Below are 115,343 nucleotides of genomic sequence, written 5' to 3' on the forward strand. Positions count from 1 at the left end.
ATTGATAAACTTGCCGAAGAGCTGTTTGAAGCTTCTAATAATAGAGGCGTCGCCATTAAGAAGAAAGAAGATACTCATAAAATGGCTGAAGCTAATAAAGCTTTCTCTCATTTTAGCCCTAAAAAAATGAAATAAGGTAGGGTATATAATGAGTAAAATAAATAAACTTGAGCATATTCGTAATATAGGAATATGTGCTCACATTGATGCCGGTAAAACCACAACTACCGAACGTATTTTATATTATACAGGTAAATCACATAAAATAGGTGAAGTTCATGAGGGCGGTGCTACCATGGACTGGATGGAGCAGGAGCAAGAACGCGGTATAACCATTACCTCAGCTGCTACTACTTGTAGATGGCAAGATAAGATAATTAATATTATCGATACTCCCGGACACGTTGATTTTACTATCGAAGTAGAGCGTTCGCTTCGTGTTCTTGACGGTGCGGTTGCAGTATTTGACGGTGTAGCAGGTGTTGAACCTCAGTCTGAAACGGTTTGGAGGCAAGCAGATAAATATAATGTTCCTAGAATGTGTTTTGTCAATAAAATGGACAGAATGGGAGCAGATTTTTATAGATGCGTTGAAATGATCAAAGATCGTTTAGGAGCAAAACCGCTTGTTATTCAGTTGCCTGTAGGGATTGAAGAAAATTTTAAAGGTATAATTGATCTTGTTAAAATGAAAGCAGTGATTTGGAAAGATGAATCACTTGGTGCTGAGTATTTTGAAGAAGATATACCTGCCGATATGAAAGACAAGGCTGAAGAATATCGTGCTAAATTACTTGATATGGTTGTTGAGTTAGATGACACGATCATGGAAAAATATTTATCAGGTGAAGAAGTAACAGAAGAAGAGATTAAAAGATTAATCAGAAAAGGTACTATTTCAGCAGCATTTTATCCAGTTTTATGCGGTAGTGCTTTTAAAAATAAAGGAGTACAGCCTTTACTTGATGCTGTAGTAGATTTCCTACCTTCGCCTATTGATATAGGTATAGTAAAAGGTATGGAAGTAAGTACTGGTGAAGAAAAAGATTTTCCTATTTCGGTAACTGAGCCTTTTGCAGCTTTAGCATTTAAAATTATGAATGATCCGTTTGTCGGTTCATTAACTTTTATTAGAATATATTCAGGTAAAATTGCTTCAGGAACCACTGTTATTAATACCGTAAAGAATAAAAGAGAAAAAATCGGTAGAATGCTATTAATGCATGCTAATAATCGTGAAGACGTAAAAGAAGCATCAGCAGGTGATATAGTAGCTTTAGCAGGTCTTAAAGATACTACTACCGGTGATACGTTGTCCGATATGGATAAGCAAGTAATCTTAGAAAGAATGGAATTCCCGGAGCCGGTAATTGAGCTTGCGGTAGAACCTAAATCAACAGCCGATCAAGAAAAAATGGGTCTCGCACTTTCTCGTTTAGCAGCTGAAGATCCATCATTTAGAGTTTCAACGGATCATGAAACAGGACAAACAGTGATAAAAGGAATGGGAGAACTCCATTTAGAAATTATCATTGATCGTATGAGAAGAGAGTTTAAGGTTGAAGCAAATATTGGAGCTCCTCAAGTAGCATATCGTGAAACTATAACAAAAGCTTGCGAAATCGATTATACCCATAAGAAACAATCCGGCGGTGCAGGACAATTTGCTCGTGTAAAAATTATTTTTGAGCCTCTAAAAGAGGTAAAAGATCTAAAAGATGAAGATAAAAATAAAACTTTTGTCTTTGAAAGTAAAATCGTCGGCGGTGCCGTGCCTAAAGAATATATACCGGGTGTTGAAAAAGGTTTAAATAATATTAGAGAAACCGGTGTTATTGCCGGTTATCCTATGATTGATTTTAAAGCGACTTTAGTTGACGGTGCGTTTCATGATGTAGATTCTAGTGTACTTGCGTTTGAAATTGCTGCAAAGGTAGCCTTTAGAGAAGGGATGCCGAAAGGTAATCCTAAATTACTTGAGCCGATTATGAAAGTTGAAGTTATCACTCCTGATGAATATATGGGTGATATTATAGGTGATTTAAATAGTCGTAGAGGGCAAATTCAAAGCATGGATCCAAGAGGAAATGCTCAAGTAGTTACTGCGAATGTTCCTTTAGCGGAAATGTTTGGTTATGTTAATACACTTAGGTCTTTATCTCAAGGTAGAGCTCAGTTTAGTATGATATTCTCTCATTATGATCAAGTGCCGAGTCAAGTAGCTGATATTATTAAAGCTAAAAAATAATTGATGGATCTAATTAGATATAATTAATGTCATGTCTTGCAAAGGTAAATGTTGTTTTACTGTGACAGCTTATATAAATTAGAAGTACTGATTATTATAGTAATTTTTTAATAATAACAAATATTTTTAATAAATTTATTGATTTTTTATTAAAAATATGATAGGAGTGTAGCTCAATTGGTAGAGCGCCGGTCTCCAAAACCGGAGGTTGCGGGTTCGATGCCTGTCGCTCCTGCCATTATAGGTTTAGAGCTTTTTGCTATAAAATATAGAATTTTTACAAATATTTGCTTATAGAGAAAAATTTGAAAGAGATACTTCGCCTCGAATCGCAGCGTACATGCTAGTATGTGAGAATTCCAGTGTTAGATCATTGTCTCAATTGTCTCTAGAAGTAGAATTTTGTAAGAAGTCTAATAAATTACCTAACAAAAATATGTTTAAAGAATATAAAATTTATAAGTTTTTTGAACAAGTTAAACAAGAAACTTATAAGGTAGTTTGGCCAACTAGAAAAGAGCTTGTTGCTTCAACATTAGTAGTGGTAGTAGCAGTTTTTATTTTTAGCCTAATTTGTTTGGTACTTGATTATAGTATACATAACATAATGCAGCTTTTGCTTAATATCGGCAAATAGTATAAGGAATAAATTGTGACAGAACAGAGTATAGATAATATATTGCCTTCTTCTGAAAAAAATGTAAAGCAGTGGTATGTAGTACATACGACATCAGGAGCAGAAAAACGCATTAAAGAAGATATGCTTAGAAGAATCGCTAAACAGAAAATGACGGATTTTTTTGAAGATATATTAATACCTGTTTTTGGAGTTTCTGAAGTTAAACGCGGTAAAAATGTCAAGGTAGAAAAAAAACTAATGCCGAGTTATATCTTGATAAAGATGAATATGACTGATAAATCTTGGCATTTAGTAAAAAATATACCAGGAGTAACCGGCTTTTTAGGAAGCAAGACCACACCAAAAGCTCTTACGGAAAGCGAAATACAGAATATTTTTAATAATTTGGAAGCAGAAGCTAAAGAAGCAAAGAATTCTAAATTGTATGAAGTTGGTGAAATAGTGACTGTTACAGACGGTCCTTTTGAAACTTTCACCGGTACGGTAGAAGAAATAGATCAAGAAAAAAATAGGTTAAAAGTTTCAGTATCAATATTTGGTAAAGCAACTCCAATAGAACTAAATTTTAACCAAGTAAAGAAAAATGATTAAAAGCCGATAGTATTTTTAGAATACTAAATAAAATGAAGAGTAAGAAAAATAAATTAATTTTTAATAAAAGTGAAAACCGCTTTTCATTTTCATTACTCATTATTTAAAACTTCTTCAGAAAAAGAAGTATATGTCTAATTAGGACTAAAGTGCAATATATAAACTACCTCTACGTAAGAGTGTTATAAAGTAATATTAATTTAAGAGAAAAATAAGGATATTTATAAATGTCTCAGAAAGCAATAAAAGGTTATATTAACTTGATAATTCCGGCCGGCGGAGCCACTCCTGCTCCTCCTATAGGACCGGCCCTTGGGCAAAGAAAAGTTAATATTAAAACATTTTGTGATGAATTTAATAATAGTACAAAAGATACGGAAAAAGGAGTACCTTTGCCGACTTTAATTACTGTTTATGAAAATAGTAGTTTTTCTTTTAAAATAAAAACTCCTCCTGCCTCTTATTTTTTAAAGAAATATGCTAAAATTACTAAAGGTTCTAGTGCTACTAAGAAAGAAGCCGTAGTAGGTAAAGTTACTATGGATGATTGTCGTGAAATTGCAAAGTTAAAAATGCCTGATTTAAATACAAAAGATATTGAAGCAGCAACAAAAATTATTTGTGGTAGTGCTGCATCTATGGGACTTGAAGTGGTAGGGAATTAATTATTATGTCAAATAAGAAAGATGTTGCCGTAAAAATTAGCGGCGGTAAAAAAATAAGAGAAGCTAGAGAAAAAGTAAAATCAGATACTTTATATAATTTAACAAATGCAGTTGAACGATTAAAGTCAGCATCATATGTTAAATTTGATCCAACCTTAGAAATAGTTATGAAGCTTGGAATTGATCCTAGGCATTCCGATCAAATGGTACGTGGTGTAGTTAATTTACCTGCCGGTACAGGCAAAACCGTAAGAGTTGCCGTTATTTGTAAAGAAGAAAGAGAAGAAGAAGCTAAAAGTGCCGGGGCAGATTTAGTAGGTTCAACAAATATTATTGATGAAATTAAAGCAAGGAAAATTAATTTCGATGTATGTATAGCTACTCCCGATATGATGGCAGCTATAGGTTCAGTTGCAAGAATTTTAGGACCAAAAGGTTTAATGCCTAACCCTAAACTTGGTACCGTAACTTTAGATATTAAAAATGCTATTAAAAATGCTAAAAGCGGTCAGGTAGAATATAGAGCAGAGAAAGCAGGTATAATTCATGCAGGGCTTGGAAAATTATCTTTTTCAGACCAAGATTTATTAAAAAATTTAAATGCGTTTATTGAGGCAGTAATTAAAGCGAAACCTGCCGGATTAAAAGGAAGTTATTTAAAAGCAATGTATTTATCTTCTACTATGGGAGCATCGGTACAAATAGATTTAACTAGTATAGCATAATTTTTATAGCCGTTTAACGGTAGTATAGTAATAATAAAAAAGTTTTGTTATTTTAAGTATTTGTATCAGTTTAAATATATTAAACTGTGTTATAAAAGGAGAATTAAAAGGTGTTAAGATCAGAAAAACCGGTAGCAGTAGAGGATATTGTAAATATTTATAAAGAATCGCCCTCCGTAATTATTACTCATTATCATGGGTTAACCGTTAGTCAAGTGAGTTCACTTAGAGAATCACTTAAATCTAAAGAAGCAGGTTTTAAAGTAGTTAAAAATACTTTAGCAAAAATAGCTGCAAATCAAACAGGGCTTGATAGTATTGCTAATTTATTTGCAGGTCCTACTGCTATTGTTTATTCTAAAGAACCGGTTGAGATGGCAAAATTAGTAGTTAATTTTGCTAAGGCTAATGATAATCTTAAGATTATCGGTGGAATAGTTGATAATCACGTATTAGATGAACATTCAATAAAAGAACTTTCTAAGCTACCTTCACTTAATGAGCTTAGAGGTAAAATTGTTGGGTTATTACAAGCACCGGCTACTAAGGTTGTAGGTGTTTTACAAGCCCCGTCTTCGAGTATGGCGAGAGTAATACAAGCACATGCTAGTAAAAATTAACTTAAAGGTTACTGCACTAAGGATTTTAATTGATAATTAAAGAACTTTTATAGCGAAAATTAATAAGGTTTTTTATAGGAGATTGTTCTTATTTTAAAAAAATCTTATAATTTGTAGCAAAAAAGAATTTAATTAACTTTGAAATACCTGATGCAGTAATCTCTCAATATAAAAAAAGTAAAAAGGAAAAAATTATGGCAGATTTAGCTAAAATTGAAGAACAATTATCATCATTAACATTAATGCAAGCAGCTGAGCTTGTGAAAATGCTAGAAGAAAAATGGGGTGTATCTGCAGCAGCACCTGTAGCTGTAGCGGCTGCCGGTGCAACAGCTCCTGCGGCTGAAGCAGCTGCTGAAAAAACTGAGTTTGAAATAGTTTTAATGGCTGCAGGTGATAAGAAAGTTGAAGTAATTAAAGTCGTAAAAGATATTACGGGTCTTGGTTTAATTGAAGCTAAGAAATTAGTTGATGAAGCTCCAAAGCCTATGAAAAGCAATGTAAAAAAAGCAGAAGCTGAAGAAATCAAAGGTAAGTTAGAAGCTGCTGGAGCAAAAGTTGAATTAAAATAATTATTTCTGCACTAGGTTCTGTTAAAGAAAAATTAAATTATTCGTATTTTTAGATATTTTTAAGTAAAAATTAATAAGATTCTTGTTGGAACAGTTATATTTATTCAAAAAAAAAAATCTTGTGGTTTTCAATCAAAAACAACTAAATATAGATTAATTTTTTTTACAAGACCTAATATTTTTTGCATTACATGATGAAATATTTTATAGCTTTAAATTAACTTCTTAAAATCTAAAAAGCCTTATTTTAGTAATTAAATTTGAATAAGGCTTTTTTGTTTAAAAATTATTTTAAAGCTAATGTAAGTTATTTTTTTGAAATAGGTTAAAGCTATTACATTGAAAATCTTATTGATTAAAATAATTTTGTTAACGTACCATACGTCTAGAAATTTAAATTATTGAAATTTTCTAGGTTCTGTAAACATTTATAATTGATTTTTAATAAAAATTAATGAGATTTTTGAATGAATAGTACCTAATTTTAAAAAAAATCTTATAATTTTTTGTAACAAACAAATAACCAAAATCAAATCTTTTTGGAAATGTTCGCAGAGCCTACACAAGATCTAAATAAGAAACTTACTAGGTTTCTTTAATTTAAGTTCTATGTAAAAAATTCAGTATATTTTATTTTACTGCAAATTATAAACATTTTATTGAAATAGGTAGCTATTCCAATAAAAATTTTACTGTTTAAAATATAAATAATTTAAATTTTATATACAGAACCTAGGTTTTAAACACTTTTGATTAATGATTATAATTAGGAGATATTTTTAAGCAAAAATTAATAAGATTTTTGAGAGGAGAGTTTATTACTATTTCAAAAAAACCTTATGATTTACAGCTAAAAAGAGCCATAATTATGATTATTCTATTAAAAATGCATAGGACCTAATCACTTCAATACGGGCAGTAATTTTATCAGTCAGGAGATTATATGGTTTCATTAAGGGATAATATAGAAGCACAACCCTTGTCACATAATAGAAGAATAAGAAAAAATTTCGGTCACATAAATTTAGTAGCAGGTATACCGAATTTGATTGAAATTCAAAAAAATTCATATGAAAAAAACTTTCTACAGTTAAATATTAAAGATTCTGAAAGAAAAAATAAAGGTTTACAATCTATATTAAACTCAATTTTTCCTATTTCAGATTCCTCTAATATTGCTAATTTAGAATTTGTAAAATATGAATTCGATACTCCAAAATATGATGTAGAAGAGTGCAGTCAAAGAAGTTTAAGTTATGCTGCTCCTCTTAAAGTTACTTTAAGGTTAAGTATTTGGGATATAGATGAGGATACCGGTACTAGAGAAATTAAAGGGATTAAAGAGCAAGAAGTATATATGGGTGATATCCCATTAATGACTAAAAACGGTACTTTTATCATTAATGGTACAGAAAGAGTAGTTGTATCGCAAATGCATCGCTCACCTGGCGTATTCTTTTATCATGATGAAGGAAAAGTCCACTCTTCCGGCAAGCTTTTATATTCTGCTCGTGTTATTCCATATAGAGGGTCTTGGCTTGATTTAGAATTCGACGCTAAGGATGTTATTTATTTTAGGATTGATAGAAAAAGAAAGCTTTATGCTACTACTTTGCTTAGAGCTATAGGTATGAGTACTGAAGAAATTATAAAATTTTATTATAATTCAGTAACTTATAAGCTTGTTAAAAATAAAGGTTGGGCGGTTAAATTTATACCTCAGCATATTACTGCTCATCGTTTAACAAGTGATTTAGTAGATGCAGATACCGGAAATGTTTTACTGAAAGCAGGGCAAAAAATTACTCCGCGTTTAGCTAAAAAATATTTTGGGGAAGGGCTTAATAATATTTTAGTAGCTCATGAAACTTTAATCGGCAAATATCTATCCGAAGATTTAAGGGATCCTGTAAACAATGAAGTATTAGCAAAAATCGGTGAAATGATTACTGCTGATATGCTAAATGTTATTAATGATCTTAAAATTAAAAATGTTAATGTATTAGTAATCAATCCTCAATCCGGTCCATATATAAGAAATACCTTATTTGCTGATAAGAATCAGGACCGTGAGGCAGCATTATGTGACATTTTTAGAGTTTTAAGACCCGGTGAACCTGCTAATATAGAAGCGGCTGAAAGCCTGTTTTATAATTTATTCTTTGATGCGGAAAGATATGATCTTTCAGAAGTCGGACGAATAAAAATGAATTCTAGGTTAGAGCTGAATATTTCTGAAGAAGTTACGGTTTTAACAATTGATGATATTAAAAATATCGTAAGAGTTTTAGTAGAGCTTAAAGACGGTGAAGGTATCATAGACGATATTGATCATTTAGGTAATAGAAGGGTTAGATCAGTAGGTGAATTGATAGAAAATCAATTTAGAATAGGTTTAGTCCGAATGGAAAAATCTGTAATTGAAAGGATGTCGGCAGGTGATGTTGATACCGTAATGCCTCATGATTTAGTAAATTCCAAGATTTTAGTTTCAGTCGTAAAAGAATTTTTTAGTACCTCCCAATTATCCCAATTTATGGATCAAACAAATCCATTATCGGAAATAACTCATAAAAGAAGGCTGTCGGCACTCGGTCCCGGAGGTCTTAGTCGAGATCGAGCAGGTTTTGAGGTGCGTGACGTACATCCGACTCATTACGGTCGTATTTGTCCTATTGAAACACCTGAAGGTCAGAATATCGGGTTAATTAACTCTATGGCTACTTATGCTAGGATAAATAAACACGGTTTTATAGAGAGTCCGTATAGAAGAGTTAAAGATGGGCATGTAACTGATGAAGTGGTATATCTTTCTGCTATTGAAGAAGGTAAATACAAAATTGGACAAGCAAATTCTAAAATTGATAAAGACGGAAAGTTGCAAGGAGAGTTTATTAATTGCCGTGTTGAAGGCGGTAATTTTGTAATGGTAGAACCGCATGAGGTAGATTTTATTGATGTGACTCCTATGCAGGTAGTATCGGTTGCGGCTTCTCTTATACCTTTCTTAGAAAACGATGATGCTAACCGTGCTTTGATGGGTTCAAACATGCAAAGACAAGCTGTTCCTTTAATTAAAACAGATGCACCTTTTGTAGGTACCGGAGTTGAAGGGGTAGTAGCTAAAGATTCCGGAGCATCAGTACTTGCATTACATGACGGTATTGTTGAGCAGGTAGATTCAAATAGAATAGTGATTAGAACTCTAGAACAAAAAATTGATGGTTCTCCTTCTGTTGATATTTATAATTTATTAAAATTCCAAAAATCCAATCATAATACTTGTATAAATCAAAAGCCTTTAGTTAAGGTCGGTCATTACGTTAAGAAAAACGATATTATAGCTGACGGTCCTAGTACGGATAACGGTGAAATTGCTTTAGGTAGAAATGTGCTTGTGGCTTTCTTACCTTGGAACGGTTATAATTTTGAAGATTCAATTTTAATATCTGAACGTATAGTAAAAGAGGATGTATTTACATCTATTCATATTGAAGAGTTTGAAGTAATAGCTAGAGATACACGCCTTGGTCCTGAAGAAATTACCCGTGATATACCGAATGTAAGCGAAGAAGCGTTGCGTCATCTTGATGAAGTCGGAATAATTTATGTAGGTGCAGAAGTAAAAGCCGGTGATATTTTAGTCGGAAAAGTAACACCAAAAAGTGAATCGCCTATTACTCCTGAAGAGAAGCTACTACGTGCTATTTTTGGGGAAAAAGCTTTTGACGTAAAAGATTCATCGCTGCGTGTACCTTCTGGAGTTAACGGAACTGTAGTAGAAGTAAGGGTATTTTCTCGTAGGGGTGTAGAAAAAGACCAGCGAGCTATTGCTATTGAAAAACAACAAATTGAAAAATTAGCAAAAGACAGAGACGATGAGTTAGAAATTATTGAGCATTTTGTGTTTAGTTGGCTTGAAAAGCTTTTAATAGGGCAGGTGATTGTTAAAGGTTCTAAGCAAGTAAAAGCAGGACAAACAATTACTAGTGAAACGCTAAAAAGCTTATCTAAAGGGCAATTTTGGCAGCTTACCGTGGAGGATGTAAATGTAATGAATGAAATAGAGCAGATAAAGACTCATTATGATGAGAAAAAAAATGCTCTTGATAAAAGATTTGCTACTAAGGTGGAGAAGCTGCAAAGCGGTGATGATTTACCTCAGGGAGCTTTAAAAGTAGTAAAAGTGTTTATTGCAACTAAGCATAAATTACAACCCGGTGATAAGATGGCAGGAAGACACGGTAATAAAGGTGTTATTTCACGTATTGTACCTGAAGAGGATATGCCGTTTTTAGAAAATGGAAAAGTAGTGGATATTGTTCTTAATCCGCTTGGTCTTCCGTCTCGTATGAATATAGGGCAGATTTTAGAGACTCATCTTGGGTGGGCATCAATAAATTTAGCACAAAAAATATCTGAATTAGTCAAGGAATATCAAAATAAACAGATCGGTATTGAGCAGATTAAGAAATTCTTAATTGAGTTGTACGGAGAAGATATTAATTCTATACTTGAAAGATCGGAAGAAGAGATTATCTCTTTCTGTAATAAAGCAAGTAAAGGAGTACATTTTGCAACTCCTGTATTTGACGGAGCAAAAGTTCAAGACGTTAAAGATATGTTAAAACTTGCCGGTCAAGATCCTTCAGGACAAGTAAAATTAATTGACGGTAGAACCGGTGAATATTTTGATCGTCTCGTAACCGTTGGACAGAAATATTTGCTGAAATTGCATCACTTAGTCGATAATAAAATTCACTCTCGTTCTATAGGACCTTATAGCTTAGTAACTCAGCAACCGCTTGGAGGTAAGTCTCATTTCGGTGGACAGCGTTTCGGAGAAATGGAATGCTGGGCATTACAAGCTTACGGTGCGGCTTATACGTTACAGGAAATGTTAACGGTTAAGTCGGATGACGTAAACGGTAGGATCAAAACTTATGATTCTATAGTACGTGGTGAAAATAATTTTGAATCAGGTATTCCTGAATCATTTAATGTTATGATAAAAGAATTTAGATCTTTATGTCTTAACGTAAAGCTTGAAGTAACTTCGAGTTAGTTATTCTGTGGTTTATGAATACTAAAGCGTCATTGCGAGCGGCTAAAAGGAGCGTGGCAATCTCAGGATTTTGGCACGAGATTGCGGGCGTACAATTGCTCTGCAATTTCCTCGCAATGACGAAAACCATACAATGAGAACTTTAAATAAAGAAGTATACAAGTAATTTTTAAGGAAAAGTATTTATGAGCGTAGTAAATTTTTACGGACAATTAAGTAATACTCAACAATTTGATCAAATAAGGATTAATATAGCAAGTCCTGATCAAGTACGTTCGTGGTCTTTCGGTGAAGTAACAAAACCTGAAACAATTAACTATCGAACCTTTAAACCTGAGAGAGATGGTTTATTTTGTGCAAGAATTTTTGGTCCGGTAAAAGATTACGAATGTCTCTGCGGTAAATATAAGCGGATGAAAAATCGTGGTATTACATGTGAGAAATGCGGCGTTGAAGTTACGGTTTCTAGAGTAAGACGTGAAAGAATGGGGCATATTGAACTTGCAGCTCCCGTTGCTCATATTTGGTTTTTAAAGTCACTACCTTCAAGAGTTAGTACGCTTCTTGATATGACAATGCGAGATGTAGAAAAGATTCTTTATTTTGAAAATTATGTAGTAGTTGACCCAGGGTTATCGATTTTACAAAAAGGCGAACTCTTAACAGAGGAAGAATTACAGAAAGCAAAAGATAAGTACGGTGAAGATGCATTTACTGCCTCTATAGGTGCAGAAGTAATACAACAAATGCTTAAAGAGCTTGATTTTTCAAAGTTAAAGCAAGAATTATACGAAGAATTACAAACTACTTCTTCAGAAGTCAAAAAGAAAAAATTAGTAAAGCGTTTAAAATTAGTAGAGGATTTTTTAGAGTCGGAAAACAAGCCGGAATGGATGATTATGGATGTTTTGCCGGTTATTCCTCCTGAAATTAGACCGCTTGTTATGCTTGACGGCGGAAGATTTGCTACTTCAGACTTAAATGAACTTTATAGAAGAGTAATTAATAGAAATAATCGTTTAAAGAAATTAATAGAGTCAAAAGCTCCTGATATAATAGTCAGGAACGAAAAAAGAATGTTACAAGAAGCGGTGGATGCGTTATTTGATAACGGTCGTCGAGGTAGAACAGCGAAAAATGCTAATAAGCGTCCATTTAAGTCATTAAGTGATATGCTTAAAGGTAAGCAGGGTCGTTTCCGTCAGAACCTACTTGGTAAAAGGGTTGACTATTCAGGACGTTCGGTTATCGTGGTCGGGCCTGAGCTTAAGCTTCATCAGTGCGGTTTACCTAAAAAAATGGCATTGGAGCTATTTAAGCCGTTTATTTATTCTAAGCTTGAGTTGTACGGTATTGCTACGACTATTAAAGCCGCAAAAAGAATGGTGGAAGCTGAAAAGCCTGAAGTTTGGGATGTGCTTGAAGAAGTCATAAGAGAGCATCCGGTTTTACTTAATAGAGCTCCGACATTGCATAGATTAGGTATTCAAGCATTTGAACCGCTATTAATCGAAGGTAAAGCGATTCAGCTTCATCCGCTTGTTTGTGCTGCGTTTAATGCAGACTTTGACGGTGATCAGATGGCGGTACATATTCCGTTATCGATTGAAGCACAGCTTGAAGCTAGGGTATTTATGATGTCTACAAATAATATCTTAAGCCCTGCAAACGGACGTCCTATTATTGTACCGGATAAAGATATAGTACTTGGTTTATATTATCTAACCCTTGCATTTGATAATGAAGTAGGCGAAGGGATGATGTTCTCAGATTTAGCTGAGATGGAACATGCTTTATATAATAAATTTATAACTATTCATACAAAGATAAAATATCGTAGAAATCAGCTAAATGCCGAAGGTAAAATGGTCCCTGTTATCATTGATACTACTTACGGTAGGTTAATGGTCGGTGAATTATTGCCTTCTAATCCTAATGTAGAATTCAAGTTTATTAATAAACAACTAACTAAAAAAGACATATCATTAGTTATAGATTTAGTTTATCGTCACTGCGGTCAAAAAGCTACAGTAATTTTTGCCGATCAGCTAATGAAACTAGGTTTTAAATATGCTTGTTCTTCAGGTATTTCTTTTGGAATGGACGATATGGTAGTACCGGAATCTAAGAGTACTCATATCAATGAAACTCAGCTTGAAATAAAAGAATTTGAACAACAATATTCAAACGGTTTAATTACTTATGGAGAGAAATACAATAAAGTAGTTGATGCTTGGTCAAGATGTACCGATAGAGTAGCAAACGACATGATGAAAGAGATTGCTACGCCGCCGGTTAGTGATGATCCGAATCATCAAAAAATAAATGCTATATATATGATGGCTATCTCCGGAGCAAGAGGTTCTTTCCAGCAAATTAAGCAGCTAGGCGGTATGCGAGGTTTAATGACCAAATCAAACGGTCAAATTATACAAACTCCTATTATCTCTAACTTTAAGGAAGGATTAACTGAATTTGAGTGTTTTAATTCTGCTAACGGAATGCGTAAAGGGCAAATAGATACGGCTTTAAAAACAGCAAGCTCAGGTTACTTAACAAGAAAATTAGTAGATGTTGCACAAGATTGTATTATTACCGAAAAAGATTGTGGAACTGATAAAGGGATTGAAGTTAAGAGTGTTATTGAAGGCGGAGAAGTCATAGTACCTTTAGCTGAAAAGATTTTAGGTCGTACTGCTGCTATTGATATATTTCATCCGGTAACTAATGATCTAATTCTCAATAAAGGCGAGCTTATTAATGAAGCAAAGCTAGAGCAGATTGAGTCGGCTGGACTCGACAGAATTATGATAAAATCCGTATTAACCTGTGAAAGTACTACCGGTATATGTAGCATATGTTACGGTAGGGATCTTGCTACCGGTACGTTGGTGTCGGAGGGTGAAGCAATCGGGGTTATTGCTGCTCAATCTATCGGTGAACCTGGTACGCAGCTTACAATGAGAACTTTCCATATCGGAGGAGCGGCAACAAAAGGTGCTGAGGTTTCTTCCGTAGAAACTTCCTATGACGCAAAAGTGAAAATTATAAGCCGTAACGTTGTTATTAATTCCGAAGAACGCAAAATTGTTATGAGCCGAAATTGTGAATTATTATTACTTGATAATAACGGTAATGAAAAGGCCCGTCATAAAATTCCATACGGTGCTAGATTACTTGTTGATGACGGTGATATGGTTATTAAAACTCAAAAACTAGCGGAGTGGGATCCTTATACTATACCGATTATCACGGAGAAATCAGGTAAAGTTTTATTCAAAGATATGGTTGAGGGTATTTCTATTCGTGACGTAACTGACGAAGCTACCGGAATACCGAGTAAAGTTATTATTGAATCAAAGCAATATTCACGTGGTGCAGAATTACGTCCGCGTATACAGCTTTTAGATGCTAAAGGTGAAGTTATAACCTTATCAAACGGTTTAGAAGCTAGATATTACTTGCCGGTTGGAGCAGTTTTAAGCGTAGAAGACGGAGTACAAATATCTGTAGGTGATATTATTGCACGTATACCGAAAGAATCAACCACTACTAAAGATATTACCGGTGGTTTACCGAGAGTTGCCGAGCTTGTAGAAGCAAGACGTCCTAAAGATCACGCAGTTATTGCCGAGGTTGACGGTAGAGTAGAATTCGGTAAAGACTATAAATCTAAGAGACGTATTATTATACATCCGATTGATGAAACAATGTCTATTGAGTATATGGTACCTAAAGGCAAGCATGTTGTAGTTAATGAAGGTGACTTTGTTAAAAAAGGCGATTTATTGATTGACGGTAATCCAGTACTTCAAGATATTTTAAAAGTAATGGGTGTAGAGGTTCTTGCAAATTATATTGTTAAAGAGGTTCAAGCCGTTTATCGTCTACAAGGTGTAAAGATTGATGATAAGCACATAGAAGTTATTATTCGTCAGATGTTACAAAAAGTAGAAATCACGGATTCAGGTGGAACTACCTTATTAGCAGGTGAAAAAATAGATAGACATGAATTCGAGGAGATAAATGAAAAAGCTATTAAAAACGGTTTAAAACCTGCTGAAGCACAATTAATATTACAAGGTATTACTAAAGCTTCTCTGCAAACTAGATCGTTTATCTCTGCGGCATCATTCCAAGAGACTACTAGAGTTTTAACAGAAGCAGCTATTGCCGGTAAAATAGATAAGTTACGAGGATTAAAAGAAAACGTGATAGTTGGACGATTAGTACCTGCCGGAACCGGTTACTTTATGGATAAAATGCGTAAAGCAGCCGTAAAACTTGATGAAGAAAATGTATAAATATACTTGATTCTTGTAAGGCGGTTGTTGCGTGGATACTGAAAGTCGTCATTGCGAACGACCTAAGCGTTGTTGCATGGCTCAATTTCACCTCTGTCATCCCGTGGCTTGACCACGGGATCCAGTTAAAAATTCTGATTTACAGAATTTTTTTAATTATTTTCTAGATTGCCACGTCGCTTCGCTCCTCGCAATGACGACCTTTAGTATCCACGCGGGTAATGCCAAGCGGGGATAACTATAGTACCGGACAATTTTTATTCTGTGTCATTCCCGCGTAGGCGGGAATCCAAAGTATAAATACAGCAAATTTTTGAAATTAAAAGCTCGATTTATCTCGCTTTATGCTGGATTCCTGCTTTCGCAGGAATGACATCGGTATCTACGCAACAAGACCTTCCTACGAAAGCAGGAATCCAGAAAAATAACCTTACTACGCATTATTGACAAAAAAAGCCTATAAAAAACTTAGTTTTTGTAGGCTTTTTCTTATTTCGTAGGAATGATTCTTTAATAACAAGCAATCGGTGCTGTTAAATGCTCGTAGGTTTGACCTAAATAAGATACTGGTTGTTCAAAGATATACGTATCATTGTTATCATAATTATAATTACCGTATAATTGTAATCTTGCTAAACAATGTTCAACATAAGTTTTCAGTATGGGTTAATACCATTATTTGCATTAGTAGTAATCGTAGCTTCCTCGTGTTTTTGATCAATGGACATCTTCCCAAACTTCGCTTCTAGAGGTAATTTAGACGTTGAGCCTAGACTTGCATCCTCACATATGTCTATATACGCTGCGGTGCTGCGTTCCGTGTCTCCTTTAAATTCCTCTCTATAAACTGGTTTAGAAAGATGTCTAACAGGTAATTCAGAAATTAAAGGCTCTTCATTGATTACTTCTACTTTCTCTATTTCAAGATTTCCTGATTCAGCATTGATTTTTTCTTCAAAATTTATCTCTGGGAAAAGTACTTTTACATCCGTTATTTCAAGCTTTTCTCCTTTTTTACCTACTTCATAAGCTTTAGAAACAATTTGTTTATAAATAACGTCAATTAATTCTCGTTTTGTTTGTATTTCATCAGAATAATTAATTCCTCCTTCATTCCAAAACTTTACTATTTTAGAAAAAGCAGGAATATATTTACCGGTCTTTGCTAAAAATTTTTGTATAAATGCAGGTTCAACAAGAGGTGCTAATGTAGGGTTTTCTTCATATTTTTTAAATACATACTCGACAATTTTAGGTATATTTTGATCTGCTTCTATTTCGTCAGGTAAGCCGTGTAATATTTTTTTGGCTATTGCTTGATCCATCTTCTTATACAAAATATTAACCCCTATCCATGTCCATACAGGATTAGCCGTAAAACAAAGCTTTGTTACATAAAATGCTAGCGATATAGGTAGAGATAATAACTTTAAGTAGTTAAGGCAAGTATATCGTATTGGATGAGGCGTGAGGCTATAAATCTCATCCATACCTTGGTTTAGCTCACATGATGTTTTAATCATTGTATACTTCTGCTTAATTAAATGAGAAGTGATGTCATGTACTGGAGCATATTATTACTTAAATTTAACTAATTCGTCAGTAAAATATAAAAAACATTAACATTTGTCAAATGCTATTTAATGAGATTTTGTTTTAAATCAATTATAATACTTGCAAAGTTTTATCAAGATAAATAGAATTATCCAAAGTCAAAAGTAATATAAGGAATAAAATTATGCTTAACATAAACTTTGTGAATGAAGAATCATCTACTAATCAGGGTCTAGTAGTTTTTATTGATGAACAGTTAAAACTTGATAGTAATTTAATAGGACTTGATCAACAACATCACGGATTAATTTCTAAAACTATTCAGAATAAACTGCAGTTTACCGGTAAATATGGACAGATTAAAGTTATTCCGTCTGTCATTAAATCAGGCGAGGTTAGATATTTGATAATAGCAGGTCTTGGGAATGAAGAAAAATTAACTGAAGCAAAAATTGAAGAATTAGGCGGTAAAATCTTACAACATGCAATTTGTGCTAAAATTTCTACTATCGGCTTAAAACTTACAAATAGAATTAGCAGGTTTACATCTCAAACATTTGTATCTTTAGTTGCTAGCGGTGCATTCCTTGCTTCTTACAGATTTAATAAATATAGAACTACCTTAAAAGAAGCAGAGAAGTTTGCAGTAGAGTCAATTGAGATTTTTACCGATAATAGTACTGAAGCAGCAAAATTATTTGAAGTCAAAAAATTAATTGCTGAGGCAGTATTTTTTACAAGGGATATATGTAATGAACCGTCAAATATTAAAACTCCGCAAGTTTATGCTGAAAGAATAGTTGATATACTTGAACCGTTCGGAGTAGATGTTGACGTTATCGGTGAACGTGAGATGAAAAATCTTGGTATGGGAGCGTTACTTGGAGTCGGTCAAGGTTCACAAAACGAGTCAAAATTAGTAGTGATGGAATATAAAGGCGGCAGTAAAGATGTTCCGACTATTGCTTTGGTTGGTAAAGGAGTGATTTTTGATACAGGCGGTATTTCCTTAAAGCCGTCAAGTAATATGCATTTAATGAGATACGATATGGGAGGTTCTGCAGCGGTCGTGGGTGCTATGATTGCGGTTGCCGGTCAAAAATTACCTGTAAATATAGTCGGTGTTGTAGGGCTTGTAGAAAATATGCCGTCCGGTAATGCTCAGCGTCCAGGGGATGTGGTAACTACTATGTCAGGGCAAACTGCCGAAGTTTTAAATACCGATGCAGAAGGGCGTTTAGTACTTGCCGATGCCGTTTGGTATGCACAAGAAAAATTTAAGCCTAAATGCGTGATTGACGTTGCAACTCTAACAGGAGCAATAACTGTAACACTCGGTAGTACATATGCCGGTTGTTTTTCCAATAATGATGAGTTAGCTGATAAGTTAATAAAAGTAGGGGAAGAAGTTAATGAAAAACTTTGGAGAATGCCGCTTCATGATGAGTACGATGTAATGATTAACTCCGACATAGCCGATATGGCAAATATAGGGAACGTACCGGGAGCTGCCGGAAGCTGCACGGCTGCACATTTCATTAAACGTTTCATTAAAGATGGAGTAGATTGGGCTCATTTAGATATAGCAGGCGTTGCAAATAGTAATAAAGCTTCAGCACTCGGTCCGAAAGGGGCAGTGGGGTATGGTGTTAGATTACTCGAAAAATTTATCAAAGAATATATTTAACGTTATTCTTGCTTTTAGTGGCGTTGTTGCATGGCTCGTTTTTTTTTTGTTGTCATCCCGTGGCTTGACCACGGGATGACACCAAGCAGATTTTGTTTATTCTGAATATAATTATGAACACAATAAATAAACCTTATATATTTGTTATAGGTAATGAAAAAGGCGGGGCAGGTAAAACTACCTGCTGCATGCATCTGATAATAGCTCTGCTTTATCAAAATTGCTCGGTAGTAAGTATTGATACCGATTCAAGGCAAGGTTCTTTAACAAGCTATTTAAAAAATCGAGATTTATATAATCAACAAAATCCTGATAAAGCCGTATTAGTACCAAAACATTTTCATATATCTGAAGGAGAGATAGAAGAGCAAGCCAAGAATTTTGAGCAGGTACTCAAAAATAATCAGGATGCTGATTATATAGTGATTGATACCCCAGGTAGTCATACTCCTTTATCAAGAGTTGCTCATTCTTACGCCGATACAATTATTACACCTATTAATGATAGCTTTTTAGATTTAGACGTAATAGCAAAAATTGATAGCAAGGATGAAATTATTAGCCCATCAATATATAGTCAAATGATTTGGGAGCAGAAAATGGAGCGTGCTAGTCGTGATAAAATTAGTATAGATTGGGTAATACTTCGTAATCGTTTAAGTAATCTTGATGCATTAAATAAAAGACGCGTAGGGAATGTAATAGCTAAACTTGCTAAAAGAATTAACTTTAAACTCGCAGAAGGATTTAGTGAACGTGTAATATATAGGGAGTTATTTTTACAAGGTCTAACATTACTTGATCTAAAAACTGCAAAATATGATAGAGCATTTAATAGCTCACACGTACTTGCACGTCAAGAATTACGAAATTTTTTAGACTTTCTAGGTATTAAGGCTGCGTTTAAAGGTTAATTTCTATTAAAGTTTTTCTTGTATAAAGTTAAAAAATATATATAATGGGCAAAATTAATATGTTTTAACTTTATAAGAGAAACAAATGCCAAATATTGCTGAAAATATTTCAAAACTACCGGAAGAACAAGAAAAAGTTAATAAGCTTGTTGATCAATACAAAAATTTAACTCCGGAAGAACAAAAAATTGTTGATAGAAAACTTAAGTCACATTTTACAAAAGAAGAGCTAGAACAAGATGAGCTTAAATCAAGAATGAATAACATACGTAGTAATTTGTCCAATAAAGACCAAGAAAAACTACAAGCAGGTAATAATTCTATAGGTGAAATAGCAAAAGATGTATTATCGTTAGTTAAAGGAATAATAAATCTAGTAGAAAATGTTGCGGAGATAATTAAAAACCCTAAGAAAGCAATATATGAATGGATTAAAGGTGAGTTAAATCAAGTAAAACCTCAACAACAAAATTATCAGCAACTCCCATCAAAGCCAAAAGCTGCTGCAATATCAAGATAAAACTTTAGTTTTTATTTGCGAAAATTTGCGATTTTATGTATATAATATAGGGGAAATCGTATAATAAAGAAATAAAAATGCATAAATACAGAACTCATAATTGTAACGAATTACAAATATCCGATGTTGGGAAAGAAGTTAAATTATCCGGCTGGGTACATAGAAGAAGAGATCACGGTAATCTGGTTTTCATAGATTTACGTGATCATTACGGTATAACTCAAATCGTATTTACCGATCAAAATCCACAGCTTATGGAAGATGCAAGTCGTTTGCGTTATGAGTCGGTAATTACGGTAAGGGGTACAGTTGTAGCAAGGTCAGAGGACACAATTAATAATACGCTTCCGACAGGTCATGTTGAAGTGCTAGCTGTAGAATTTATTGTTGAGTCAGCTGCAGACACTCTACCTTTTGTTATTAATACCGAAAAAGACGCTCCGGAAGATTCAAGGCTTAAACATCGCTTTTTAGATCTTAGACGTGAGAAATTACATAATAATATTATACTTCGCTCACAAATTATTTCTCATATTCGTCATTTAATGACGGCAAGAAGTTTTACCGAATTTCAAACGCCGATCCTAACGGCAAGCTCACCTGAAGGTGCTAGGGATTTTTTAGTACCGAGTAGAATGCATCCGGGTAAGTTCTACGCATTACCGCAAGCACCTCAGCAATTCAAGCAGCTTTTAATGGTTTCAGGATTTGATCGTTATTTTCAAATTGCTCCTTGTTTTCGGGATGAAGATGCAAGAGCGGATAGATCACCTGGTGAATTTTATCAGCTAGACGTAGAAATGTCTTTTGTTACGCAAGAAGACGTGTTTAGTACTATTGAGCCTGTCATGTATGATTTATTTACTAAATTTACAGATAAGCAAGTATCCGATACTCCATTTGTCCGTATTCCATATAATGAATCTATGTTAAAATACGGCTCTGATAAACCTGACTTACGTAACCCTATTATAATTGCCGATGTAACTGAGATATTTAGAGATTCCGATTTTACGATTTTCAGGGAAAATATTAAAAAAGGGAGCATAGTTCGTGCAATTCCTGCCCCTAAGGCAGCTACACTGCCTCGTAGTTTCTTTGATAAAATGATAGAGTTTGCGATATCAGAAGGAGCAGGTGGACTTGGCTATATTCAGTTTAGTGAAACCGGTGAAGCAAAAGGACCAGTAGCAAAATTCTTAAGCCCGCAGCAATTAGAGAGTCTAAAAGCTACAGCTAGTATTAGTAACGGTGATGCCGTATTTTTTGCTAGCGATAAAAAAGAAAAAGCTGCAAAGCTTGCAGGTAAGGTTAGAATAAGACTTGGTGAAGAGCTTGATTTACTTGAAAAAGATTGCTTTAAATTCTGTTGGATTACTGATTTTCCATTTTATGAATTAAATGAAGAAACAGGAAAAATTGATTTTAGCCATAATCCATTTTCTATGCCACAAGGTGGTTTGGAAGCCTTAGAAAATGCTAAAACAACTGAAGAACTACTTGAGCTTAATGCATACCAGTATGATATTGTTTGTAACGGTATTGAGCTTTCCAGCGGTGCTATTAGAAACCATAAGCCGGAAATTATGTATAAAGCATTTTCCATAGCAGGTTATAGTGAGGAGGAAGTTGATAAGAGATTTGGTGGTATGATTAGAGCGTTTAAGTTTGGTGCTCCACCACATGGCGGAATAGCTCCCGGTATTGACAGAATCGTTATGCTACTCGCAGAAGCTACTAATATAAGAGAAATAATTGCATTTCCTTTAAATCAGCAAGCTGAAGATTTACTAATGAACGCTCCAAGCTATGTAGAAGATAAAGCTCTAAAAGAACTAAGCATTATGCTATCACCGTCAGCTAGAAAAAATGCAGAGAAAGAATAAGAATTTATAGTTGTTGTATGGCTCAAAAAATACGCTCGGTGTCATTCCCACGTAGTATTGTGTGGCATCGAAATCCCTCCTCGCAATGACGATGAAACAGAACCACGCAACAATACCGTGACTGCTCGCAATAACGTTTAAGGCATATCCTCAACAATGCCTATCTTTGTTTCTGATTTTCCCTTTTAGCTTGTAATTTAGAGAATGCAATTTCTTTTACCGCTTCTACTCTTTTTGGCTGAATGCCTTGATTTCCTTTTTGTTTTAATATGTTGCCAATTTTTATACTTTCTGCTATCAGCTTCTGTGTATCATGAATTTTATTTAAATTTTCAGGAGAGATTTTTTTCATAAAATAGTTTGAAACGTTAGATAAACCTATCTTTTCACAAAAATTTCCTACCTTGTAATATATAGTATCTTTGGAATTTAAGTTGAAAGATTTAGCATTTAATAAGTTGGTCGTATTTTCGATATTATCCTTATATTTTAAATCTTTCTTTTATACCCTCAATATCCTGCTCAGTAAGATAATTTTCTTTTTTAGCTCTTTCATTATATTGTCGTAGAATTTTGTTACTTCTTTATCGGTTACGTTTTTAGTTGTTGCCTGCTTTGTAAAATCAACGATTAGTGACTCCAACTTTTCGCCTGTAGATTTATCTTGTGTACGCATTGATTTTACAGGATCAGAAATTTCTACTTCTACTTTATCTTTCTTAACCTCAACTTCTTTTTCTTTCCATTTTCCTTCTAAATCTTTGCTCCATTGTTGTTCCTTGATTATTTCTTTTTTCAAGCCTATAGAAGTTTTAATTTGGTAAATTATTTTCATACGCCCACTCTTTAGCATCTATGCCTTCAATTTTAATGTTATTATTTATTGCATAGAGTACCGGGTCTTTTACAGGTGAGTTAGCGAAAGCCTCTAACCAACCACCATTGTTAAATTCAGGTAAAACATTACTGAATTTTGTTATTATCTCAGCTCCTTTAACTTCTTGCATATTAATAAGATTTTCTTTTATACTGCCTTTATAGTGTTTCCTCAAATCATCAAAATTTTTAATATTAGTGGATAACGCAATATTTTTCGGATCAAACCCAGATTTTTTTAATTCATCAATTTTTTGATCAACTATTGCTTCCATCTGTTTCTCATCAAATTGACTTATCATTTGATTTAACGATTCGCTATATTTATCGATACTAAATGAGAAATTACCTGCTTTAATAGCAGCACTGTAGCCGACTCCAGGATGTGCAAACATTTCATTTGTTGATTGGACCATACTGCCAAAATCCTTATGAAATGCTAAAAAAGAGCGACCATGATCAATTTTGGTTATTGTTTTACCATCCTGCACCATTAAATTACCAGCATGATAATCTACTTCCCCCAGCATATGACAAGCAGCTATGGCTTTTTCAAATCCTTCCAGCTTTTTTAAATTTTGATCATTAGCTCTGACTCTAGTTTGACCTGATAAACCGGAAAATTCTGTTAGTGTTACAGCATTATCAAAAAATTTAGAACGTACATAAAGTGAATCAGGGTGTTTTTCATCCGCTTTTACCAGCCCTTCTTTTGGTGCTCGATCATGTATAAAAATTGATACATGGTAGAGCCTATTAATTCTTGTACCCCGTCTCTTCGGTCAGCAATAGCCTGTTTTCGTGCATTATTATCTTGTATTTTTTGGCAGGCAGCATGAGTTTTATAAAAATGTTTTAAAATAAAAGTATTTCCTAGCTCATCTTTAGCAACATAACCGGCAGAAACTCCTGCTGCCTTTTTTCCTTTCTCCTCAAACTCAGCTTGCTGTGCCACCCTCTTATCACGTAGCATAGCATCAATTGCTTTTTTAGGGTCATTAGGATTTCTTATTTCTTCAAGTTTTCTGTAATCTGCGTTATATCGGCTATCATCTAATCCAACTTGTCGTTCAATTGCCTCTTCCATAACTAAATGCTGTAAAATAGGTGCATCAATTATTTCTCTGAATTCCCTGTGTTTATCTCCTGGAAATGCATTTTTTATTATTGTTGTGGCTTTAGCCAAACCCCGACCATCCAAATCGGCTAATTCCATTTGACTAACATATAGACTTGCAGTAGTAGGGGATTGGTCATTAGAAAGGTCAATAGCAGATGAGACAATGGCTTCGCAGGCTCTAGATATTTTGGCATTCAATGCTGTATCTTCTGTTTTCAGGGCTTTAAAAAGTTGCTCTTGTAATAATAATTCCTGTTGAGTTTTCTCTTTAGACATAAAATAACCTGATTATATTAACTAATGCTTCAAAAATTTATTATATAAATTAATTAATTATTATTTTTTCTGGATTGTCGAACTAGCTTGGCATTGTTGCGTGGATCAATTTTACCTCTGTCATCCCGCGACTTGATCGCGGGATCCAGTTAAAAATACTAAAATTATTAGTATTTTTATTGTTTTTTGGATACCGTGGTCAAGCCACGGTATGACACCGAACGGATTTTTCGGTCCACGCAACAACGCCAACTCGCTTCGACCGTTCAACAATGAGGAGTCGGTATCCATACAACAAGGCCCCGCTTTTGTGGGGATATGACATCGAGGTCTTTTTAAAAACTATTCAGTACTATAGATTTGATCGTGATATGACAATGAAAAAAAACAAAGCCATGAATAAATCATGACTTTGCAGAAAGGATACCAATTAATCTCTTCTATTGCCTAAAAATCTCATTAAATATAGGAAAAGATTTATAAAATCTAAATATAAAGTAAAGGCTGCCATAATAGAAAGCTTTTGTCCTACTTCATCGTTTCCTGCCATGTAATACATAGACTTAATCTTTTGAGTGTCCCAAGCAATTAATCCCATAAATACTACTATTCCAATAAGAGAAGTAGCAAAAGAAAGAGCCGAGCTTTTTAGAAACAAGTTGACTAATGAAGCAATGATAAGACCTATAAGACCCATTGCAAAAAATGAACCCATAGATGTTAAATCTCTACTTGTACTATAACCGTATAAACTCATTGCTCCAAAAACGGAAGAGCAAATAAAGAAAGTACGAGCTATCGAGGCACCGGTATAAATAAGAGCTAAATATGCAAGCGACATACCGGTTAAACCGGCATAAACCCAAAATAATATTTGTGCCGTTTTCAGGTTCATTCGTCCGAAGCCCATAAAGAAATATAAAGCAATACCGAGCGGAGCAAACATTATAATAGTGCCGAAACCTGTTTGAAACATTAAATTATAAATAGGTTCAACTGATATAGTCGTTACGGCTGCTACACCGGTTAGTAAAAGTGCTAAAGCCATATAATTATATACTTTAAGCATGTATTTTCTTAAGCCTTCATCAAAAGTTTTATTCTTTGAGGTGGCAGTTAAAGTTTTTGTATAATCGATCATAAGTAACCTTAGGATTATGTTATTTACATAATAAAATATAGTCTCTTAAAGGTATTTTTTCAAGCTATATTAATTATATTTTATAAATATCTTGCATTGAATATAAAGTCGGTGATTTATCTTGTAGCCAAATAGCAGCTTTAATTGCACCAATGACAAAAGAATTTTTATTCAGAGTTTCGTGTTTTAAAGTGATTATTTCATCGTCACCTAGGAAAGATATTTCATGTATACCGTGAACATTTCCACCACGAAGCGAGGAAATACCTATTTCTTTTTTGCTTCTTGGTCTGTTACCACGATTAAATGCTATATTTAATCCTTTTTCGCTTGCAATTGTTTCAGCAAGCATAATAGCAGTTCCTGAGGGTGAATCTTTTTTATTACGGTGATGGGTTTCTAGAATTTCAATATCGTAATCATCTAGTATTTTTGTTGCCTTTCTTGCTAAATAGCTGAGCAAATTAGCCTCGATACTCATATTTGCAGAATATAAAATAGGTAAAGTTTGAGCTGCTTTTTCTAAAAGCTTAAAATGTTGAGGCTGAAGTCCTGTGGTTCCGATTACTAATTTTGTATTATGTTTTAATGCATAATTAATTAATTTTTCTAATATTTCAGGAGTAGAAAAATCGATGATTACATCAGAATTTTTACAAAAATTATCTAAATCATCTAAATTATTAGTACTATTAAATTTTGCTGAAATTTTGCAATCTTTAAATTTATCTATTCTCTCTGTAATGGTTTTTCCCATTTTACCGGTAGAACCGCTAAGACCGATATTTATCATATTGGTAATAATATATTTCTAATAAATGAACAGTAGTAGACGAAGTTTAATTTGGAAAAGAGCAAGGAGTTTTATGATTTTTGACCGCAGCGTAGTTAATCCTACGTGAGGATCAAAAATCATAAAACAGTGTAGCCAATTTTTCAAATTAAACGAGTATACAATTTATGAAAATATAATAGAGGCTTTAAATCATTTTTAATAGCAGTATTTATTACTTCACCAATAAATATAACATGGTCACCGGCATCATAAGAAGCATATTTATTACATTCTATATAACAAGTTGCACCGTTTATTAAAGGACAATTGGTTTTATTGCCAAGCTCATAAGCAATTTTTGTAAATTTATTAGGTTGTGATTTAGCAAAATGTTTTGAGATATCAATTTGATTCTCTGCTAAAATACTAACTGCGAATTTATCACTTTTCTGAAAACTGTTTATACTAAAAGAGTTTTTATTGAGGCAAAATAATATTAACGGTGGTTTTAAAGATACAGAAGTGAGAGAACTAGCAGTAAAGCCAAAAAGCTCGTTATTACAATTTGTTGTTATAATAGTTACTCCCTGGGGGAATCGACTCATAGTATCTTTAAATTGACTTTCTGTTACTGTCCCAGCCATTTTTTCATAATTTTGTTAATGGTTCCGTCTTTTTTTAATGAATCGATTGCCTCATTAATTTCATTAATTAGTCCTGAGTTTTTAGACATACCTATAGCAAAATCTGATGAAAATTCTTCTAAAGTACTGCTTTCTAAATTTGAATTATTTTCTTTTAATTTTTTGCCTTGAAATTCCTCAGAAATAATAGCATCTATGACTCTGGCTTTTAATTCTTCAACTAACATTAAATGATTTGCTAAAGAATGAACTTTAATATTCATTGTCTGTGATAGATCTTGTGCTTTTTTTTCTAAAACACTACCGAGCTGTACCCCTACTATTTTATTCTCTAGATCTTTGCTATTTTGTATATTATCGCCTGTTCTATATATTATGGCAAATCTTGCAGTAGCGTAATTATCGGAAAAGCTGATATATTCGGAACGCTCCGGTGTTACGGAAAGCTCCGCCACCGCAACATCAATATTTTCACTAACTAAAGCTGCAAGTAAACCGTTAAAGTCGAAGTTTTTTATGATAACTTTTTTATTTAGACGTTCACTTATTGCTTTTATAATATCAATATCAATCCCAACAATCTCTCCGTCTTGGATGAATTCATAAGGAGGATTATCTGCGGCAGTACCGACTATTAAAGTTTTTTCCGTTTCTTTTTTTTCACAAGAAACTAGTAAGAAAGATAGTAAAAATATTTTTAGAAATTTCATAAAAATAATGTTTTAAGTTTTAGTGTGTTCTGTGTCATTTCCGTAAGGCATTGAGCTTGTTGTATGGATATCAAATCGTCATTGCGAGGAAAAACTATAAGTTTTGACAAAGCAATCTCAGGATATTTAACGAGATTGCCACGCAGCCTATAGCTGCTCACAATGACGATTTGGCGTCCACGCACAGCTACTAAAACATCAAGAATCCAGCTTATCCTTTAAAAGCTGATTCACAAGGGTCGGATTAGCCTTACCGCCGGTTTTTTTCATTACCTGGCCTACAAAGAAACCGAATAATTTATCCTTACCACTTTTATAACCCTCTACTGATTCAGGATTTTCAGCTATTACCTCGTCAATTACTGTGTTCAGCACGTTATTATCCGAAACTTGTACAAGTCCTTTTTCCTCTACTATTTTATCAGGTGCTTTACCGGTTTCAAACATAATTTCAAAAACGGTTTTTGCAATTTTACCAGAAATAGTATCATTTTCTATTAATTTTACCAGTTTTGCAAAGTTACTAGGAGTAATTTTACATTCATTTATTCCTATCGATGCTTTGTTTAATTGTCCGAACAACTCACTAGTTAGCCAATTAGTAAGCATTTTGGGGTTACATTCATTTGCTGCTTTCTCAAAATACTCAGCAACCGATTCATCGGCTACTATTACTTCGGCATCATATTTACTTAAGCCAAATTCTTTCGTATATTTTTCAATCTTTTGATCAGGTAGCTCAGGTAAGTTTACTTTTAGTTCATTTATTAACTCATCAGAAATAACAAGCGGTAATAAATCAGGATCAGGAAAATATCTATAATCAAGTGCTTCTTCTTTTAAACGCATAGTTCTTGTTTCGCCGCTATCGGCATTAAATAAGCGTGTTTCTTGAATTATTGTTTCACCGCTTTCAAGCAAATCTACTTGTCTTTTAGCTTCAAATTCTATTGCTTTAATAATATTACGAATTGAATTAATATTTTTAATTTCGCATCTTGTGCCTAGTGGTTCGCCGCTACGTCTTACTGAAATATTAGCATCGCAACGCATTGAGCCTTTTTCCATATCACCGTCGCAGCTGCCAATATAACGTAGCAAATTTCTCAGCTTTTTTACAAATTCAGCAGCTTCATCAGGTGATGATATATCAGGTTCGGTCACAATTTCCATAAGTCCAATACCGGCACGATTTAAATCGATAAAGCTGTAATGTGGTGATTGATCATGCATAGACTTACCTGCATCCTGCTCTAAATGCAAACGGTTAATACGAATAGTTTTAAGATCGCCAGTACTAGTCGGTATTTCCATAGTTCCGTTTTGCACTATAGGATAGTAAAATTGCGAGATTTGGTAACCTTGGGGCAGATCGGCATAAAAATAATTTTTACGATCAAATACCGAATATTTATTTATTTTAGCTTTAAGCCCAAGCCCTGTTTTAATTGCTTGGTGTACACAATGCTTATTTAATACCGGTAACATTCCGGGCATTGCTGCATCAACATAGGAAACCTGCGAATTTGGACTTGCTGCAAAAATAGTACTACTTCCTGAAAAAAGCTTAGATTTTGAAGAAATTTGAGCATGGATTTCAAGCCCTATTACATATTCCCATTTCCCCGTATTACCTTCAATATATGCCATAATTAAAAACCCTTTGGCTCAAATTTAATATGTTTTACACCTGACTCAATTGTCGATGCTACTTTCAAAACATTATATTCGTCTAATTGTTTACCTATAATCTGCATCCCAAGAGGTAAGCCTCGTACCGATAATCCGGCAGGAACCGATGCACAAGGTAAACCGGCTAAACTTGCAGGAATAGTAAATAAATCGTTTAAATACATAATAGTCGGATCATTTTGTTTTTCACCGATCTTAAAAGCTTCGGTCGGTGCTGCGGGTAACAAAATGGCGTCAACTTTTGCAAAAGCATTATTAAAATCGTTTGCAACTAAACGACGTACTTTTTGAGCTTTTAGATAATATGCATCCATACAACTAGATGAAAGCACATATGTTCCAATCATAATACGACGTTTTACTTCCTCCCCAAATCCGGCTGATCTAGTCATTTCATACATTTCGTCAAGCGTCATATTTTCACGTTCTACTCGAAGACCGTATCTAACGCCGTCATATCTAGATAAATTTGAAGAAGCTTCAGCCGGTGCTATTACGTAATAAACGGCAACACCGTATTTAGCATGCGGCAGAGTAATATCAACTATTTCAGCACCGGCGTTTTTAAGTAGCTCTATGGTATCCTGCCACATTTTCATAATATCAGGTTCAATAATACCGCCTTCACCAAGGCTAAGAGGTACACCTATCTTCATATTTTTCATAGAACTTCCGATAGCGGATTGTAGTTCTGGAACTTCTGCTTTAATCGAAGTAGAATCTTTTTCATCAAACCCCATCATCGCTTCAAGCATAATGCTACTGTCTAAAACGCTTCTAGTAAATATCCCTGCTTGATCAAGTGAGCTAGCAAATGATACCATTCCGTATCTTGAGCAACGACCATATGTCGGTTTAAACCCGACTAAACCCGTAAAGCTTGCAGGTTGACGTACCGAGCCTCCAGTATCGCTACCAAGAGCAGCAGATGCCATAAACCCGCTAACTGCTGCAGCTGAACCGCCTGAAGAACCGCCCGGAACTAAATCAGCATTATCATCATTTGCTTTCCAAGGGCTAATTACATTTCCAAAACAACTAGTGATATTTGCTGAACCCATCGCAAATTCATCCATATTGGTTTTGCCGAGCATCACACCGCCCTTATCAAAAATATTTTGTGTAACGCTTGATTCATAATTAGGTATAAAATTTTTCAGTATATTAGAACATGCCGTAGTTCTAATTCCTTTCGTACAGAAAAGATCTTTAGCGGCAAACGGGATACCCTCAAGTGTTCGCGGCTGATTTTGAGCATAATTTTGATCGGCTGCTTCAGCCTGTTTTAAAGCTAAATCAAAAGTTTTGGTAACATAAGCATTTAGGTTTTTATGTTTCTCTATTTGTTTAATATGTGCATTAACTAATTCCTTACTTGTAAAATCTTTATTTTTTAGACCTTTTACACTGTCTGCTACTGTTAATTTGTTTAGTTCCGCCATAATTATTCAACAACCTTTGGAGTGATAAAATATTTTACTTCTTTAGCAAGCTGGGCACTATTTCCGCTTACATTATCAAATAATTTATTTGATAAATCAGAACTCGTAACGGTGTCCTCTCGCATTCTAGCATTCATATTAGAAACCGAAGTTAAAGGCTCTATATCTTTGCAATCTATTTCATTTAAAATATCAATCATATTCATAATAGTACTAAGCTGAGCAGAAAATTTTTCTACAGTATCTTCTTCAAATTTTAATCTAGCTAATTTTGCTATTTTCTGTGCTTCTTCTTTTGTAATCATAGTTTTATTATTTTGAGTGGTATAGTCTGATGTTATTCCAGTAAAGGCTTGCCTGTGTGTATCGGTATTTCTATAATCCTACAACTTGTAAGCTAGATCCTGGATACAGCCTGTGATACAAGGCTCTATAGCCGATTTTATTGCATGGCTCCTTATATTTCATTAAGTCATAAAAGCTAATTAGTTATTTTTTCTAAAACTATCTTATTATCAAAACCATCATTAACTTTCTTTTTTTGTTTTTTAATTTCTAATATATCTTTTAGTTTATAGCCATTAATATTACAGATTGTTTCAAGTACTTCTAATATATTGGCAACTTCTGCTATATCCTCATCTTGTAAAAATTCCTCTACTTCTTCTAGTAGTTTATTTTTTAATAATTCTTTATACTCATATGATTCAGCAATATGAGTAACTGGTATCTTGCCTGATTTTAAGATAATTTCTGGAATTAAATCTCTAACTAATTTTGTCATTTTATTTTGTCAGTATAGAGTCAATTTATGTCATCTCGTTTGGCATTGTTGCGTGGATACCCAAATCGTCATTGCGAGGAAATTACGAAGTAATTGACGAAGCAATCTCATGAGTTTCTCATTATTTCATGAGATTGCCACGCTCCTTACAGTCGCTCGCAATGACGATTTGGGTATCCACGCAACAAATCTAAAGCAGGAATGACATAGAAAGTCAAACAGTCATTATCTCTTGTTCTTTTTGTTTTATTGCCGAGTCAACTTTACTACTATAATCATCAGTTAGTTTTTGTACTTGTTCAGATAAGCTATGATGCTCATCTTTTGCAATAATATTATCCTTTTCTAGCTTTTTAAGTTCTTCATTGCCGTCTCTTCTAATATTACGTAATGAAATTTTAGTATCCTCACCGTATTTATGAGCAAGCTTTGCCAGTTCTTTACGTCTTTCTTCAGTTAAAGCTGGTATCGGTAGTCTGATTAATTGACCGTCCGTTGCTGGAGTTAAGCCAAGATTTGCTATAGTAATTCCTTTCTCTACTGATGACACCATAGATTTATCCCAAACCTGCACGTTAATTGTTCGTGCATCAGGGGTGGATAGAGAAGCAACTTGTGAAAGCGGCATTTTACTCCCGTAAGCTTCCACGGTTACGCTATCAAGCAAATTAACCGAAGCTCTACCGGTACGTAGCCCTTTAAGCTCATGATCTAAAACTTTCAGAGCTTTATCCATCTTTTCTTGTAAGTTTTTCTTTAACGTTTCTGTGTCCATATTTATTCATCCATATATTTATTTTATCTGTATATTATTATTAGTACATGAACCAAGTACATTGTTGCGTGTATTAGGAAATAACCCCAATGTCATTCCCGCACATGGATACTAAATCGTCATTGCGAGAAGAATTACGTAGTAATTCTTCTCGCAATGACGAAAAACCGAGTCACACTACAATATATTATTCCTCAATTGTCGTATATTCGCCTTTATCTTGTATTACTCTAGCAAAATTTCCCTGTTCTTTTATCGAAAATACTCTTATAGGTAATTTATTTTCTCTTGCGACTGCAATAGCTGCCGTATCCATGACTTGTAGGTTGTTAGTTATAACATCTTTATAGCTAATAGTGAAATATTTTTTAGCATCAGGATTTTTTTTAGGGTCGGAATCATATACGCCGTCAACCTGAGTTGCTTTTAATAAAATATCGCAATTCATTTCGATTGCACGAAGTACTGCGGCACTATCGGTTGTACAAAACGGGTTACCCGTGCCGCCAGCAAAAATTACTACACGCTTTTTTTCCATATGTCTTTTAGCTTTGCGGCGAATATAAGGCTCACACACGCTCATCATAGGAATAGCCGATAGAACTCTTGTATAGATATTGAGGCTTTCCATAACGTTTTGCAATGTTAAAGCATTAATCACCGTTGCAAGCATACCTATATAATCCGCTGAAGCTCGGTCCATACCGACAAGTACTGCATTGATCCCTCGATAAATATTCCCGCCTCCGACTACAATAGCGACTTCTACTCCTAAATCAATGACCTCCTTAATATCGCCGGCAATCTTTTTTATTACCTCATATTCATGTCCAAATTGCTTGTCTCCCATTAAAGCTTCTCCTGAAACTTTAAGCAAAACTTTTTTATACTTTAGAGCGTTTATATCTGATACCATTTTCTACTTCAAGTTGCTTTTAATATTTGCTTAATTTTTTTAATCATTCTACCTCTTTGTAGGTCGGTAATCGATGATTTATTGAGTGCATGTACTAATAGCATATTATTATTTATATCAAGTGTTACCGTACCGGGTGTTAATGTAATCGAGTTACTATAAATTACTTCACCGATTTCTTCTAGCCCTTCTGCGTCAATCCATTCAAAAACCGGTTCTATCTCTATCTTTCTTTGCCAAATTATTTTGATAACCGAGAAAGCTGATTTCCATATTTCTAATAATAACCAAGGAAAATATAATATAAATTTAATTTTAGTGAGCATTAACATTTCCGGTTAATTTGATATTTGAAGTAAAAGGTATTAGTAGCATTATAAATACAAATAACAGCCCTATCATATTAAATATATTATTTATTGCAATTACAAAAGCATCATTATTTAATTTGTTTGCTAATAACAAATAGGATGCTTTTTCAGGATTAAGGACTTTCCCGCTTAATAATTCAGTGTAAGAATCTAGCTGTTCTAATGCCATTATAGAAGTAGACGAGATATTTTCTGATAAATATTGCATAAAGATTTTAGTATCATTAGTAAGTATAGTACTGATTATTGCAAGCCCTACTGCTCCTCCTAAATTACGAGTAAGATTATAAAGTCCGCTAGCATTACCTACTCTTTCTTTTGGCATATTGCCAAGAGCTATATTATTAGTCGGTATAAAACAAAACATTAGTGAAAGCCCTCTAACAAATTGAGGAAGCACAAATGCAGCAAATTTAGAATCAGGCGTTAGAAAACTATTCAAATGACATCCGAGAGCAAACCCTCCAAGCCCTATAATAAGCATCAGGCGTAAATCTACCCCTAGCCCTAGCATCCTACCGGCAAGTGGTGCAGATAAAAATTGTGTTCCGCCCGTCACCATCATAGTAGCCCCGATTTGTAATGTATCATATCCGGCAATAGTAAAGAGAAATAGCGGTAATATATATACTGCCCCGTATAATCCGATACCCATAACGAACGAATAAAGGCAACCAAAAGTAAAGTCTTTATAAAGGAATGTTTTTAAATCTAAAATTGGATTAATAAAGGTTAGTTCTCTAATGATTAATAAAACAAAACCTAAAGCTACTGCAATACTTAAGAATAGTATTAAATTATCCTCAAGCCACCCTTTTTTGTTTCCTTCTTCTAAAACATACTGTAATAAGCCGAGCGTTAAAGCCATTAATAATATACCGAGAAAATCAAAATTTTTCAGTAATTTATAATTTGGTTTATCAAAATCCCCATATAAAAATACTACCGTGCATACGAAAATACCGGGTATGACGTTTAATAAAAACATAAAATGCCATGATAAAATCTCCGTAATATATCCACCGAGTGTAGGTCCTAAAGTAGGGGCCACAGTTACGACAAGTCCAATTAAGATAGTAACGGTAGGACGTTGTGATGCAGGAAAAATTATAAAAACGGTACTAAATACCGTCGGTATCATAGCACCGCCAAAAAATCCTTGTAATGCTCTAAAGATAATCATTGATTCAATATTAGTTGCGAGCGAACATAATACGCTCATAACCGTAAATCCTAGAGCTGCAATAAAATAAGAAATTCTGGTAGAAAGTAACCTTGCTAAAAAGCCGGTAATAGGAATAATGATAACTTCAGCTATTAAGTAAGATGTTTGAACCCAAGAAAGCTCATCGCTTGATGCAGCAAGACCTGCAGCTATTACAGATAATGAGCTAGCGACAATCTGAATATCAAGTACCGACATAAACATCCCGACAACCATACCAAAAAAAGCAAATAATTGCTTTTTAGAAAGAGCAGGCGGTTGTAAATTATCATTTGACATAATTAAATTATACAGTTTAAATTAAATAAAGTTAATAAGTGACATAAAAATATATGTTTAAAATAAAAAATTGTTGTACAACTTTTAATTTTTAATTAAACTATTTATTAGGATATAAGTAGACAAGACCTAATATATGGTAATCATTTTATTTATATTTAGCAAATAATAAATATGTGATTGATTTATTAAAAAATATTTATTATAATAAACATTTATTAACTATAATTGATTTATCAATATGCAAAATCCAGCACAAAAAGTTATATCTTTTTCAGAGCATAAATCTGATATAGAACGCATAAAGAAATCAATAGAAGAAGGGTGGGCAATAGTAAAGCTAGTACCTAATAAAGACCGTTTTATCGGACTTTTAGAAAAGATTTCGCATGCTGAAGATGAAACAATCTATATTCCTCCAAGAAAAAAGATAATGGTTAATTAACACGAATAGCGAATTATTACATAATCTGCTATTCGGCTTAAGAAGTTGAATATAAAATTGCAATAAAGCAATATTCAATGATTTAAGGCTTGTATCTTTTTTAAGTACGGTGATTTTATTTTTTTTAAAAAAGGTATTACTTTTCCTTTTAGTTCAGGTATCATAATTGCAATATCTGCTAAAAGAGATTCTGTATAAATATAAACACAAATTTCCTCTAATATTATAAATTTTTTTATAAACGGTAATATAATATCAAAATCTATTTTTTTAAATCTGATTATTATATAACTGAGTCCCTGAAAAGCAGTTTTATGTATTTGTTCACTTTCTTTTTTTTAAGAAAATACAGGCAAACATCTAATACTTCTCTATAATTTAAAGAATTTTGACAAAAGCTTAAAATAAACTCTTTTTTTTTCTTCTTCATTATTTAAGGAGTACATTAGTGTTTTATCTGTGTATATTTTTAAAATTTTTCCGGTAAAAAAATCAATTCCATTTTTAAAATATTCTAAATAAATTTCTCTCTTTAATTTTATTACACTATAAGTAATCTGCTCTAAGGTATCTTTAGTTTCATATAATATTCTTTCACTTTTACTATTTAAATTATTAAACAAGATAGGTAATATTAATTTTTCTTTAATCTTTTTAAATCTATAAGCTAAGATTCCTAAAGCTTGAAGTGCCGCAGCTTGTATTAATTCTTCAGGATTTTTTAAATTTTTAATAATGCAATCCATGGCTTCTTCATAATCTTCATAATGTCCTACATTTATTATATAATAAAAAGATTTTGTCCATTCAGGAAGATTAATCACATCAGGTTGTTTTTTAAACTCTTCTTCGTTAACTATCATATACTAATGTCCTTATTTTATAATTTTACCATTATATTTTAATAACCATTCTTTATGTTTTTCAGGTAATCTAGCTTGAATCAATTTTTCAAAACTTTTTATTGTTTCTAAGTTAGTAGGTACCTTTTATCATTATTAGTATTTTAAGTTATTTTTCTGGATACCGTGAAGGGATCACGGTATGACACGAATGCGTTTTTCTATACATTATTAGTGTATCAGGTTTTACCCGTCTATCAACAAAATAGGGCTATAATTTTATTTAGAAAATGGTGCCAATGTGGGGATTTGAACCCCAGACCTACGCATTACGAATGCGCCGCTCTACCAGCTGAGCTACATCGGCTGAAATATAGTTATGTTATTTGGGATATGTCATTCCTGTGAGGTATTGTTGCGTGGACTGGTTTTCCGTCATTGCGAGAAGAATTACGTAGTAACTCGACGAAGCAATCCAGCAAAAAATTCTGTAAATCAGAATTTTTTTAATTATTTTTTGGATTGCCACGTCGCTTCGCTCCTCGCAATGACGATTTGGCATCCATGCAACAACGCAGACAAGTCACGAGGTGACAATGAAGCATTTTTATAAATGCGTTGAAAATCTTAAATGGAAATGCTGCGTATCGTCATATTTCTTCTTCTTAACCGGGAAACCCCAATCCATTCTGATCGGTGCAAAACGTGTTACCCAAATAAAGCCGAAACCAACGGAAGCTCTAAGCGATTTATCGTTATAAAAACCGTTTGGAGTTTGATATTGTTTCTTATTTAGACCTACTCCCCATACGCTTCCTAAATCCATAAAGACTGCACCGGTTAAATTAAATTCCTCAGGTACAGGTGTTGGGAAATTAAGCTCTGTTGAGAATGTGTAATATCGCTCACCGCCAAGTCCTTCATTAGTGACCTTTTCGCGAGGTCCTACACCACCGCTTGCAAAGCCTCTTAAACTATAATCACCTAAATTAAAGCGATCGGAAATTCTAATAATTTTTCCTCCAAGCCCTGCAATATCACCACCGGAAGTAGATAATTTTAAAGTAAGCTTGTTATGTATGAAAGATTTATAATATTTACCGTCAACTTCATGTTTTATATATTTGTTATCACCTCCAACGCCGGCAAATTCTTGTGTGCCGCTTACTAAATAACCGTTCTTTGGAACAATTTTGTTATCAGTTTGATCATAAGTAATAGTATGTCCTATAGCAGAAGTAATAAATCTTCCCATCTGCTCATTTAAGAATATTGAGCTTGATGGACTCGGTGCACTTAAAATATCACGTTTAATTAAATAATCTATTTCGTGACCTAAATCCTCTTTAATTTCATAACCAAGAGAAGTTTTAACCCCTATAGAGTGTAACTTATAGCTTTGATCGGTTGTATTTAATACACTGGCACCGCGTCCGGTATAGTTTCTAAAAGCATTTACGCCAAGTGATAAATCACGATCTAAAAAGTGCGGTTCGGTAATACCGCCGTAATAGCTTGTACTGTTTTTACTTACTTGTACACCGGCATTAAGTAGTTTACCGGTACCGACTAAATTACGCTCTAAGAAAGAGAAACGCCCGAATAAACCGCCAGCAGTATTATATCCTAAATCAAAACCTATAGAGGAAGTAGATTTTTCATCAACTTCAACGTTAACATCATATTTATCTTTAGCTTTAGTCGGAGCTAAGCTAATTGCTACTTTCTCAAAATAATCTAAATTTCTAAGGTTACGCTCACCTTTTTCAATATATGAACGGTTAATTATGTCACCTTCTTCTGTTTTAAATTCTCTTCTTATAACATGGTCTTCGGTTTTAAGGTTATTAATAATATTAATTTTATTAATATAAACCTTATCAGCTTTCTCAATAATAAATTTAATATCTGCAGTATGATTAGCATTTTTCATTATATCTGGATAAACATTTACTGCAGGGTAACCGTTCGCTGTAAAATATTCTCCGATTTTTTCAGCTATATCATCAACCTTTTTCATATTGAAAACCTTGCCTTGCTTAATATTAACAATTTTATTAAGCGGTGTTATATCTGTATTAGTTAATTTATTGTCTATTGTAATATTACCGAAGCTATATTTTTCTCCCTCTTCAATGGAATAGGTAAGGGTGAAATATTCTTTAGTATTATTGAGTTCTGCCGATGCCGAAATTACTCTAAAATCTGCAAAACCTACAGATTGATAAAACTCTCTCAGTAATTCTTTATCATATTCCACTCTATCAGGATCGTAAGTATCGTTACTTTCTAAAAAACGAAACCAACGAGATTCTTTAGTTAAAACAATAGATTTAAGTTCTGAATCACTATAATTTTCATTACCGCTAAAATAAATATATTTAATACCGGTTTTTGGTCCTTCTGCTATATCAAAAATAACCTTAACTCTGTTGTTTTCTAAATTCTCGATTTTAGGTGTTACCGTGGTAGCAAAACGTCCGCTACGTTTATAAATTTCTAATATTTTCTTTACGTCTAATTCAATTTTAGCTTGGCTAAGAGATTCGCCAGACATTGTATAAATTTCTTTAGCGAGCATATTAGTTTTGATTTTAGAATTACCGCTAAATACTACGCTACTTATAAAAGGCGTTTCAGTAACGTTGACTATTAAATTACCCTCATTTGTTATATGTATATTTATATTTCTAAAAAGTGAGGTGGCATATAAACGTTTTATTGCTTCATCTTCTTTAGAATTATTATAGGTTTCTCCTACCTTAAGCTTTAAATAGCTCTCAATAGTAGAACGCTCAACCCTATGGTTACCTTCGATAGTTATTTTACGAATTACAGAGTCAGCTAATGAAATATGATAATAAAAAATCGTTAATAATAAAATTGTTAACTTACTAATTGATCTGATTTTCACCTAAAACCTTCTTTAAGATTTAATTTAAATTTCTAATGTTTAAATACGATGTCATACCGTGGCTTGACCACGGTATCCAAAAAAACAATACTAATAATCTTGATATTTCTAACTGGATACCGTGGTCAAGCCACGGTATGACAGGTGCATTTAAACGTAATTAATGTACTCCACTATAGTAGATAATATAAACGAGAGCAAGCAAATCTATAATTTAGGAAAATAAATTTTGTATATCGTTAGAAACAGAGATTATAATAAGAAAAATTATTATTGCCGCTCCTAATTGTAATAAAATATTTTTAGTTTTAGGATTCGGTAATCTACCGGTAATTGCTTCATAGAGTATAAATATCAAATGTCCGCCGTCAAGTACCGGTATAGGTAGTAAGTTAAGTAACCCTAAATTAACGGAAAGCATTGCTATAAATAATAGATACATTTGGGTTCCGCCAGCTATAGATTTTCCTGACTCTTTAGCAATAGCTACCGGTCCTCCTATCTCATCGAATGACCGTTTTCTTACAATCATTTGCGATATTGCTTTTAGAGTTAAAGCAGACATGTCTATAGTAGTATTAATAGCTTCCCAAAATCCTCCTAAAATTCCTATTTTAGTATGAATAGGTTCATTTTTAGCTATAATACCGATGCGAAGAGTTTTCTTAACTTTCTTTTCTTCGGGAGGCGATATAATTATTTCTTGAGGCATTATATTAACGATAAATTCCTCATTTTTTCTTTCTATAGTTAAAGTAGAAGAGCTAAAGCCGTTAATTAATATCTCTCTCTGCACGTCCCCGAAATCTTTAACAGATTTATCGTTAACCTTAACAATTTTATCTCCTTCTCTTAAGTCTGCTCTCTCTGCCGGTGATGAAGCTACTACATCACCTATTATAGGAGGAATCTCTGTTTTTCCAAAGTAACAATAAAAACCTGCAAATATTATTACGGCAAGTAAATAATTAATTAACGGACCTGCCGCAACTATTAAAAAACGTTCTAAACAAGATTTAGCATAAAAAGCTACTTTTTCGTTAACTTCTTTAGTCTTATCCATAAGGCTGCGATCATAGCCGTAAATCTTGACATAACCGCCAAGCGGTATAAGACAAATCTTCCACCTAACTCCTCTTGTATCGGTAATGCCTATTAGTTCTTTACCGAAACCTATCGAGAATTCTTCAACTTTTACATTAAAATATCTAGCAATACAATAATGCCCAAATTCATGGATAAATACCAAGATACTAATGGTTATAATAAACCCGATTATAGATAGCATAAATTATACTCGTTTAATTTGAAAAATTGGCGGCGTTACTTTTCGCTTATAATCCTCACGTAGTATATCTACGCTGCGGTTATAAGCTTCAAAGTGCTTTGCTCTTTTCCAAATTAAACTTCGTCTATGCATTTTCATATTTTTTATAAGTTTACTAATAAATTATTTTAAGGTATAAATTGCAAGGTTATAGATATCATTTCGTTGTTGTGAGTGATATTGTTGCAGGAATCCCTTTCCACGTCATTGCGAGGAAATTACGAAGTAATTGACGAAGCAATCTCAAGATATTTGACGAGATTGCCACGCAGCCTACGGCTGCTCGCAATGATGGTAAAACTGATGCACGCAAGTAATACTTACTCGCAATGACGAAAATTAAATTTCTTTTCTTTATGAGTTCAAATAAAATTAATAAAAAGTCGATTGCACGTATTGCAGTAGTGCAAGCTATTTATCAAAACATATTGCAAAATAACGACGATATGGATGATATCATGCAAAATGTACTTTCTTTTTATCAAAATAATAATTCTATAACAGATTTACCTGAGAATTTAAAAATATCATTAAGTATAAGTCATTTTAAAATGCTGGTAAAGTCAGTATTTGAAAATATTAATAAACTAGACGAAATTATCGACAATCATTTAACAAATGATAAAGATCCTGCACATATGCCGATCTTACTCCGAGCTTTATTGCGGGTTAGTATATGTGAGCTATTATTTTGTCCTACTACTCCTGCTAAAGTAGTAATCAACGAATATACGGACATAGCAAATGATATGTTAAATGAACACGAGATTGGTTTTGTGAATTCAATATTAGACAAAATAGCTCAAGAAAATAATAAAATTTCATGACAAATAATTTAAGCGGTTATAGAAATAAATTCGTTAGAGTTAAGACTTCTAAAAAACGTACCGTCTCTTCTAGTAATTGGCTTAGACGCCAATTAAACGATCCGTATGTTGCAAAAGCACGTATAGAAGGCTTTAGGTCGAGAGCTGCATATAAACTACTTGAAATCCATGAAAAATTTAAACTTTTTAATCCTAACATGAAAATTGTTGATCTAGGAGCAGCTCCTGGGGGGTGGAGTCAAGTAGCTTCCAAGCTTATTAAAGCTTCGGATAATAGCCTAAATAATAAAATAATCTCTATCGATTTATTAGAAATCGAACCTATTGCCGGAGTTGAGTTTTTTCAAAAAGACTTTTTTGAAAAAAATACGGAAGAATTAATTATTCAAGCTTTAGACGGTAAAGCTGATATAGTAATGAGTGATATGGCATCAAATACCATAGGTCATAAGGCTACAGACCATATAAGAACCTTACTTTTATGTGAGCAAGCTTTTGAATTTGCTTTAAAAGTATTAAAACCCTCCGGTCATTTTATTGCTAAAATTTTTCGTGGCGGTGCAGAAAATGAATTATTAAATAAAGTGAAGTGTGAATTTAGAACGGTGAAACATTTTAAACCTTCATCCAGCCGCAGCGAATCTACGGAAATCTATTTAGTTGCTCTAAATAAGAAATAATAGACTTCTTTCATAACTTGCTTCTAAGGGTAATTTGTGTGTCGATCCGGTACTCGCATCCTCACGTACTAAAGTGTACGCTGCGGTGCTGCGTTCCGTGTCTCCTACAAATTCCTCCTTATTAGCGAGCGTTTGAAAGAAGTCTAATCAATATGAAAGGCGAAAGGTGGTTTCCGCCTTTAACATAACTAGAGGACATAGATGATAACCACTTATATCTCCTGTTGTTTTGACTTCCTGAGCGTATTCTTGACTGCAGCTTTGAAAATTATTATACATCCCAACTAAATTAGCTCCGGTTTCAGTTTCAACTATTTGATTATATAAATTATTTTTTAAATTTAGAGTATTTTTAGCATATTTTTGTGTTCCTGCTTCCCAATCATCTACGGTTAAAGTAATATTCTGTTTCAAATCAAAAAAATTAACAAGTCCATGTTTACTGATTCCGGCTATTATTTCCTCAAAGCCTTCGACTATTCCATTAATTCCTAGATATTTTGTAGCTTTTTGTTTGGCAAAATTATATAAATATGATGCCCATTCTTCTGATTGTGATAGTTCTGTTTTTTTTACCAGGAAGTACCATTGTTGTTTTTCCCAAATGCTTATTAGTAATATTAATAAGATTATGTTTTGCATTATATATCTTAGAATGGGTAGCTAGCTCTTCTATTGGAGTTGTTACTTTTCTGGTAAATAAATTTTTTTTCTATGCCTCTTTCAATTATCGGTTTTGAGCCAGGGCTGTCAAAAGTTGTAGATTTATTAAAATGTAGGTTACGAGAATGTATTTCTACTAAGGTTAAATCTGAATTTATTGCTACAAGTGTTTATTGCTACAAGTGAATGACCGCTAGTATTAAAACTATATTCCGTGGCTTTACTTAAGCCGCCTAATTTGTTAATTACTTCATTAACAAAATCCTGAAGCGGAGTTAGTTTAGTAGGTAAATAGTGAAGAGCGATAAGCAAGTCGTCTAGTAAATCATATATATTGAATTTTGTACCGGCACTAGCAATATGAACTTCTTTAGTTTCTTTATTTATAAATGCAACAGCTTTATAACCATATTTAGCAGTGTTGACATAATCACATGAAGCAGTTAGTATTTCCCAGCCGCTATCTGTTAATTGTTCATTGACCTTTGATGCTTCTAGATTATAAATATTTAAATCATCTGTTTTATATGCAAGGTCTAACCCTATCTATATAAGCAAGCTTTTTAGTGCTAATATGTTTAGAATTTTTGTACTTAGACAATATCTACCTCTTTTTTAACTTGTGACCATATTTTATGGTAATTTGAAATAAAAGTCAACTAATTAGTTAATGTTTGTTAAGATGTAGAATATGAATTTGTTTTAAAATATTCTGTAAGACACAGTAGATTAAAAATTTATAGAGTGGCTTAAAGTAAAAAACCACCAACTATTTATCAATAATTGATGGTAATTTAGATTGTAATTAAAGTATAAAAATTTACTTTCCTATTAGAGATACTTCTACCCATTTGTCTTCAATATCTTTTGATTCTAAGTTAGGTGCTTCTATTACTTCCGGAGCTGTATTTGAAATAGTATCAATAGTGTTTTTACAAGTTTCTACTATGTCTGAAATAATATTAGCCCCACTGCGTGCTAGTCTAACAATACCAAAAACAACATACTCTAACATATCATTGATATTAAATTATTATTTATATTGCCTATTTGTTCAACTTCCATAGCACAAGATTGTTGCAAATCATTATATGCCCAATGGAACACATCTACTCCAACTATACTAGTATATTCATCATCAGTAATTCTAGTGGTATCTAGTAAATATACGTCCTTGCCGCTAGATGGAATAGCTTTAAGTTTTTGAGTATCTTCGTTATTTTCTAATATTTGTTCTTTCCAATCGGCTATAGGTAAAACAGCATGATCTTTTAAATCAGCAAAATTCTTTAGCTTATGATTATTTAATCCTTCAACCATTTTATTAATACCTAGATATTCTGCAGCTTTGTAAGCGGCAGCCCCAACCATATTATATAAATATGTTCCCCATCCTTCTGCTTTTGATGATTCTGATTTCTCGATATTATTTACTTTCGGTAAAACTAAGTTTATTTTACCGGCATGACTATTTATAGTATTAATAACATTAGGTTTTGCATTATATATCTCGGAATGTTTAGCTAACTCTTCTAGCGGAGTTATTACTTTTCCGGTAAATAAATCCTGATTTATAGCGTATTTAATTACTTCTTGTGAACCTGGGCTGTCAAAGGTTACGGATTTATTAAAATTTAAATTACGAGAATGTAATTCTACGCCGGTTAAATCCGCAACTATTGCTCCAAGTGAATGACCGCTAGTCTCAAAAATATATTCTGCAGCTTTCTCAATACCGCCTATTTTTTCAATTACTTCATCAACAAATTTTTGAGCCGTTTTTAGTTTATTAGGAGCATAACGGAGAATGATAAGTGCATCATCCCATACGTCATTCATATCTGCTTTTGTGCCGGCACTAGCAATATGAACGACTTTAGTTTCCTTATTTATAAATGCAACAGCTTTATAACCATATTGAGCTGTATTTGCATTATCACAAGAAGCAGCAAGTATTTCAAATCCACTACCTACTAAATGAGTACCACCTGTCGTTAATGCTTCTGCAAGGTATCGACTTGTATAATCTGTCTTATACGCAAGATTTACTCCTAAATGGGCAAATTCCTTATAATTTATAGCATTTGTAGGAATTTCTGCTTTACTCACAAATTCAACCTTTTTCATAATTCAACCTTTTTATATTTAAATTACCATAAAATACGGTTTTATTAACAAATGTCAAGCATTAATATTATAATGTTTCTTAATAACCTCTTTAGCTCTCTTTTCAAAAGCTACAATCATTTTTTCGGTTGCTTTGGTAAAATAAGTACCAATTAATTTATCCAGTATTACGGATTTCATTTTAAAATCAATAAAAAATTTTAATTCAGTTCCTGCCGTGCATGGAACAAATTGCCAAGTACTTTTTAAATATTCAAAAGGTCCTGAAATAGCTACCGTATTAATCAAATATATTCCATCATCTGTTATTTCGCTTGTAACTCGTGAGTTATATTTTTCTGAAAAGCCTTTTAACTGAATTACTAACTCAGCAATGATCTCATATTTATCTTCTGAAATAACTCTAGAAGCAGAACACCAAGGCAAGAATTTAGGATAAGATTTTACGTCCCAGACCAAATCAAACAATTCTTGCGGTTTATAGGGTAAAATTTTTGTTTGCTGGAAAAAAGCCATCAGAAGTCAGTTACTTTACCTTTATGCTGCCAATCACCGTATCTTGTCGGTTCTAAGCCTTTAACGCCGCCGATTTCTTTTTCTTTTGGTACAGCGTCATTCACAAAGCTTGATACAGGCGAATTTTTTGAGTTAAGTCCGTACTCACGTTATTGTACGCTCCGTAGACTTACTCTTAAATTCATCCTGTCTGAAGCTTTGTGAATTTAGCTGTAAATTTTCTTCTTCTGATATATTATTATCTTTTTTATCGTCCATAATTAATACTCCTGCGAAATGAAGAGTTGGGATACGAAGATCAACTTGGAAAAGAGCAAGGAGTCTGTAAGCCGAGGAGCGGAGCGTACAAAAGTACGTGAGCATCCGAGGTCTTACAAAGACGACGCAGCCAATTTTTCAAGTTCATCGAGTATATATGAAATTTAATCGTATCTATATTAATAGTCATTTAGCTGAAAATAGCAAGATAGAATTAGCAGGTGATCATGTTCATTATGTTAAAACGGTGCTACGTCTTAAAGTAAATGATAGTGTGCGTATCTTTAACGGTACGGATGGAGAATTTTTAGCACAAATTACCGATATAGGTAAGCATAACCTATCGGTTAGGCTTAAAGAACAGTTAAAAAAGCCGTATACAGAATCTGCGTTAACTCTTGCTGCTGCTATAATAAAGCAAGATAAATTAATGCTTGCAATAAATATGGCTACGCAACTCGGTATAACTAAAATTATTCCGTTAATTACTAGGCGGTGTCAATTTAGAACGATAAATATCGAACGTTTAACGAAATGTGTTATTGAGACAACAGAGCAATCAGAACGTCTTACTCCCCCGATAATTGAAAAAGCTATCACAATACAAGATTACCTTAAAGAGAATAATAATTTGATGTTATATGCTAATGAACATGAAAAAGAAGAAAATTCTATATTACGCATTTTATCATCACTTAGTAATAGTGATATAACTATTATTATAGGACCGGAGGGAAGCTTTACTAATGATGAGCTGGAACTTCTTGCCTCATATAAGAATACAAAATCTGTAAGTTTAGGAAGTAATATATTACGTGCTGAAACAGCAGCAATAACTGCTATAGCACAAGTGAAGCTGTTAGGTCTTCATTGCGAGTAGGTATTGCCCGTGTGAATACCTGAGCCGTCATTGCGAGGAGATGCGTAGCATCGACGTGGCAATCTCAGGAATTTGGCACGAGATTGCTTCGTCGAATTACTACGTAATTCTTCTCGCAATGACGAGAAAATTGATCCACGCAATAATGTCCGCTTGCAATGACAAAAAGATAGAGTTACTTCGCCTTTTCTATTCCGGGTTTACAAAATAGCTTACCTAAACAAAGGAAAGAATATACACCACAAAAGCCTATAATTATATAAAGTATTGTAACAATAATTGGAAATGAGCCAAATAAAAGTGTGACTAAATTAAAATTAAATAATCCGACTAAGCCCCAATTTATAGCACCTATAGAAGATAATAAATGTATAGTAGTAATAAGCGGATTATTAGAAGTATTTATTAACATATTTTGACCTCATATTCATTAAACGTAAAATAATCATTTCTCATTTTGAGCTATATGTCTACTAAATTTTATAATTCTATAATTTATTAATCCTTCTTAAAAGTTTGATATATTACAGGTATAACAAAAATTGTAAATATAGTACCGATGCTTAATCCTCCAACTATTACAAAGCCTATAGAATTACGAGCAGCAGCACCGGCTCCATCTGCAAATACTAGAGGTAAAGCTCCGACTACAGCAGCAAGGGTAGTCATAAGAATTGGACGCAAGCGAAGTTTTGAGGATTCTATTATAGCTTCTTGAACCTTTACTCCTTTTTCTCTTAGCTGATTAGCAAATTCTACTATCATAATAGAATTCTTAGTAATTAATCCAATTAAGGTAATAAGTCCGATATTACTATACATATTAAGGCTATTACCAGCAAGCCAGAGAGCAAGTACACCGCCGGTTATTGAGAAAGGTACGGCGAGTAATATTAATAAAGGGTCAGTAAAGCTTTCAAATTGAGCTGCAAGCACTAAATAGATAAATACAAGAGCAAATACAAATGTTATAAGCATATTACTGTCTGCCTCTCTCATTTGTTTAATTTCGCCGATATATTCAATTATAGTATTACTAGGGTCAAGTAACTTAGCGGCTATTTTATTGATTTCATTAATTGCATCATTAATTTTCCCGTCAGGAGCAAGATCGGAAGAAATAGTAACGGATTTTGAATTATTATAATGACTATATGATTTTACTGATATTTTTTCCGTAATATTAGCTATCGATTCAAGCGGTAACATATTATTATTTTTTGCTCTGATTAAAATTTTACTAAAATCGCTAATATCTTTTCGATCTTTTTGATTAAATTGCAATATAACGTCATATAAATCATTACCCATTCTAAAATCCCCAATTTGTTGACCTGCAAGTAAATATTGTACCGTTTTGCCTATATTTGCCAAATCTATTCCGTATAAATAAGCCTTATCACGGTTGACTTCTATACTTATAGTTGGCATTGCCGATTGTAAATTTCTATTGACGTTTAAGAAAATAGGATTTGTTTTCATTATATCAATAAATTGTTGTGATATTTTATCTAAATCATCATATTCAAGATTCGTTTGAATAGTAAACTCGATAGGGCTACTTGCATTCCCGCTAACCATCGAACGTGGATCCATAGCGAAAATCGACATGCCCGGTATTTCGGAAAACTGCTTATTTAACATATTCTTAATAATTTCTTGAGAACGAGAACGCTCACCCCAATCTTTTAATGGAATGAATCCAAAAACATTATCGCTACCGCCTGCACCTATTACCATCAGATAACCTAATATATCTTTATAATTAGCAAGGATTTTTTCGGCTTCTTTCACTACTTTAGTAGAAGATTCTAAACTAGAACCTTCAGGTCCTTTAAGAGAAACTTGTAAAAATCCGTCATCTTCTTGGGGTACGAAAATTTTTTGAGTAAATTTAAAACTAATAATCAGCACTATAAAAGATGATGCAATAATGATGACAAATTTCTTTTTATTGTCAAAAGTTAGCTTTAGATAGTAAATATATTTATTTTGAATAAATTGTAGAATGTCGTTAAACTTTACTAAGAATTTCGGTAAGTCCGTATTATGTTTTGTAACCATACGACTTGACATCATAGGAGTTAAAGTTAAAGCAACAAATCCTGAGAACAAAACGCAAAATGCTAAAGTCCAAGCAAATTCAATAAATAATTTCCCGATAAAACCCTCTATAAAACCGACGGGTAAAAATACGGCAGCAAGCGTAATAGTCATAGCAATGATTGCAAAGCCGATTTCTTTAGAAGCAAGTAAAGCTGCTTCCATGGGTTTATGCCCCATTTCATTATATCTAAAAATGTTTTCAAGCATAACTATCGCATCATCGACGACTAAACCTATAGCAAGTATCATAGCAAGGAGCGTAAATATATTAATAGAAAATCCAAAAGCATACATTACGCTAAAAGTACCGATCAATGATACCGGAATCGTCACAAACGGAATTAAGGTAATTTTAGCAGAAGCAAGAAATAAATAAGTGACTAAAACTACTAATATTAAAGCTTCAAAAATTGTTTGAAATACCGCATAAATTGATGCTTTTACAGGTGTTGCTCCATCATATGCGATACCCATGCTTATTCCTTTGGGCATGGATTCTTTAATTCTTTCTAGCTCTTTAGTTACTTCATTTGATAAATCTATGACATTAGCTTTTGATTCTTTTATAAGACCAAGAGCAATGGAGCTTTTGCCGTTATATCTGAAAATTATGTCCTCATCGGGAGAAGTTAAAGATATTTTCGCTATATCTCGTAATTTTGTGATACCTCCGTTTTGTACTTTTAGAATAATATTACCGAATTCTTCCGGTGTAGATAAAGAACCTTCAAGAGTGACTATAAAATTATTACTTTTTGTTTTAATCGTACCTGCGGGATAATCTTTATTTTGCTCTTTTATTGCAGATTCAATCTCCAATAAAGAAATTTTATGTTGATATAATTTTTTGGAGTCAGGTTCTATTCTCATTATATATTTCCGACCGCCGTAAATTTGTGACTGTCCTACACTTTCAAGTTTATCTAAAGGTGTTTGTAGATTATCTTCGACGATCTTTGTTAATTCTAAATCGCTATATTGATCACTTTCAACACTTATGAAGAGGCTTGGGAAACTATCGGCATCAAGTTTTGCAACTGATGGTGCTTTCATATCTTGCGGGAACATATAAGTGATATCCGATATTTTAGAACGAACATCGTTTAATGCTACTTCAATATCGGTAGATAGTAAAAATGATAAAGTAATACTACTTTCGCCTGTAGAACTTTGAGAAGTTATATAATCTAAATTTTTAACCGTCTTTAAAGCTTTTTCTATACGCGTCGTTATTTCTTTTTCCATATATAAAGCATCGGCACCTGCATAATGAGCTTCGACATTTATAATGGGAACTGAAATATCCGGAGTTCCTCTAATTTGTAGTTTGGTAAAAAAAATTGCTCCAAGAGCTACGATAACCAAACTCAAAACTGTAGCAAAGACAGGGCGTTTAATACAAATTTCAGACAATAACATTAGATTTAATATATTTTTCTTTAAAAATTTTATTCTAAATTAATATGAATAGCGAATTATTACATAAATCTGCTATTCGGTTAGAAATATTCTATATAAAAGGTGAAAGATGGTTTCCAACTTATTATATAAATTAAGTATATATTGTTTTTTATTAAAAAACTTATAATTTTTTATAAAGTAGAAAATTAGCTTTTGTAATTTACTATTGACAATAAATTAAGGTTTTAATGATAAATTTTCACTTTAATTACTTGATTAAGATAGTTTTAACAGTATAACTGATGTAAAATGGCTACATTTTTCTATAAATTAATATAATAACGTATATATTTTAAACTTTGTAAATAACTGGCATTTGCAGTATGTGGGTAGTTTGTTATAATTAACTCACATAAAAAAATATATTGATGTATATTATTGCCAGTTGTATATATTGTTTTATAAAAAAACATCAATACATATTAACCCATTAAAGGAGAGTTGATTTTATTATGAGTACACATAACAAAAAAGAACCAAAAAAAATGAATAAAACCGAATTTATAGCATTTATGACCGACCATGGTCATAATCATAAACATGCTTCACATAAAACATTAACAAAAGCTGATGCTGAGAAAGCACTTAATTTAGTTCTTGATAGTGTGATTAGTGCTATAAAGAGCCACCATAATATTAATATAACAGGTTTTGGTTCATTTGAAATACATTATAGAAAAGCACGTGAGGGCCGTAACCCAAAAACCGGAGCAAAAATGAAAATAGATGCTTACAATCAACCTACTTTTAGAGCTGGAAGAAAAATGAAAGAAGCTTGTAATTAAAAGAAGTAACTTATTACAGTACTGATAATTTCCAAACCCCGTTACAAGCTTGCGGGGTGACACTAGAAAAACCGGCTCATGCAACAATGCTCTGCAAAAGCCGGAATGATATAGAACAATTCTTAAGTACAATTCATAACGATATTACAACCATTGATAATTGAACGCCTAGAGTTTAACTTAAAACATAATAAGCTATATAATAGTTGGCTTATCGAAGCCGAAAATATAGAGCAAGCTTTAAAAGATTTAGAAGATTTTATATATAGTAAGCTTTTTAAGAATAGCATTCCTCTTGAAAACAATCCTGATTATCATTTCATTGCTAGGGAAACTTCAACTACATCTAATGCTAAAAATATTTCTATTGAACAAATAAGAAAATTACAAGATTTCTTAAGTAAAACTTCTGCAATTTCAGGTTATAAAGTTGCCGTAATTTATGCGGCTGATCTTATGAATTTAAATGCGGCGAATTCATGCTTAAAAATTCTTGAAGATGCACCAAAGAATAGTTACATTTTTTTAATTACTTCAAGAGCTGCAAGTATTATATCTACAATTAGATCAAGATGTTTTAAAATTAATGCTAGCTCATCTCAACCTCATTCTATAAATGAACTATATCTTCAATTTATTCAGCCGATAGCAAATAATGAAACGTTAGATTTTATTAATCGCTTTACTACTAAAGACCGAGAATTATGGCTAGATTTTATTGATAATTTATTATTATTATTGAATAGAATTCTTAAAAAATCCGCTAACGTCAATATTGAGCTTCTAGATTTAGAAAATAAGATTTTTGATAAACTGCCAAATAAGCATCCTTCCTATTTACTACAAAAATTTACCGATATAAAAAAGTTAATATATAATACCGTTGATTATGATTTAGATTTAAAAACAAGTTATATATTAGTGGTGAATGAGTTTTTTACAGGGTAAAATTTTTTCAAAATGTCTTTCATACAAAAACTAAAAAAATATTTTTATACAAAATTTAATAAAGAATATAAGGCTTTATATGAGCAAGCTAATGAATTTCATAAAAGTGGCAATTATAAAGAGGCGATAAGACTTTATGATAAGATGATTAGTTTGTATCCTAATGAAAATGAACCGTATCTAGGTAAAGGATCAATACTAAGTATGTGGGGAAAAAGCAGGAAGCCATTCAAATCTATAAAAAACTTATAATGCTTAATCCTAATTGTGCAAAAGCATATGAAAGTATAGGAAATATCTTAAATGATGAATTTCTTGAAGAATATGAAGAAGCAATAAGTTTTTATGATAAAGCAATAGCACTTGAGCCTAAAAATATTCAAGTATATTGGGCAAAAGCTGAGGCCTTAAATGCTCTTGACGACAAACAAGAAGAATTAGTCAAAGTTGTTGATAAAGCGGTTAAGCTTGATAGAAAAAAACAATATTTAGATGGTGATATTTTATTTGAGATAGGGAAATATGACCTTGCTATATTGGCTTTTAGTAATAGCATTAAGAAATATCCTTTTCTGATTCTTATAATGCTGATTTTTATTATAAAATAAGCTCAGTATTACTTAAAATACGTAAATATAATGAAGCATTAGATAATATAAACAAAGCTATAGAGTTAAAACCAAATAAGTATTGGTATTACTATGCTTGTCAAGCGGATAGTTTAAAAGAATTAAGAAGATTTGAAGAAGCATTAACAGCATGTGATAAAGCAATTGAATTAGGAGGTGCTTATTTATATCATCAAAAAGCGATTATACTAGATGAAATAGGTAAATATGATGAAGCTATAATATGCTTAAATAAAGGAATTATGCAATATCCTTCATACGACCTAGAAATATATGTACAATTAAAAGCTAAAATTTTATGTAAGCTTAATAAATATGATGAAGCTTTAGAAATTTTAAGGAATAACAAAAATTTTGATACTCCTTACTCAGAGATTTTAACAGAAGATCTAATTTATATATTAGAAAAAGCTGAAAAATATGAAGAATTACTTACAGAGTATGACCGATTAATAACAAATTATCCTTATAATGCAAAACTTTACGATATGAAAGGTATAGTGTTTGAAAAACTTGGGCGTCTTGATGAAGCAGCAGAATGCTACAATAAAATGATTGACATTAAACAATGGATAAAAAGTTTAAAGCAGTAAATTGCTTAAAATGTTTTTAAGATGCCTATCATTAAAAAATTACTTAAAATGCCTTATTAATAAATTCCTTCAACTTCTTCAAATTAGTATCACTTTTCTAAATTGTAGCTCAAAAAACCATAAAATATATTGTTGCTAAAACATATTGAGCAAAATATATTAGAACTTTATAAATTAAATTATTTGCATGTTTAAAACTTTAACACAAAATTTAACGAAGATTTTTGATAAGCTAGTTAGCTCAGGCATTTTGACGGAAGCTCAAATAGATGCTGCTATGCGGGATATAAGAGTAGCTCTTTTAGAGTCGGATGTTGCATTACCGGTGATAAAAGATTTTATAGCGGAAGTTAAACAAAAGGCACTCGGGCAGGAGGTTATTAAATCCGTTTCACCGGGGCAGATGATAATTAAAATTATTCATGAAGAGATGATAAATCTCTTAGCTTCAAGTGAAAGTGAGATAAAGCTAAATTTAAATTCAAAGCCGCCGGTAAATTTCCTAATGGTAGGGCTGCAAGGGAGCGGTAAAACTACGGCGAGTAGTAAGCTTGCTTTACGACTTAAAAATCAAAATAAAAAAGTTTTACTTGTTTCTTTGGATACTTACAGACCGGCCGCACAAGAGCAACTTGCTATACTTGCAAACTCAGTACAGATTAATTCATTACCTATTGTGCAAGGTGAGAAACCTCTTGATATTGTCAAAAGAGCTATTGCCGAGGCTAAAATTTCTGCTTATGACGTCGTAATTTATGATACGGCAGGTCGTACACAAATTGATAAAGAGATGATGGAGGAAGCTCTTGCAATAAAAAAGATAGTGGAGCCTACGGAAACTTTGTTAGTAGTTGATAGTATGACAGGGCAGGATGCAGTAGTTACGGCAAGTAGTTTTAATGAAAAGTTAGAGATTTCAGGATTAATTTTATCTAGAATTGATGGTGATTCCAAGGGCGGTGCAGCACTCAGTGTAAAATATATTACTAAAAAGCCGATTAAATTTTTAAGTAGTGGTGAAAAACTAACTGATTTAGAAGAATTCGATGCTGAACGTTTAGCTTCTCGAATACTTGATATGGGCGATATTATCTCTTTTGTTGAAAAAGCAGCTAGTATTGTTGATAGAGAAGAAGCCGAAAAAACGGAAGCTAAATTAAAAAAGGGTAAGTTTGATCTAAATGATTATCTTCAGCAAATGAGAAGCATAAAAAAAATGGGAGGTTTTGGTAGTATACTTAGCATGTTACCGGGTAGCGGTAAAATTATGGATCAAATAGATCAATCAAAATTAAATAGTAAAATAATTGAACATCAAGAAGCAATTATTTTATCTATGACGCTGAAAGAACGTAAGAATCCAGACATCATTAATGCTTCTCGTAGAAAACGTATAGCTGCTGGAGCAGGGACTACGGTACAAAAGGTAAATATTTTGCTAAAGCAATATAAGCAAATAAGCGAGATGATGAAAAAAGCAAGTAAAATGAATCCTAAAAATCTATTACGTAGCGGAATTGGAAAATTATTTTCGTAAAACGGCATTATTGTATGGATACCCGCACCGTCATTGCGAGGAGCGAAGCGACGTGGCAATCCAGAAAAAGTAATAAAAAATGCTAAAAATTAGCATTTTTACTGGATTGCCGCGCGGTCTTCGACCGCTCGCAATGACGGTGCGGGTATCCATGCAACAACGCCCGTGCCGGCTCGCAATGACAGGTCTAATCAATCTTCAATTTCAAAGCATTTGCAAAAAATGTATAGATATTGATAAAATAATTAGCACTGTCTTTTAAGTCACTACCGCTACTATGTCCACTATCACTACTCTCTAAGAAATAAGTTGTAATGTTTGGATTTTGCTCAAGTACATATTCCAAAATTCGTGCATGCCATGGATGTACACGTTGATCAAGCACTGAACCGGTAATTAAAATAGTAGGATATTTTTGAGTTAAAGATAAATTTTCTAAAGGTGCATATTTTTTAATATGTACTAAATCATTTGGATTTTCCGGATCTCCATATTCAGTTACCCATGAATGTCCTGCTCCAAATTCTTTATAGCGTACCATATCAAGTACCGGTACTTCGCATGCTATAGCTCCAAATAAATCGGGACGCTGAGTCATTGCAACACTTACTAGCAATCCGCCGTTACTTCCTCCTTTAATTCCTAAATACTCAGGGTTAGTAATGTTTTGCTTTATTAAATCCTCTGCTACTGCAATAAAATCATTAAAGCCGGTTTGACGTTTTATTCCTTGAGCCGCCTTATGCCACTCAGGACCAAATTCTCCGCCGCCTCTGATATTAGCAAGAACACTCACTCCACCATGTTTAACCCATACTTCATTTTCCATGCGAGAGAAATATGGAGAGTTAATTACTTGAAAACCCCCATATGCTTCAAGTAATGTTGGATTCTTACCGTCAAATTTTATACCTTTTTTATAGACAATAAAATATGGTATTTTAACTCCATCCGAGCTTGTAGCTTCCTTCTGCTCTACAACATAATTTTTGCTATCAAACGGATATAAAGGCTTTCTAATAACTTTTAATTCATGAGTTTTATCCCATAAATATATAGTTGGAGGAACTATAGAATTTTCTATAGTAATTAGTGCATCTTCTTCCTCATCATCAGACAACATACCAAAAATTGCATTTTCATAGGGCAGTTTAAAAGTTACCGGTTTTGTCCATTCATTATTTTCTAATGTAAATGTTACTACTTTTGAAATAACATTCTCATAGCTAGTTAAAAATACAGTATCTTTAGTCATTCCTACAAAATAAAATACTTCTCTCTCTGTTGGGGTAAATAATATTTTTAAGCTAGCTTTATCGTTATCTTCTTTTAGAAGATCAGCGTAGTGTATGGCAACAAGTGAACCTGCTTTTATATTACTATCTTTAAATTGCCAATCGGAACGCAGCAGCCAAAATACATGTTCTTTAAAAGAACCTTCAGGTGTTGCATCTGATGGCATATTTATTTTTTGTAATTTTAAGCTCTCATCCTTAGTATCTAAAATATAATTATCGTAATTATAAAAATCCTTATCTGCAGATATAAATATTAAAGATGAAGAAATATTATCGGATAAAAGTTTACCGGCTGATACACGTATATAATTCTTTGGTATTTCAAATAGTTTTTTGGCTTTCTCTATAGGTTCTCCTCGCTTCCATATGTAGAGCGAGTTAGGATATAAAGAGTCAGTAACTTCCTCTTTATGTAAAACTGGATTAAATATAATAGTATCTTGGTCAACCCAAGTAGGGACAGTAAATTTACTTTCTAGTAATTTTCCGCTACTTGTTTTTGGCTCAAAACCATTTTTTACAAAATCTTTTTTCTCTAAATCCCATTCTCTAAAAAACATCTCATCCTTACCGCCAAATGACATGGTAATTAAGAAACGATTAGGGTTTTGAAAACAATTACTTCCACCTCGATACATTACTTTTTTACCGAGTTTTTTGGATAATTTATCAAAATCGATTAGAACTTCCCAATTTGGTTTATCTTTCGAGTAATTCTCAATCAATGTCCTACGCCATAACCCTTGGGGATTCTTATCATCCATCCAAAAATTATATACATACCCTTTACGGATAATACCATATGGAGTTTTTCTTTGGTCATAGAAAATAGATTCTATTTCTTTCTTAACTACCTTATAAGTAGGCATAGATTGGAAAGCCTTTTCTGTTTTATCAGTACGCTCTTTTGCCCATTTTAGAGCTTCAGCTCCTTCAGCTTCTTCTAAAAATTTAGTATCTTTCTGGTTATATATTTGCTTATCATTATCTCCTATAGCTTGAACACAAAAGGTTAATAAAATAATTGTAAAATAGCAGGTAAGTTTTTTCATTATTTTAATAATATCTCTTAAATTAAAATAGTGTTGTATCATACACCTTGAATAAAATCAAAGAAAATGCTAGGTTTTGTGGGCATTTCTAATTGATTTTATTTTGAAGGCTTTTTTAGCGAAAATTAATAAAATTTTTGTAGGAATAGTTATTCATTTTTCAAAAAAATCTTATAATTGCTAGCTGCAAATAACCAAAATTAAATCTTTTTAGAAATGTCCACAGAACCTAAACTAGCAGTAGCAAAAATACAAAATATGAAAGTTACGGTAGATGATTTAAGCATTTATATTCACTGGCCGTTTTGTTTGTCAAAATGTCCGTATTGTGATTTTAATTCTCATGTGGCAAGCACTATAGATCATCATCAGTGGCTTAAATCCTATGAAACGGAAATAGAGTATTTTAAGGATATTATTCAAAATAAATACATTAAATCTATTTTTTTCGGTGGCGGTACTCCCTCTTTAATGAATCCTGTAATAGTTGAAGGAATAATAAATAAAATCAGTAATCTAGCAATTATTGATAATCAAACTGAGATAACTCTAGAAACCAATCCTACATCCTTTGAAACTGAGAAGTTTAAAGCATTCAAATCCGCCGGAATTAATCGTGTTTCGATTGGAGTACAATCCTTAAAAGAAGACGATTTAAAAAAATTAGGTAGAACTCATGATGCTTTGCAAGCCATCAAAACAATTGAGGCAGCAAATTCGATTTTTCCAAGAGTATCATTTGATTTAATATATGCACGTAGCGGTCAGAAATTAAAAGACTGGCAAGAAGAATTAAAGCAAGCTATGCAACTCGCAAATGGCCATATCTCTCTTTATCAATTGACTATCGAAAAAGGTACACCTTTTTATAAATTATTTAAGGAGGGTAATCTGATTTTGCCGCATTCAGATGCGGCAGCTGAAATGTACGAATGGACGAATCATTATCTAGAATCTAAAAAATATTTTAGATATGAGATATCTAATTATGCTCTAGCAAATCAGGAATGTTTGCATAATTTGACTTATTGGAATTATAATAATTATTTAGGTATAGGTCCCGGAGCTCATAGTAGAATAATTGATACTTCAAGTTCGGTATCGGCAATTATGATGTGGCATAAACCTGAAAAATGGTTAGACTCGGTTAATACAAAAAATGTCAGTATTCAAACTAATACTAAGTTAACGCATCAAGAAATCATTGAAGAAACGTTAATGATGGGTTTACGTCTTAGCAAAGGTATAAATATTTCTACATTAGAGCAGAAATTGAACACGAAATTAGAGAATATTTTGGACATGAATAATCTTAAGCATTATCAAGCGTTAGATTTAATTAAAATAAATGAAAATATCTATCTTACCGATAAAGGTTTTATGCTCCATAGCTACATAGTACCTAGATTGATTATATGAAAATTATCCAAGTAATTTTAAAGTTTATAATTATTTTTATTATTCCTTCTATTCATGCAATGGAATGTAAACTGGAGTTTAAGACCAAAAAAATATATGTGGATGGTGTTGAATATAATCAAAAAGTCGGAAATCCAATTACACCTATAGCGGATGCTATTAAGGCAGATAATCTTGAAGAAGTAAAAAAGATATTAGATGAGGGATACGGAGTAAATCAACCATGCTTGGGTTGGACTCCTCTAGATTATGCTATATCGAATAATAATATAAAAATTGCCGATTTTTTATTAAAGCGTGGTGCATCCATGAGTTTAATCCATATAAATGTAGGATTTATGAAGTCGGAAATTGCTGAATTTTTAATTAATCAGGGAATGAGTCCTAATTTAAGATATGAAGACGGTATTACCGGAATGATGCTAGCCGCAGAAAGAAATAATCCTGATTTAATAAAACTTTTGCTTAAGCTAGGTGTTAATCCTAACGTTCAAAATTCTAAAACCGGAATGACTTCCCTTATGTATGCAGCATCATATCTTAATGTTGAACCTGTTCGTATTTTATTAGAAGCAGATCAAAAAATTAAAGATTTTAAAGGAAAAAGAGCTTTAAATTGGATAGCAGTGGATGCTAATAGAAAATTACATGCTTCTGATGGAGAATATTATGCTGCTTTATTTCTTGCTCCATTTAAAACTAAACTGAAAATTATAAAAGAAAGAAATAGTATAAAGATTCAAAATAAAGAAAAAGAAATAAAAAAGTTTCTCAATTCTCACCGTTAAATTTTGGTAGTGTTTCTATTTTATCTTACAAGTAAAAACCTATTCTAATTTTTTTAGTGTTATTGCGTGGATACCACCCCGTCATTGCGAGCAGTCGTAGTACTCGCGTGGCAATCTCATGAAATAATAAGAACTCCTGAGATTGCTTCGTCAAAACTTACAGTTTTTCCTCGCAATGACGACCTTCAGTATCCACGCAACAATGCCTCGTAGGAATGACATAATTAGCTAGAAATGTAGATAAGCATTAAGATAAATATACTTCCTTATCTAAAGTATCTTCGCTGTTATCTATAATCATAGTAATTGTTGCATCGCCGGTAATATTGATAGTAGTACGTAGCATATCAAGTATTCGGTCAATACCGGCAATAATTGCTACTCCCTCTATAGGTAAGTGAACCGAAGAAAGAACCATAGGAAGCATTATCAAAGAGGCACCGGGAATGCCGGCTCCGCCGATAGATCCAAGTGTTGAGGTGAGAATAATTACTAAATAGTCGTGAGGAGCAAGCGTTACTCCCATCATTTGAGCAAAGAATATAGTAGTAAGAGATAGATTTATGGCGAATCCGTCCATATTAATTGACGCCCCTATCGGAAGTACGAATGAAGTACTAGACTCTGAAATGCCAAGCTTTTCACGACAAACTTGCATAGTAGTTGCAAGAGTTGCCTTACTACTTGAAGTAGAAAAAGCAAGTATCTGATACTCAAAACTTTTTTTATAAAAAGGTATAGGGGAAACACGGCAGAATACATATATAAGTAAGCCAAAAACTAAATATTGAAATGTCATTGCCACAACTACTGCTACAACAAGTTTCGATAAACTAATCATTACTTCAACTCCCTGCATGCCTACAATCCAGCCTGTTAAAGCAAAAGCACCGTAAGGGGATAATTGAATAACAAACGATATCATTTTTAATATTAATTTTGACATTACATGAATTAAATCAATAACAGGTTCACCGATAGATTTCATTTTGTTTAAGGTAATCCCAACAAAAATAGCAAAAAATACAACTTGCAAGACATCACCGTTTGCAAAAGCCCCAACAGCATTATCAGGGACGATATTTACAAAAAAATCAATTATATTAAATGAAGTTCTACTTGTCGTTCCTGAAGAGGTAAAATCTATATGTATGCCTACTCCCGGCTTTAATACTAAGGCAACAGTAAGCCCAAAAACCGTGGCAAAAAAAGTAGTACCTAAAAAAGCGGCTACCGCTTTCATTCCTACTCTGCCAAGGGCGGAAGTATCATTCATACTAGTGATACCGGAAACCAAACTAAAGAAAATTAAAGGGGTAATGATCATTTTTATCAAGCGTAAGAAAATGTCACCGATAGGTTTAATATAATTAACATATTGTGGTAAGTATATACCAAATATAATACCTAAGATTAACCCTAAGGTAACTTTTTGCCATAATTTCATAATTTACTTACTTAATTTTTAAATTTGTTCAAGTATAAGTTTATTTACTATTTTAGTCAATCCATTCTAAGTACTTTTGAAAGCCATAGTCAATATTTATTTTTATTATTTGCGGTAATTCATAATTATGAATTTCAAGGAGTTTATTTTCAATTTCGTTATAATTAGAAGATTTTGTTTTAATTACAAGTCTATATTCGGTTTCTAAAGTTACTCTACCATCCCATCTAAAGTAACTTTTGACATCGTCAATTTGAATGCAGGCAGCAAGATTTAATTCTAACAAAACAGATGCTATTTTCTCGGCAATTTGCAAATCATTAGTAGTAGTTAAAATTAAACAGCAATCTTGCATGCTTAAACCTCAACAAAACAATTAGGTGTTTCATATAGTTTGAGGCTCGCTACGAAGAAGTTTTGACCTACGAAAAGTTTAGGAAAAATTTTATTCTTTAAATGCGTCGCTATATTTTCTGCAGTTGGGTTATTCTGCATGTAATATATTTTTTGACCGGTACAATTTTCTATTTGCTGCCCCATTTCCTTATCGTCTTGATGTAGGATTAAGCTATGATCAAAATTTTCATCAATCCATTTTTTAGCTAAATCCTTAATTAAACCAAAATCGATTACCATACCAAGTTTATCGGTTTTGTTTGCGGCTATAGCGATCTCAAGAACATAGCGATGACCGTGCAGGAATTGACATTTATTTTGATGTCCTATAATTCTATGTCCTGCATCGAACTCAATACGACGAGTACATTTTATCATTATTATATACTTCCTTTCTTTGAATACGGGATGCAAATCGTCATTGCGAGAAAAATTACGTAGTAATTGACGAAGCAATCCAGTAAAAAATTCTGTAAATCAGAATTTTTTTATTATTTTTTCTGGATTGCCACGTCGCTTCGTTCCTCGCAATGACCACTCGGTATCCAAGCAGACAATGCCTCCTCGCAATGACAACTTTCTACAAATTCAGTAGTAACTTCTCTGGATTTTCAATAAGCTCTTTAATTTTTACCAAGAACGATACTCCTTCTTTCCCATCAATTATACGATGATCGTAAGATAAAGCTATATACATCATTGGACGTATTTCAATTTTACCGTCTATAACTACAGCTCTTTCCTCGGTTTTATGTAAGCCTAGAATACCTGATTGAGGAGGATTAATAATCGGTGTAGATAATAATGAGCCATATACGCCTCCGTTAGAAATCGAGAATGTCCCCCCTGACAAATCAGCCATAGAAAGCTTACCCTCACGAGCCTTTTTAGCCAAAGTTTCTATAGCTTTTTCCACTTCGGCAAATCCCATTTTATCGGCACCCCTAACAACCGGTACAACAAGCCCTTGCTCTGTTCCGACAGCTACACCTATATCATAGTAATTTTTATATACTAAATCATCGCCGTCTATTTCAGCATTTACCGACGGAATAAGCTTTAAAGCTTCAATTGTTGCTTTAACAAAAAACGACATAAAGCCAAGTTTCACAGCGTGCTTTTTCTCAAACTCTTCTTTATATTGATTACGCAAGGCAATTACTTTTGACATATCGATTTCATTAAAAGTAGTCAAAATAGCTGCTGTATTTTGTGAATCTTTTAAACGCTGTGCAATAGTTTTACGCAAGCGTGACATACGAACACGCTGTACTCTTTCTTCATTAGTTTTGTTTACTGTAGAAGTAGCAGCAGACGGTGTGTTTATTGTTTCAAGCACGTCACCTTTGGTAATTCTACCGTCTCTACCTGTTCCTTTTATATTATTGGGATCAAGCTTATTTTCGGTAACTAATTTTTGTACGGAAGGAGCAAGAATATTATTAACCACGGCAGGTTTCTCTACAGGCTTTTCTGAAGTAGGCTGCGTAACTGCTTGAGCTTTAGCAGATTCATTATTAGTACCGGCAGTATTTGCAGCTGCCCCTTCATTTATTTCGCCTATTTCTTCGCCAACTGCTACATTTGCACCGTCAGTTTTCGATATTTTACCTATAGTGCCGTTACAAAGAGCATTAACTTCTAAAGTTACTTTTTCGGTTTCAATTTCTAACAGTAATTCATCGGTTTTAACCGAATCACCTTCTTTCTTATACCATTTGGCAATAGTTGCTTCCGTTACGGACTCTCCAAGCGACGGTACTATAATTTTAACGCTCATAATTTATTTTACTCCTATTCACTATAGCTCGATTTTTATCGTCATTGCGAGAAGACGCCATAAGCGTCGACGAAGCAATCTCAGGCAAAATTCCTGAGAATTGCCACGCTCCTTTTAGTCACTCGCAATGACGATTATTAGGAAACACCCTAAGAATCATACTCCCAATGCTTCTCTTAATAGCTTCTCGTGCTGTTTATTATGTGCTTGCAGCGAACCTACTGCCGGAGAGGCTGATTCCTCTCTACCTACATATTTAAATTCATTATTAATTCCTGCTTCTTTTAAAGCATCATTTAAGTAAGAAGCTATATAACGCCAAGCTCCCATATTCTTCGGTTCTTCCTGACACCAAATAAATTCCTGCGTCCTATTATATTTTTTTAATAGTGATGCTACAAGTTTTTTTTCAAAAGGGTATAATTGCTCAAGCCTAATAATCACTATATTACTGTTATTGCCACGCATTTCAAATAGATCGTAATATACCTTACCGCTACATAAAATTACTTTAGTAATATTGTTTGTGTCTAGTTTATTTACTTCATCTAAAACCGGTAAGAAAGTAGTATTTTCGCTTAGCTCATTAAGTTTAGATACGGCATATTTATGACGTAATAATGATTTCGGCGACATTACGATTAGCGGTTTGCGGGTATCATCAAGTATTTGACGACGTAGCAGGTGGAAAATCGAGGCAGGAGTAGTTGGATATGTAACATATATATTATCCTCAGCCGCCAACTGTAAGAACCTCTCAAGTCTTGCCGAACTATGCTCCGGTCCTTGTCCTTCAAATGCGTGAGGTAACAAAATCACAAGTCCGCTCATACGAAGCCATTTTGTTTCGCTGCTTGAAATAAACTGGTCAAAAATGATCTGAGCTCCATTAGCGAAATCACCGAATTGTGCTTCCCATAAAACTAAATTTTTTGGATTTGCGAGTGAATAACCATACTCAAAACCAAGCACCGCATATTCAGATAAATTACTATTGGCTACCTCGTATTTTGCTTGTTCTTTAGATAAATTATTTAGAGGTATATAGGTAGTATCGTCAATTTGGTTGTGCAATACTGAATGACGATGCGAGAAAGTACCGCGTCCGCAGTCTTGTCCGGTTAGCCTTATATTTGTACCTGAAGCAAGCAAGCTTGCAAAAGCTAGCTGCTCAGCTGTTGCCCAATCAATAGGCTGATCAGCCGTTAGATTAGCTTTTCGAGCTTCAAATAATTTTACAAGTTTTGGATTAACGGCAAAATCTTTCGGTATTTCGCATAGTTTAGTTCCCAAATCTTGTAATGTTTTTTTCCCGACGCTCGTTATTGCAGCTTGTGTACGAGTACGAGAAATGCCTTGCCATAACCCACCTAAGAAATGTGCTTCCGGCTTATAACTTTTTGCCTGCTCATATTCCTTATCTAGTCTTGCTTTAAATTCTTCTTTTAACTTAGCAAAATAATTATTATCAATTATACCGCTTTTTACTAACTCATTTGCGTAAATATTTCCAGGGGTCGGTTTGCTTTTAATAATGTTATACATCTTACCTTGAGTATACATCGGCTCATCGCCCTCATTATGCCCGTATTTGCGGTAACAAATAATTTCGACTACAACATCCTTACCGAATTTTTGCCTATATTCTACTGCAATATTGGTGGCTTTTAACACTGCCTCTATATCATCACCGTTAACGTGTAAAATCGGAGCAGCAATGATTTTAGCAAACTCCGTAGAATATCTGCTAGCTCTAGTATCCGCAGCATTAGCCGTAAAACCTAGCTGGTTGTTAATGACGAAATGTAATATTCCGCCGATATCATAAGCAATGAGAGGTGACATTGATAGGCTTTCGGCAACTACGCCTTGACCGCAAAAAGCAGCATCACCATGCACTAAAATAGCCTTAACTTTACTGCGTTTAGTATCTACAAGAATATCTTGTTTTGCTCTTACTTTCCCTGCAACTATAGGATTTACCGCTTCTAAATGTGAAGGATTATCGGCTAGTGATAGATGTATCTTCTTATCCCCTATGACTCTATCCGATGAATAGCCTAAATGGTATTTTACATCGCCCGAAACATTTAGCTCATCGGGAAATACGCTACCGCTTATGAAGCCCGCAATAACAGCTTTATATGGCTTACCTACTACTTTAGTCAGAGTGTTTAATCTCCCTCGATGTGCCATACCGATAACGATTTCTTCAACGCCTTGATTCATGGATAAATCTATAGCTTTACTCATAGCAACTATAGAAGCATCACCGCCTTCAACGGAAAAACGCTTAGCTCCGGGAAATTTTGTATGTAAATACTGCTCAAACCCTTCTACTTCTACTAAATCATTTAAGATAGTTTTTTTGTCTTCAGGAGAAAATGTAGCTTCGTTTTCTAGCTGACTATATAACCAGCTTTTTTCTTCTACATTTTCTATTTGTTCAAATTCAACCCCGATAGAACCTGTATAAACTTTATCGAGCTTAGTAACTAATTCAGATAATTTACAGTTCCAATTACCAACAAATTCATCCGTAATATTGATATTTTCTTCTAGCTGACCGCTATCAAGACCAAAAGTTTCTATATTAAGCTTTAAATCATTTTTTGTTTTACGTAGTTCAAGACCAAGAGGGTCAAGATTCGCTAAATAATGAGCATGCTTGCGATAAGCATTAATCATTTCCTTAGCTTTTAAACTAGACATCTTCCCAAACTTCGCTTCTAGAGGTAATTTAGAAATCAATCCGGTACTCGCATCCTCACGTATGTTTATATACGCTGCGGTGCTGCGTTCCGTGTATCCTTTAAATTCCTCTCTATAAGCTGGTTTGGCAAGATGTCTATTATTTAAGTCTTCAGAAGATAGATTATTATTTAACGGTTCTTTTTTTATTTCATAAGGAATAATTATCTTTGCCGTACTTTTATTAAGCACAGCACTATTATCCTTAATGCCGGCAAAAAATTCTTGCCAAGTTTGATCAACCGAGGCGGGATTGGCTAAATATTGCCTATATAATTCTTCAACAAAAACGGCGTTCCCGCCAAATAAATAACCTGTTTTTTTTAAGTCTTCTTCCATATTATTGTTTATTTTGTTTGTTCGGTTCTTGTGTGCCGGTGTCATTGCCCGTATAGGTACTAAATCGTCATTGCGAGCGACTATAAGGAGCGTGGCAATCTCAGGACTTTCTCCCGAGATTGCTTCGTCAATTACTTCGTAATTTCCTCGCAATGACGGTGTTTACTATAAATACTTCCCTTCTAAATATTTTATATATACTTGAGGATTTATCTTGTCCTCACCGCTAGCACTTTTTAATAAATCGGCTGAATTTTTTAACGAACCGAGATTTCTAAAATTTTTATTTAGATAATTATTTATATTACTAAAATCACCCTTTAATATATCATCTTTTATATTAGGATGTATCTCTTTTACTTTTTTCATCACCATTGATGCGATAATTGCACCGTTTGTATAGGCGGGAAAGTAACCTAAATTTCCGTGTGACCAGTGAATATCTTGAAGACAGCCATTACTAAAGCTTACCGGTTTAATGCCTAAATATTCTTGCATCTTATTATCCCAAAAGCTTGGTAACTCATCAAGATTCAAGTCACCGGTGATAAGCATTTCCTCTATCTCAAAACGTAATATTACATGCATCGGGTAAGTTACTTCATCTGCATCCACTCTTATAAAATCAGGTTTAACTTTAGTAATCTTTCTATATAAATTTTCTGCTGAATATTCTTCGCTTTTAAAAGCAAATTCGTCTCGAAGTAATTTAGCTAAAAATTTCGTGAATTCTCTTGATCTACCTACTTGCATCTCCATAAATAAAGACTGGCTTTCATGAAAAGCCATACCTTTAGCACGTCCTACCGGTTGTCCTTTATACATTTCCGGTAGATTCTGCTCATATAGAGCATGACCTGTTTCGTGAATAATTCCCATTAAACCGCTTATGAAATTGTCTTTATCATACCTAGTAGTTAAACGTATATCGTTTGGTGTTCCACCGCAAAAAGGATGAGTAGATTCGTCTAATCGTCCTTTTGTTAGATCAAACTGCATAATTTCCATAATGCGTTTTCCGATACGCTTTTGCATTTCAGGAGCTAGTTCGCCGTTCTTTACTAGTTCTTTCTCGCTTTTCTGTTTTTCTAAAACTTTATTTATGAGCTGCGGGAGTTCTTTTTTAAGTACTGAAAAAACTTGCTTGATTTCGCTACTTTTTCTGCTTGGATCAAACATATCTATTAATGAGTCGTATAATCCGCAATTAAAATCATCTGCTCGTACTTTAGCAACTTCTTTCGTATAATCTAAAACTTTTTGTAAATGCGGTTTGAATAAATTATAGTCATTATTTTTTCTTGCTTCTCGCCAAACAAGTTCAGCTTTGGTAGTCGCTGCTACTAGTTTCTTTTGTAGCTGCTCGTCAATACAATTCGCATCTATTATTTGCCTCTCAATCTCTCTAATATTAGCATTTTGCCAATCGTCAAGACTCTTTGATTCTTCTTTTGCCTTGCTAACTAGCTCTTTTAGCATAGGAGATTTGAGCAGCGAGTGAACGAGCGACGTTAAAGTTACTATTTCGTTTGTCCTACTCTCACCTGAACCCATAGGCATATTTACGGCAACATCCCAGTATAATATGCTCAAAATATTATTAAAATGCGAGATGGTCGAAAACTCATTTTCTAGTTTTGTATAGTTGTTCATATGTTCCTTGTTTTTTGTCATTGCGAGGAGACGCCATAAGCGTCGACGAAGCAATCTCAGGTAAATTCCTGAGATTGCCACGCTCCTTTCAGTCGCTCGCAATGACTATTAGTGATCCACGATACCCAGCAATGACGTTCATTACAAATGCAACAACTCCTTTGCTGCTTTTAAACTTGCCTCGGTGATTGTTTTACCTGAAATCATGCGGGCGAGTTCCTCCTGTCTTTCAGCTAAATTTAAAGCTTTTACCGTTACTTTCGTTTCTTTCTCTAGCTGTGTTTTCTCGATTTTTATATGCAAATCCGCTTTACCTGCTACTTGCGGCTGGTGCGTAATAACTATTACCTGCGTAACTGAGCTAAGCTTTTTTAACCGCTCACCTACTTTATCTGCGACCTCTCCACCAATCCCGACATCTATTTCATCAAATATAATAGCTGGTTTTACCATTTTATCAAACAAAGAAGTTTTTAAAGCAAGCATGAATCTTGATAATTCACCGCCGGAAGCGATTTTATTAATTGCTTCCGCTGCCGTTCCCGGGTTAGTAGAAGCTTTAAACATAATATCGTCATTGCCGCCGGCCGTTGGCTCTTTTCTAGCTTCTATCTCAATCTCAAAAATTGCTTTCGCCATTTTAAGCTGTTTTAGTTCCTGATGCAACGATTCTTCTAGATGTTTTGCGGCAATAAGACGCTTTGCGGATAAATCGCTCGCTAGTTCATAATATTTTTTCTGTAATAGCACTTCTTGAGTTTTTAACTCATTACTATTTGCTATTTTGTTTTTTAATATACCGAGCTGCTCTAAAGATTTATCTAAAAATACACCTAACTCATCCGCAGGAACATTGTATTTACGGCTAATAGCTTTTATTAAAAATAATCGTTCTTCTGTTTCTTCAAGATTATATTCCTCATAATTATTAAAACTATCTAACAGGTTTGATAATTCTTGGCGTGCTTCTTCTAGATTATTATATGCTTCCTCTAAGCTTGTAGCAATAGCTTCAAAACGCTTATTGTCCTGTTGCCTTGCTAATAATTTCTCTGCTCTATTAATCGATGTATTTATTTCTGGGGTATTAATCTGTTCTAGAATATCTTTTATTAGCTGTAAATCCTTATCTTTATTTTGCAAATCTTTTCGTATATTTGCTAATTTTTCTTCTTCACCTATTTGAATGTTCAGCTTAGTTAATTCTTCCGTTGCAAAGCTCAAATAATCAATTTCCTGTTCTATAGAATTTTGTTTAAGTGTTATTTCGGCAATTTCTTTCCGAGTATTTTGCCAAGTCTGATAACATTTGGAAAGCTCGGCTCGGAAGTCCAAAAGATTTCCGTAACTATCTAAAATATCACGCTGCGTATTTGCTTCTAGAAGGGAAATATTATTATTTTGTCCATGAAGCTCGAATAAATAAGTAGCTAATTGCTGCATTATAGCCTTATTAACTATTTGATTATTAATGAAAAAATTTTTCCGCCCTTCAGCTTTTTGCAAACATTTTACAAGCAATAACTCTTCAGGCTCAATAAAATTTTGGATTAGAAAGTTTTTTATCTCTTCATTTAAAGAGAATATTATATTAACAACAGCGTAATCTTTTCCACGCTTTATTATATTATTTGAAGTTTTATAGCCTAGGCAAAATAAAATAGCGTCAAGTAAAATAGATTTACCGGCTCCTGTTTCACCGGTAATAACGCATAAACCTTTATTAAACTCAATTTCCAGCTCGTCTATCAGAATGAAGTTTTTGACTGAGAGACTATGAAACATAGTTATACTCGATGAATTTGAAAAGCTGCGTTGCACGGTTCGTTTATGTCATTCCCGCGGAAGCGGGAATCCAGCGTAAAGCGAGATAAATCAAGCTTTAAAGTACTGGGTTCCCGTTTCCGCGGGAATGACATCGAACACTTTTTAAGAACCATGAATATCTTACTACTTAACCAACTTATATGCATAGCTATACCAATGGCTATCAGGATAGTTATGACCTAGCACCGAGGCATATTTTTTTGCTTCATCAGGTAACCCAAGCATCATATAGCTTTCGACTAAACGGTAAAGAGCTTCTACCGAGTGAGAAGTAGTCTGATAATTATCAATTACCTCTTCAAATCTATTAATAGCCGCCATCGGATTCTTTTTCTTTAAGTAAAACCGACCTACCATCATCTCTTTACCTGCTAAATGATCATTTACTAGGTCGATTTTCAAAGATGAATCAATAGCATATTTAGTATTTGGGAATTTCTCTATTACGTCCTCAAAACTATCTTTAGCTAGGAAAGTTCTAGATTGATCATGATTTACGTCTGAAATTAACATATAATATGATAATGCTTTAAGGTAATATGCATAAGCAATGTCAATATTTGCAGGGTGCAAATTAATGAACATATCAAGCACATCAACTGCTTCTTCATATTGAGCGGCGAGGAATAAAGAATAAGCCTGCATCAATTCGGCTTGTGGGGTCATCTCATTACCCGGATGTTGGTAAAATACTCTTCCGAATTCTTCCGCAGCTTTCTTATATTTTTTCTTTTCTAACAAAGTAACACCTTCGTTATAAAGAGTAGGAATAGGAACTACTATGTCATCACTGGTTTTTTTGCTTTTACATCCGCTGAAAACTAACCCTATAACTAAAAGGGTACTCAATAATTTTGTTAATTTCATAAGAACTTAAATTCAGTTAATAACTAAATATACATATAGGCTTAAAGAATTTCAAGGATTCAATTTAAAAATACTCAGTGAATTTCAAAAATTGGCAGTGTCGTCTAGCAAGTTCTGCGGTATTGAACGTTTAAGTATACGCTCCGCTCCTCGTCTTGCAGACCGATTACTCTTTTTGAAATTGACCTGTGTGTATCAACTCTTCATTTATTAGGAGTGCACCCAGTGTCCGTTATCATCTTTATGGTATTTTTTTTTCAACGGCCGACCATGCTACTTTATGTGCGACTGTCTCTCTGGAGTCATTTCCGCGTCTTTTATCGGCATCCTTATATTGTTCAAATGCATGTTAAAAGCTTCGCGATAAATATCCTTAGCATGGCTCGGAAGATGATTTTTAACTGAATCAGGTAAATCGTTATTATTTTTATAAGGCATAAAAACCTCCGGATAATATTATGCAAATAGACTTCTTGCATAACCTCCTTCTAAAGGTAATTTGTACGTCAATCCGGTACTCGCATCCTCACGTATGTTTATATACGCTGCGGTGCTGCGTTCCGTGTTTCCTTCAAATTCCTCTTTAATAAGATAGGTTATGCAAGAAGTCTAATAATATTTTATAACATCAGAGGTTTTATTTCTATAGGAAAGTTAAACAAAATTCACGACCACAGGCTTTTCATTTTATTAAAAAAGCTGCCGTCATTTTCTTTCTCATTTATGGATTCTTTTTTGAATTCTTCTAGTAGTTCACGTTGTCTTTTAGATAAATTTTTAGGTACTTCGACATGAATATGTGTAAGCATATCACCCCTAATAGTTGACCTCATTTTAGACATACCTTTGCTGCGTAGCCTTAATTGATCACCGTTTTGTGTGCCTGCCGGAATTGTTAAGTTGACTTTCCCACCTTCAATTACCGGTACTTCTATCTCTCCTCCAAGAGCGGCATTTACAAAACTAATAGGTAGTTTACAATGTAAATTTGCTCCGTCTACTTTATAAATATCATGTGGTTTTATTGCTATATCAACGTATAAATCACCGCTATTTCCGCCTCTAATACCTGCTTCTCCTTCTCCGGTATGTCTTATTCTAGTACCGTTTTCAACACCGGCAGGAATATTTATTGATAAATTTCGTTGCTTATGGTAACGTCCCATGCCATGACATTTCTTACAAGGATTTTTTATAATTTGTCCGTTACCTTGGCATTTATGACAAGCTTGTTCGATCGTAAAGAACCCTTGCTGAATTCTAGTCGCTCCAACACCGCCGCAAGCATCGCAAGTAGTTACGGTTTCACCTTTTTCAGAACCAGTGCCGTGGCAAGTATCGCATTTTACTTCGCTAGAAAAACTAATATTTTTTTCTATACCGTGAAATGCTTCCTCTAGGTTAATTGTCAGATCATATTTTAAATCCGAACCTCTAGCCTTACTTGATGTAGGCTTTCTTCTACCACCTCCCATAAAGTCGCTAAAGAAGTCGCCGAAAATATCGTTAATATCAGGATGAAAACCGCCGTGATTTCCTCCTCCCCCTCGTGACTGTTGATTTTGAAAAGTATCATGCCCAAAGCGGTCGTAAGCGGCTCTTTTTTGTTCGTCTTTTAGAACATCATAAGCACTATTTATTTCTTTAAATTTCTTTTCAGCATCTTTAGCGTCAGTAGTATCAGGGTGATATTGTTTGGCTAATTTAAGGTAGGCTTTTTTAAGATCAGCTTGGCTAGCTGTTTTACTAACGCCTAGTATTTGATAATAATCTTGTGACATAATTTAATTTATAAAATGGGTTGTCATCGGAGCAGCTTTCTCGTCATTGCGAGGAAATTACAAAGTAATTGACGAAGCAATCCAGTTAAAAAATGCTAATTTATAGCATTTTTTATTATTTTTTCTGGATTGCCACGCTCCTTGCAGTCGCTCGCAATGACGTTAATGACGTTTTGTATAATAGTCTTTACTTCTTCTCTACATCCTGAAAATCGGCATCTACTACTTTTTCATCGTTAGCAGTATTTTCTTCAGCAGGCTGGCTTTCGCTTTGTGCTTTATACATTGCTTCACCGATTTTCATACTAGCTGCAGTTAAGCTCTCTGTCTTTTCTTTAATTAAAGCAGCATCTTCCGACTCAAGAACAGCTTTTAAAGCAGATAGTGCTTCTTCAGCAGCTCCTTTATCTTCTGATGATAATTTATCACCATACTCCGTAAGACTCTTTTCAGTAGAATAAACTAAACTATCGGCAGCATTTTTTGCTTCAATAAGTTCCTTACGCTTTTTATCTTCATCGGCATTCTGCTCAGCATCTTTAATCATTTGTTCGATTTCGGCATCGCTAAGACCGCCGGAAGCCTGAATAGTTACTTTCTGCTCCTTACCGCTTGCTTTATCTTTAGCCGAAACATGCACTATTCCATTAACATCAATATCAAATGTTACCTCTATTTGTGGAACACCTCTCGGTGAAGGAGGTATGCCTTCAAGATTAAACTGACCAAGTAATTTATTACTAGCTGCCATTTCACGTTCACCTTGAAACACTCTAATAGTTACGGCATGCTGATTATCGTCAGCAGTTGAGAATACCTGACTTTTTTTAGTAGGTATAGTAGTATTACGATCGATTAACCTTGTAAATACGCCGCCAAGAGTTTCAATACCAAGGGATAGAGGCGTAACGTCTAATAATAATATATCCGTTACTTCTTTATTAAGTACTCCGCCTTGAATAGCAGCACCAAGAGCTACAACCTCATCAGGATTTACGCCTTTATGCGGCTCACGTCCGAAGAATTTTTTTACGGCTTCTTGTACTTTCGGCATTCTAGTCATACCGCCTACTAAGACTACTTCTTGAATATCAGAAGCTTTTAAACCTGCATCCTTTAACGCTTTACGGCAAGGCTCAACGGTTTTTTCAATTAAATCATCTACTAATTTTTCGAGTTCTGCTCTAGTAAATTTAATATTTAAATGTTTTGGTCCTGTACTATCAGCTGTAATATAAGGTAAATTAATATCGGTAGTTACTGCGGAAGATAGCTCTTTTTTAGCCTTTTCTGCCGCTTCTTTCAAACGTTGAAGTGCTAAAGGATCATTACGTAAATCTATACCGCTTTCTTTTTTGAATACATCTATTAAATGGTTTAATATTCTTGTATCAAAATCCTCGCCGCCAAGGAATGTATCACCGTTCGTTGATTTTACTTCAAAAACACCGTCACCGATTTCAAGAATTGAAACATCGAATGTTCCGCCGCCAAGATCGTATACTACAATAGTTTTACTTGCCGATTTATCAAAACCGTAAGCAAGAGCTGCAGCAGTCGGTTCGTTAATTATTCTAAGGACCTCAAGACCTGCGATTTTACCGGCATCTTTTGTTGCTTGACGTTGTGCATCATTGAAATAAGCAGGCACGGTTATTACTGCTTGTGTTACTTTTTCGCCTAAATAATTCTCTGCGGTTTCTTTCATTTTTTGTAAAATAAAAGCACTAATTTGGCTTGGTGAATATTTATTGTTATCCGCTTCGACCCATGCGTCACCGTTATCGGCTTTAACTATATTATACGGTACGATATCTTGGTCTTTCTTAACCATAGGATCGGTAAAATTTCTACCGATTAATCTCTTTACCGCATATATAGTATTGCGAGGGTTGGTTACTGCTTGTCTCTTAGCTGATTGTCCAACTAATTTTTCGCCGTTTGCAAAAGCTATTATTGACGGCGTAGTTCTCTCACCTTCTGAATTTTCTATTACTTTTGGCTCTTTACCTTCCATGACTGCAACACAAGAGTTAGTAGTCCCAAGGTCGATACCTATTACTTTTCCCATAAGATTCCTCGTTTTCTTTTTTATTTTTTGTTTAGTGTTGTCTATATGATTCGATTCTTTCGTCATTGCGAGGAAAAATTGAAAATTTTGACGAAGCAATCCAGTAAAAAATGCATAGCATTTTTTTATTAATTTCCTGGATTGCCACGCAGCCTACGGCTGCTCGCAATGACAATTTTGGTTATTACTCGAGCCACATAACAAATCCTTTAATTATTGTGCTATGACTTTTTATTTGATATAGTGCGGCTTAAATGATTTTACAAGAGGTGAAAATGAAAAAACTACCGATTTTACTAAAACTTTTATGTATTATTAATTTAGTTTTCCTAAATAATGTAGTTTTAGCATCTTCTGAAGCAAGCAGTGCTATATTTGAAAAAGCGAAGAAAGCAATCGTAACAATTGATACTAGAATTGCCGTATCGGCATATGATGATACAAGTAGTTGGACAGGAACGGGATTTATTAACGATAAGAACAACGGTTATATAATTACTAATACTCATGTTGTCGGCGGTGCGTCTATCGGAACTTATTTTGTTACTTTTTATAATGGTGAGCAGGCAGAAGCAAAACTTATCTATTACGATATTTGGCAGGATTATGCCGTTTTAAAAGTAGAGAGCAAAGATATACCGGCGTCGGCAACACAAATAGCTTTCTCAAATGAGATTCCAAAATTAAATCAAAAGGTTTTTGTAGTCGGTAACACGGAAGCAAAAGGTTTTTCTTTCCATACCGGTTATTTGTCCGATCTTTATAATATTGAAGGTTTAATGCCGCAATGTACTTATGTTATTAATTTAAATAGTACTGGCGGTGCTAGCGGTTCACCGGTACTAAACGATAAGATTGAGGCTATAGGAGTATTATACGGCGGCGGTAAAACTCATTCTCTAGCACTGCACGGTGATTATGTAGCTCGCACCTTAGAAAGTTTAAAGAATAATAAACAACCAAGCAGAAAACATATAGGAATAATAAGCGAGTTATATTCTTTAAATAAAGCAGTTAGACATCATAATTTCCCTAAAGAAGAAATGGATAAATATATAAATAAATTTCCTGATAGTAGAAATAGGGTGATAAGCGTTAAGGTAGTTCTAGCCGGTTCGCCTGCTGAAAAATCTTTAAAAGCCGGTGATATTATTTGGGCAGTTAATGATAAGGAACTCGGTGGCAATCTAGCATTATTTGATAGAGAAATGGATAATTTCAAAGGAATAGCTATTAAGCTTACTATATTTCGTGATGGAAAAAAGCTAGAACAAGCAGTAGATTTATATGATGTGAACAATAATAAAATCGCTAAAATGATAAATTTCGGCGGTGCGGTATTTTTTGAAGCCGATGACTATTTTAGTAATAAATCAGGTGTCCCGCTTAAAGCTTTAAGTATAGCTTCCGTTCAATCCGGTAGTAGCTTTAGCTCTATACCGACATTCTTTACCAAAGATTATAAAAATGTTTATAGATTACAAATTTTTGAGATGAAAGATTTGGCTTTAAGTAATCTTGAAGATTTGGTGAAATTCTTACCTGCTATTACTAAAGAGAAATTTATAACGGTTAGATTTAAAAATTATCAACCTTATTACGCTAATTTCGGTTATAACGAACTTATCTCCTCACATGATGATATGATTGCCGATGTAACCTTGGATTCTATAGATACCAAGCCTTATATATTAAAGTATAATACTGTTTCTCATGATTGGGATATGGAAAATATAAAACTTCAGTAACTAATCGATTGTGATAAATTAACAATTCTTAATCAATTAAGTCGCAATCAATTCAACTCGGTTTGTTGCGTTATTACTCCTAAATTTATAATCTTAATTTTAGGAGAATTGCAAATTATCTCAGTGTTGTTCACTATACTATAATATTCCTACGTGGATACTAAAGTCGTCACTGCGAGCAGGCCTTGTTGCGTGGATCGATAAAACCTACTGTGTCACCCCGTGGCTTGACCACGGGATGACAGAGGTAAAACTGATCCACGCAACAACACCTTGCGAGCAGCCTTAGGCTGCGTGGCAATCTCGTCAAATATCCTAAGATTGCTTCGTAAATTATTTCATAATTTCCTCGCAATGACGGAAAAAACTAATTAACAATTCCTCCTGAAATAATTAATAAATTTAGGAGAATTAATGAGAAAACAAAAAATACCTACTTTACCTACATCAGATTTAAGTCAATATAAAACTCCAAGCCTAAATTCCCCCGATTCAGAGAGAGAAATGAAACCTGCATCGGTAAAGAGTGATATAGAGGAGCTGGAAGTGTTATTTAAAGATAAAACAAAAAGCGGCATAAAAGATTTTAATAGTGCATTAAAGGTATGTATTGAAAATAATCCCACTGCCTTATTACACGAAGCGGCTGAGCATGGTAAAAAAGAGTTAGTGATAGCAATCTTAAAAGTAAATCGGGATTCTATAGATTCTAAGACTCTTCAGGGGCTATCGGTATTACATTCGGCAATTGCAGGAGTTAATAATAAAGACGTTATTGAAATTCTATTACAGGCAGAGCCTACTTTAGTAACAAAAAAAGATGCTTCAGGTCTTACTCCATTAGATTATTCTACATATTATGGAAGTAGGGTAGAGATAGTAGAAATATTACAAACTTACACTCGCGATGTTAAAGATCGAATTCCTATAGAATCATCAAAATACAATATAACACCATGTAATAATTGGGAAGAAGATATGCAAGAATATTTAAAAAATGAGATGTTTATAATTGGAAACACTAAGCATATAATAAATGGAGATTGTATAGAAAATTTGTAAATTATTAGACAAGCCTCTTCCTTGTAAATTTAATATAGAGTATTAGATTTGCAAGGAAGATGTAGAGAGTTCTTTAATAAAAAACGGTAAGTATGTAAAACTTACCTATAAAGTATTTTAAGCTTAAAAATTATAACTCAGTGACAGGTATTTCTTTTCCTAGTGCTTCAACTTGATAGTACGCTGTTTTGTATGAATCATAGCCGCAAACAGGTGTTATTATCCCATCTTCACTAGCTATATAGGTTGTTTTTTGTAGCATATGCTCCTCAATACGCACTAATTTACCTTGCAATATTTCATCATTTTTAACAAAATCCATTTTAGGTGTTATGGATTCGGCTAAGCTCTCTGAATGCGATTTTATTTCTTGAAAAGTTGATTTTGTTGGAAAATAAGATTTATACATATCTTTTATAGTGGTGGTTACATTTTGGTATAGCTCTAAGCATTTATTGCTTAAGTTAGCTATTTTTTGTATAAAGCTTTCCAATTTCATAATATAATACCTTAAATTTATTTTGAAGCGGCAAAAATATATAAGTCTTGTTTATAAATGTCAACATAAATTAATATATTATTACTATAAGTATTAACAAATGCTAATTATTATAATTTTCTTTCACAAAATCGAAATAAACTGTTATTAATATAAAAAACCAATCTTAATCTAGTATATGCGTTCTTTATTTGTAGTAATTATATTCTTTCTAATGAGTTGTAATTTAAAACCGGTATATAGTGAAAAATACACTAGAAATAATGATTTAGAAACTATTAAAGTTGAACCGATTAGAACAATTGAAGGAGCTGAGTTTTATCATCGTTTAACTAGTATTTTACCTCAGAAAGCAAAAGCAAAATACCTGCTTAAAGCAGAGCTTATCGCAACAACTATGCCTGCTACTATTGAAAAAAACTCCAATGTTTTAAGGGAATATATTAATCAATTAGTTAGGTATAAATTAATTGATATAGAAAGCCAAAAGGTTTTAATTGAAGAGAAGTTTTACCAAAACACGTCATATAATGCTATTTTTACACCATATGCAACAAATGTTGAAAGAGATGAAACAGGAATAGACTTGGCATATCAAGCAGCAGAAGAAATTCGTAGCAGATTAATTTTATATTTTACACGGAAATAGTTAAGCTATGAAATTTTATTTTTCACAAATAGGTAGATTATTTGAACTAATAAAAGCCGGAAAGATTAGAGCTCTTTTACTATACGGTCCTGATAAAGGTTATATAGAAAAAATTTGTAAGCATTTAGTAAAAAGCTTAAATATGCTACAAACTTCTATAGAATACTCAGATCTTAATATTTCATCTTTAGAAATATTACTTAATTCGCCTAATTTTTTTGGTCAAAAAGAATTAATTAAAATTAGATCGGTTGGGAATTCAATCGATAAGAATTTAAAAACAATTCTAAACAATGATTATATAAATTTTCCTGTATTTATAGGTGAGGAAATTACTTCAAGCGGGAGCTTTAAAAAGTTTTTTGAAACAGAAGAATATTTAGCGGCAGTTGCTTGTTATCATGACGATGAAGCAAAAATTGAACGAATTATTTTAGGTAAAGTAGAAAAAACTAATAAAATTATAAGTAAAGAGGCTATCACTTATTTAAAAGCTCATTTAAAAGGTGATCATGATTTAATTTGTAGCGAAATAAATAAATTGATATATTTTGTTCATGATCGAAGAGAAATTACTTTAAACGATGTTCTAAAAGTTATAAGTAGCGAAATTACGGCAAACGGTAGTGATTTAGCAATGTATTTTTCAAAAAAAGATTATAGTAATTTTCTGCAAGAGCTGGAAATATTAAAAAAACAAAATATCAATGAAGTTTTAATTATTAGAGCATTAATAAGGCATTATTTAAATTTATATATAGTTTTGTCGAAAATAAAAAACGGTGAGAGTTTGGAACTCGCAATAAAATCATTATCACCACCGATTTTCTATCAATATATTAATGATTTTACAAAGATAGCAAACAGTCTTAGCCTAACTGAATGTTTAGAGACTTTAAAACTGTTACAGCAAGCGGAGGTGGATTATAAATTAAATCCTGCTAGTTTCGATTTATTCCAAAGTATACTCTAAAGTAAATGAAGAGTAGACGAAGTTTAATTTGGAAAAGAGCAAGGAGACTATAAGGCGAGGAGCTGAGCGTATACTTAATACGTGAGCACCGCAGCTCTTATAAGACGACGTAGCCAATTTTTCAAATTAAACGAGTATACATTATGCCTAGACCTGATTTTTCTGACCCTGACAAACAAATTCACGAAATAATTAGAGTTAATCATGCCGGGGAGTATGGGGCAAAAAGAATTTATCAAGGGCAGCTAAAATATATCAAATCTCAGAATGATCATATATTAATTAAAGAAATGCTTGATCACGAAGAGGTCCATCTAAATTATTTTGAAAAAAAATTACTAGAAAAAGAAGTAAGACCCACGTTTTTATTATTTTTTTGGCATCATTACGGATTTTTACTTGGTGCTTTATCTTCCTTGATGGGAATAAAAACAGCGATGCTTGTTACCGAGAGTGTAGAAGAAGTAATAGAAAAGCATTATGAACAGCAAATAAATTATTTAGAAAATAAAAATGTTGAGCCGGAATTATTAAATAATATTATTAAATTTCGACTTGATGAAATCGAACATAAAAATATTGCTATAATGAATGATAGTACTGAGGCAGTATTTGCAGAAATAACTAGTAAAATAGTGAAGATAATTTGTCGTATCTCTATAATTTTAAGTAAGAAAATTTAGAGTTAACAGCTTAATTAGTTGAAAAATCTAGAAATATTTTACTTCTAAGATATTAAGAAGATAATAAAAAAACATTAATAATATTATTAAAAACGGTGATGAAAAGAAAAACTTTTTTCTAATTTTTTCTTTATTTTTTGCATTTGTATTTTTTAGAATTAATAAATCTTTATTTTTATTAAACATAAGCTAATACTACTCGCAATTCCTTTATTTAATTTATGCCTAAACCTAATCTAGAATTAATAAATAATAGGTGCCAGGGGTTAAGCTCCGTTGCTGTAAGACAACAACCTCCATTATACTTCATGATTTTACTCACTTATAATAATAGACCCCTGGCATAACTTAATGTTAAGTTTTGACAGATTGGTCTTGCAACAATGGAGCTTAAACATTATTAGCGGTCTATATATTAGTTGAATAATATAAAGAGTCAAGAGATTTTAGTTGTCATTAATAATAAATAATGTAATTCTGAGTTATGAGGTTATATTTTCTATATAATCTGCTTCTAGAATTTGCTTTTACATCAATAATAATTTATATTTATTTATATACTAAGATAGAACTTGAAAAATTGACTATCTCGTCTTTGTAAGTCCTCGAATACTGAATGTTTATTATACGCTCCGCTCCTCGACTTATAGACTCATTGCTCTCTTTTCCAAGTTGATCTTCGTATAATTCGTAAGTATAATTAGAAAATGATAAAATAAAATATGAATCCAAATTCACATCCTATTACTAAATCGCACTTATTCCATATAGTAGACCCAAGCCCTTGGCCCGTCCTAACATCTTTTGCTTTACTTCTTTTGGTTATAGGCGGCGTTTCGTTCATGCATGGCTACAAATTTAATATATATATTTTATCTGCAGGAGTTATTTCAGTAGGTTACTGTTTATATTCTTGGTGGAGAGATGTAGTGAAAGAAGGAATAGTCGAACATCAGCATACTAGTCCTGTTAGAAAAGGTTTACAAATAGGTATGGCGTTATTTATTTTAACGGAAATAGTATTTTTTGGTGTATTTTTTGCTTCTTTTTTTAAATCAAGTCTATCACCCGTAGGTCTTTTAGACGGTGTATGGGTTGTAAAGCAGGGAATTTGGCCTCCACCTACAATTAAAACTTTTGATCCATTTGATATTCCTTTTATCAATACTTTAATACTACTCTTATCGGGTACTACCGTTACTTGGGCTCACTATGCCTTAGAAGAAAAAAATCAAAAAGATTGCGTAACTGCACTTGCTCTTACCATATTGCTTGGAATATTTTTTACAACTATGCAAGCATATGAATATTATCATGCGGCGTTTAAATTCACGGATGGTATATATGCTTCTAATTTTTATTTAGCCACGGGTTTTCATGGAGCTCATGTAATTATAGGTACTATATTTCTAATAGTTTGCTACTTTAGAGCAAAAAGAGGAGATTTTACTACAGAAGGTAATGGACATTTAGGGTTTGAATTTGCTGCATGGTACTGGCATTTTGTGGACGTGGTTTGGTTATTTTTATTTACGTTTGTTTATATATTTGGAAGCTAAATTATACTATATGTGATTATAATGTTACTTAAAATAAGTGTTTTTAAAATATTTTTGCATATTAATTAAAATTGCATATATTTAGGAGTTGATTTATATATAAATAAATTATACATTATTTTTTAAATGCTAATTATTTTATTGAGGTAAAACATATGAACTTTCCTATTCGTAAATTAAACGAAGAATTAATCGATTATAATCTATCATTACGCATACTATTTACTATTCTAAGCGTGGCTATTATTATGGTAGCTTTTGATAGCTTAGGTAGTAGTGTCGGCGATCCTGTAGGTGATGCATTGTGTAAGTTAATTAAAGTATTCAGAGGCAATACTGCAAGAGGTATAGCTGTTGTCGGTATAATTGTTCTGGGAATTCAAACATTAAGAGGAAAATTGCAGTGGGAAGTAGCTTTAGTAGTAGTTACTGCAATCATTATATTATTTAAAGCTCCAGATATTGTTAGTATGGTATCAGATACTAGTAGCTCAAGTTGTGGTGTTTCCTAATACGCGATAATAAAAATTATTATATCTTTAGTAATACCCATAAGTTTCGGCTTATGGGTATTTTTATTTTTAAGTGACGTTGTTACATAGCCTAAGCATTGCCTGTGTGGATACCGAGTCGTCATTGCGAGGAGGCATTGTTGTGTGGATACCGATGTCATTCCTGCGGAAGCAGGAATCCAGCATAAAGCGAGATAAATCGAGCTTTTAATTTCAAAAATTTTCTGTATTTATACTTTTTTTCTGGATTCCCGCTTTTAGCTAAGAATGACATAAAGAGCATTTACCGGTCCACGCAAGCAACATCCTCACTTAAATAAAAGTCCTAATCTATTACCTATAGCAATATCAATATATTTTGCTGTAACAGGGATCCCTTCAATATTCATTTCTAGATATATTGCTTGTTTTGCAGGGATTTTTGTTTGTAGTTTTGTAATTGATACATATTCATCTAAAGCTTGATTATTACTATCCATTACTCTAACTTTGATTATAGGATCAGAAATTAAATAATCAGACTGATTAGATAATTTATAAAATATCTTCATACCGCCTATATGACGAGATTTTCCTAAATTAATTTCCTCTATTTTTAATTGATCATATTTACCTAAGAATTTAAAGCTATCTATTAGTAATATCACTAAACAAAAAATTATAAAGCTAGTCCATAATATTGGAAATATATTATATTTTTTCTTAGGAGGAATATACGGTAAAATAACCGGCACATTAGCATTATAATGATTTTTAATAGGAGTTTTAATAGTTTCCGTGTTTACTTTATCTTTAAAGTCATTTAATTTACTCGTATTATAGTCTAATTTTTGAAACCATGAATGACTACATTTAGAACATTTTACTCGTCGTCCTTTAATACCTATTTGATTGCTTGTAACAATAAATCTTGTTTGGCAATTTGGGCAAGTAATATACATAGTTAATTATAATTATTATGTTTGACTTTATGATAATCTCATTTATTATTTTTGGCAATAAAACAGTTAAAAGATTATGTCCTCTCTTATTAAAGAAATTGAAGAAGCTTGGCAAATTAAGGACAAACTTCTTCAAGATTCTTCAAAGCTTATAACATTAAAAAAAACTCTTAATGATATTATAGAAAGCTTAAATCAAGGTACAATTCGTGTTTGTGAAAAGAAAGAAAATAGTTGGGAAGTTAATGAATGGGTAAAGAAAGCTATATTGCTATATTTTATCACTACGGAATCGCAACTTTATAATAACAATTATAATAGTTGGTATGACAAAGTTGCTCCTAAATTTTCTGCGGATACTGATAAAAATATATTCAAAGAAGCAGCTATACGTAAAGTTCCCGGAGCTGTTGTTAGAACCGGTACTTATATAGCTAAAAATGTTGTAATTATGCCTTCTTTCATTAATATAGGTGCTTATATAGATGAGGGAACAATGATTGATACATGGGCTACTATCGGCTCATGTGCTCAAATTGGTAAGAATTGCCATATTTCAGGTGGCACGGGAATAGGAGGGGTGCTTGAACCGCTACAAGCAAAGCCCGTTATCATTGAAGATAATTGTTTTATCGGTGCAAGATCGGAAATAGCAGAAGGGGTAATAGTAGAAGAAGGAGCAGTAATTAGTATGGGAGTGTTTATCGGTAGCTCTACAAAAATAGTATATAGAGATACAGGTGAAATTATTTACGGCAGAATTCCGGCTTATTCTGTCGTAGTTCCAGGAGTATTACCTGCTAAGGAAGCCGGTAAGCCTGGGCTTTACTGCGTAGTCATCATAAAGCAAGTCGATAAAACTACTAGATCTAAAGTAAGCATTAATGATTTGTTAAGGTGACCGTTCACTGTCACCTAGTTCGTTTGACCAGCGTTGTTGCATGGCTCAAGAAAAGTACTCGGTGTCATTCCTGCGGAAGCAGGAATCCAGCATAAAGCGAGATAAATCGAGCTTTTAATTTCAAAAATTTTCTGTATTTATACTTTTTTTCTGGATTCCTGCTTTCGCAGGAATGACATAAGAACCATGCAACAAGGTCCGCTTGACCACAGGATGACAAAGAGGAATAATAAGCCGCTCAACACTAGTGGACGGTCACGGATCAATAATGTCGCCGATTATATCTTTAAAATACTCTTTTCTTTGTTGTTGCTCTGAAATATCCAGTTGTTGAATTGCATTATTATTGGGGTTTCCTAAGAAAGTATTGTATGCCATAAGGATTGCATTTTGTTGTTTTTTAGGATCATGTACAACGCCGGCTGCTTTAAAATATGATTCTGCAGCATCTGCTTCCTGTTGTTTTTGAAAGCGAAGTTCGTTTCCTTGGTATATTATATATGAATCATATTTTTTTATAGGCTTTTCAGCCTTATCTATAAGACTGGTATAACATTCTAATATAGAGTCTAATTTATTATTCTTTCTATAAAATATGATAGCTGAATCTTCACGTCCTAAGTTAAATAGCATATCACCGATTTTATCGTACATTTCTTTAAGCTCTTCATTACATGTTAGGGCTGCATTATAATTAGCTAAAGCTCCCTTATAATCTTCTTCTTCGCTCAATATATCGCCTATTTTAGAGTAGCAGCTAGCTATAGTTTTAATTACTTTCCGTCTTGTCAGGATATTTACTTAACCACTTTATGGCTTCTTGATAATATTGCACCGGTTTATTATTTTCAGGTTTTATATTTTTTATAGAAGATAAATAGTTATTTTGTACGAATAAATCACATATTTCAATTAAGGAACTATAGCAATCATTGGACCTAGACCATGTTGTAGGTAACATTTCTTCAAATAATGATAATTCTTTAATTTGTAGGTTTAATACATATCGGTAGGCTTGAATAACCTGGTTATTATCAGTGAACTTCTCAATAGAGTCTAAAATTTGAAATATTGCCTCTATAAGGTTATTATCTTGTTTGTTTGATATAATAGTTTGAAGTTCCGATAATTGTGCTAATCCTTCAAAATAAGAAAGAGTTTTTTATAGCTGGATATTGTATTGAAGAACTTGGTAAATATGGTTTAACATACTCATCATAGTTATTATTATCTGAAAATTTTACACAGTTAAGAGATGTAGATATATTAAAATCTCTGAAAATTGATTGGATAGTATTAGTTATACATTCTACATTTATCTGTATTTGTATATATAAATTTTCTATAAGACTATCTTGTTCCTTTAGAAATGAACTTAGTTTCTTTATCTCTAGATTTTGTACTCCTGCTATCTCTTCTAGATCGTTTAGCTCTAGGGTGAGCTTTATTTCTTCATCTTGAGAAGTAGGTTTATGGAAAAATTTTATATCTGAAAATTCTAATATATCATTATTAGCGGTAACGTTTTGTAATATTGGTATAATTTTATTGTGATTATTTTCATGATATTTTGTTATTACACATATAATATTTCCATTTAATTTTATGTGTTCTTTTTTAGGAAAAATATTGTTAAAGCCTGGTAGAATATCATTAAAGTTGCCGGGTATTATTGTTCCTGCATCTACTATTGCAATAAATTTTAATTTATCGGTCATTTGAACTAGCTTTTTAATGAAAAATACATTAATTAACTCTTGAACTGGATCGGGTACTCCGTTAGAGCATTCCCAAAATACTTTTTCTGCAATTTCAAATTTTTTGGGATAATATATAGCTGGTTCATATTTATGCTTAATTTCCGGTGTTGTTTCAAAATCAAATAATTTATCAAATATAAATTCTTCACCGTTTTCGATAATCTTGAGGTTGTTTTCAAGAGCATTTAAAAATGTGCTTTTTCCGCTATAAGGTAATCCTATTACTACTGTAGCTTCTGATGTTTTTCCTGCTTGTATTAGTGAATAATTAACTTCAGTCAATCCATTTAGAATATTTTCTTTTTAAAGAATCAAGAGCAGTTTCTTCTTCTGTTAAAGATTTAATATCAAGTTCTGTGGGAATTTTAGATTTCATATATAACCACTAATTTATTCTTTAATATAAATTTTTATACTGTCGTTTTCGCCGCTATCACTGATAGCTCTAATAATAAATTCACCGGTTTTTGCTTTCCATATTACAGGTTCGTTTGATTTTGCGGTTGCTATTAATTCATTATCTACAAACCAAAAAACGTTATTGGTTTTATTATCGCTAATCGCACTAAAAGTAATATTATCACTATCTTTAATTGAATGTATGGAATTTCTTAACGGGTATATAATTTTAGGTTTCTGATGATGCCAATTTATCAACCTATTGCAATAGTTTGTGGGTATCGGTTTCGGTAATATATGTATTCCTGCTTTTTGGTAAACCGAAAGCATATCCGTCGGCCATAAATTTACTGTTTTATATTCTGTTTGTCCTTTAATAAAGTTGCAAGCAGGCATACCGGTTTTTAAATCTATCAACATTTTTCTATAAATACCGGATTGTTTTATCGGTGATTTGCCTTTAATGAATAAGGCTTCTGCTTTAACCGGACACATATCGTTATCGATATCTCCCGTATCTGCACAAACTTTTACTTTAGTAATATTTAGTTCATTAATTTTTGAAAGGATTAAATCCTCATCTTTATTTGGCTGGGCTATTGATTCTATAACATTAAAGAATAAAGGGGCCGCAGAAATATTACCTGTAAATGTTCCGTGAGTTTGGCCTTTGAAATCTCCAACCCAAACGGCAAGTACGTATTTTCCAAATATGCCTACGCTAAGTGCGTCTCTAAATGAGCTAGAAGTACCTGTTTTCCAATAAATCGGTAAGTTATGCTTTGTATTGTTATAGGTAATAGGACGAGTCGTATCTTTTATAATATCAAGTGTTAGATAGCTTGCTTCGGGGGATATCATTGTCATTGCGAGCGACTGAAAGGAGCGTGGCAATCTAGTAGAGTTTGTATTATTTTGTTCTAGATTGCCGCGTCGAGGCTTTGCCTCTCCTCGCAATGACGTAGAAAGCATTTTCCTAAGCGGTTTATAAGTACCGAAATTAGCAAGCATAGCATAAAGAGTAGTTAACTCTTCAAGAGTAATTTCTGCTGTGCCAAGTACTATAGATAAGCCATAATTTTCAGGTTTTCGTAAGCCGCTAATTTTTGCTTGTTGTAAGAACTCATAAAAATTCGGGTTTTTTAACTTAGACGCCAGAAATATTACAGGTACGTTACGGCTCTTTATTAACGATTCTTTAGCACTTAATCCTCCTGTAAATCTGCTATCAAAATTTTCCGGTTTATAATGATCGTAGTAAGTAGGTGTATCCTTTAGTAAAGTTAACGGATGTATTAGTGATTGATCAAAACTAAGTGCATAGACAAACGGTTTTAAAGCTGAGCCTGGAGATCTTTGACTTTTGGTGCCGTTAATCTGTCCGCAAATATCGTTATTAAAAAAATCACCTGAACCAACGCTTGCAAGCACTTCCATAGTAGTAAAATCAATAAGAATTACGGAAGCATTATTAATGCCGTATTTTTTCAGGTTATTAATATATAGCCGGACTTGCTTTTCTATAGTAGTTTGCAGATTCTTATCTATAGTAGTACGTATAATAGGACTATCATTATTTGCCAGGATATCTAAAGTGAAATGCGGTGCGATAAAAGGAAGATTTTTATTTTGATTAAATTTAATCGGCAAACTAATTAACTTATTATAAATAATATCTTGTGGGTGAGTCGTTAGCCACTCGGTAAATAGATATTTACGTGCTTTAAAAATATTAATATCATTCCCGCCTCTTTTAAGAGGATTTTGTGGGATTACTGCAAGGCTTAGAATATCGAGCAAATTTAAATCTTTTAGGTCACGATTGAAGTAAATATAACTGCCGGCTGTTATCCCTTCAATATTACTACCATAAGGCACTAGGTTTAGATAAGCTTCTAGGATTTCATTTTTTGAATAATGTAGCTCTACATGAATAGCTTTAATGATTTGATGGATTTTGCCAAGAATAGTAGAAGAGTTTATCCCGTATCTTAAACGTGCTACTTGCATTGTTATAGTAGAGCCGCCTATTTTACGATTATTCTGTAAATAAGTAGAATAAAAAGCTTTGGCTAAAGAAACGGGGTTAATGCCGAAATGTTTGTAAAAATGCCTATCTTCATATAACAATACTGCTTCTATAAAACTTGCCGGTATTTCACTTATAGGAGTGAATATCCTATATTTGTCGTCTTTAGAAAGTGAAATACGCATTAACTCGCCGCTTCGATCAAATACTCTTTGTGAGAAGCTTATATCTTTAAGCAATGGAGCAGGAAGAATAGCAAAATATAATATTATAATGCCGCTGATTGTAATAAAAAGTAATTTGGTTTTGAGAGACAATTTATGTACCTATAAAGAAATTATTGTCATACCGTCGTCAAGCCGGCGTTGCCCGCGTGGATACCAACTCGTCATTGCGAGCGACCGTAGGGAGCGTGGCAATCCAGCAAAAATAATAAAAAAATGCTAATTTATAGCATTTTTTACTAGATTGCTTCGTCGAATTACTACGTAATTCTTCTCGCAATGACGTCGAATCCTAGCAGTAACCATTATTATCCAATAATCATTATAAAGCATTTTAAAAATAATGAAAATTTTAATAATATAGCTTGCATGTATAGAAGTAATATCGTATAATGCACCACAAGGCATTAATAAATTAACTAATCGTTAACAAAAATTAAACATTACGATTATTATAAATATTAAATTATCATATAAAATCTACGTTACTACCCTGCCTTATAACCCATCAATATAAATTTCTTGACATAATATTTTAAGTAATTGTTAATATTTATTAAAGGGGAATTAGATATTATGACAAAAAATATAAATTCTAAACTTACAAAATTATTCTTACTTAGCTGTGCTAATGCAGCAATCATGACTGCTATTTCTAACCAAGCAATGGCTGCTAGAGCAGTTTTTGGTGAAATAAATTCAGAACAAACAGTAGCTTTTTTATTAAAAAATGAGGATCCAAGGCTTGCCGCTCTTAAAAAGCAGGTCAAAGCAGAAATTGCTATGCAAGATTTAAACGCACTTAATAACCCGCTTCAGCGTCTAGTATTTGCTTATGGGAATGAAGATGTAAGTACGCAAAATAAAAAGAAAGTATTAAATTCTTTGATGGCAAGTCCATTAAGTAATAAGCAAATAGAGCATATTCTTTTCAAAAGTAATATCGATGATTTAGATGCTAAAGAAATAAAGACAAATTTTGGTTTAGCAGAAGAAAGCGAAATACTAAAATTAGTTAAAAATAATGCTACTCCATTACAAAAAAGAATTTTATTTAATGCAGTTGAAAATTATGCCAACGAGCAATTTGTAGATGTGTTAATTAATTCTAGCAACAATAGTACGCAAAGAAAAAAGATATTAAATTTTGTTGATACCGCTACATTATACAGCTTTGTAAATGCAATGGGAGAAGTTTTAGATCAAGAAATAGATGCCGAAAAAACAACTAAATTATTCCAAGATCAAGGATTAATAGCGCAAGATAGAAAATTAACAGGAAAGGAAATAAGCACATTAATCTAAAATTTCAAAACTCCGGCTTTACAGGATTTAGCAAGTATTATTAATGACAAAATCGTAGCAAGACCCGTAATAGGCAAAAGAGAAGATGCAAACCGTAAAGATATTATTGCTAATAAAATATTATTAGGTATGGATGTTGCCGGCTATGATGGCGTTGCTCCTGCGGTTGCTCCTAGGGTTGATCCTATGGTTCCTCCTCCCACTCCTCCTCGTCCAAAAGATTATGTTGCTGAATATAAAAATTCTACTGACAACAATAAGAAAAATATATTCGAGGTTGGGGAAAAAATAAAAGCTCGTACACCTGAAAGATTAGAAGCTAAAATAATTAATACGAAAGTGAGTCCGGAAACAGGAACGGAAGTAAGTAACCAAGCAGGGCGTGTATATTATGCATTACATGCAGGCAGAAATACCAATCCTAATGATGCAAAGGCAAAAATTGCAAACCTTGAAAAGGATTTAAGAGATACGGTAACAATTTTATTAGCTCAAGAATTTGTTAAAAATAATCGTGGAGTAGAGGGTAAAAGTGATAAAGACGTTGCTAAAGAATTTTTAGAGATATTTACTAATGGCGATCTTGCAACAAAACTTACCGCAAATCGGATACTTATTACTGCTGTAAAAAATAATGCACATATCAAAGAGATTATAGATCAAGCACCAAATAAACCAAATAATAAAAAGCTTGTGGACAGTGTGTTTGCTGAAGCAAATAGAGAAAATATTTATACTGTTTTTAACAGTAAACTTAATAAGGTACACCCTGTAACAAAAAATCCGCTTGTTAATTTAGATACCGGTTTTTTACATCAAGAGTTAGGCGACATAAAATTATCAGAATTAAGGAAAACACCGGGTGTTGAGTTTGAATATAAGATTGAGAATGAAGTGCTATTAAATACTTCAGGGAAAGTATATTACTCAATGCAAGCCGAAAAAAGTAAGAAGGTTAAGGAAGACAAAAATCCTCGTGGTATAGCTAGTAAGCATATGGGATTAGTAACTGATTTATCCAATACAATCAGAATAATATTAACGGAAGACTTTATACAGGAAAAATACGGAACCGGTGCTGCAGCAGGGCATGGCGGAAGAAGATTAACTACAAGAGAGCAAAATGTTCTTAAAAAAGCAACAGCAGAACAAAAACAAAAAAATATCACAGATACTTTAGAGCTATTTACAGCAAAAAATAAAGATAATGCTGAGCTGAGAGAAAAAGCTAGATTTGTGCTTGATATGCTAAGAGTCAATCCTCACGTGCAGAAAGTTATCGGTAATAATAAAAAATTTGCTGATGATGCTGCAATTGAGAATTTTATTGATAATCTTTTTGCTGAAGACGCAGAAGAAGCTATGAAGCGTTTTGATTATAAATTTGATTGGGCACATCCTGTTACTAAGGACGCAGTAGTTAAGCTTAATATTCCCCAGGAAGTTAAAGATGAAATTCAATTTAGAAAAGATAAAGACTTTAAAGAGTCAGAATTAAGAGGTATAGAAGCTGCATCAGAGCGGTTAGAATTTATATCCAACAATGCTAAATATCTTGATACTAAAGACGTTGTAGGAAACACTACAGAAAAAAATTATATCAAGAATTACAAAGTTATATTGATAATTTTGATGCATTACCTATTAAAGATAAAATAAGTTTATTAATTGATCAGAAAACAGTTAATCATATTAAAAGTACGAAACCGGAAATTCAAAACAAACTAAACGAAAAGGTAATGAATTGGGCTCAGGATAATGCTGTAGAAGTATTAATGAATAGTAATTTAAATAATGACTTATCAGTTGATCTTGTAAAGAAATTAGCTGCTAAAATAGATTATGCACGAGTGCAAAACTATTTAGAAGAAATTGCAGATGCTAAAGTTCAAACATTGAAACTCGTAGAATTAAATAAAGGTGCACTACCGAAATTAATAACCGGCGAGCATATTACCGATGAGATCATCGATCTTATGCATAATTTATCGCCAACTATATTTCCAAAAGGAGCAGAAGAACTAAATAGATTAGAACCGATTGCAGCAGAAGAAACTAGATTTCAGAAGAGAGACAGAGAAACAAGAAATGCGAGGCGTCAAAAAGAGTTAACTGAAGCTAAGGATAATATAGCTACAATCTTCAATAAGACTACAGTAAGTAAGATTAACCCAATATTAGTAGAAATAGCAAAAAAAGAGGTTAAACTACCATTAGGACAAACTTATATAGCTGAGAGGGTTAAAAGAATTATTAGTGGTATTTCAGATAAAGCTTCCGCGCTTTTTCTCAGTAATTAATGATCTAGATACCATAGAGAAGGCTGAGACTAGAGCAGTAGCAGATGAACCAATAGTTGTAAACAAAGCTAAAACTGTACTTGGTCAAAAATATCAAGAAGCTGTAAACTCCATTACGGATTCTGCGACTAAAGCAATAAAAGGTACAGAATGCCTAAATGCAGAAATAGAAGCAATGTTAATGGCTGAAGAAGTAGCACTCATGCCTTCAAGATATCAAACTATAAATGATATAAACAGGTTAAAAGATGTTATAAAAAAAGCTATAGCAGGAGAGGCTATTGCTAAAGACTTTATTGGTCCTGTAACTTCGGAAGAAGCAAAGCAGCCTAAAAGAATAAAGGAAAACTATAGCCGTATCATAACAGAACTAATGAAAGATGAAGTATTTCTAAAGCTTTATAGTACAAATGATCCTAAAAGTGCTAAGATATTTGAAGGAGTAGTCGAGGTTTTATATCCTGATACAACAGTAGGTGGTTTTTTTGCACCAATAGAAAGAGGAGTAGGCGGTGCCCAAGCAGTAGTAGTGCCTGTTATAGCGGATCCGGCGACTGATGCATTAGCAGATGTAGCCGGTATGCTGATCATGCTGCAATTAATCATCCGGTACAAAATCGTAGATTAGCTCGCCAGGCAGAACGCAGTGAAATACGACATAGACTAAGAGATGAAGCAGCGAATAATACCAGTAGGTTTGTAGGTGTAGAGTCATTATTTGAGCGGGCAGAAAGAGCAGCTGAAGAAAAAGAAGAGAGTGCTAAGTTGGTCGCTGTACAATTCATGTTTCAGAATGCAGAAAGGGAAGAAGATGTAGCAAATGATAGGGTAATAGAAGGAATAGCCGATCTATTTGTAGAGGAAGAAGGCGATGAAGCTCCGGCAGAAATAGATGCAGAAGTTCCGGTTATAGAGCTAGAAGAAGATGGTGGTGATGTAGAAGTGCCTGTTGTTCCTGAAGTTATAGAAGAAGCACCTGTTGAAGGCGATGCTAGGGAAGATGAACTAGTAAGAGGAGAGGAATTAAGAGCAGAAGGTGATGAAGCTATCGAGCATCCTGTTGCTTCTGTTGCTGCTCTTGCTGATTTAACCCCTACTGCCGGTGAGTCAAAATTTGAAGATACGACTGAATCAGAGAAAGAAGAGCAAGAAAAAGTAGCACTAGCTGCTGCTATCGAAGAAGCAAGAATTGCTGAAGCCGTAAGAGTTGAAGCTGCTGAAATTGCAGAAATGCAAAATGCAGTAAAACAAGATGAAGAAATGATTGGAGCAATATATAATCCGATTTATGATATTATCACTCAAATGAACCGCAATATTATATCGCATAGAATGTTCTCTAGTGCCGTGGTTGCTGCGGGTGATGAAGATGAGAAAATGTTAGATAAAGGTCTTTGGATTGCAGGTACTATCGGTACTAATAAGCAAAAAGGGACTAGCGGTTATAAAGGTCATGCTTCAGGCGGTACGATCGGTTTCGACATCGGGTTTGACAACTTTAAAGACTTAGTAGGTGTTGCTTATACTAAACTAGATTCAAAGTTTAAATCTAACGGTAGTAAATTAAATACTAATGTCGATAGTCATATCGTATCTTTATATGGACAGAAAGAATTGCCGAAAAACTTTATGATACAAGGGATGTTTTCATACAATCATAATATCGTGAAGAGTAAGATCAACCGTTTAGGTACTATTGCAATCGGTAAATATAAGAATAATAATTATAACTTTGAAACCTTATTAAGTTATAATCATCTTATGAATGGCGGTATTACTCTTACTCCAAATCTTGGTATAAGATACGGTCACTCTAAAGACGGTTCTTATCAAGAAAGCGATGTAGGTATCCAGCATTTGAGTATTGCTTCTAAAAAGCAGCATTTATGGAGCGGTATTTTAGGCACTAAAGTAGCTTTAGCTCCACAAAAAATAGCTGAAGGTTTTAGTATTACGCCTGCACTTCAAGCTTCTGTAGAAAATTACTTTAACAATAAGAGTAAAAAGCTTAATGCTAAAGTAAAATGGAAAGATAAAGAAGTTAATGAAACTATCGCATTACCAAAACAGCCTAAAGTCGGCTATAATATCGGCGCTAGCGTTTTAACTGAAAAAGGTAATATAAGTGTGACTTTAGAGTATAACTGCCACTTACAGAAGCAATACCAAAGCCATCAAGGCTTTGTAAAATTGAAAGTGAAATTGTAAGTTATTATTATTCCATGTACGGTTAATGAATGTCATCCCGCGTGGTATTGTTGCGTGGATATCTAATCGTCATTGCAAGGAGCGAAGCGACGCGGCAATCCAGAAAAAATAATAAAAAAATTCTGTAAATCAGAATTTTTTACTGGATTGCTTCGTCGAATTACTACGTAATTCTTCTCGCAATGACGGAAAAGCAGGTCCACGCAACAATGCCTTGCGGGAATGACGTAAGAACCATAAATAATACTTATTACTCGTCTCTTACTACTAAAACTGATATATCTGAATGACGGACGATTTTAGAAGCGTTAGGTCCAAGCATATAATCTTTTAATTGTAGTCTGACTGCAGAGATTATTATTAAATCGGCTTTAATTTCATTAGAGTGCTTAATTATTTCATCATAAACGGCACCGTTTCCTATATAATAATCTGTTTCAATTTCATCAGGAATATATTGTTTGATAAGCTCTTTAATTTGAGTCTGATACTTTTCTTTTTTCTCCGTTTTCCAATTTTTAGGTAAATAATCTTCAAACATTTTCGTACCGAATTCAGGAATTATATACATAAAATGTAATTTTGCTTGAAAGTTCGTTGCAAGCATTAAAGCCTTAGAAAGAATACCTTTTATAGATTTTTTATCATTTAAATCTATAGGTATAAGTATATTTTTAAACATAAGATATTGTTAGTTTTTATTTCTTACTGAATCATGTTTTGGTAGAACAAAATTTTTAGTATCGGCAAAATAGTTAATATCGAGGTTATTTAATAAGTAATTAGAAAGTTTAAAATTTGCTACGTTTCTATGAAAAGCTCCGATAAATTTATCTAAAATATCACGATTCGCCTCATCTCTAGTTACTAGGATTGCTGATACTTTTACTGTAGTTTGATCATCGGTAATCCCTGGATATAAGCCCTTGTGAAGTATAGCTTTATGAAACGCTCTATTTTGTTTTATTAATTCTGCTATTTTATCATTTTCAATTGAAACGAAATCAACTTCACACTTATTAGCTATTAAATTTACTAAGGGGTTAGAGTGTCCAACCATCATTATTATAGCATCTATTTCCTTATTACAGAATTTATCAATAGAATCTTCATAATTAATGTGTAGCTCTTCAGATTCTTTAGAAAATTTATATAAAGAACGTATGGCATCATAAGTAATATTACTACTGGAAAATGCCGGACCGTTAGTTATTTTTTTTCCGTCAATATCAGCAAAAACTTTTATTTTATCCTCATCTTTTACAATAACCGTAAAAAACTCATCATGTAGATTAAGTACCTGACGTAAATTTTGCATTTTTTCTTGATCGTGATAATAACCTATGCCCTCATATGCTTCTACTGCAATATTAGCTTGCACTAGAGCTAAATCAATTTTGCCTTGTTGTAATAATTTTAAATTTTCTATACTGCCGTTTGTTGCAACAACTTCACATTTAATATGTTCGTTATTTTTATCATCATTTGTAATAGTTTTGCATAAATCAAGTCCAATAGCATAATATCCTTTTAAAATAGAGCCGGTACCGATTTTAATGACTTTTGGAGCAGCATAAATATTACTGCAAATAAGAAATATGCTAATAATAGTAGCTAGTTTAAAATTATTCATAAAACTAATTTGAATTATTTTCGGTGTTTTGGTCTTCTTTATGTTCACCAAGTTTTAGTTCTAATAAATTAATAGAACCGATATTTATTCCTTTATCTGAAAACTCAATATCAAACTTAGCTTTTTCTATATTGTTGTAAGCCGAATTTGAATCATTTTGATCTATATTTAATTGTTCGTCGGAAGCTTTATTAATTGCTTTAGCAATAATTGTTTTAATTATTTTCTTAGAAAAAATAATATTATTCGGTAATAATTTATCAACTATGGAATTATAATTTTCCAGCTCAAAATATAATTTTCCTTCCGGTAATTTATTGGCAAAGAATTGTAAAGCACCGTTTAAATTAACTTTAGAATCATTATCACAAGTAAAAATAAATCTTTCTATATTAAAATTTTGTAAAATAGCTGAATCTTCTCCGTCTTCAGCAAATTTTAAAGAAGCAGCAATATCTAAATTAGCATTTTTAAAATTCAAAATATCTTTTTCTGAATAATAATTCATATTTAAAAATAAGGATATATTTTCCTCAGTTGCTAAATTCTGTTTTCTTATAAGAAATGCTAAATCATTAATTTTAAAGATTTCTTGATTATCTTTAAATATCGATAATGCTTTATTATTTAACTGAATTGATTTTAATATTTCTTTTAAATTATCATCTTTTGATATTTTATATAAAGATTTATTAAATTTTCCTATACCTTTTATGTCATCATCGCTGCGTACATCATAGGTAAATGTTTTATCGCCGTAATTATCGACTTCTCTAATAAAAGGACCGAAATTAAGAGCGGCTCTTTTAGTACTAAAAGCTATATTTAGGACAATATTTTCACTAGTAAATTCTTTAGAATTTACATGATCAATTAATTTTACTTTAGGATCCGTTACGGTAATTTTCCAATTAAAAGGATAGCCTGAAAACTTAACCGCATTATAAGATATTTTAAGATTATCGGATTCAGAATTCTTAATTAAACTTACAATGTTATTTTTTATAGTATATGCAGTTGCAAACCATATTATAGTAAAGGCTAAAAACACAAAAAGAAGTATTTTACGTATCACTTTTTTAATCCATTATAATTTTATATTACGAGTAGCAGAAGGAAGGCGTACTTTTATGTCGTCTAATTCTTCGGTTAAAATAATTTGGCATCCCAATCTAGAAGTATCGGTAAGACCGAAGGCTAAGTCAAGCATATCTTCCTCTGCTTCCGTAGGTTTTTTTAATTTGTTGTAAAATTCTTCTTCTAAAATAACGTGACAAGTAGCACAAGCAAGAGATCCTTCACAAGCTCCCTCAAGGTCTAGATCGTTACTATGGGCAATTTCTAAAATGGAAAGCCCTATAGGTGCTTCTACAGTTTTTTCTTCTCCATCATTTATAATAAATGTTACTTTTATTTTTCCTGACATTCTTCTTATTTTTCCTTATCTAAATTAGTTCGATTATATATAAAATTTTATATATAACTGAAGCTATTTAATTTGATTGATATTTTTGCCTTTTAGCAAATCATTAATTATTATATTAAACTTTGTATTCATAGATTTTTTTATTTTGGATTTAAACTCTTTAATAGAATTATTAATTAAGATCCGATCTCTAACGTGTGCGGCTTCTTTTATATTATCTAATAAAGAATTAATTATAGATATCTCACTTTCCGATAATAAAGCTGTTAATTCCGCTATAGCACGTTCTATGCTAAAGATTAAAGCCTCTGCTTCAATTACTGCTTCTTGTAATAATCTTGTAGTATAATCTATTTTAGCATTTTTATAAGCGTTTTCTAACATAATATCAATCTCCGTTTTATCAATACCGTGATTTGGCTTTACTTCTATAGTATGCGATGTATTGCTGATTTTCTCATAAGCAGAAACGGATAATATACCGTCTACATCAATAGCAAAAGTAACTTCGGCTCTAATATTTCCTGCTTTCATAGGAGGAAGTCCCTTTAACTCAAATCGGGCTAAACTGCGGCAATCGGCAGCCATTTCACGTTCACCTTGCAATATATGAAGTTGTATACCGGTTTGATTATCGGCATAAGTCGTAAATTCTTTTACTACCGAAATAGGAATCGGAGTATTACGCATAATGATTTTTTCAACTATACCGCCATATAATTCCATACCCAGCGATAAAGGTACTACATCAATCAATAATGAATTTGTGTGGGGTGCTATTAAATTTTTTGCTTGTAATGCAGCCCCCCATACAACTGCTTTATCAGGATCAATATCTGATAGAATATCTACTTTAAATGCTTTATATAATTCGTCTTTTATTAAAGGAATGCGGGTTGCACCTCCTACTAAAATAACTCCGTCTATATTTGGATTTCCTGCTTGTTCTAAACATTCTTTAGCTATATTGATAGTACGTTTTACTAAAGGTAAAATTAATTGCTCTAATATTTGCTTACTAATTGATATATTATCATTATTAAAACTATCTTTATATGTTAAAGTTTCTTTTGCTTTTTTTGCAAGTTGTAAAGTATCTATAGAATTAGGTAAATCAAATTTATTGCAAAGATATTGTGTAATTACTACATCTATATCGTCGCCACCAAGCATATTATCTCCGTTTGTTGCTATAACTTGAAAAATGCCTTCTTGTATATTAAGAATAGATACGTCAAAAGTGCCGCCGCCTAGGTCATATACTAAATAACAGCCTTTTTGATTTTTGTTTAAGCCGTAAGCATAGGCAGCTGCAGTAGGTTCGGCAATTAGCCTTAATACTTCAAAACCTGCTATTTTAGCCGCAAGCATTACTTCGCCTCTTGCTGCATCGTTAAAATGTGCAGGTACGGTTATAACTGCTTTAGTTATATTAGTCTTTAATTGTTCTTCTGCTTGATTTTTTAGGTAAATAAAAACTTCTGCTGCAATTTCAGAGATTCGCAGTTGTTTATTTGCAAAGTTTAATTTAAGCTCACTACTATTTACATCTAGATAATCTTTAACTAACGAAAAAAGTGCCGGAGTATTTAGAATTTCTTTTAATGTTTTACCGAATAGTCTTTTAATAGACCGGAGTCCTTTATTATTACCTATAGTAAAATTGTTACTTGTAAAATCTATAGTAGTTGGGGTTAATTCTTTATCATCTATAGATTTAATAACTTTAACTTTTCTATTAGTTGCAATAGCTATTAATGAGTTAGTAGTGCCAAAATCGATACCGACTGCTATTTGCCGTTCTTGCTTAAAATCAGCTTGCTCCGGTTCCCTAATTTCTATTATTTGCATGATTTTATTTTTTCTTGCAGTTTATGCAGCAATGTCCCAATATATTTAAGTTTGCTAGTTTTTATAGTTGCGTCTGATAGATTTTGTTCTTCAAAAGCTTGTTTTAAAGAATCAATCTCAAGCTTTTTCATTAATTCATATTTGTCTTTTATTTTTTCTAAATCACTAAATAAGATAGTATTTTCGATTATTTCCATTTCATCCCAGAATATGCTTAATTCTAGAGGCGAAAGTAAACTACGTGTCTTTTCGTCATTCAAATTTATATTTTGCAAAAGCAGCATATATTCAGCACGCTTTAAGGCATCTTTAAGAGTAGAGTAAGCATTATTTAATTCAGCTGCAGTAATTAGATTTTGTTCCTTTTCCTGCAAAGTTTTTGCTTTATCGGGATGATATTTTATCTGCATAGCAAAATATTGCTTTTCTAATATCTTTAAATCAATATTATAATCTTGCGAAAGTCCTAATAATTGAAAATAATTTTGCACTTTTCCTTTTTTGTAATTCTAAACTGTTCTATCATATATCAAAAATTAAAAAATACAATTATGGAAGTAGATCTATTACATTTTGAAAAAAAATATCATAACTATATTGTAGCAGGTATAGATGAAGCAGGTAGAGGACCGCTAGCAGGTCCGGTAGTAGCAAGTGCCGTTATAATAGATAACACTAATATTATACCGGGTATTAAAGATTCTAAAAAACTTTCTAAAAAGAAAAGAGAATTACTATATGAACAAATAACTAGTAATTATGTTTGGGCAACTGCTATTATTTCTCATACTGAAATTGATGAAATTAATATATTAGAAGCAACTAAAAAAGCTTGCTCTATTGCTGCGGCAAATCTTAGCCTTAAGCCGGAAATAGTTTTAGTTGACGGTAATATGCCGTTTAAGGATAAAAGATTTGTTAGTATAGTTAACGGTGATAATCTATCGTTATCGATTGCTGCGGCTTCTATTGTTGCAAAAGTTACTAGAGATCGTTTGATGCTAGATTTAAGTACTGAATTCCCACAATATTTATGGCATAAAAATTCCGGCTACGGCACTCGTGAACATATCGAGGCTATTAATATACACGGTCTATCACCTTATCATAGGAGGAGTTTTAGGTGTTGTTGAGTGAATTGGTTTTAGCGTCATTGCGAGGAAAAACTGTAAGTTTTGACGAAGCAATCCAGTTAAAAACGCTAATTTTTAGCATTTTTTTAATTATTTTCTGGATTGCCGCGCGGTCTTCGACCGCTCGCAATGACGATTAGATATACACGCAACAAAGTCTTCCCGCGGAAGCGGGAATGACATCAATTTAACTCAACTCAAGTGCTGCCTCTTCTAGAGTTTTTAGCTGATCTCGAAGTTTTGCGGCTTGTTCAAATTCGAGATTACTTGCGGCTTTAAGCATTTCTTTCTTTAATTTATCAATATGAGCTTTGAGCTTAGCAGGATTATCAAATAAAGTATGAGCTTGTTTTTTATCAAGCTTACTATCAACTTTCTCAAGTTCTGCTAAAGTATGGATGGCACGGTTAATGGTTTTTGGAATTATGCCGTGTTTTTCATTATATTCCTGCTGAATTTGCCTTCTACGCAACGTTTCACTAAGAGCTTTATCTATAGATTTAGTCATTTTATCGGCATAAAGTATAACTCTGCCCTCACTATTTCTTGCAGCTCTTCCGATTGTTTGTATTAACGATACTTCAGACCGTAAAAATCCCTCTTTATCTGCATCAAGTATAGCAACTAAGCCGCATTCAGGGATATCAAGCCCTTCTCGAAGTAAATTAATACCAACTAAAATATCGATAGTACCTTGCCGTAAATCTCGTAAAATCTCGATACGCTCAAGCGTATGAACGTTAGAATGTAAATAAGAAGTTTTATATTTTAGCTCCTGCAAATAGGCGGTTAAATCTTCAGCCATTTTTTTAGTTAAGGTGGTGACTAAGACACGGAAGCCTTTAGCGATAGTGCTTTGAATTTCGCTAATTAAATCCTCAACTTGGTTAGTAGCAGGTTTGATAATACATTCAGGATCAAGCAGTCCCGTAGGTCGGATAATCAACTCTACTACAGTGCCTCCGGTTTCTTCTAACTCGAACGGTCCCGGGGTTGCTGATACAAAAACAGTTTGCGGTCTAAATTTTTCCCATTCTTCAAATTTTAAAGGTCTATTATCAAGAGCAGAAGGCAGACGGAATCCATGCTCTACCAATACTTCTTTTCTTGCTCGATCGCCGTTATACATCGCTCTAATTTGTGGTACGGATACGTGGCTTTCATCAACAAATAATAACGCATCTTCCGGCAAGTACTCGAATAATGTCGGTGGCGGCTCACCGGCATTACGACCGGTAAAGAATCTCGAATAATTTTCAACGCCTTTACAGCTGCCTGTTTCCGTTAACATTTCAAGATCATATTGAGTACGTTGATTTAGCCTTTGAGTTTCAAGCGGTTTATCTTGAGACTTTAAGAACTCTAGGCGTTTTTGTAACTCCTCCTCAATACCTGATATGGCACTATTTACTGTTTCTTGCGGCATCACGAAATGTGAATTACCAAAGACCATAGCTTTATCAAGCTTAGCAAGTTTCTCGCCCGTTAGGGGATCGAATTCGTGTATATATTCGAGTTCATTACCGAAAAACGATAAACGCCAAGCTTTATCGCTATAATGTGAGGGGAAAATATCTATGTTGTCGCCTTTAACTCGAAAACAGCCACGCTCAAACCCGATATCGTTACGCTCATATTGCAGATTTATCAAATCATTTAGTAGTTTATCACGAGGATAGCTTTTACCCGGTTCTAGATTAACCGTCATTTGGTAATATAAATCAGGAGAACCAAGCCCGTAAATACAGGAAACGGAAGAAACTACTATAACGTCACGACGCTCTAATAACGATCTTGTAGCAGAATGACGCATTAAATCAATCTGCTCGTTAATTGATGAGTCTTTTTCTATAAAAGTATCGGTACGTGCTATATAAGCTTCGGGCTGGTAATAATCATAATATGAGACAAAATACTCAACGGCGTTCTTTGGAAAAATCGACTTCATTTCTGAATAAATTTGAGCAGCTAAAGTTTTATTATGTGCCATTATCAGAGTAGGGCGATTAGTTCTCTCTATAATATTTGCCATAGTAAAAGTTTTGCCTGACCCCGTAATACCAAGCAACATTTGTGAGCGTTTTTTACTATTTAACCCTGCTATAATTTCATCTATTGCTTTTGGCTGGTCGCCTGCCGGTTTATATTCTGAGATAATAGAAAAATTATTCATGCATTTTTACTTGCTTTAAAAACTATAGTTTAAGATAATATATTAAAATCTAACAAAAAAATATAATATTATGAATAAAGCTATATTACACACAATTATTATTTATACTCTCGCTAGTTGTCCTTATTGCATAAAAGCTAAAGCATTGCTTGATGAGAAAAATGTTGCTTATGAGGAAATTGAAGTAAGTAATTTTACTCAGGAAGAGAAAGAAAAATTTATTAAGAAATCCGGCGGAAAAAAGACCGTCCCGCAGATATTTATAGATAATATGTATGTTGGTGGTTGTGATGCTCTGTTTGATCTTGAAAAAGAGGGAAGGCTAGATAAGTTGCTGGAAGGGCAACCGAAGAAGACTTCACCTGCAGCTGGGGCGTAAGAAATAAAAACGTCATTGCGAGGAAATTACGAAGTAATTGACGAAGCAATCTCAGGAATTTGTTATTATTTTATGAGATTGCCACGCTCCCTACGGTCGCTCGCAATGACGCTGAAAACTACAAAAACTCCAAAAATGTTCAAAAACAACAATCATAAAAATTCATTCTATTTACTTCTACCATATTTATGGTCGAAGGATTTTGATATACGCCTGCGTATTGTTACGTCTCTTATTTGTCTAGTCATAGCTAAAGTAATAAATATTTTCGTTCCGATTGTTTATAAATATATAATAGATGGGCTAAATAAAAATTTTGCTCTTTCGGTTATTATAGGGATTATTCTTGCATATGGTGGAACTAAAATATTGGTACAAATATTTAGTGAGCTGCGAAATATCATTTTTTCAAAGGTAGGACATCAGGCGACTCGCTTAGTTGCTCTAAATGTCTTTAAGCAAATGCATAATTTAAGTATGCGTTTTCATATTACTAGAAAAACAGGAGGCTTAAGTAGGTCAATAGAGCGTGGTACTAAAGGTATTGAAGCGGTGCTGCGTTATTCATTATTTAATATTTTTCCGACAAGCGTAGAAATTGTACTTGTAAGTGGGATGTTATGGTATGTGTACGGTATTTGGTTTGCCGTAACTATTTTAATAACAATGATAGTTTATGTCGGTTATACTTTCCTAATCAGTACTTGGCGTATTTCTTTTGCAAGGGAAATGAATCAAAGCGATAACACCGCCAATAATAGAGCAATCGATAGTTTGTTGAATTTTGAGACCGTTAAATATTTCGGTAATGAAGAATATGAGGCGATAAAGTTTAATGAGGCTTTACAAACTTATGAAAAATCAGCCACTAAAACTACTAACAGCCTATCGATTTTAAATATCGGGCAGGATGTTATAATATCCTTAGGACTTGTTAGCCTTATGATACTTTCAGCAAATGCTATTAATCAGAATAAAATGACCGTCGGCGATTTAATAATGGTTAATACTTACTTGTTTCAGCTATCAATTCCGCTTTCAATACTTGGCTTTGCTTATAGAGAAATTAAAAACGCTCTAGTTAGTATGGAAGATATGTTTAATCTTTTAGACATACCGGCAGAAGTAGAAGATGCCGTGAACGCTAAGGAGTTAATTATCTCAAAAGGTGAGGTTAGTTTCGATAATGTTAGTTTTGCTTATAATCAGGAACGTCCGATTTTGCATAATATAAGTTTTACGATTAAGAGCGGTAAAACTTTAGCAGTAGTCGGTAGTAGCGGAGCGGGAAAATCAACAATATCACGCTTGTTGTTCAGATTTTACGATATTAATAGCGGTAGCATTACTATAGATAATCAAGATATACGAGAAGTCACGCAACGAACGCTACGTAAATCTATCGGGATTGTTCCGCAAGATACCGTACTATTTAACGATACGATATATCACAATATCGCATACGGTAATAATGCAGCAAGCTATGACGAAGTTATAGCAGCCTCAAAAAATGCTCATATTCATGAGTTTATTAGCACGCTACCCGAAGGGTATGAGACGCAGGTAGGCGAGAGAGGATTAAAGCTTTCAGGCGGCGAAAAACAGCGTATTGCAATTGCAAGAACCATCCTAAAAAATCCGGCAATATATGTTTTTGATGAGGCAACAAGTTCGCTTGATACTAAAACCGAAAAGCTAATTCAAGCAAGCCTTAAAGAGATCTCAGCCCACCATACTACTCTTATCATTGCTCATAGACTATCAACTATTATCGATGCAGATGAGATTATTGTTTTGGATAAAGGCTATATAGTCGAGCGAGGCAACCATAAAACCTTGCTACAGCATAAAGGTTATTATGCCGAACTTTGGTATAAACAGCAGGAAGAGAAAAGTAAATAAAATATGGCAAAGAAAATTACATAAAAATTTAGTATATAAGTTGCTTAAAAAACTAGATTCCTGCTTTCGCAGGAATGACATACGCATCCACTCAACAAGGTCTCGCAGGAATGACATCGGTAGCTTAGAAACAATGCCACGATTATAAATACAAGCAATCCTTGAAAGAAATTTATTATATCTCTATAATTAAATATAATTCATTAAATTAAATTTAAGGCTAAGTAATCGTGACTGATCAAAATTTTTCTAATTTAGTACCGGTAAATATCGAAGATGAGATGAAAGTATCTTATCTTGATTATGCTATGAGCGTTATAGTAAGTAGAGCTATACCGGATGTTCGGGACGGCTTAAAGCCGGTACATCGCCGAATTATCTATTCCATGCATGAAGCCGGTAACCATGCTAGCAAACCTTATAGAAAATCCGCAAGAATAGTCGGTGACGTGATGGGTAAATACCATCCGCACGGTGATAGTGCTATTTATGATTCGTTAGTACGTATGGCACAAGATTTTTCCTTGCGTTTACCGCTTGTAGACGGGCAGGGTAATTTCGGCTCGATGGACGGTGATGCGGCGGCGGCAATGAGATATACCGAATCTCGAATGGCCAAAGTTTCGCATAAGCTCGTAGAGGATATCGATAAAGAGACCGTCAGCTTTAACCCTAATTACGATGGTTCTGAAGAAGAGCCTTCCGTACTTCCTGCAATGTTTCCCAATTTATTGGTTAACGGTAGTGGAGGTATTGCGGTCGGTATGGCAACTAATATCCCTCCGCACAATTTAGGTGAGGTTATCGATGCTTGTTGTTTATATATAGATAATAACGATATAGAAATATTAGATTTACTTGAAGTCGTTAAAGGACCGGATTTTCCTACAGGTTCAATGATTTTAGGCATTAGCGGTATTAGATCGGCATATCTTACCGGTAGAGGTAGTATCATTATGCGAGGTCGAGCCGAGATTGAGAATATCGGTAATAGCCGTCAAGCAATTATTATTACCGAAATACCGTATATGGTAAATAAGGCAAGGCTCGTTGAGAAAATCGCTGAAATGGTTAAAGAGAAACGTATTGAGGGTATAAGTGATTTACGTGACGAATCGAATAAAAACGGTGTAAGGATTTTTATTGAGTTAAAGAAAGACGTAGTTGCGGAAGTAGTCTTAAATCAAATATACGCATGTACGCAGCTACAAACAAGCTTCGGTGTTATTATGCTTGCTCTTAAAGACGGGCTACCGAAAGTGATGAATTTGAAAGAAGTAATTGCAGCTTTCGTTAGTTTTAGAGAAGTGGTAATTACTAACCGTACTATATATTTACTAAATAAAGCAAGAGATAGAGCACATATTTTACTAGGACTAACTATTGCCGTTAGTAATATCGATGAAATAATACGTATTATTAAAGCTTCAAATGACCCGAATGCAGCTAAACAAGAATTAATGGCTCGCCAGTGGGAAGCATTAAATATCCTACCTCTTGTAAAGCTAGTTGATGATAAAGCAATGTTAAATGAGCAAGGCAAATGTAGCTTTACTGAGGTGCAAGCTAAGGCAATCTTAGAAATGAGACTACAACGTCTAACCGCTATGGAGAAAAACAAGCTTGAAGAGGATTTAAAGAACCTTGCTACGGAAATCACCGAATATCTTAATATACTCGGCTCTCGTACAAGGTTACTTGAGATTTTAAAGGAAGAGCTAATTAAAGTTAAAGAAGAATTTGCGACTCCTCGTCTTACTTCAATTGAATTCGGTGAATTTGATCAAGATATAGAAGATTTAATTCAACGTGAAGAAATGGTAGTAACCGTAACGCTTGGCGGGTATATCAAGCGTGTACCTCTAAGTAGCTATCGTTCGCAAAAACGTGGCGGTAAAGGAAGATCAGGGCTTTCAATGCGTGATGAAGATATTACCACGCAAGTTTTTGTCGGTAGTACTCATACGCCAATGTTGTTCTTCTCAAATATCGGTCAGGTTTATAGTTTAAAACTGTATAAATTACCTTTAAGTAATCCGCAAGGTAAAGGAAGACCGATGGTTAATATATTACCGCTGAAAGAAAATGAGCATATTACGAATATTATGCCGCTACCTGAAAATCAGGATGAGTGGGATAATTTAAACATTATGTTCGCAACTGCCAAGGGTAATATCAGAAGAAGCGATTTATTAGATTTCAAAAAAATTCAGTTGAACGGTAAAATTGCTATTAGGCTTGATGAGGATGATAAATTAATAGACGTAAAACCATGTAAAGAAGACGAGCATATTTTACTTGCCACCAAAGCCGGTAAAGCTTTAAGATTCCCTGTTGAATCGCTGCGTGTTATTAAGAGCCGTACTTCCGACGGGGTACGAGGTATGAAACTTGCTAAGGAGGATTCCGTAATTTCTATGACCGTGCTTAAAGGCATTAGCAGTACAAAAGAGGATAGAGATGCTTATTTAACAGTGCCATGGGAAAAAAGGCTTGAGATTGCTAAAGGTGAGGAGTTTAACCTCGAAGAGTTAGGTGTAACTTTGACTGCAGATTCTATTTTAGAAATGGCAAATTCTGAAGAATTTATCTTGACAGTTACAGAGAACGGTTTCGGTAAAAGAAGCTCGGCATATGGCTATAGAATTACCGATCGAGGCGGTAGCGGTATAATCAATATGGATATTAACGACAAAACCGGTTTAGTCGTCGGTGTTATGCCGGTTAAAATGGATGATGAGCTAATGCTGATCACCAATAGCGGTAAGTTAATTCGCTGTAAACTTGAGTCAGTGCGTATTACGGGACGTAACACTAGCGGCGTAATCCTGTTTAAGCTAGATGACGGTGAAAAAGTCGTATCTGTCTCTTTAATTGCTGAAACTTCTGAAAACGAAGAAGATAGTGAGTTAGAGGAAGAGGGATTAGAACAATCTGAAGAGGTATAGTAGTTGTTACATGGATCTAAAAATGCGTTCAGTGTCACCCCGTGGCTTGACCACGGAGTCCATAAAAACAATAAATAAATATAATAATTTTAACTGGATTCTGTGGTCAAGCCACGGGATGACACTCGAAAAACTGATCCACGCAACAATGCCTTCCTGCTTTCGCAGGGATGACATTAAAGATTTTTTAAAAAATGTCCGGTACTATAGGAAATCTTAGGAAATAACAACAAATTTCTGCGATTGTTTCATCAAATTACTCTGTAATTTTCCTCGCAATGATGTTAATTTATTAACTACTCTGCTTTTAGTTAGCAATACCTCCCAAAGAACTTCTAGAAAAGTATTGCAACACTAATTTTTCTCTCTATAATAACTGTATATTGAATTTATGAATATGCAAATATTAACTTTCCAGTCTTTCTTTACTACTACAACCGGTTCAAGCCGGTAACAATATCTCTATATCTTTCTATTAATTATATCCACCCCTTTAAATTAACTAATTATTATTAGGTAAGTTTTATGTTTCGTAAAATGCCACTTATTTTAATGGCTATTATCATAGCTATCATATTATTCAACCCACTAATGAGTTTAGAAGTAAAAAGGTTATTATATTCAATAAGTCTATCTATTAAATCTATAATTGGATTATTTCTTCCTTTAATTATTTTTGGCTTACTTTTTAAATCTGTTGTAATGCTAGCCAAAGATGCAACACGTATAGTTTTCTTAATATTATTACTAGTATGTGGGTCTAATTTTTGTTCTACTTTCATAAGTCATTATGTAGGTATATACATATATCAATTCGATTTATCAATGATCTCTCCTATAGAAAATGATAGTTTAAAGCCTTTATGGTTACTTAATTTTCCTAATATTATTTCTAATGATAAAATCGTATTTAGTAGTATTATCTTAGGCTTTATATCCTCAAAATTTTGTGCTGAGATTGCAATTGGATTGGCTTTCAAGATAGAAGCATTTGTTGCAAAAATATTGCGATTGTTTATCTATATAATTCCCTTATTTATAATGGGCTTTATCGTAAAACTACAGTTTGATGAAGTATTAGGTATAATTATTAAAGATTATATGTTCATTTTTGGGACAATCGCATTTGCTCAGTTTGGCTATATCTTTCTTGCTTATTTTATTTTAAGTAACTGTCGAGTTAAGGAATTCATAGCTAGCCTCAGTAATATGATGCCAGAGTCTATAAGTGGATTTAGTGCTATGTCTAGTGTTGTAAGTATGCCACTTAGTATAATAGGAGCGGAAAATAATACAAATAATAAAGCACTCGCTCGTACCGTTGTACCAATAACAGTAAATATTCATCTTGTTGGCGATTGTTTCGCTATACCGATTTTGGCTTATGCTATACTAAAAAGTTATGGATTAGCTGAGCCTACTTTATTTAATTATCTTATTTTTGCTTTTTATTTTGTATTGGCAAAATTTTCAGTAGCAGCTATATCAGGTGGAGGAATTATTGTAATGCTTCCTATACTTGAACAATATCTAGGTTTTAATACTAATATGATGTCTCTGATTACAGCTCTTTATATCTTGTTTGATCCTGTGATCACTTGTGCTAATGTTTTAGGAAATGGTGCTTTTGTTAAACTGATAGATAATATATATAGTGTAACTCAGAAAGCTTAGATTAGGTTTCTCAAAATACTCTAGGTTCTTGCGTGCGGAAAATTAAATTATTTGTATTTTTAGATGTTTTTAAGCGGAAATTAATAAGAACGCAAGAACCTAATATCTCTTTTTCTTTTAAAGTAATTGTTGAATTATCTATATTTGATAAATTAGATATTTGTGTCCCTAGAATTGTTATTTTTTGTGAAGATTTAGTTAATTTTTTAACTAAATCTCAAATATTAATTAGATAATTGATTTAAAAGAGAAAAGCATGTAATCTTTGTGTAGGAAATTATATATTGAGTAATAAATTATGATGTGGTTATTAATTGCGATTGGTTTAACCGTTTCGGTTCTTATTATAGGGGTAGTGTCGATGGCTATCGGAGGAAAGTTTGATAAGAAATTTAGTTCAAAGTTAATGACTTTAAGAGTTTTTTTTCAGGCAGTTGCTATATTGTTATTGATTATAATATATTTTTATAAAGTTAATTTATAAATGCCTGAAAATAACTCAAAAGCTACTTAATCGATTTCTCTAATTTCTTCGCGTAATTTTTCCCATTTGTCTAAAATTTCTTCTAATGTAACTTCTTCGACTTTTTTCTCTTCACCTTCAAAGTCCTTTAAATCTCTAATCAGTTTCTCTAGCTTTAATAATGAAATTTTTTTTCATTATACTGATCGCTACAATGTTCTTCGAGTTGTTCGGCAATTTCTTCAATATCACCCCAATGCATTGCTATTCCTCCTTAATTTTATGCAAGCCTTATTTATTAACATGTTATCTGATATTTGCTATTATTTTTACTAAATATTATTAATTCGACAAATTATTGCAAATAGGTGAGTTTATTATGCAACTATTGCCGGAATTAGGCAGGTTTGCTTTCTTTACATTTTGGTGGTTTTATGGTATATTAAAATAAAATATTAAGATTTAATTATGTCAATATTACCTATAGTAATGGCACCTGATGAAAGATTAAAGCAGAAATCTCAGCCGGTTTTAGAGTTTACAGATCAAACACGAAAATTTATGGATGATATGCTTAAAACTATGTACCATGAAGACGGTGCAGGGCTTGCAGCAGTACAAGTAGGGGTATTGAAACGTATTTTAGTAATTGATATAAAAGATCATGATCCGGTAGAAAGACCAAAAGATTTTTATCCGCTTTTTATAGTGAATCCTGAAATAATAGAAAAATCAGAAGAGCTAATTACGGCTAATGAAGGTTGTATCTCAGTACCGGAGCAACGTATTGAGGTGGCAAGACCGGAATCTATAAAGATTAGGTATTTAGACTATCATGGTAAATCGCAAGAGCTTAAAGCAAATGATTGGCTTGCAAGAGTTATCCAGCATGAGTATGATCATTTAGAAGGTAAGCTTATGATTGATTATTTAAGTAATTTAAAACGAGATGTAGTACTTCGTAAGCTTAAGAAACTCAAAAATAATATAGTGTGAAAGTAATCTTTATGGGAACGCCTGAATTTGCTGTTCCTGCTCTTAAAAAACTTATAACTCATCACGAAGTTAAAGCTGTTTTTACACAGCAACCTAAAGCTAAGGGTAGAGGACTTAACTTAGCTAAATCTCCAATACATCAATTAGCATTTGAGCATCAAATTCCTGTTTATACTCCTTCTACTCTTCGTAATGATGAAATAATAAATCTAATTAATAAAGTTAATGCTGATATTATAGTTGTTATTGCATATGGTTTTATTGTGCCGAAAGCTATATTAGAAGCTAAAAAATACGGCTGTCTTAATATCCATCCATCCGATTTGCCTCGTCACAGAGGAGCGGCTCCTCTGCAGCGTACTATTATAGAGGGTGATCGGAAAAGTAGCGTATGTATTATGCGTATGGATACAGGGCTTGATACAGGTGATATATTGATGAAAGAAGATTTTGATTTAGAAGAAAGGACAACATTGGAGGAATTGCACAATAAATGTGCTAATTTAGGAGCTGAATTACTAATAAAAACACTTGCAAATATTGATAATATAGTACCGATAAAACAGTCAAGTGATGGCGTTACGTATGCTCATAAATTAACTAAAGAAGAAGGAAAAATTAATTGGCATGAATCCGCATATAAAATAGATTGTAAAATAAGAGGGATGAATCCCTGGCCCGGAGCATATTTTAGTTATAATGATAAAATAATTAAAATCCTTGAAGCAGAATATTTAAATGCGAATCATCACTTTACTTCCGGCACCGTTATTAGCGATAAGATGGAAATAGCTTGTGGAAGCGGTATATTACGAGTGAAAAAACTTCAGCAAGAGAGTAAAAAAGCTTTGAATATAGAAGAATTTTTACGTGGTACAAATATTTTAAAAGATACAATATTAAAATAAGAGTATTAATTATGGGTAAAGATAAAAAAGAAGTTAGGTTTAATGATGATTTAGACATTAAGGAGTTTATCTTTTAAAGCTTGAAAAGAATAGTGATATTTATTCTATAAAAAGGAAAGTAATTAATATAGTAGATGATGAAGTAGAGAATCAAACTAAGCTACTTACGGAAACTCAATTTCTTGTGAAAAAAACTCCACACGGTAAAACATCTCAATATGAAATTAGCGGCTTTATTAACAAAGCTGGCGAACATATAAACGATCCAAAGCAAATAAAAGAAATTTTAAAATTATATGCTCATGCCGAATTTGCTGATTTACAGAAAAATATTTTAGGTAAATTTGATAAGAACGGTAATTTAAGTATAACTAAAGATTTTGAAATTGATGAAAATCTAGTTTTTAGAAAAGATGGTAAATTATTGTTTGTTAAAACTCAAAGCGGTTTGATAAACAGAGAAGGAGAAATGAAAGCAGTAAATCATGTTTTACAAAAAGGCAAATTCTTTTTTGAAAATTTAGGCGGTAAGGTAAATACAAAATTAGGGACTGCAAATCTAAACAAAAAGCCGACAAAGCCTACTTTAAAAAGAGGTTAAAATAACTTTAAACCCCCTCGTAAGAAATAAAATTAAAATTATTTGAAATTAGTGTTTGACAAGTTTTAAAAATATAGATATAAAATCATCACACAAAGTTTGAAACGTAAAACTTTGTAGCTGTTTAAAAAGTTGATAAAGCTAAAAAACTAAATACACCGCGATAATAAAAATTTATGTCGTGAGTAGATACTGAAAATAATTGTGAAATTAATTCTGTATGCATCGTGTAATCTCAAGTTAAAAGCGTAAGTAAATATAATAAGAGCATTTGGTGGATGCCTTGGCACTAGAAGGCGATGAAGGACGTAATACGCTGCGATAAGCTTCGGGGAGTTGCGAATAAACTTTGATCCGAAGATTTCCGAATGGGGAAACCCACCTAATTTATTAGGTATTGTATAGTGAATACATAGCTATATGAGGCAAACCCAGCGAACTGAAATATCTAAGTAGCTGGAGGAAAAGACATCAACCGAGACTCCGTTAGTAGTGACGAGCGAACGCGGACCAGGCCAGTGGCTTCAAAAAAATAACTAAAACAACATGGAAAGGTTGACCATAAAAGGTGATAGTCCCGTATAGGTAAAAAGTTTGAAGTCCTCGAGTAAGGCGGGACACGTGAAATCCTGTTTGAACATAGGGGGACCACCCTCTAAGCCTAAGTACTCTCTAGTGACCGATAGTGAACAAGTACCGTGAGGGAAAGGTGAAAAGTACCCCGACAAGGGGAGTGAAATAGTATCTGAAACCAAATGCTTACAAGCAGTCGGAGCAAGCGTATTTATATGTCTTGTGACGGCGTACCTTTTGTATAATGGGTCAGCGACTTAGTTTATCTAGCAAGCTTAAGCCGTTAGGTGTAGGCGTAGCGAAAGCGAGTCTGAATAGAGCGTTTAGTTAGATGAATTAGACCCGAAACCGGGTGATCTAGCCATGGCCAGGTTGAAAGCGGAGTAAAATCCGCTGAAGGACCGAACCCACTACTGTTGAAAAAGTAGGGGATGAGCTGTGGTTAGGGGTGAAAGGCCAATCAAACTCGGATATAGCTGGTTCTCCGCGAAATCTATTTAGGTAGAGCGTTATAGCGATTACTGTCGAAGGTAGAGCACTGAATGAGCTAGGGGGTCCCACAGACTTACCAAACTCAATCAAACTCCGAATGTCGACAAGTACAGCATAGCAGACAGACTATGGGTGCTAAGGTCCATAGTCGAGAGGGAAAAAGCCCAGACCGCCATCTAAGGTCCCTAAATCATGACTAAGTGTTAAAGGATGTGAGAAAACCAAAACAACTAGGATGTTGGCTTAGAAGCAGCCATCATTTAAAGAAAGCGTAATAGCTCACTAGTCTAAATAAGTTTTCTTGCGCCAACAATGTAACGGGGCTCAAGTCATGTACCGAAGATGCGGATTTATGCATTTGGCATAAATGGTAGCGGAGCGTTCCGTAAGCCTGTGAAGGTGAACCGTAAGGTTTGCTGGAGGTATCGGAAGTGAGAATGCTGACATAAGTAGCGATAAAGAATGTGAGAAACATTCTCGCCGAAAGTCCAAGGGTTCTTGCGTAAAGTTAATCTGCGCAAGGTTAGTCGGCCCCTAAGATGAGGCTGAAAGGCGTAATCGATGGGAATCAGGTTAATATTCCTGAACCTGAAAGATGTGACGAAAATAGTAAATTGTACAGTCTTATTGGATTGATTGTGCAGTGAATATTTTCCAGGAAATAACACTTTCATTATAGACCGTACCCAAAACCGACACAGGTGGACAGGTAGAGTATACCAAGGCGCTTGAGAGAACGATGCTGAAGGAACTAGGCAAATTGCATCTGTAACTTCGGAAGAAAGATGACCTGTATATGGGCAACCATGTGCAGGTGGCACAAGCTAGGGGGTAGCGACTGTTTATTAAAAACACAGGGCTCTGCAAAGTCAATAGACGACGTATAGGGTCTGACGCCTGCCCAGTGCTGGAAGATTAAAAGGAAGGGTGCAAGCTCTGAATTGAAGTCCCAGTGAACGGCGGCCGTAACTATGACGGTCCTAAGGTAGCGAAATTCCTTGTCGGGTAAGTTCCGACCCGCACGAATGGCGTAACGATTTCCCCACTGTCTCCAGTATCGACTCAGCGAAATTGAATTCTCCGTGAAGATGCGGAGTTCCCGCGGTCAGACGGAAAGACCCCGTGAACCTTTACTATAGCTTTGCACTGGTGTTAGGAATCAGATGTGCAGGATAGGTGGAAGACTACGAAGCGAAGGCGTCAGCCTTTGTGGAGTCACCCTTGAGATACCACCCTTTTGGTTCTTGACATCTAACCGAGATCCTTGAATCAGGATCCGAGACAATGCATGGTGGGTAGTTTGACTGGGGCGGTCGCCTCCCAAAGAGTAACGGAGGCGCGCGATGGTTAGCTCAGGTTGGTCGGAAATCAACTTTTAGAGTGCAATGGCATAAGCTAGCCTGACTGCGAGTCTGACAATACGAGCAGAGACGAAAGTCGGTCATAGTGATCCGGTGGTCCCGAGTGGAAGGGCCATCGCTCAACGAATAAAAGGTACTCCGGGGATAACAGGCTGATGATTTCCAAGCGTCCATAGCGACGAAATCGTTTGGCACCTCGATGTCGGCTCATCACATCCTGGGGCTGGAGAAGGTCCCAAGGGTTCGGCTGTTCGCCGATTAAAGTGGTACGTGAGCTGGGTTTAGAACGTCGTGAGACAGTTCGGTCCCTATCTGCCGTGGGTGTAGGAAGTTTGAGAGGATCTGCCTTTAGTACGAGAGGACCGAGGTGGACGTACCCCTGGTGGACCAGTTGTCGTGCCAACGGCACAGCTGGGTAGCTAAGTACGGAAGGGATAACCGCTGAATGCATCTAAGCAGGAAACCCACCTCAAAACTAGACTTCCCCATTAGAGCCGTGGAAGACCACCACGTTGATAGGTCGGGTGTGGAAGCACAGTAATGTGTGTAGCTAACCGATACTAATAGCTCGATTGATTTACTTTGCTGTGAGATTACATATGCATATAGTGTTAATTCTATAAAAATGTAGTATCAACTCACAAAGTTATCAGGTTAAATTAGCTTTATCAATGAATAAAAATGTTGTTGCACAGCTAATAATGTTATACCGTGGCTTGACCACGGTATCTAGAAAAATTTCTAATATTTAGGTTCCTGCTTCCGCAGGAATGACGAATTTAGTCATGCAACAACATTAACAGCAAACTATAATACAAATCTATTTTTTTAAAAGTTTGTATTGCTAGCTTGGTGGTTATAGCATGAGTGAAACACACGATCCCATCCCGAACTCGAACGTGAAACCTCATAGCGCTAATGGTACTATGTCATAAGGCATGGGAGAGTAAGTCGCTGCCAAGCTTGCAATGCAAATTTTTAATTATCTTTTTTTTCTTTATTAAAAAATAAACATCAACTTATTTCCATAGAATCGCTAAAATCTAACATAGAA

Annotated in this window: 101 protein-coding genes, 2 tRNA genes, 2 rRNA genes and 13 pseudogenes (1 of these 118 running past the window's edge); 57 read left to right on the forward strand and 61 right to left on the reverse strand. The window is 33.4% G+C overall.

From position 1 onward, the window contains the following. The 11 genes from rpsG to rpoC form a co-directional block, all read left to right on the forward strand. Positions 1 to 135, forward strand: the 3' end of a protein-coding gene (gene rpsG / locus BN1174_RS04835) for a 30S ribosomal protein S7 (protein ID WP_004996646.1). It extends 348 nt beyond the left edge of the window; the window shows 135 of its 483 coding nt (coding positions 349–483); its start codon lies off the left edge, out of view; its stop codon occupies positions 133 to 135. A 13-nt stretch (positions 136 to 148) separates the two neighbouring features. Then, on the forward strand, positions 149 to 2,248 hold the full coding sequence (gene fusA, locus BN1174_RS04840; protein ID WP_040256960.1) for an elongation factor G: 2,100 nt from the start codon (positions 149 to 151) through the stop codon (positions 2,246 to 2,248). 162 nt (positions 2,249 to 2,410) lie between these two features. Continuing rightward, positions 2,411 to 2,486, forward strand: a tRNA-Trp gene (locus BN1174_RS04845). Positions 2,487 to 2,684: 198 nt separating this feature from the next. Then, positions 2,685 to 2,885, forward strand: coding sequence for a preprotein translocase subunit SecE (secE, locus tag BN1174_RS04850; RefSeq protein WP_004996644.1), 201 nt, complete (start codon positions 2,685 to 2,687; stop codon positions 2,883 to 2,885). A gap of 15 nt (positions 2,886 to 2,900) precedes the next feature. Continuing rightward, on the forward strand, positions 2,901 to 3,479 hold the full coding sequence (gene nusG / locus BN1174_RS04855) for a transcription termination/antitermination protein NusG (RefSeq protein WP_040256964.1): 579 nt from the start codon (positions 2,901 to 2,903) through the stop codon (positions 3,477 to 3,479). Positions 3,480 to 3,706: 227 nt separating this feature from the next. Then, on the forward strand, positions 3,707 to 4,144 hold the full coding sequence (gene rplK / locus BN1174_RS04860) for a 50S ribosomal protein L11 (protein WP_040256969.1): 438 nt from the start codon (positions 3,707 to 3,709) through the stop codon (positions 4,142 to 4,144). 5 nt (positions 4,145 to 4,149) lie between these two features. Then, a complete protein-coding gene (rplA, locus tag BN1174_RS04865; protein WP_040256971.1) occupies positions 4,150 to 4,869 on the forward strand; it encodes a 50S ribosomal protein L1 in 720 nt (239 codons plus the stop codon). A gap of 110 nt (positions 4,870 to 4,979) precedes the next feature. Then, complete coding sequence (gene rplJ, locus BN1174_RS04870; protein ID WP_040256974.1) at positions 4,980 to 5,489, forward strand: 50S ribosomal protein L10; 510 nt, start codon at positions 4,980 to 4,982, stop codon at positions 5,487 to 5,489. 194 nt (positions 5,490 to 5,683) lie between these two features. Next, on the forward strand, positions 5,684 to 6,061 hold the full coding sequence (gene rplL / locus BN1174_RS04875) for a 50S ribosomal protein L7/L12 (RefSeq protein WP_040256976.1): 378 nt from the start codon (positions 5,684 to 5,686) through the stop codon (positions 6,059 to 6,061). 943 nt (positions 6,062 to 7,004) lie between these two features. Continuing rightward, a complete protein-coding gene (rpoB, locus tag BN1174_RS04880; protein ID WP_040256978.1) occupies positions 7,005 to 11,126 on the forward strand; it encodes a DNA-directed RNA polymerase subunit beta in 4,122 nt (1,373 codons plus the stop codon). A gap of 185 nt (positions 11,127 to 11,311) precedes the next feature. Further along, on the forward strand, positions 11,312 to 15,430 hold the full coding sequence (rpoC, locus tag BN1174_RS04885) for a DNA-directed RNA polymerase subunit beta' (protein ID WP_040256980.1): 4,119 nt from the start codon (positions 11,312 to 11,314) through the stop codon (positions 15,428 to 15,430). Between the two features lie 510 nt (positions 15,431 to 15,940). Here rpoC and BN1174_RS04890 read toward each other — a convergent pair. Continuing rightward, positions 15,941 to 16,953, reverse strand: a pseudogene (locus BN1174_RS04890) (palindromic element RPE1 domain-containing protein). 215 nt (positions 16,954 to 17,168) lie between these two features. On the opposite strand from BN1174_RS04890, the gene BN1174_RS04895 reads away from it, so the two are divergent. From BN1174_RS04895 to aspS, 4 genes are all read left to right on the forward strand, one after another. Continuing rightward, entirely contained in the window at positions 17,169 to 18,671 is a 1,503-nt protein-coding gene (locus tag BN1174_RS04895) for a leucyl aminopeptidase (RefSeq protein WP_040256981.1), read from the forward strand. Between the two features lie 113 nt (positions 18,672 to 18,784). Beyond that, positions 18,785 to 19,585: a division plane positioning ATPase MipZ gene (locus BN1174_RS04900; protein ID WP_040256982.1), complete on the forward strand. Its 801-nt coding sequence runs from the start codon at positions 18,785 to 18,787 to the stop codon at positions 19,583 to 19,585. A gap of 85 nt (positions 19,586 to 19,670) precedes the next feature. After that, positions 19,671 to 20,105 (forward strand): hypothetical protein, encoded by a 435-nt coding sequence (locus tag BN1174_RS04905; protein ID WP_040256986.1) that lies wholly within the window; start codon positions 19,671 to 19,673, stop codon positions 20,103 to 20,105. Positions 20,106 to 20,182: 77 nt separating this feature from the next. Next, positions 20,183 to 21,991: an aspartate--tRNA ligase gene (gene aspS, locus BN1174_RS04910; RefSeq protein WP_040256989.1), complete on the forward strand. Its 1,809-nt coding sequence runs from the start codon at positions 20,183 to 20,185 to the stop codon at positions 21,989 to 21,991. Positions 21,992 to 22,151: 160 nt separating this feature from the next. Here the strand turns inward: aspS and risK1 are convergent. The 14 genes and pseudogenes from risK1 to BN1174_RS04980 form a co-directional block, all read right to left on the reverse strand. Further along, positions 22,152 to 24,263, reverse strand: a pseudogene (risK1, locus tag BN1174_RS04920) (T4SS effector phosphatidylinositol 3-Kinase RisK1). Positions 24,264 to 24,351: 88 nt separating this feature from the next. Next, positions 24,352 to 24,554 (reverse strand): annotated as a pseudogene (locus tag BN1174_RS13290) (hypothetical protein); the annotation flags it as partial. 139 nt (positions 24,555 to 24,693) lie between these two features. Further along, positions 24,694 to 25,404, reverse strand: a complete 711-nt coding sequence (locus BN1174_RS04925) for a Bax inhibitor-1/YccA family protein (protein WP_040256992.1) — start codon at positions 25,402 to 25,404, stop codon at positions 24,694 to 24,696. 73 nt (positions 25,405 to 25,477) lie between these two features. Further along, positions 25,478 to 26,197: a 4-hydroxy-tetrahydrodipicolinate reductase gene (dapB, locus tag BN1174_RS04930; protein WP_040256994.1), complete on the reverse strand. Its 720-nt coding sequence runs from the start codon at positions 26,195 to 26,197 to the stop codon at positions 25,478 to 25,480. 143 nt (positions 26,198 to 26,340) lie between these two features. Beyond that, complete coding sequence (locus BN1174_RS04935) at positions 26,341 to 26,823, reverse strand: flavin reductase family protein (RefSeq protein WP_040256996.1); 483 nt, start codon at positions 26,821 to 26,823, stop codon at positions 26,341 to 26,343. Continuing rightward, positions 26,808 to 27,533 (reverse strand): ABC transporter substrate-binding protein, encoded by a 726-nt coding sequence (locus tag BN1174_RS04940; protein WP_011271441.1) that lies wholly within the window; start codon positions 27,531 to 27,533, stop codon positions 26,808 to 26,810. Before BN1174_RS04940 ends, BN1174_RS04935 begins: the two co-directional genes overlap by 16 nt. A gap of 198 nt (positions 27,534 to 27,731) precedes the next feature. Then, positions 27,732 to 29,183, reverse strand: coding sequence for an Asp-tRNA(Asn)/Glu-tRNA(Gln) amidotransferase subunit GatB (gene gatB / locus BN1174_RS04945; RefSeq protein WP_040256998.1), 1,452 nt, complete (start codon positions 29,181 to 29,183; stop codon positions 27,732 to 27,734). Between the two features lie 2 nt (positions 29,184 to 29,185). Further along, positions 29,186 to 30,667: an Asp-tRNA(Asn)/Glu-tRNA(Gln) amidotransferase subunit GatA gene (gene gatA / locus BN1174_RS04950; RefSeq protein WP_040256999.1), complete on the reverse strand. Its 1,482-nt coding sequence runs from the start codon at positions 30,665 to 30,667 to the stop codon at positions 29,186 to 29,188. Positions 30,668 to 30,669: 2 nt separating this feature from the next. Next, positions 30,670 to 30,972 carry an Asp-tRNA(Asn)/Glu-tRNA(Gln) amidotransferase subunit GatC gene (gatC, locus tag BN1174_RS04955; RefSeq protein WP_040257001.1) on the reverse strand — a complete coding sequence of 101 codons (303 nt, stop codon included), beginning with the start codon at positions 30,970 to 30,972 and terminating at the stop codon, positions 30,670 to 30,672. Positions 30,973 to 31,276: 304 nt separating this feature from the next. After that, a pseudogene (locus tag BN1174_RS13325) lies at positions 31,277 to 31,451 on the reverse strand (nucleoside triphosphate pyrophosphohydrolase family protein). Positions 31,452 to 31,665: 214 nt separating this feature from the next. Further along, on the reverse strand, positions 31,666 to 32,226 hold the full coding sequence (frr, locus tag BN1174_RS04965) for a ribosome recycling factor (RefSeq protein WP_040257005.1): 561 nt from the start codon (positions 32,224 to 32,226) through the stop codon (positions 31,666 to 31,668). A 187-nt stretch (positions 32,227 to 32,413) separates the two neighbouring features. Beyond that, complete coding sequence (gene pyrH, locus BN1174_RS04970) at positions 32,414 to 33,142, reverse strand: UMP kinase (RefSeq protein WP_040257007.1); 729 nt, start codon at positions 33,140 to 33,142, stop codon at positions 32,414 to 32,416. An 8-nt stretch (positions 33,143 to 33,150) separates the two neighbouring features. Continuing rightward, on the reverse strand, positions 33,151 to 33,474 hold the full coding sequence (locus BN1174_RS04975; RefSeq protein WP_040257009.1) for a monovalent cation/H+ antiporter subunit E: 324 nt from the start codon (positions 33,472 to 33,474) through the stop codon (positions 33,151 to 33,153). Then, positions 33,458 to 35,017 (reverse strand): DHA2 family efflux MFS transporter permease subunit, encoded by a 1,560-nt coding sequence (locus BN1174_RS04980; protein ID WP_040257011.1) that lies wholly within the window; start codon positions 35,015 to 35,017, stop codon positions 33,458 to 33,460. The genes BN1174_RS04975 and BN1174_RS04980 overlap by 17 nt, the downstream gene beginning before the upstream one ends. A gap of 241 nt (positions 35,018 to 35,258) precedes the next feature. Between BN1174_RS04980 and BN1174_RS04985 the strand changes: the two genes are divergently transcribed. Next, positions 35,259 to 35,462: a DUF2674 domain-containing protein gene (locus BN1174_RS04985; protein ID WP_040257013.1), complete on the forward strand. Its 204-nt coding sequence runs from the start codon at positions 35,259 to 35,261 to the stop codon at positions 35,460 to 35,462. Positions 35,463 to 35,833: 371 nt separating this feature from the next. Here BN1174_RS04985 and BN1174_RS11775 read toward each other — a convergent pair whose 3' ends face one another. Both BN1174_RS11775 and BN1174_RS04995 read right to left on the reverse strand, forming a co-directional pair. After that, positions 35,834 to 36,325 (reverse strand): hypothetical protein, encoded by a 492-nt coding sequence (locus tag BN1174_RS11775; RefSeq protein WP_231555805.1) that lies wholly within the window; start codon positions 36,323 to 36,325, stop codon positions 35,834 to 35,836. 270 nt (positions 36,326 to 36,595) lie between these two features. Beyond that, positions 36,596 to 36,671: transfer RNA gene (locus BN1174_RS04995), tRNA-Thr, on the reverse strand. A gap of 48 nt (positions 36,672 to 36,719) precedes the next feature. Here BN1174_RS04995 and BN1174_RS09995 point away from each other — a divergent pair. Continuing rightward, complete coding sequence (locus BN1174_RS09995) at positions 36,720 to 36,917, forward strand: hypothetical protein (protein WP_156138494.1); 198 nt, start codon at positions 36,720 to 36,722, stop codon at positions 36,915 to 36,917. Here the strand turns inward: BN1174_RS09995 and bamA are convergent. Then, entirely contained in the window at positions 36,912 to 39,218 is a 2,307-nt protein-coding gene (gene bamA, locus BN1174_RS05000; RefSeq protein ID WP_040257015.1) for an outer membrane protein assembly factor BamA, read from the reverse strand. The genes BN1174_RS09995 and bamA overlap by 6 nt on opposite strands. Before the next feature lie 35 nt (positions 39,219 to 39,253). Here bamA and BN1174_RS13295 point away from each other — a divergent pair, with 35 nt between their 5' ends. Further along, positions 39,254 to 39,382, forward strand: a complete 129-nt coding sequence (locus BN1174_RS13295; RefSeq protein ID WP_266263274.1) for a hypothetical protein — start codon at positions 39,254 to 39,256, stop codon at positions 39,380 to 39,382. Positions 39,383 to 39,432: 50 nt separating this feature from the next. On the opposite strand, the gene rseP is transcribed toward BN1174_RS13295, so the two are convergent. Further along, complete coding sequence (rseP, locus tag BN1174_RS05005; protein ID WP_040257017.1) at positions 39,433 to 40,506, reverse strand: RIP metalloprotease RseP; 1,074 nt, start codon at positions 40,504 to 40,506, stop codon at positions 39,433 to 39,435. A gap of 246 nt (positions 40,507 to 40,752) precedes the next feature. Here rseP and BN1174_RS12320 point away from each other — a divergent pair, with 246 nt between their 5' ends. Genes BN1174_RS12320 through BN1174_RS05015 form a run of 3 tightly spaced genes read left to right on the forward strand, consistent with a single transcriptional unit; the run spans position 40,753 to position 42,052 of the window. Beyond that, entirely contained in the window at positions 40,753 to 40,878 is a 126-nt protein-coding gene (locus BN1174_RS12320; RefSeq protein WP_269378972.1) for a hypothetical protein, read from the forward strand. Between the two features lie 23 nt (positions 40,879 to 40,901). Further along, on the forward strand, positions 40,902 to 41,372 hold the full coding sequence (gene nusB, locus BN1174_RS05010; RefSeq protein WP_040257019.1) for a transcription antitermination factor NusB: 471 nt from the start codon (positions 40,902 to 40,904) through the stop codon (positions 41,370 to 41,372). Then, a complete protein-coding gene (locus BN1174_RS05015) occupies positions 41,369 to 42,052 on the forward strand; it encodes an RlmE family RNA methyltransferase (RefSeq protein WP_040257021.1) in 684 nt (227 codons plus the stop codon). The genes nusB and BN1174_RS05015 overlap by 4 nt, the downstream gene beginning before the upstream one ends. On the opposite strand, the pseudogene BN1174_RS08920 reads toward BN1174_RS05015, so the two are convergent. The 7 genes and pseudogenes from BN1174_RS08920 to BN1174_RS13305 all read right to left on the reverse strand — a co-directional run. After that, a pseudogene (locus BN1174_RS08920) lies at positions 42,047 to 42,196 on the reverse strand (palindromic element RPE1 domain-containing protein); the annotation flags it as partial. The gene BN1174_RS05015 and the pseudogene BN1174_RS08920 overlap by 6 nt on opposite strands. A gap of 3 nt (positions 42,197 to 42,199) precedes the next feature. After that, positions 42,200 to 43,316: pseudogene (locus tag BN1174_RS05020) on the reverse strand (hypothetical protein). Positions 43,317 to 43,535: 219 nt separating this feature from the next. Beyond that, complete coding sequence (locus BN1174_RS05025; RefSeq protein ID WP_040257023.1) at positions 43,536 to 43,730, reverse strand: RP165 family protein; 195 nt, start codon at positions 43,728 to 43,730, stop codon at positions 43,536 to 43,538. Continuing rightward, complete coding sequence (locus BN1174_RS05030; RefSeq protein ID WP_040257025.1) at positions 43,724 to 44,842, reverse strand: secreted effector lipase Rlip; 1,119 nt, start codon at positions 44,840 to 44,842, stop codon at positions 43,724 to 43,726. Before BN1174_RS05030 ends, BN1174_RS05025 begins: the two co-directional genes overlap by 7 nt. Before the next feature lie 54 nt (positions 44,843 to 44,896). Then, on the reverse strand, positions 44,897 to 45,358 hold the full coding sequence (locus BN1174_RS05035) for a type II toxin-antitoxin system RatA family toxin (RefSeq protein ID WP_040257027.1): 462 nt from the start codon (positions 45,356 to 45,358) through the stop codon (positions 44,897 to 44,899). Next, a pseudogene (locus BN1174_RS13300) lies at positions 45,358 to 45,450 on the reverse strand (DUF1674 domain-containing protein); the annotation flags it as partial. The gene BN1174_RS05035 and the pseudogene BN1174_RS13300, both read right to left, overlap by 1 nt. Before the next feature lie 52 nt (positions 45,451 to 45,502). Then, complete coding sequence (locus BN1174_RS13305) at positions 45,503 to 45,616, reverse strand: palindromic element RPE3 domain-containing protein (protein WP_231555806.1); 114 nt, start codon at positions 45,614 to 45,616, stop codon at positions 45,503 to 45,505. 157 nt (positions 45,617 to 45,773) lie between these two features. Here BN1174_RS13305 and BN1174_RS05040 point away from each other — a divergent pair, with 157 nt between their 5' ends. Beyond that, positions 45,774 to 46,496 carry a 16S rRNA (uracil(1498)-N(3))-methyltransferase gene (locus BN1174_RS05040; RefSeq protein WP_040257029.1) on the forward strand — a complete coding sequence of 241 codons (723 nt, stop codon included), beginning with the start codon at positions 45,774 to 45,776 and terminating at the stop codon, positions 46,494 to 46,496. On the opposite strand, the gene BN1174_RS10005 is transcribed toward BN1174_RS05040, so the two are convergent. The 3 genes from BN1174_RS10005 to BN1174_RS05050 all read right to left on the reverse strand — a co-directional run bounded on the left by BN1174_RS10005 (position 46,484) and on the right by BN1174_RS05050 (position 50,021). After that, on the reverse strand, positions 46,484 to 46,639 hold the full coding sequence (locus tag BN1174_RS10005; RefSeq protein WP_156138495.1) for a hypothetical protein: 156 nt from the start codon (positions 46,637 to 46,639) through the stop codon (positions 46,484 to 46,486). The two genes, BN1174_RS05040 and BN1174_RS10005, sit on opposite strands and share 13 nt — an antisense overlap. A gap of 32 nt (positions 46,640 to 46,671) precedes the next feature. Continuing rightward, the gene (locus BN1174_RS05045; RefSeq protein ID WP_040257031.1) at positions 46,672 to 46,908 is read right to left on the reverse strand and encodes a DUF378 domain-containing protein; all 237 of its coding nucleotides are present in this window, start codon (positions 46,906 to 46,908) and stop codon (positions 46,672 to 46,674) included. Between the two features lie 86 nt (positions 46,909 to 46,994). After that, positions 46,995 to 50,021: an efflux RND transporter permease subunit gene (locus BN1174_RS05050; RefSeq protein ID WP_040257033.1), complete on the reverse strand. Its 3,027-nt coding sequence runs from the start codon at positions 50,019 to 50,021 to the stop codon at positions 46,995 to 46,997. Positions 50,022 to 50,515: 494 nt separating this feature from the next. Here BN1174_RS05050 and BN1174_RS05055 point away from each other — a divergent pair, with 494 nt between their 5' ends. From BN1174_RS05055 to ffh, 7 genes and pseudogenes are all read left to right on the forward strand, one after another. Further along, a complete protein-coding gene (locus BN1174_RS05055; protein ID WP_040257035.1) occupies positions 50,516 to 50,848 on the forward strand; it encodes an HU family DNA-binding protein in 333 nt (110 codons plus the stop codon). A 153-nt stretch (positions 50,849 to 51,001) separates the two neighbouring features. Further along, on the forward strand, positions 51,002 to 51,796 hold the full coding sequence (locus BN1174_RS05060) for a DNA polymerase III subunit delta' (RefSeq protein ID WP_040257036.1): 795 nt from the start codon (positions 51,002 to 51,004) through the stop codon (positions 51,794 to 51,796). Between the two features lie 12 nt (positions 51,797 to 51,808). After that, on the forward strand, positions 51,809 to 52,048 hold the full coding sequence (locus BN1174_RS05065) for a tetratricopeptide repeat protein (protein WP_040257038.1): 240 nt from the start codon (positions 51,809 to 51,811) through the stop codon (positions 52,046 to 52,048). Further along, complete coding sequence (locus tag BN1174_RS05070; RefSeq protein ID WP_040257040.1) at positions 52,048 to 52,404, forward strand: hypothetical protein; 357 nt, start codon at positions 52,048 to 52,050, stop codon at positions 52,402 to 52,404. Before BN1174_RS05065 ends, BN1174_RS05070 begins: the two co-directional genes overlap by 1 nt. A 17-nt stretch (positions 52,405 to 52,421) precedes the next feature. After that, positions 52,422 to 52,667: pseudogene (locus tag BN1174_RS13105) on the forward strand (tetratricopeptide repeat protein); the annotation flags it as partial. Then, positions 52,668 to 53,018, forward strand: coding sequence for a hypothetical protein (locus tag BN1174_RS05075; RefSeq protein ID WP_040257042.1), 351 nt, complete (start codon positions 52,668 to 52,670; stop codon positions 53,016 to 53,018). A gap of 187 nt (positions 53,019 to 53,205) precedes the next feature. Continuing rightward, complete coding sequence (gene ffh / locus BN1174_RS05080; protein ID WP_040257044.1) at positions 53,206 to 54,555, forward strand: signal recognition particle protein; 1,350 nt, start codon at positions 53,206 to 53,208, stop codon at positions 54,553 to 54,555. A gap of 187 nt (positions 54,556 to 54,742) precedes the next feature. Here ffh and BN1174_RS05085 read toward each other — a convergent pair whose 3' ends face one another. Beyond that, complete coding sequence (locus tag BN1174_RS05085; protein ID WP_040258037.1) at positions 54,743 to 56,905, reverse strand: prolyl oligopeptidase family serine peptidase; 2,163 nt, start codon at positions 56,903 to 56,905, stop codon at positions 54,743 to 54,745. A gap of 216 nt (positions 56,906 to 57,121) precedes the next feature. Between BN1174_RS05085 and hemW the strand changes: the two genes are divergently transcribed. Then, complete coding sequence (gene hemW, locus BN1174_RS05090; protein WP_156138496.1) at positions 57,122 to 58,324, forward strand: radical SAM family heme chaperone HemW; 1,203 nt, start codon at positions 57,122 to 57,124, stop codon at positions 58,322 to 58,324. A gap of 59 nt (positions 58,325 to 58,383) precedes the next feature. Then, positions 58,384 to 58,854: pseudogene (locus BN1174_RS05100) on the forward strand (ankyrin repeat domain-containing protein); the annotation flags it as partial. Positions 58,855 to 59,137: 283 nt separating this feature from the next. Here BN1174_RS05100 and BN1174_RS12325 read toward each other — a convergent pair. From BN1174_RS12325 to dnaK, 14 genes and pseudogenes are all read right to left on the reverse strand, one after another. Beyond that, positions 59,138 to 59,266: a hypothetical protein gene (locus BN1174_RS12325; protein ID WP_269378974.1), complete on the reverse strand. Its 129-nt coding sequence runs from the start codon at positions 59,264 to 59,266 to the stop codon at positions 59,138 to 59,140. A gap of 93 nt (positions 59,267 to 59,359) precedes the next feature. Further along, positions 59,360 to 60,559 carry a dicarboxylate/amino acid:cation symporter gene (locus BN1174_RS05110; protein ID WP_040257047.1) on the reverse strand — a complete coding sequence of 400 codons (1,200 nt, stop codon included), beginning with the start codon at positions 60,557 to 60,559 and terminating at the stop codon, positions 59,360 to 59,362. 52 nt (positions 60,560 to 60,611) lie between these two features. After that, on the reverse strand, positions 60,612 to 60,914 hold the full coding sequence (gene cutA / locus BN1174_RS05115; protein ID WP_040257049.1) for a divalent-cation tolerance protein CutA: 303 nt from the start codon (positions 60,912 to 60,914) through the stop codon (positions 60,612 to 60,614). Positions 60,915 to 60,916: 2 nt separating this feature from the next. Then, positions 60,917 to 61,333 (reverse strand): 6-pyruvoyl trahydropterin synthase family protein, encoded by a 417-nt coding sequence (locus tag BN1174_RS05120; protein WP_040257051.1) that lies wholly within the window; start codon positions 61,331 to 61,333, stop codon positions 60,917 to 60,919. A 202-nt stretch (positions 61,334 to 61,535) separates the two neighbouring features. Continuing rightward, the gene (gene odhB, locus BN1174_RS05125; protein ID WP_040257053.1) at positions 61,536 to 62,735 is read right to left on the reverse strand and encodes a 2-oxoglutarate dehydrogenase complex dihydrolipoyllysine-residue succinyltransferase; all 1,200 of its coding nucleotides are present in this window, start codon (positions 62,733 to 62,735) and stop codon (positions 61,536 to 61,538) included. Between the two features lie 156 nt (positions 62,736 to 62,891). Continuing rightward, positions 62,892 to 65,825, reverse strand: a complete 2,934-nt coding sequence (locus tag BN1174_RS05130; RefSeq protein ID WP_040258043.1) for a 2-oxoglutarate dehydrogenase E1 component — start codon at positions 65,823 to 65,825, stop codon at positions 62,892 to 62,894. A 165-nt stretch (positions 65,826 to 65,990) separates the two neighbouring features. Then, on the reverse strand, positions 65,991 to 67,478 hold the full coding sequence (locus BN1174_RS05135; protein WP_040257055.1) for a carboxypeptidase M32: 1,488 nt from the start codon (positions 67,476 to 67,478) through the stop codon (positions 65,991 to 65,993). Between the two features lie 141 nt (positions 67,479 to 67,619). Further along, positions 67,620 to 69,263, reverse strand: coding sequence for a DNA repair protein RecN (recN, locus tag BN1174_RS05140; RefSeq protein ID WP_040257057.1), 1,644 nt, complete (start codon positions 69,261 to 69,263; stop codon positions 67,620 to 67,622). A gap of 165 nt (positions 69,264 to 69,428) precedes the next feature. After that, positions 69,429 to 70,172: an outer membrane protein assembly factor BamD gene (locus BN1174_RS05145; protein WP_040257059.1), complete on the reverse strand. Its 744-nt coding sequence runs from the start codon at positions 70,170 to 70,172 to the stop codon at positions 69,429 to 69,431. A gap of 273 nt (positions 70,173 to 70,445) precedes the next feature. Then, positions 70,446 to 70,610, reverse strand: a complete 165-nt coding sequence (locus BN1174_RS13110; RefSeq protein ID WP_408005875.1) for a ChaB family protein — start codon at positions 70,608 to 70,610, stop codon at positions 70,446 to 70,448. Between the two features lie 18 nt (positions 70,611 to 70,628). Beyond that, the gene (locus tag BN1174_RS12700; protein WP_082022367.1) at positions 70,629 to 70,772 is read right to left on the reverse strand and encodes a palindromic element RPE1 domain-containing protein; all 144 of its coding nucleotides are present in this window, start codon (positions 70,770 to 70,772) and stop codon (positions 70,629 to 70,631) included. Positions 70,773 to 70,837: 65 nt separating this feature from the next. After that, positions 70,838 to 71,953, reverse strand: coding sequence for a molecular chaperone DnaJ (gene dnaJ, locus BN1174_RS05155; RefSeq protein ID WP_040257061.1), 1,116 nt, complete (start codon positions 71,951 to 71,953; stop codon positions 70,838 to 70,840). A gap of 53 nt (positions 71,954 to 72,006) precedes the next feature. Then, positions 72,007 to 72,100: pseudogene (locus tag BN1174_RS13115) on the reverse strand (lytic transglycosylase domain-containing protein); the annotation flags it as partial. Positions 72,101 to 72,140: 40 nt separating this feature from the next. Next, positions 72,141 to 74,024: a molecular chaperone DnaK gene (gene dnaK, locus BN1174_RS05160; RefSeq protein WP_040257063.1), complete on the reverse strand. Its 1,884-nt coding sequence runs from the start codon at positions 74,022 to 74,024 to the stop codon at positions 72,141 to 72,143. 254 nt (positions 74,025 to 74,278) lie between these two features. On the opposite strand from dnaK, the gene BN1174_RS05165 reads away from it, so the two are divergent. Next, positions 74,279 to 75,772, forward strand: coding sequence for a S1C family serine protease (locus BN1174_RS05165; protein WP_040257065.1), 1,494 nt, complete (start codon positions 74,279 to 74,281; stop codon positions 75,770 to 75,772). Between the two features lie 169 nt (positions 75,773 to 75,941). Here BN1174_RS05165 and BN1174_RS10015 read toward each other — a convergent pair whose 3' ends face one another. Beyond that, on the reverse strand, positions 75,942 to 76,127 hold the full coding sequence (locus BN1174_RS10015) for a hypothetical protein (RefSeq protein WP_156138497.1): 186 nt from the start codon (positions 76,125 to 76,127) through the stop codon (positions 75,942 to 75,944). A 59-nt stretch (positions 76,128 to 76,186) separates the two neighbouring features. On the opposite strand from BN1174_RS10015, the gene BN1174_RS11795 reads away from it, so the two are divergent. Continuing rightward, positions 76,187 to 76,834: an ankyrin repeat domain-containing protein gene (locus tag BN1174_RS11795; protein WP_040257066.1), complete on the forward strand. Its 648-nt coding sequence runs from the start codon at positions 76,187 to 76,189 to the stop codon at positions 76,832 to 76,834. Between the two features lie 130 nt (positions 76,835 to 76,964). Here the strand turns inward: BN1174_RS11795 and BN1174_RS05175 are convergent, their stop codons facing one another. After that, a complete protein-coding gene (locus BN1174_RS05175) occupies positions 76,965 to 77,333 on the reverse strand; it encodes a hypothetical protein (RefSeq protein WP_040257068.1) in 369 nt (122 codons plus the stop codon). Between the two features lie 178 nt (positions 77,334 to 77,511). On the opposite strand from BN1174_RS05175, the gene BN1174_RS05180 reads away from it, so the two are divergent. From BN1174_RS05180 to BN1174_RS05190, 3 genes are all read left to right on the forward strand, one after another. Next, positions 77,512 to 77,982, forward strand: coding sequence for a hypothetical protein (locus BN1174_RS05180; RefSeq protein WP_040257070.1), 471 nt, complete (start codon positions 77,512 to 77,514; stop codon positions 77,980 to 77,982). A gap of 7 nt (positions 77,983 to 77,989) precedes the next feature. Continuing rightward, on the forward strand, positions 77,990 to 78,955 hold the full coding sequence (holA, locus tag BN1174_RS05185) for a DNA polymerase III subunit delta (RefSeq protein WP_040257072.1): 966 nt from the start codon (positions 77,990 to 77,992) through the stop codon (positions 78,953 to 78,955). 143 nt (positions 78,956 to 79,098) lie between these two features. Next, complete coding sequence (locus BN1174_RS05190; protein WP_040257074.1) at positions 79,099 to 79,638, forward strand: demethoxyubiquinone hydroxylase family protein; 540 nt, start codon at positions 79,099 to 79,101, stop codon at positions 79,636 to 79,638. Positions 79,639 to 79,665: 27 nt separating this feature from the next. On the opposite strand, the gene BN1174_RS10870 is transcribed toward BN1174_RS05190, so the two are convergent. Next, positions 79,666 to 79,824 (reverse strand): hypothetical protein, encoded by a 159-nt coding sequence (locus BN1174_RS10870; RefSeq protein ID WP_197062047.1) that lies wholly within the window; start codon positions 79,822 to 79,824, stop codon positions 79,666 to 79,668. A 536-nt stretch (positions 79,825 to 80,360) separates the two neighbouring features. Here BN1174_RS10870 and BN1174_RS05195 point away from each other — a divergent pair. Then, entirely contained in the window at positions 80,361 to 81,197 is an 837-nt protein-coding gene (locus BN1174_RS05195) for a cytochrome c oxidase subunit 3 (RefSeq protein ID WP_011271387.1), read from the forward strand. Between the two features lie 155 nt (positions 81,198 to 81,352). Next, positions 81,353 to 81,709, forward strand: coding sequence for a TrbC/VirB2 family type IV secretion system protein (locus BN1174_RS05200; protein ID WP_040257077.1), 357 nt, complete (start codon positions 81,353 to 81,355; stop codon positions 81,707 to 81,709). 308 nt (positions 81,710 to 82,017) lie between these two features. On the opposite strand, the gene BN1174_RS05205 is transcribed toward BN1174_RS05200, so the two are convergent. Beyond that, positions 82,018 to 82,650: an MJ0042-type zinc finger domain-containing protein gene (locus tag BN1174_RS05205; protein ID WP_040257079.1), complete on the reverse strand. Its 633-nt coding sequence runs from the start codon at positions 82,648 to 82,650 to the stop codon at positions 82,018 to 82,020. 76 nt (positions 82,651 to 82,726) lie between these two features. Between BN1174_RS05205 and dapD the strand changes: the two genes are divergently transcribed. After that, entirely contained in the window at positions 82,727 to 83,551 is an 825-nt protein-coding gene (dapD, locus tag BN1174_RS05210) for a 2,3,4,5-tetrahydropyridine-2,6-dicarboxylate N-succinyltransferase (RefSeq protein ID WP_040257081.1), read from the forward strand. A gap of 255 nt (positions 83,552 to 83,806) precedes the next feature. Here the strand turns inward: dapD and BN1174_RS05215 are convergent, their stop codons facing one another. The 5 genes from BN1174_RS05215 to BN1174_RS10030 form a co-directional block, all read right to left on the reverse strand. Beyond that, on the reverse strand, positions 83,807 to 84,283 hold the full coding sequence (locus tag BN1174_RS05215; protein WP_040258045.1) for a hypothetical protein: 477 nt from the start codon (positions 84,281 to 84,283) through the stop codon (positions 83,807 to 83,809). Between the two features lie 37 nt (positions 84,284 to 84,320). Next, a complete protein-coding gene (locus BN1174_RS10875; RefSeq protein ID WP_197062048.1) occupies positions 84,321 to 84,512 on the reverse strand; it encodes a hypothetical protein in 192 nt (63 codons plus the stop codon). Positions 84,513 to 84,693: 181 nt separating this feature from the next. Beyond that, complete coding sequence (locus BN1174_RS11800) at positions 84,694 to 85,593, reverse strand: hypothetical protein (RefSeq protein ID WP_231555807.1); 900 nt, start codon at positions 85,591 to 85,593, stop codon at positions 84,694 to 84,696. 108 nt (positions 85,594 to 85,701) lie between these two features. Beyond that, positions 85,702 to 88,056, reverse strand: coding sequence for a penicillin-binding protein 1C (pbpC, locus tag BN1174_RS05230; RefSeq protein ID WP_040257084.1), 2,355 nt, complete (start codon positions 88,054 to 88,056; stop codon positions 85,702 to 85,704). A 37-nt stretch (positions 88,057 to 88,093) separates the two neighbouring features. Further along, positions 88,094 to 88,243 (reverse strand): hypothetical protein, encoded by a 150-nt coding sequence (locus tag BN1174_RS10030; protein ID WP_156138499.1) that lies wholly within the window; start codon positions 88,241 to 88,243, stop codon positions 88,094 to 88,096. Positions 88,244 to 88,539: 296 nt separating this feature from the next. Between BN1174_RS10030 and BN1174_RS05240 the strand changes: the two genes are divergently transcribed. From BN1174_RS05240 to BN1174_RS13120, 6 genes and pseudogenes are all read left to right on the forward strand, one after another. After that, entirely contained in the window at positions 88,540 to 89,268 is a 729-nt protein-coding gene (locus BN1174_RS05240) for a hypothetical protein (RefSeq protein WP_040257089.1), read from the forward strand. 129 nt (positions 89,269 to 89,397) lie between these two features. Further along, on the forward strand, positions 89,398 to 90,927 hold the full coding sequence (locus BN1174_RS05245) for a hypothetical protein (protein WP_040257091.1): 1,530 nt from the start codon (positions 89,398 to 89,400) through the stop codon (positions 90,925 to 90,927). Positions 90,928 to 91,007: 80 nt separating this feature from the next. Further along, positions 91,008 to 91,568 (forward strand): hypothetical protein, encoded by a 561-nt coding sequence (locus BN1174_RS05250; RefSeq protein WP_040257093.1) that lies wholly within the window; start codon positions 91,008 to 91,010, stop codon positions 91,566 to 91,568. After that, positions 91,525 to 92,196 carry a hypothetical protein gene (locus BN1174_RS05255; RefSeq protein WP_040257095.1) on the forward strand — a complete coding sequence of 224 codons (672 nt, stop codon included), beginning with the start codon at positions 91,525 to 91,527 and terminating at the stop codon, positions 92,194 to 92,196. The genes BN1174_RS05250 and BN1174_RS05255 overlap by 44 nt, the downstream gene beginning before the upstream one ends. A 155-nt stretch (positions 92,197 to 92,351) precedes the next feature. After that, positions 92,352 to 93,776 (forward strand): autotransporter outer membrane beta-barrel domain-containing protein, encoded by a 1,425-nt coding sequence (locus tag BN1174_RS05260; protein ID WP_231555808.1) that lies wholly within the window; start codon positions 92,352 to 92,354, stop codon positions 93,774 to 93,776. A 72-nt stretch (positions 93,777 to 93,848) separates the two neighbouring features. Next, positions 93,849 to 93,969, forward strand: a pseudogene (locus BN1174_RS13120) (zinc ABC transporter substrate-binding protein); the annotation flags it as partial. Positions 93,970 to 94,026: 57 nt separating this feature from the next. On the opposite strand, the gene BN1174_RS05265 reads toward BN1174_RS13120, so the two are convergent. The 6 genes from BN1174_RS05265 to hscB all read right to left on the reverse strand — a co-directional run bounded on the left by BN1174_RS05265 (position 94,027) and on the right by hscB (position 99,177). Continuing rightward, the gene (locus BN1174_RS05265) at positions 94,027 to 94,458 is read right to left on the reverse strand and encodes a universal stress protein (RefSeq protein WP_040257097.1); all 432 of its coding nucleotides are present in this window, start codon (positions 94,456 to 94,458) and stop codon (positions 94,027 to 94,029) included. Between the two features lie 9 nt (positions 94,459 to 94,467). Next, on the reverse strand, positions 94,468 to 95,409 hold the full coding sequence (locus tag BN1174_RS05270) for a TAXI family TRAP transporter solute-binding subunit (RefSeq protein WP_040257099.1): 942 nt from the start codon (positions 95,407 to 95,409) through the stop codon (positions 94,468 to 94,470). 4 nt (positions 95,410 to 95,413) lie between these two features. Continuing rightward, the gene (locus tag BN1174_RS05275) at positions 95,414 to 96,484 is read right to left on the reverse strand and encodes an RP198 family tick cell line-upregulated protein (protein WP_040257101.1); all 1,071 of its coding nucleotides are present in this window, start codon (positions 96,482 to 96,484) and stop codon (positions 95,414 to 95,416) included. Between the two features lie 12 nt (positions 96,485 to 96,496). Beyond that, on the reverse strand, positions 96,497 to 96,835 hold the full coding sequence (locus tag BN1174_RS05280) for a ferredoxin family 2Fe-2S iron-sulfur cluster binding protein (protein WP_040257103.1): 339 nt from the start codon (positions 96,833 to 96,835) through the stop codon (positions 96,497 to 96,499). A gap of 63 nt (positions 96,836 to 96,898) precedes the next feature. Next, a complete protein-coding gene (hscA, locus tag BN1174_RS05285) occupies positions 96,899 to 98,686 on the reverse strand; it encodes a Fe-S protein assembly chaperone HscA (RefSeq protein ID WP_040257105.1) in 1,788 nt (595 codons plus the stop codon). Beyond that, on the reverse strand, positions 98,677 to 99,177 hold the full coding sequence (gene hscB, locus BN1174_RS05290; protein WP_040257107.1) for a Fe-S protein assembly co-chaperone HscB: 501 nt from the start codon (positions 99,175 to 99,177) through the stop codon (positions 98,677 to 98,679). Before hscB ends, hscA begins: the two co-directional genes overlap by 10 nt. A gap of 60 nt (positions 99,178 to 99,237) precedes the next feature. Between hscB and BN1174_RS05295 the strand changes: the two genes are divergently transcribed. Continuing rightward, complete coding sequence (locus BN1174_RS05295; protein ID WP_040257109.1) at positions 99,238 to 99,819, forward strand: ribonuclease HII; 582 nt, start codon at positions 99,238 to 99,240, stop codon at positions 99,817 to 99,819. Positions 99,820 to 100,006: 187 nt separating this feature from the next. Here the strand turns inward: BN1174_RS05295 and uvrB are convergent, their stop codons facing one another. Continuing rightward, the gene (uvrB, locus tag BN1174_RS05300; RefSeq protein ID WP_040257111.1) at positions 100,007 to 101,992 is read right to left on the reverse strand and encodes an excinuclease ABC subunit UvrB; all 1,986 of its coding nucleotides are present in this window, start codon (positions 101,990 to 101,992) and stop codon (positions 100,007 to 100,009) included. 70 nt (positions 101,993 to 102,062) lie between these two features. On the opposite strand from uvrB, the gene grxC reads away from it, so the two are divergent. The 6 genes and pseudogenes from grxC (at position 102,063) to BN1174_RS05330 (ending at position 109,379) form a co-directional block, all read left to right on the forward strand. Then, on the forward strand, positions 102,063 to 102,371 hold the full coding sequence (gene grxC, locus BN1174_RS05305; protein WP_040257113.1) for a glutaredoxin 3: 309 nt from the start codon (positions 102,063 to 102,065) through the stop codon (positions 102,369 to 102,371). Between the two features lie 135 nt (positions 102,372 to 102,506). Then, positions 102,507 to 104,273: an ABCB family ABC transporter ATP-binding protein/permease gene (locus BN1174_RS05310; RefSeq protein ID WP_040257115.1), complete on the forward strand. Its 1,767-nt coding sequence runs from the start codon at positions 102,507 to 102,509 to the stop codon at positions 104,271 to 104,273. Between the two features lie 230 nt (positions 104,274 to 104,503). Continuing rightward, positions 104,504 to 107,221, forward strand: coding sequence for a DNA topoisomerase (ATP-hydrolyzing) subunit A (gyrA, locus tag BN1174_RS05315; protein WP_040257117.1), 2,718 nt, complete (start codon positions 104,504 to 104,506; stop codon positions 107,219 to 107,221). A 591-nt stretch (positions 107,222 to 107,812) separates the two neighbouring features. After that, entirely contained in the window at positions 107,813 to 108,895 is a 1,083-nt protein-coding gene (locus BN1174_RS08960; protein WP_231555890.1) for a cation:dicarboxylate symporter family transporter, read from the forward strand. A 32-nt stretch (positions 108,896 to 108,927) separates the two neighbouring features. Then, positions 108,928 to 109,065 (forward strand): annotated as a pseudogene (locus tag BN1174_RS05325) (peptide deformylase); the annotation flags it as partial. Positions 109,066 to 109,193: 128 nt separating this feature from the next. Beyond that, entirely contained in the window at positions 109,194 to 109,379 is a 186-nt protein-coding gene (locus BN1174_RS05330; protein WP_040257119.1) for a twin transmembrane helix small protein, read from the forward strand. A 26-nt stretch (positions 109,380 to 109,405) separates the two neighbouring features. Here BN1174_RS05330 and BN1174_RS12705 read toward each other — a convergent pair. After that, a pseudogene (locus tag BN1174_RS12705) lies at positions 109,406 to 109,620 on the reverse strand (Fe-S cluster assembly protein IscX). Between the two features lie 206 nt (positions 109,621 to 109,826). Here BN1174_RS12705 and def point away from each other — a divergent pair. The 5 genes from def (at position 109,827) to rrf (ending at position 115,252) form a co-directional block, all read left to right on the forward strand. Then, positions 109,827 to 110,354 carry a peptide deformylase gene (gene def / locus BN1174_RS05340; protein ID WP_040257120.1) on the forward strand — a complete coding sequence of 176 codons (528 nt, stop codon included), beginning with the start codon at positions 109,827 to 109,829 and terminating at the stop codon, positions 110,352 to 110,354. Further along, positions 110,351 to 111,262, forward strand: coding sequence for a methionyl-tRNA formyltransferase (fmt, locus tag BN1174_RS05345; protein WP_040257122.1), 912 nt, complete (start codon positions 110,351 to 110,353; stop codon positions 111,260 to 111,262). Before def ends, fmt begins: the two co-directional genes overlap by 4 nt. Before the next feature lie 184 nt (positions 111,263 to 111,446). Further along, positions 111,447 to 111,863: a hypothetical protein gene (locus tag BN1174_RS05350; protein WP_040257124.1), complete on the forward strand. Its 417-nt coding sequence runs from the start codon at positions 111,447 to 111,449 to the stop codon at positions 111,861 to 111,863. Between the two features lie 250 nt (positions 111,864 to 112,113). Then, positions 112,114 to 114,874: ribosomal RNA gene (locus tag BN1174_RS05355) — 23S ribosomal RNA — on the forward strand. Between the two features lie 263 nt (positions 114,875 to 115,137). After that, positions 115,138 to 115,252, forward strand: a 5S ribosomal RNA gene (gene rrf / locus BN1174_RS05360). Positions 115,253 to 115,343: the final 91 nt, after the last annotated feature.

The sequence above is a fragment of the Rickettsia hoogstraalii genome, from assembly GCF_000825685.1.
GTDB classification, from domain to species: Bacteria; Pseudomonadota; Alphaproteobacteria; order Rickettsiales; family Rickettsiaceae; genus Rickettsia; species Rickettsia hoogstraalii.

What these genes read in the sequence shown, in the direction of transcription:
- BN1174_RS13110 (WP_408005875.1), bottom strand. Translation starts at nt 70,610, where the DNA reads ATGCCTTATAAAAATAATAACGATTTACCTGATTCAGTTAAAAATCAT.
- BN1174_RS05065 (WP_040257038.1), top strand. Translation starts at nt 51,809, where the DNA reads ATGTCTTTCATACAAAAACTAAAAAAATATTTTTATACAAAATTTAAT.
- BN1174_RS05035 (WP_040257027.1), bottom strand. Translation starts at nt 45,358, where the DNA reads ATGGCTTTTTTCCAGCAAACAAAAATTTTACCCTATAAACCGCAAGAA.
- dapD (WP_040257081.1), top strand. Translation starts at nt 82,727, where the DNA reads ATGTCCTCTCTTATTAAAGAAATTGAAGAAGCTTGGCAAATTAAGGAC.
- BN1174_RS11795 (WP_040257066.1), top strand. Translation starts at nt 76,187, where the DNA reads ATGAGAAAACAAAAAATACCTACTTTACCTACATCAGATTTAAGTCAA.
- rplK (WP_040256969.1), top strand. Translation starts at nt 3,707, where the DNA reads ATGTCTCAGAAAGCAATAAAAGGTTATATTAACTTGATAATTCCGGCC.
- BN1174_RS05280 (WP_040257103.1), bottom strand. Translation starts at nt 96,835, where the DNA reads ATGTCAGGAAAAATAAAAGTAACATTTATTATAAATGATGGAGAAGAA.
- pyrH (WP_040257007.1), bottom strand. Translation starts at nt 33,142, where the DNA reads ATGGTATCAGATATAAACGCTCTAAAGTATAAAAAAGTTTTGCTTAAA.
- hscA (WP_040257105.1), bottom strand. Translation starts at nt 98,686, where the DNA reads ATGCAAATAATAGAAATTAGGGAACCGGAGCAAGCTGATTTTAAGCAA.
- BN1174_RS04985 (WP_040257013.1), top strand. Translation starts at nt 35,259, where the DNA reads ATGCAAAATCCAGCACAAAAAGTTATATCTTTTTCAGAGCATAAATCT.
- BN1174_RS05165 (WP_040257065.1), top strand. Translation starts at nt 74,279, where the DNA reads ATGATTTTACAAGAGGTGAAAATGAAAAAACTACCGATTTTACTAAAA.
- BN1174_RS13305 (WP_231555806.1), bottom strand. Translation starts at nt 45,616, where the DNA reads ATGGACGATAAAAAAGATAATAATATATCAGAAGAAGAAAATTTACAG.
- nusB (WP_040257019.1), top strand. Translation starts at nt 40,902, where the DNA reads ATGAGTTCAAATAAAATTAATAAAAAGTCGATTGCACGTATTGCAGTA.
- BN1174_RS04940 (WP_011271441.1), bottom strand. Translation starts at nt 27,533, where the DNA reads ATGAAATTTCTAAAAATATTTTTACTATCTTTCTTACTAGTTTCTTGT.
- BN1174_RS05085 (WP_040258037.1), bottom strand. Translation starts at nt 56,905, where the DNA reads ATGAAAAAACTTACCTGCTATTTTACAATTATTTTATTAACCTTTTGT.
- ffh (WP_040257044.1), top strand. Translation starts at nt 53,206, where the DNA reads ATGTTTAAAACTTTAACACAAAATTTAACGAAGATTTTTGATAAGCTA.
- rplA (WP_040256971.1), top strand. Translation starts at nt 4,150, where the DNA reads ATGTCAAATAAGAAAGATGTTGCCGTAAAAATTAGCGGCGGTAAAAAA.
- BN1174_RS11775 (WP_231555805.1), bottom strand. Translation starts at nt 36,325, where the DNA reads ATGATAGTTAACGAAGAAGAGTTTAAAAAACAACCTGATGTGATTAAT.
- rpoB (WP_040256978.1), top strand. Translation starts at nt 7,005, where the DNA reads ATGGTTTCATTAAGGGATAATATAGAAGCACAACCCTTGTCACATAAT.
- grxC (WP_040257113.1), top strand. Translation starts at nt 102,063, where the DNA reads ATGAATAAAGCTATATTACACACAATTATTATTTATACTCTCGCTAGT.
- BN1174_RS08960 (WP_231555890.1), top strand. Translation starts at nt 107,813, where the DNA reads ATGAGTTTAGAAGTAAAAAGGTTATTATATTCAATAAGTCTATCTATT.
- BN1174_RS13295 (WP_266263274.1), top strand. Translation starts at nt 39,254, where the DNA reads ATGTTTAAATACGATGTCATACCGTGGCTTGACCACGGTATCCAAAAA.
- BN1174_RS05265 (WP_040257097.1), bottom strand. Translation starts at nt 94,458, where the DNA reads ATGTTTAAAAATATACTTATACCTATAGATTTAAATGATAAAAAATCT.
- BN1174_RS05120 (WP_040257051.1), bottom strand. Translation starts at nt 61,333, where the DNA reads ATGATAAAATGTACTCGTCGTATTGAGTTCGATGCAGGACATAGAATT.
- BN1174_RS05180 (WP_040257070.1), top strand. Translation starts at nt 77,512, where the DNA reads ATGCGTTCTTTATTTGTAGTAATTATATTCTTTCTAATGAGTTGTAAT.
- BN1174_RS05050 (WP_040257033.1), bottom strand. Translation starts at nt 50,021, where the DNA reads ATGTTATTGTCTGAAATTTGTATTAAACGCCCTGTCTTTGCTACAGTT.
- BN1174_RS05075 (WP_040257042.1), top strand. Translation starts at nt 52,668, where the DNA reads ATGCAATATCCTTCATACGACCTAGAAATATATGTACAATTAAAAGCT.
- BN1174_RS05250 (WP_040257093.1), top strand. Translation starts at nt 91,008, where the DNA reads ATGAATTGGGCTCAGGATAATGCTGTAGAAGTATTAATGAATAGTAAT.
- uvrB (WP_040257111.1), bottom strand. Translation starts at nt 101,992, where the DNA reads ATGAATAATTTTTCTATTATCTCAGAATATAAACCGGCAGGCGACCAG.
- def (WP_040257120.1), top strand. Translation starts at nt 109,827, where the DNA reads ATGTCAATATTACCTATAGTAATGGCACCTGATGAAAGATTAAAGCAG.
- odhB (WP_040257053.1), bottom strand. Translation starts at nt 62,735, where the DNA reads ATGAGCGTTAAAATTATAGTACCGTCGCTTGGAGAGTCCGTAACGGAA.
- gatC (WP_040257001.1), bottom strand. Translation starts at nt 30,972, where the DNA reads ATGATTACAAAAGAAGAAGCACAGAAAATAGCAAAATTAGCTAGATTA.
- BN1174_RS05205 (WP_040257079.1), bottom strand. Translation starts at nt 82,650, where the DNA reads ATGTATATTACTTGCCCAAATTGCCAAACAAGATTTATTGTTACAAGC.
- rpoC (WP_040256980.1), top strand. Translation starts at nt 11,312, where the DNA reads ATGAGCGTAGTAAATTTTTACGGACAATTAAGTAATACTCAACAATTT.
- BN1174_RS05110 (WP_040257047.1), bottom strand. Translation starts at nt 60,559, where the DNA reads ATGAAATTATGGCAAAAAGTTACCTTAGGGTTAATCTTAGGTATTATA.
- BN1174_RS04895 (WP_040256981.1), top strand. Translation starts at nt 17,169, where the DNA reads ATGCTTAACATAAACTTTGTGAATGAAGAATCATCTACTAATCAGGGT.
- BN1174_RS05025 (WP_040257023.1), bottom strand. Translation starts at nt 43,730, where the DNA reads ATGTTAGAGTATGTTGTTTTTGGTATTGTTAGACTAGCACGCAGTGGG.
- BN1174_RS04975 (WP_040257009.1), bottom strand. Translation starts at nt 33,474, where the DNA reads ATGTTAATGCTCACTAAAATTAAATTTATATTATATTTTCCTTGGTTA.
- BN1174_RS05260 (WP_231555808.1), top strand. Translation starts at nt 92,352, where the DNA reads ATGTTTCAGAATGCAGAAAGGGAAGAAGATGTAGCAAATGATAGGGTA.
- holA (WP_040257072.1), top strand. Translation starts at nt 77,990, where the DNA reads ATGAAATTTTATTTTTCACAAATAGGTAGATTATTTGAACTAATAAAA.
- BN1174_RS05040 (WP_040257029.1), top strand. Translation starts at nt 45,774, where the DNA reads ATGAAATTTAATCGTATCTATATTAATAGTCATTTAGCTGAAAATAGC.
- BN1174_RS05135 (WP_040257055.1), bottom strand. Translation starts at nt 67,478, where the DNA reads ATGAACAACTATACAAAACTAGAAAATGAGTTTTCGACCATCTCGCAT.
- BN1174_RS05295 (WP_040257109.1), top strand. Translation starts at nt 99,238, where the DNA reads ATGGAAGTAGATCTATTACATTTTGAAAAAAAATATCATAACTATATT.
- fusA (WP_040256960.1), top strand. Translation starts at nt 149, where the DNA reads ATGAGTAAAATAAATAAACTTGAGCATATTCGTAATATAGGAATATGT.
- dnaK (WP_040257063.1), bottom strand. Translation starts at nt 74,024, where the DNA reads ATGGGAAAAGTAATAGGTATCGACCTTGGGACTACTAACTCTTGTGTT.
- gatB (WP_040256998.1), bottom strand. Translation starts at nt 29,183, where the DNA reads ATGGCATATATTGAAGGTAATACGGGGAAATGGGAATATGTAATAGGG.
- hemW (WP_156138496.1), top strand. Translation starts at nt 57,122, where the DNA reads ATGTCCACAGAACCTAAACTAGCAGTAGCAAAAATACAAAATATGAAA.
- BN1174_RS05190 (WP_040257074.1), top strand. Translation starts at nt 79,099, where the DNA reads ATGCCTAGACCTGATTTTTCTGACCCTGACAAACAAATTCACGAAATA.
- BN1174_RS05200 (WP_040257077.1), top strand. Translation starts at nt 81,353, where the DNA reads ATGAACTTTCCTATTCGTAAATTAAACGAAGAATTAATCGATTATAAT.
- BN1174_RS05030 (WP_040257025.1), bottom strand. Translation starts at nt 44,842, where the DNA reads ATGAAAAAGGTTGAATTTGTGAGTAAAGCAGAAATTCCTACAAATGCT.
- BN1174_RS04980 (WP_040257011.1), bottom strand. Translation starts at nt 35,017, where the DNA reads ATGTCAAATGATAATTTACAACCGCCTGCTCTTTCTAAAAAGCAATTA.
- gatA (WP_040256999.1), bottom strand. Translation starts at nt 30,667, where the DNA reads ATGGCGGAACTAAACAAATTAACAGTAGCAGACAGTGTAAAAGGTCTA.
- BN1174_RS05270 (WP_040257099.1), bottom strand. Translation starts at nt 95,409, where the DNA reads ATGAATAATTTTAAACTAGCTACTATTATTAGCATATTTCTTATTTGC.
- BN1174_RS05245 (WP_040257091.1), top strand. Translation starts at nt 89,398, where the DNA reads ATGGATGTTGCCGGCTATGATGGCGTTGCTCCTGCGGTTGCTCCTAGG.
- BN1174_RS05240 (WP_040257089.1), top strand. Translation starts at nt 88,540, where the DNA reads ATGACAAAAAATATAAATTCTAAACTTACAAAATTATTCTTACTTAGC.
- frr (WP_040257005.1), bottom strand. Translation starts at nt 32,226, where the DNA reads ATGGACACAGAAACGTTAAAGAAAAACTTACAAGAAAAGATGGATAAA.
- BN1174_RS05195 (WP_011271387.1), top strand. Translation starts at nt 80,361, where the DNA reads ATGAATCCAAATTCACATCCTATTACTAAATCGCACTTATTCCATATA.
- BN1174_RS05175 (WP_040257068.1), bottom strand. Translation starts at nt 77,333, where the DNA reads ATGAAATTGGAAAGCTTTATACAAAAAATAGCTAACTTAAGCAATAAA.
- BN1174_RS10870 (WP_197062047.1), bottom strand. Translation starts at nt 79,824, where the DNA reads ATGTTTAATAAAAATAAAGATTTATTAATTCTAAAAAATACAAATGCA.
- aspS (WP_040256989.1), top strand. Translation starts at nt 20,183, where the DNA reads ATGCATAAATACAGAACTCATAATTGTAACGAATTACAAATATCCGAT.
- BN1174_RS05070 (WP_040257040.1), top strand. Translation starts at nt 52,048, where the DNA reads ATGCTTAATCCTAATTGTGCAAAAGCATATGAAAGTATAGGAAATATC.
- secE (WP_004996644.1), top strand. Translation starts at nt 2,685, where the DNA reads ATGTTTAAAGAATATAAAATTTATAAGTTTTTTGAACAAGTTAAACAA.
- recN (WP_040257057.1), bottom strand. Translation starts at nt 69,263, where the DNA reads ATGTTTCATAGTCTCTCAGTCAAAAACTTCATTCTGATAGACGAGCTG.
- rplL (WP_040256976.1), top strand. Translation starts at nt 5,684, where the DNA reads ATGGCAGATTTAGCTAAAATTGAAGAACAATTATCATCATTAACATTA.
- BN1174_RS04925 (WP_040256992.1), bottom strand. Translation starts at nt 25,404, where the DNA reads ATGATCGATTATACAAAAACTTTAACTGCCACCTCAAAGAATAAAACT.
- BN1174_RS04935 (WP_040256996.1), bottom strand. Translation starts at nt 26,823, where the DNA reads ATGGCTGGGACAGTAACAGAAAGTCAATTTAAAGATACTATGAGTCGA.
- dapB (WP_040256994.1), bottom strand. Translation starts at nt 26,197, where the DNA reads ATGATAAATATCGGTCTTAGCGGTTCTACCGGTAAAATGGGAAAAACC.
- cutA (WP_040257049.1), bottom strand. Translation starts at nt 60,914, where the DNA reads ATGCAAGATTGCTGTTTAATTTTAACTACTACTAATGATTTGCAAATT.
- BN1174_RS10875 (WP_197062048.1), bottom strand. Translation starts at nt 84,512, where the DNA reads ATGTTACCTACAACATGGTCTAGGTCCAATGATTGCTATAGTTCCTTA.
- BN1174_RS05015 (WP_040257021.1), top strand. Translation starts at nt 41,369, where the DNA reads ATGACAAATAATTTAAGCGGTTATAGAAATAAATTCGTTAGAGTTAAG.
- BN1174_RS05145 (WP_040257059.1), bottom strand. Translation starts at nt 70,172, where the DNA reads ATGAAATTAACAAAATTATTGAGTACCCTTTTAGTTATAGGGTTAGTT.
- BN1174_RS05330 (WP_040257119.1), top strand. Translation starts at nt 109,194, where the DNA reads ATGATGTGGTTATTAATTGCGATTGGTTTAACCGTTTCGGTTCTTATT.
- dnaJ (WP_040257061.1), bottom strand. Translation starts at nt 71,953, where the DNA reads ATGTCACAAGATTATTATCAAATACTAGGCGTTAGTAAAACAGCTAGC.
- BN1174_RS05310 (WP_040257115.1), top strand. Translation starts at nt 102,507, where the DNA reads ATGTTCAAAAACAACAATCATAAAAATTCATTCTATTTACTTCTACCA.
- BN1174_RS05045 (WP_040257031.1), bottom strand. Translation starts at nt 46,908, where the DNA reads ATGTTAATAAATACTTCTAATAATCCGCTTATTACTACTATACATTTA.
- BN1174_RS04900 (WP_040256982.1), top strand. Translation starts at nt 18,785, where the DNA reads ATGAACACAATAAATAAACCTTATATATTTGTTATAGGTAATGAAAAA.
- BN1174_RS04905 (WP_040256986.1), top strand. Translation starts at nt 19,671, where the DNA reads ATGCCAAATATTGCTGAAAATATTTCAAAACTACCGGAAGAACAAGAA.
- BN1174_RS05130 (WP_040258043.1), bottom strand. Translation starts at nt 65,825, where the DNA reads ATGGAAGAAGACTTAAAAAAAACAGGTTATTTATTTGGCGGGAACGCC.
- BN1174_RS05055 (WP_040257035.1), top strand. Translation starts at nt 50,516, where the DNA reads ATGAGTACACATAACAAAAAAGAACCAAAAAAAATGAATAAAACCGAA.
- rseP (WP_040257017.1), bottom strand. Translation starts at nt 40,506, where the DNA reads ATGCTATCTATAATCGGGTTTATTATAACCATTAGTATCTTGGTATTT.